Source organism: Paenarthrobacter sp. YAF11_1 (genome assembly GCF_052113445.1).
Taxonomy (GTDB): domain Bacteria; phylum Actinomycetota; class Actinomycetes; order Actinomycetales; family Micrococcaceae; genus Arthrobacter.
Genome location: NZ_JBFRDF010000012.1, coordinates 1 through 115343 on the forward strand (window position 1 = coordinate 1; position 115343 = coordinate 115343).

Here is a 115343-nt window from a genome sequence, read left to right on the forward strand (position 1 = left end):
GACCGACCAATCAAATCACCACTGATGGTCCCAGCTTGATCCACCCCTTGAGACAAAGCAGGACGAGGCACAGCGGACAACGCCGTCTTCGCTTGCCTCTCCCGGATCTGCTTCATACCCCCAACTCTCGCAGGAGGCACAGACATTATTAGAGGCTCCGCTCAACCCCAACCCCAGCGACCACAAACCAGCCTCCGGGGCGCAGTTTCGCCGCCCGGGAGCATCTTCCGGGGCAGAGCCCAGTGTTGCGTCGGCAGTCCGGGCAGGCCAGGGACCAACATACCGACCGCCCTCGACCCGTGACCGGTGACCACCCGAAGAGGCTGTGACAGCTAGTCCGGCGCGTCCGTGGGGGCTTCGTATCCTTCGGGAATCATCGGCACTGCGGCATCCAGTGCTCCGGTATAGACGCGCGCGGAGCCAAGGCGGCCATCCTCACCGCTTAGTTTCACGTGCAACCTTTTCGCGGTGACAACGGGCAACTGGTGAATGCGTCGGTTGCCCACCGTCTTCCCCTCCACAAGCCCCGCTCCGGCAAGGCCCGCCCCACCAAGGCCCGCTCCGGCACCGCCGTCATCAGCAACAACCCCATCACCAAACACCGCGTGCTGAGTGATCCGCTGCCCCGAGCTCAGGTCCTCCACGAGCTCCAGGTGGTTGAAGGTCACCGCAGCCGGGAAACTCAGGGTGGCTCCGCCGTCGTGATGTTCAACAGTGGCCTCAACCGTGCCGGAGAGGCGACGGTCCAGCTCGGCCTTCCACTCCTGGAGCCTCGCGACATCCCGCTCCGGAATCAGCCCACGTGTGTCCGGCGGAAGGTTCAGCAGGAGATTCGCACCCATTCCCACCGACTGGTAGTAAATAGCGAGCAGGTGTTCGGTGGATTTGGGCTCGTCGTCCGGGTGCCAGAACCAACCGCGGCGGAGGGAAACATCGCATTCCGGCGGCAGATAGTGTTCGGCCTCCAGCCCGGAGCTGGAATCCGTGTATTGGGTGTCGGACGTGCGATCCACCACGTAGTTCACGGGGTCCGACGCCAGTCCGTTCTCATTGCCTACCCAGCGGATGGTGGGCTGGCCCATGTTGAAGATCATGGCGTCAGGCTGGTGCTCCTTAACAACAGCGATGATCCGTTCCCAGTCATACTCCCGGCCCACAGACCCGGCACCGTCGAACCACAATTCCATGACCTGGCCATAACCGGTGCAGAGTTCCGTGAGCTGCTGGACGTAGAAGTCGTCGTAGGCTGCGGGATCGCTGTAACAGTCGGCGTTCCGGTCCCAGGGAGACAGGTAGAGCCCCAGCCCGATGCCCTGTTCTGCGCAGGCCTCGGCAACGTCGCGAACAACGTCGCCTGAACCACCGCGCCACGGCGAGGACGCGACGGAGTAGTCAGTTGTTGCCGTGGGCCAGAGGCAGAATCCGTCGTGGTGCTTGGCAGTGAGGACCAAATACCTCGCTCCCGCCTCCTTGGCCGCCCGGACCCAGCTGCCGGCGTCGAGTTCTGTCGGGTTAAAAGTCGACGGCGGAATGGTGCCGTCGCTCCACTCCTTGCCGGCAAAGGTATTGATGCCGAAATGGATGAAGGCGCCGAATTCGAGTTGCTGCCAGCGGAACTGCGCGGGTGTGGGTGTCAGATGGGTCATTGGGCGGCTTCCTGTCCGTGGATCAACCACTGTGCGGTGCGGATGATTGCTTGATCGCCGTGCTCGGTGCGTAGCCCCGCGATGTCGGATCGTGTCACAGCCGCCCCCTCAAAGAGGCTGACGATCGCGCTTGCCACTCCCCTCAGGGACGGCTCCGACAGTTCCGGCCTGCCCCGCCGGACCACACCTTCTACGTGCGCAGTGTATTGGGCGTAAAAAGACCGCAGAGCACCGGCGGCCTGATCATCCGAGGCGGACAGCGCCCAGATCTCCACGTGCATCCTCACATCCGCCAACTCGGAATGCTCCTGAAGCAGCGCGGTGAGCAGACGGTAGGAATCGTCCCGGGACAACGTGCCTGACGCGTCTGAGTCGAGATCGAATCCGGCCGTCTCCTCAAGCCGCCGCAGCGAGCGCGCCAGGGCTCGATCAAGGACAGCGCGAATGAGGTCTGAACGGGCTGGAAAGTAGTGCTGCAGGTGTCCAATCCGCACCCCTGCGGCAGCTGCAAAGTCCCGCATTGCAGCGTTCGCGTTGCCCTTGGTGACCAGCACTTCTTCAGCAGCGTCAAGGAGCGCAGCCTTCCTCAGGGCGCCCTTGCTTTCAGTCATGACCTCAATATTGTCACACCGTGCGATTCGAGTTCCGTGAGTTGGGACGCGGAATCCAGGGTGGATTCGGGGAAGGAAACACCGGGCCGCGCGCCCTCCGCGAGAACTGCGCGCAGCCCCAGCAATCCGCCCAACGCCGTCAGGTGGGCTTGACCTTGTGGGTCCGAAATGACGGCCGTTCGTGTTCCGGCCGGACCTTTCACGTCAACACGGATGTGAGCCGTGCCGCCCGCACCGGGCGAGTACAACAGGGAGCGCCGCAGCGGTGACCACCGTTCCCCGCTACCCCAGCGGAACAGTCCCACCGCACGTGCGGCGAGCAACGCCGTCGTGGACGTATTGGAGCTGAACCCGATCCGGGTTGCCACGGATCCGGCGCCAAGGGTGAGCGGCAAAGTGAACTGTTCAGGCGTGTCGAGCCGTGCCACCTTGGTGCGGTGCCCGGCAATGTCCACCCAGCGCGTGTCGCTTAAGGGACGCACGACGGCGGCCTTACCGCCTTTGCGTACTTCAAAGTCCAGTCCCAGCCGGTCCATGAAGTCCACTGAGTCAACCCCGGCGCGGTCGTTGATGTCGTACCGGATGGCGACGTCAATCTGGTCACCGCCGCCCGCGTCCTGGGCCAAAGCTGCTGCGACGATGTTGATCACGCCGCCCATCCAGCCCGAGCTCAGCAATACAGGAGCAGTTGGCCGAAGGAGGGTTGCCAGAGTAGCTGCCCTGGTGACGCGACTGGTCCAGCGGGTGACGTCGACGTACGGGATCCCGGCGCTGACGGCAGCGCGGAGAACCCTGTCGTCGGGGTCGTTGACGGTGCTGATCACCGCCCTGACCTTGGCGTGGAAGGGTTCCGGCCGGCTGAGGTCCCACCTTTGGACAGTCACGTTTCCGTTTGCCAGGTGGCTGCCGCGGTCCGGGTTCCTGCCCGTGAGAAGCAGCGGCCATTGCGTACCGGCGAGTCCCGTGAGTGCCGTACCGACGGTGCCGTAGCCGCCGACGATCAGCACGGGACCTGTGGGATCAAATTCAAGGAGGTCATTCATGATCTCATCCTAGGTCAAATGACCTAGAAAGTTGCAAATGCGGGAACCCCTATAGCTGCCACGCAACCCGGAGTAGGCTGCAAGCATCTGCCCGGAGCACTACACCTGAGTAAGCAAAAGGAGAGATCATGACCCTTCCTCCCACTCACGAGCCCGAGCCATTCCCCCCGGACCCGGGGCCGGTGCCGCCACCGGATCCCACCACGCCGTTTCCACCCAGCCCCATTCCGGATCCAAACCCCACCCCCGGGCCCTCGCCGGTTCCCGACCCAGGTCCAGTACCACCACACCCTGATCCGACCCACTAGGAAGGTGCAATAGTCAGTAGGCTTATGTTTGATCAGGTCGGTTGACCGATGCGAACGAACAGGAGCCCCCATGACGGCACACGAGGAAACAGCGCCCGTTTCCGTCCGCAGGCAACACAAGCCTGAACCCTGGAAAGACTCCTTGGGCCGAGCTTCCGTGCGGGCAGCGCAGGTCCTGCTCATACTGACCCTGACGGTGGTGGCGATCTTCGGGCTGCTCCAAATCCGTCTGCTGGTCATCCCGGTGCTCATAGCCCTGATCCTTGCGGCGGCCATAGGGCCGTTCGTCAACATGCTTCGACGGCGCGGCTGGCGAGGCGGCCTGGCCACTGGCGTCGCATTCCTTGGCCTCTTGATGGTGCTCGGCGGAGTCATCACGGTGATCGTCCTGTCGGTGCGCAGCCAGTGGGACGAACTGATCGGCCAGGCCGCAGCCGGCCTTGATGAGTTGGAGAACTTCCTGCTGACCGGGCCGTTTCCGATCGACCGGGAGCAGTTGAACCAGGCCCGTGAAGGGGCCGTGGAGTTTGCCCAGAGCAGTCAGGTGCGTTCCGGGGCGGTTACTGGGTTATCGGTGGTGACCGAGTTCCTTGCCGGCGCCAGCCTGGTGGTAGTGATCCTGTTCTTCTTCCTCAAGGACGGCGCCAAGATCTGGGAGTTCTTCCTGCGACCCTTCACAGGCCTGAGGGAAGCCAAGCTTCGCCGGGTTGGGAAGCGCACCATGGAGGTCCTGGGCGGCTACGTTCGAGGCACGGCGATTGTCGCGTTGGTGGACACGGTAGCGATCGGCACGGTCCTGCTCATCCTCCAAGTCCCGCTGGCCATCCCCCTGGCAATCATCGTGTTCATTGGAGCCTTCATCCCCTTGGTGGGGGCGACGGTCGCCGGGATCCTGGCAGCTTTGGTCGCGCTCGTCGCCAACGGCCCGATCGTGGCGCTGATCGTCGTGATCGCAGTGATCGCCGTCAATCAACTTGAAGGTGACCTCCTTCAACCGGTGGTCATGGGCAAGTCCTTGGAACTGCACGCACTGGTCATCCTGATGGCGCTGACAGCAGGCACCATCCTCGCCGGAATCATCGGCGCCGTGTTGTCGGTTCCCATTGCGGCGGTTGCCTGGGCCATCGTCCAGGTGTGGACGGCAGAAGATCCGGACCTGGAACCCATGAATCCGGATCTGCCGCCGGCCAACAGTCAGCCGGCCTAAGGTCGCAAGCGATTATGCCAGCGCCCTCTTGATCAGCTCCACGATCTTTGCCTCGACCTCCGGCGTCATTTCCTTCAGGGCAAACGACGTGGGCCACATGTCGCCGTCGTCGAGTTTGGCGTTTTCTTCGAACCCGAGCGTGGCGTACCGGGCCTTGAACTTGTGGGAGCTTTGGAAGAAGACGATGTTCTTTCCGTCCTTGGCGTAGGCCGGCATCCCGTACCAGGTCTTGGACGTGAGTTCGGGCGCGTGCTCCTTGACGATCGCATGCAGGGCTTCGGCTATGGCTTTGTCCCCGTCGGGCATCTCGGCGATTTTGGCCAGGACGTCAGCTTCACCGTCAGCTTTGCTTGCCTTCTTGCGCGGAGCCTTCTTCAGTTCCTGCGCACGCTCCTTCATCGCCGTGCGCTCTTCCTCCGTGAAGCCGTCGTAGGACTTGGTCTTGTCAGTTGTTCCGGTCTCAGCCATGGTGGGTTCCTTCGTCTCTGCTGCGTGATGGTGCTCTTAACCCAAAGCTACGGCGCCGGCGGGCCGGAAGCTTCTCCGAAACTGCTCAGTTGAGGCTGCGGCGAGTCGAAGGGAAGCCGTCAGCTGACGGCGGTCAGGGCGTCGTCGTAAATCGCCAATGCTTGGCGTACTTCTTCGGGGTTTACGACGGCGGGAGGCACCACGTGCACGCGGTTGTCGGCGATGAAGGGCAACAGTCCGCGGTTGAGCAGTTCCGCTTTGAGCCTCGCCATGAACGCTGCACTGACCGGCGTCCGTGTCTGGCGGTCCTCCACGAGCTCGAGGGCCCAGAACACGCCGCGTCCCCGGACTTCACCGATGACGTCATGGCGGGCGGCCAAAGATGCCAGGCCGGGCTCGAGGTGGTCGCGGCCGATCCGGGTGGCGTTCCCTATGATGTCTTCTTCTTCAAAGGCCTCGATCGAGGCAACAATCGAGGCCGCGGCCAGTGGGTGCCCCGAGTAGGTGAGGCCGCCGGGGAAGACACGGTCGTCGAAGGTGGTCGAGATTTCTTCGGAGATGATGACGCCGCCTACCGGGACGTAGCCCGAGTTGACGCCCTTGGCGAAGGTGATGAGATCGGGCCTGACATTGAAGGCGTCCAGGGCGAACCAGTCGCCGGTGCGTCCGAAGCCGGCCATGACCTCGTCAAGGATCAGGATGATTCCATGCTGATCGCAGAGTGCACGGACGCCCTCGAGGTAGCCGGGCGGCGGGAGCAGAATGCCGGCCGTCCCGGGAACGGTTTCGAGCAGCACTGCGGCAACGGACTGCGGCCCTTCCAGTTCGATGGTCCGGCGCAGGTGCTGCAGGGCGCGCTCCGCTTCCTGTTCCGGGGTTTCGGCCCAGAACTCGGAGCGGTAAAGATATGGCCCGAAGACGTGGACGTGTCCGCGGGAGTATTCGTTGGGGATGCGGCGCCAGTCGCCGGTGGCCACGATGGCTGCGCCGGTGTTGCCGTGATAGGAGCGGTAGCGGGAGATGACCTTGTCCCGCCCGGTGTGCAAGCGGGCCATGCGGATGGCGTTCTCGTTGGCGTCAGCGCCGCCGTTGGTGAAGAACACCTTCTCCATGTTCGACGGCGAGTGGGCCAGGACCTTCCGGGCCGCCAGGGCGCGGGTGTGGTTGGCGTGCGCGGGAGCAACGGTGGTGAGCGTGTCCAGTTGCTGCTTGATGGCTTCGATGAGGCGCGGGTGCTGGTGGCCTATGTTCGTGTTGACCAACTGGCTGGAAAAGTCCAAGTACGTCCTGCCCTCGTGGTCCCAAACGGTACTGCCGGAGCCGCCGGCGATGGCGAGGGGGTTCAGCGTTTTCTGGGCTGACCAGGAGTGGAAGACGTTGGCGGTGTCCAGCGCGGCGACCTCCTCGTTGGTGGTGGGAACAGCCAGGGCGGTCCGGGTTGGCGACATGGGAAGGTCCTCTCGAAAGGGCGGGCGGGGCTTCCCCTTCATCTTGCTCTTCTGAACAGGGATGCACCTCAGGACATTTGTATAGTTGGCAGGGTGTGGAACTACGTTTTTCCAAGGAGCGCCTGAGTATGCCGCTGACCATCAACACCATCCTTCGCAACAGCTCGCTCAACTTAAGGCTGGTGACGCCGGAGGCAGGTGACCCTGCGGTGGAAACATCCGTGTCCTGGGTCCATAGTTCCGATCTCGACGACCCCACTCCGTTCCTCGATCCGGGGCAGTTGCTGCTGACGGATGGTACGCAGTTTCCCGTGGGCGATGGCCCCGGCGAGCTCTATAGCGACTATGTGGCGCGGTTGGTCAAGCATGGGATCAGCGGCCTCGGTTTCGCCACCCAAGTGATTCACGGCGTACTGCCGCCGGGACTGGTTGAGGCGTGCCGGACCCATGGGTTGCCGTTGCTGGAGGTCCCCGACAGGACGCCGTTCATCGCCGTCATACGATTCGTTGCAGACTTGCTGGCGAAGGAGCAGAACGCCAGGTCCGAATGGTCGCTCCAAGCACAACGGGCCATCGCACGGGCTGCCCTGCGTCCTGACGGACTGCGTTCCATCCTGGCCGAGCTCGAGCGGCAACTGCATGGCTGGGTGGCGATGTTCGACGCCGCGGGAAACCATATCCTGATGCCCAACAACCGTCCCGTGCCGTCGTCGTTGATGCCCGGGGTGACGGATGCTGTCAGGAAATCCTTGGACCAAGGCTCGCGATCGGTCTCGCAATTAACGGTGGACGGCGAGCAGATCACCCTGCAAACGCTGGGCCGCCGGCATCATTTGCGCGGTGTGCTGGTCCTGGGCGCCATCGAACCCCTGGACCCTGCCCGCACCGACATCATCAACAGTGTGATCGCACTGGCGAGCCTCGCCTTGGAGCAAACGCGCACCCTCGATACCGCACGCCGCCATCTGCGTGCAGGCGTTTTCGAACAATTGTTGGCAGGAAGCACGGACGTTGCCGAGCGCACGGCACGCCAGGTCTGGGGCAGGCTGCCCGCAGACCCCGTGGTGGTGACCATGGCGCAGCCTCCCGGGCAAGGACAGAACCTCCTGGAGGCACTGGAACTGTTGTCGGACGACCACCGCGGAGCCGTCTTCTACGCTCAACGGAACGAGAACGTTGTAGTGCTGGCAGGATCAGCACTCCAGCAGAAGGCCACAGTCCTCCTGGAAAGATACGGCGCAACCGCAGGTACTTCAGGGGAAACGGACTTTGCCAGCCTGGCCAGGGCCTTGAAGGAGGCAGAGCGATCACTGCAAAGGGCTCTGGAACTCGCCCGCCCCCTTGTCACCTTCGAGGAAATCTCACGGGGTGGGATGTTGGGCCTGCTGCACCGCGATGAGGCCGGCTCCGTTGCCCGGCGGCTCATTGAGCCGTTGGCCAAGCACGACGAAACCGAACAGACCCAGCTGCTGCCAACAGTTACCGCGTGGTTGGCGAACAACTGTGTCTGGGACCGGACAGCACGGCAGCTGGGGATCCACCGGCACACCCTCAGGAACCGGATCGATGCTGCGGGCACCGTCTTGGGACTCAACCTCGACAGCCTGCGCGACAGGCTGGAACTGTTCGCCGCCGTCGAGTATCTGGAAGAGCGTTAGCCCGAAACCAGCGGGAAGTGAGAGAGCGTGTCAGGTCCGACCCTCTCTCACCTCCCGGCCCTATATCACCGACGCTCCATCACATCCCTCTAGTTCTGGGGGAATCCGAGGTTGATGCCGCCGTGGCTGGGGTCGAGCCAACGTGAGGTGATGGCTTTTTCGCGGGTGTAGAACTGGAAGCCCTGCACGCCGTAAGCCTTGGAGCTGCCGAAGATGGAGTCCTTGAAGCCGCCGAAGGAGTAATAGGCCACGGGCACGGGAATGGGCACGTTGATACCCACCATCCCCACTTCAACCTCGGTCTGGAAGCGGCGGGCCGCACCGCCGTCGTTCGTGAAAATCGCCGTCCCGTTGCCGAAGGCGCCGGAGTTGATCAGGTGCAGGCCCTCTTCGTAGCTCTTCACTCGGACCACTGCCAGTACCGGGCCGAAGATTTCCTCGGTGTACACGCGGGAGGTGACCGGGACGTCGTCGATCAGCGTCGGGCCGAGCCAGAAGCCGTTCGGGTCGCCGTCGACCTCGATGCCGCGGCCGTCCACCACCACCTTGGCGCCATCCTCAAGGGCGACGTCGATGTACGAGGCCACTTTGTCGCGGTGCTGGCGGGTGACCAACGGGCCCATGTCGCAATTGCGGCGGCCATCGCCGATCTTCAGGGTGGACATCCGGGCGGTGATTTTCTCAATCAACGCATCCGCGACAGGTTCGACCGCCACCACCACACTGATCGCCATGCACCGCTCCCCCGCGGAACCGAACCCGGCGTTGATGGCGGCGTCGGCAGTCAGTTCGAGGTCGGCGTCGGGCAGGACCAGCATGTGGTTCTTCGCCCCGCCGAGCGCCTGGACCCGCTTGCCCTTGCGGGCCGCGGTCTCGTAAATGTACTGCGCGATCGGGGTGGAACCGACAAAGGAAATCGCTTTGACGTCCGGGTGTTCCAGGAGCCCGTCCACTGCTTCCTTGTCGCCATGCAGGACGTTGAAGACACCATCCGGGAGGCCGGCCTCGGAGAAAAGGGCAGCAAGCCAGTTGGCCGCCGTCGGGTCCTTCTCGCTCGGCTTCAACACCACAGTGTTGCCGGCCGCGATGGCAATCGGCAGGAACCACAACGGCACCATGGCGGGGAAGTTGAACGGGCTGATGATGCCTACAACACCCAGCGGCGCCTTGGTGGAGTAAACGTCGACGCCGGTGGAGACATTTTCTGAATGCTCGCCCTTGATGAGGTGAGGGAAGCCGGTGGCCAGTTCCACGACTTCCTGGCCGCGGGTGATTTCCCCGAGGGCATCGGAGACTACCTTGCCGTGCTCGGAGGTGATGATCTCCGCGAGTTCGCCCTTCCGCTCGTTCAGCAGCTCCCGGAAACGGAAGATAATCTGCTGGCGCTTGGTGATGGACATGTCGCGCCACGCCGGGAAGGCTTTGTGCGCCGAGGAGATGGCCGTCTCGATGTCCTCGGCGTTGCCAAGGTTGACCAGCTTGGTTTCCCTGCCCAGGGCGGGATCGAAGACGGGGGCCGTGCGGTCCCCGGCCGACGGCGCCTCAGCGCCTCCGATCCAGTGCGGAACCACGGGGAGCTGGTTGATTTCAGTCACTGCATTCTCTTTTCTGACGGCGGATCGATGTGCGAAGCATCTGGATCCACCGTAGGTTCGGAATCGACCTTCCAGCTCGGTACATTCAGCCAAGAAGCCATGACCTGTTGGACATATGTCGATCACTCACCCTTGAGTTTTGTCCGGTTAACCTTCCGACACCTGCTGCAAGGACTGGATGTCCGAGGCGCCAACGGCGCATCAGTAGACCCCGCCGGGCCCGTCCGCCGCGGAAACAACCTCGGCGACGCTGATCCGTGGACAGAAACCTGGTTCTACGCGAACCCGGTGTTCATCGACGTCGCGTAGCTGTTCATCGGCGGCGGCGCCTGGAGGACAATGGCCCCATGATGCTCCCTCGCAAGGCACCGCCGCTGCCGGACGGGCAGGAACAAGAACTGCTCGCCGCGGCAAAGGACTGGGCACAGGCCATCGTGGACAACGATGCCTCCCGCATCGCCGCCTTCGTAACGGACGACTGGGTCATCGTTTCCGATTCCGGCATCTCCCCCGGCGTGAAGTTCTTCGCCTTGGTGGAATCCGGGGACCTGACGCATTCACGAATGGTCGTGGTGGGTGAGCCCCGAGTTCGCATTTTCGAGGACTCGGCGACCATCACAGCCCGCGTCACCACCACCGCGCATTACCGCGGCCTGCGGAGTGACGCCGACGAATGGACCACCGATGTCTTCGTCAAACGGGATGGACGATGGTTGTGCGCGCTGACCCACTACACAGCGGTCAGCCCGCCGCCGTCCTCGGATGGTAGTCAGCCGGCGTCCGTTTGAACGTCGCCTTCCTCGGGGTCATCGGCGGAACGGACCTCACTCCGGATAATGCCCAGCTCTTCGAGCTGGGCCGACATCCCGGCCCCATCGGGCGCGTAGATCCACGGCACCCCTGGGGTGGGCTGGCCGCCTGTCTTTGAACGGCCGCCGGCGAGGACCGCCTCACCGGCGGAGAGTTGTCGAATGGCGATCGCCTTGACGTTTTCAGGATGCCGCTGGGCAAACTCGGAGTAGATGGCTTCGTCATGTTGTCCGTCGTCGCCCACCAGCAACCATTTGATGTGCGGGAACTCTTCCGCGAGTCGTTCCAGGGAGTTCCTCTTGTGCTCCTGACCACTGCGGAACCAGCGGTCAGGGGTAGGGCCCCAGTCGGTCAGCAGCTTGGGACCGGCAGGGTACAAGTTGCGGGAAAGGAACCGCGACAGCGTGGGGGCAACATTCCAAGCACCAGTGGACAAATACAACACGGGGGCCGAGGGGGCGGTCCGGGCAATGCGTTCATAGAGCACAGCCATCCCGGGAGTGGGGGTCCTCGCGTGTTCGTTGAGGACAAAGGTGTTCCAGGCAGCCAGGAACGGCCGGGGCAGGGCCGTGACCATCACGGTGTCGTCAATGTCAGAGACCACACCAAAGTCGGCGTTGTCGGCAACGATCTCAACAGGAGCCTCCACCTCCCGGGACTCACCGGATTGCAGGGTGAGGGTGTGCCACCCGGCATCGAGGGCCACCGGGATGCGGGCATCCACCACACCTCCGCGATCGGCCCGTACGGTGAAAACGGTGCCCGCGAGAGTCACATTAACGTCAGCATTTGCCACCGGAGCGCTGGTGAAGTTGCGCCAGCCCCGCATGCTTTCCTGCAACGGTTTGGCGTGGCCGGCGGCATCGCGAGGGTCACTGCGGACGACGCGTGCCAGCACCCTGACCCAGGATGTGCTGCCGTAGCCGGTGTAGGGAATCACCGTTTCCACCCTGCCGCGCCGGATGGCGAGTCTCGTCTGGAAACCGAGCCACGCGTCGTCGAGCCTCAGCGCAAGATGGCGGCGGCCGTTGCGCGGCTGTTGGGGGCCGCCCTTTTCGACGGCGTCGGGCTGGGGGCGCGGTTTCATGGGACGGGGAGACATGCGTCCAGTCTTCCACGAGCTGCTCCAGGCTGCAGTCCGCTGGCTCCTACTTGCCCAAAGCAGCGCCGATCAGGACCTCGGCCGCCTGACGCGCTTGTCCGGCGGCGTCGGCCGTACCGGCGATGGCCGCGGTGGTCTGGGCGCCCTCGGCGAGGATGGCCAGTTGCGGCGCCAAGTAGGCGGGGGCGCCGGCCTCCACCGTCAGGTGCGCCACATATTCCTGGAACGACTCCTTGTGCTTCCGCGCATACTCGGCAACCTCGGGGCTTACGGCACCCAGTTCAGCGAAGCTGTTGATGAACCCGCACCCGCGGAATGAGTCCTGGCAGAACCAGCCGGCAAGGTAGTCGAAGATGGCGAGGAGGCGTTCGCGCGGCGTCCCGGCTTGTTGGACTGTGGCGTCCAGACCCTCGGTCCACGACTGATGCCGACGCTCCAGCACGGCCATCACGATACTGCTCTTTGACGGGAATTCCCCATAGAGCTTCTTCAGCGAAACCCCGGCAGCGGAACGCAACTCGTCCATCCCAACGGCCTGGATTCCCTTGGCGTTGTAGAGCTCATCGGCGGTGGCAACGATGCGTTCGCGGACCTCGGAAATATTCATGCACCCATTCTACTTGCAAAGAGAACGAACGTTCTCTACGATGGAAAACACAGGAAGAGAACGATCGTTCTCCACTCGCAGAAAAGGGACAACATCATGGGTTTCATCAAGGTCGGCACCGAAAACACCACGGACATTGAGCTCTACTACGAAGACCACGGAGCAGGTCAGCCCGTAGTCCTGATTCACGGCTACCCGCTGGACGGCGGCTCGTGGGAGAAGCAAACCGCAGCCCTCCTCAACGCCGGCTACCGCGTCATCACCTACGACCGCCGCGGATTCGGAAAGTCCAGCAAGCCGACCACCGGCTACGATTACGACACCTTCGCCGCCGATCTCAATACGGTCCTCGAAACCCTGGACCTGAACGACGCAGTACTGGTGGGCTTCTCGATGGGCACCGGCGAAGTAGGGCGCTACCTCGGCACCTACGGCGAAGGCCGCGTTGCCAAGGCCGCCTTCCTGGCGTCCCTCGAACCTTTCCTTCTCCAAACGGACGACAACCCCACCGGCGTCCCGTCTTCGGTGTTCGACGGCATCCGCGACGCCGCCATCGAGGACCGCTACGCCTGGTTCACCAACTTCTACAACGACTTCTTCAACACCGACAACTTCCTGGGCAACCGCCTCAGCGAGGAAGCCTTGCGGAACTCGTGGAACGTCGCCGCAGGCTCATCCTGGTACGCTTCCTTCGCCGTTGTGGATTCATGGCTCACGGACTTCCGCTCCGACATCGAGAAGGTCACCGTCCCGTCATTGATCGTCCACGGCACTGACGACCGCATCCTTCCAATCGACGCCACCGGACGTGAATTCACCAAGCGGCTCCCCTCCGCCGAGTACGTCGAAATCGAGGATGCCCCACACGGCATGCTCTGGACGCACGGCGCTGAAATCAACGAGATCCTGCTGCGGTTCCTGGCGAAGTAGTCCGGCGTCGGCTGAAGCGAGAGAACTTACGACGGCGGCAGGTCGCCTTGGTTCCACTGGAGCCTAAGGTGGCCTGCCGCCGTCGTGCGTTGACGTAGCGCATGTCACGCCCTATGATTTATGAATCGATTCAAGATGTAACCTTCCTCACGCTGAATGACCACTTTGTTCAGTCCTGGATGGGAAGAGTTCTTGTTCCTTGCCAACGACGCCAGAGGAGTACAGCGACGTGACAGTCACGCACCGGAGGGATCCCGTCCCCTCCCCCGAGCCCACCACCGGCCCCGAACCAACCACCGGCCAGAAGGATCCGAAGAAGGCCGCGATGAGCGGTTGGATCGGAAGCGCGCTGGAGTATTACGACTTCGCCCTGTATTCACTGGCGGCCACGCTGCTGTTTCCCACCATCTTCTTCCCCACCGAGAATGCCACCGTCGGCATCATCGCCTCACTTGCTACCTACGCCGTGGGCTACGTTTCCCGCCCACTCGGTGCCGTGATCCTGGGAGCCTACGGTGACCGGCACGGACGCAAGAAGGTGCTCGTTTTCGCGATGCTGCTCATGGGCTTCGCTACCTTTGCCGTCGGGCTCCTGCCGACGTACGGACAGGTTGGCTTGCTTGCTCCCGTCCTCCTGGTGATCCTCCGCCTGATTCAAGGATTCGCCGTTGCGGGTGAACTCGGTGGCGCCAGCGCGATGATCGTGGAGCACTCTCCGGATGCGAAGCGCGGCTTCTTCGCGAGCTTCAGCTTGCAGGGCACGCAGGTGGGTTCAATCCTTGCTACCGCAGTACTGATTCCGCTCGCCGCCTTCCTCCCCGACGAGCAGTTCCATTCCTGGGGCTGGCGCCTGCCGTTCCTGCTCAGCGCCGTGGTGATCATCGCAGGCTATGTCATCCGCCGCCGCGTGGAAGAGCCTCCCGCGTACTTGGCCCAGTCCGAAGACACCAACACCAAACGACGCTTCCCGCTGGTGGACCTCCTGCGGACCCACCCCTGGGTTCTGGTCCGTTGCGTCATCATGACCTTCACCAACGTGATCGGCATGGCCACCCTCATCTTCGGCGTCTCCTTCGCGACCCAAAAGGGCTACGGCATCGGCTTTTCCAGCAGCGAGTTCCTCTGGGTAACCCTGGCAGCCAACGTGGCCGCCGTACTGGCGATCCCTCTGTTCGGCGCCTTGTCCGACAAGATCGGCCGGCGAGCACTGATGGTGGCCGGTGGTATTGCCGGCGGATTGCTGACCGTGGGTTACCTGTGGGCCATCGAACAGCGCAGCCTGCCCCTGGTGTTCCTCTGCGTGGTGATCGTGCAGGGCATCCTCTTCCAGATGTGGAACGCCACATTCGCTACGTTCTTCCAGGAGCAGTTCCCCATGCGGATGCGGGTCACCGGTTTCGCGGTCTCCCAGAACATCGGGCTCATGATCGCGTCCTTCTTCCCCAGCCTGTTCACTGCGATCGCTCCCCCGGGATCGGCGAACATCCCCCTGGTCATCGGCCTGACCACGCTGGGCATCTGCCTCGTCTCAGCCGTAGCCACCCTGATGTCCTCTGACACGAAGGGCAAGACGCTTGAGGATCTCGAAACCCGCTAGACCGGGTTCTTCGGGGCGACCGCTGGGGGCGTGCACCGAAATCGCCGGGAGGGCTCCAGTTCGCTGGTCCCTTCCGGCGATTTCGCGTTTTTCCGGCGGCTTCGCAGTCAGTCGTTGACCAGCTCGGCGGTCTCGGTCACAGGCGTTACCGCGTCACGCACCTTCTTGCCGCGGGCATAACCCACCAGCCCCAGCGCCAGGATGCATCCAAGGGTGCCTAGGGCGAAGGCTTCGAAGGTGAACTGGGAGACACCCCACGTTGCCTCGAAGTCGTACGGCAAGCCGAAAAGCACATCCAGTGTTCCTGGGAAGATGGCCACCCAAGACCCGATCAGGATCCACGCGAAGCAGATATAGCCGAGGATCCGAAAACCCGTATCGGAGACCGGCACCTTGAAGGGCCGGTCAACCTGGGGATACTTGCTCCGGAGCTTCACTGCTGCCGGGATTGCCATCAGGTAGCTCAGCAGGAACGTCGAGATCGCGATGGAGAGCACCACGCCGAACAGTGCGCTGCTGGTGCCGCTGAGCTGCATCGCTGCGAGCATGAACAGCGTCGCCACCACGCCTGAGAGGGTATTGACGCGGATGGGCGTTCCCAGTTTGGGATGGAACCGGCCAAAGAACCCGCCGAAGAAGGAGCCATCCGCCGCAGCCATGGCCTGCATACGGTCACTGATGATCATCCAAGCGGCACCTTGGGAAACCAGGATGAAGCAGAAAACCACCGCGGAAATAGACAGCATGATCTCAGCAGCAGGACCAAACACTGTGTAGACGGTGGCGATTGCGCCGAACAGCCCGCCAATTCCTGTGATCTGGTCCAGAGGAACCACCAGCAAGATGGCAAGGATGGGAAGCAGGTAGCTCGCCGCCGCAATCATGGAGGACCGGGCTACGGAGATGGGAACGTCCTTGGCCGGGTTCTTCATCTCCCCCGCAGCACTGTTTCCGGACTCAAAACCAAGGAATGAGAACAACAACAGTGGAGTGACGCCCAGGAAGCCGGCAAGCGTCGGCGAGAAGAAGCCCAGGTCCAAGCCGTTGAACCCATGCTGCAGCCCGTAAATCATGGTGACAATGATGAAGAAGGTCAGGAACGCAACTTTGAGGATGGCGCCCAGTGAGGGCAGCCATTTGCCGTGCTTCAAGCTGATGATCGCTGAAGTAACCGTGATCCAGATGAAGAGCAGCTTGAAGAAGTAATCCACCGGGCTGCCGGCGTCGACATGGCCCACGTACTCGGACCACGTTTCCACTGCCACGAAGGCCATGGCGCCGCCGACCCACACAGGCTGCGTCACCCAGGTGAAGAGGGACGTGATGGCCGCAACCACCCGGCCAAACGCCATCTTTGTCCACACGTAGACGCCGCCCTCTTCCGTGAAGGCGCCGCCCGTCTCGGCAAAGATGAGCCCGTAGGGAACCATGAACGTGACGGCGAGGATGAGCGTCCAGGTGAAGGTCTCCCCGCCGAAGCCTGAGACCTGGCCGAGCACCTCCACTGAGATAACAGCGGCGACTACCAACAACAAAATGTCGAAGCGGCCCAGGGATTTTTGCAGATGCTTGCTTTGCTCTTGCGCGAGCCGCGTTGAGGCTACTGGCTGATCCATGATCGATCCTTTGCTACTGCTTAAGTTTGCTACTGAGCAGGATGGGTGGGAAGGGCGCCATTATGGACGCGGCTGTGTACGGGGCGGCCTCCAGCGAAAGTGAATTCGACGCCGATTTCGCCCAGCACGGCGGCCTCGACGGCGAGCGGATCGGCGTCGAGCACCACCAGGTCAGCGGCCATGCCCACCCGGATGGCGCCACGCTCGGCGTCGAGCCGGTTAGCGCGCGCAGCACCCGTGGTGTAGGCGGCGAGAGCCGCCTCGAGGGCAATCGCTTCGGCGGGTAACAGCGGATCCGTTTGCGATCGGGGGTCGCTCGCATGTGGGTCCGCCGACGGAGCCGTGCGGTTCACTGCTGTATGAATGCCCCATAAAGGATCGGGGCTGGAGACCGGCCAGTCACTGCCGATGGCAAGGTCGACGCCGGCGCGGCGCAAGGTCTCGAAGGCAAAGTGCACCTGTTGGTGGGCTTCGTCGAGATATGGCAACTTGGTTTCAACAAGCACCGGATCCTGCCTGGCCCACAGAGGTTGTATATTGGCGATCGCCCTTGTGGCTGCGAAGCGGTCGACGTCGGCCGGATCCACCAAGTCCAAGTGTGCGATCTGGTGGCGCGGGTCCCACCCTGCGCGGCGCGGCAAGTCCAGGGCGTTCAGACAGTCCCGCACGGCCTGGTCACCAACAGCGTGCAGGTGCAGGTCGAAGCCCTCCGCGTCCACGGCCCGCGTGATTCGTGCAAGCTCGTCCGGTTCGATCAGGCTCATGCCCATTTCATGGGGGTGGCCGTCGTATGGCCGGGTCAAGGCAGCGGTGAGGTTTTCGCAGACGCCGTCCACCATGATCTTTACGGCTGTAGCCCGGAAGCGTCCCCGCGCTGTGGCACGGCGGTCTTTGAAGAGTTCAAGCTGTTCGAGACCGCAGTCCCGCTTCCACCAGAGCGCCCCGGTCACGGTGGCGGTCAAGCGCCCCTCCGATTCCAAGGCCAGGTAATGATCAAAGGAGTCGGGCATTCCCAGTGCGTGTCCGACGGCGGCGTCTTGCCATGCGGTCACACCCAATGAGTGCAGATAGGCCTGGGCTGCAAGAAGGGCACGACGGATATGCTTTTGGTCCGGGTCCGGAATCAGCGCGGAGACGAGGTCTGCCGCATGTTCAATAAGCATGCCAGTGGCGGCTCCGGCTCCATCCCGGGCAATGACTCCTCCGTCCGGATCGGGAGTCGTGTCAGTGATTCCGGCACGTTCCAGTGCACGTGAGTTCACCCAGGCGCCGTGGCCGTCGTGACTGATCAGGAATACGGGCCGGTCCGGAACCAGCTCGTCCAACAGCGCACGATGCGGGAAGCCGCCGTCGAAAACGTCTCCATACCAGCCTGCACCCTGGATCCATTCAGCAGCCGGGTTGGCCCGGGCATGGTTCGCAATCAGCACGCGATACTCCGCTAGGGAATGGACCCCCGAGAGATCACAGCCGAGCATTTGCAGCCCTCCTGCGAGTGGGTGGACGTGGGCATCCTGAAAGCCGGGAAGAAGTGCCTTTCCAGTGAGGTCAACGAGCTCCGTGGCCGGACCGCGCCAGGCCGCGGCGTCGGCGCCGAGGGCCACGATTCTCCCGTGGGCCACCGCAACCGCCGCGGTGTGGGGTTGGAGGGGATCCAGAGTATGTACGGGGCCGCCGCTGAAGATCCAGTCTGCGTGGGTCATGTCATTACTTTCCATGGATTTGGGTTTCGATGGAGCTGATCTCAGTCTCTGAATCGAGACGTATCAGCGCCGGGGCCGTGCGGGCGATTAAGATGTAAACCAACGAACTGACCCCAAGACCCACGAGCCAGGCGATATCAATTCCTCCCATAGCCTCCGCCACCACACCTGTATAGAAGGAAGTGGCCATGAATGGGATCTGGGCAAGAACGCCAATGGCGAAGACAGCAAGAGAGCCTGCATTCCAGCGCCCGTAGCGGCCGCCGTCGGCAGCGTAGAACTCATCTACTGCGTAGGAGCCGTGTCGGATGACGTAGTAATCCACCAAGTTGACGGCAGACCACGGGATGAGCACGTAAAGGAGCACGCTGAGGAAACTGAAGTAGGAGGATGCGAAGCTGGTTGCGGCGGTTAAGGCCAGGGCGACACCGAGCACGTGCAACACCAGGGACGTCACCAGCCGGGCTTTGATTCCAGGACGCCATCCGCTGACGAAGGTCTCCACAAGCGTCAGGGCACATAGTGCACTGCAGTAGGCATTCACCGAGTTTCCCGCGGCGGCCACCAAAGCAAATCCCACCATGACCGCGGCACCGAGTGCCGGGCCGAGCAAGCCGTGGAGCCCTGTCATCGAATCCACACCGGCTACGGCGATTCCAACTCCGGCACCGAGGACCATCAGCACCGCGCTCGACGTGACGCAACCCAGGTACGTTCCCCAGAATGCTCCCTTGGTACCTGACTCGGCAGGCATGTACCGGGAGTAGTCCGACACATAGGGAGCGTATGTCAGTTGCCACACGATGCCGATTGCCAGCATCGCGAGGAAACCCGTCCAGGTGAATTCACCGTGGTTCATTTGGGCCCAAAAGTCGCCGCTGGCAAGAAGGCCGGCAAAGGAAACCAGCACAAGTGCGCCAACCACGTATGCACCCAGGGCCGTCACCTTCCGGACCAGGTTGTACCCGAACGCAGCGATGACGAAGCTGAGGACAGCGCAGCCGATGATCATGGCAGTTCCATTGGCCTCCGGCAAAAGCGCTGCGATCGAGTCCGAGGAAACGATCAGGTTCGAGGAGAAGTACCCCACGAACATCAGGATCGCCACCGCCACGATCAAACTGGCTCCGCGCGAACCGAATTGACCACGCGCTTGCAACATCTGGGGGACGCCCAGCTGCGGCCCTTGGGCCGCATGCAGCGCCATGGCGATTCCGCCGATTGCATGGCCGAAGAAGATCGCGATGATGGAGCTGATCATGGGAAGGCCCAACAGCGTGGTGGCAGTTGCACCGGTGACCACCGTTAGGGGCGTCATGTTCATTCCGAACCAGATGGTAAAGAGTTCCCGGGACTTACCGTGCCTCGCCTCGGCCGGAATGGGGGCGATGGATTCTTGTTCGATTTCGAAAAGACGGGAGCGAAGCATCGATTTCATGTGAGGTTGTCCTTAACACAGTGGAAGGATTCTGGCAGATTCTGGCGGGCCTCCCCCAAGCCCTTCGGCGCCAACCTGGTCTGCTGTGACACCCAGCGTAGGCCTGTGAACTGCATCACGTAAACCATTGAATAGCGATGCACATCAGCGGATTTCCAGATGCCATGAATCAGCCGAACTGGATCCAGGTAGTCTTTGGCGCGGTGTAGTTGTCGAAGGCGTGCAGGGAGAGATCACGGCCGAATCCGGACTGCTTGAAGCCCCCGAACGGGGTGGTGTTTCCCAGCGCATCCACAGTGTTGACGGAGACTGTTCCTGCGAGGAGCTCTCCAGCCACCCGGTGGCCACGGGACAGATTTGAGGTCCACACGGACGCTGCCAATCCGTAGTCCGTGTCATTGGCCAAATACACCGCTTCCTCCTCCGAGTCGAAGGCGTGCAGGACGGCCACCGGTCCAAAAATTTCCTCGCGATGGACGTCGTGGTCCGACCCCAGGCCACCCAGCAACGTGGGCTCCAAGTAGGCATCCGAACCTTGGATTTCGCGCCGCTCACCGCCGAAAAGTACCTCGCCTTCGGCGCGGCCGCGCCGAATCCAGCCTTCGACGTCGTTCGTGTGGGCGCTGCTGATCAGGGCGCCATTGCCCTCCAAGCCGGCCAGCGGATCCGCGGGTCGATAGCCTGCAGCCGCCTCTGCCAGCAAGGCAGCGAACTCGTCATAAATATCCCGCTGCACCAGGATGCGTGCGTTCGCGGAGCAGACCTGGCCTTGGTTGTAGAAGGCGCCGAAGGCAGCTTTGGCGGCCGCCTCAGGCAGGTCCGCCGTATCGGCAAAGACGATGTTTGAACTCTTGCCGCCCGCTTCGAGGCTTAGCCGTTTGAGGTTGCTGCGACCCGAGGCTTCCAACAGGGTGCGGGAGACGGCGGTGGAGCCCGTGAAGGCCAGCGCATCGACGTCCATGTGGTGCGCCAAAGCCGCCCCTACTTCCCGGCCTGTGCCAGTAATGATGTTCAGCACGCCATCCGGGAGCCCCGCTTCCGAGGCCAACTCGGCGAGGCGCAACACGCTCAGGGAGGTCTGCTCCGCAGGTTTCAGCACGACGGTGTTCCCGGAGGCGAGCGCCGGAGCCAGTTTCCACACCGCGATTTCCAGCGGGAAGTTCCACGGCACGATGGCCGCCACCACGCCCAAGGGCTCCCGCGTCACCAAGGCTGTTGCCCCGGGCGGAACTGCCGGCAGTTCCCCGCTCTGCTTGTCAGCGGCCTCCGCATACCAGCGGAGTGTCGAGATGGCACCGGGTACGTCCACGGTGGTGGTCTGAAGTATTGGTTTTCCGCTGTCCAGCGTCTCCAACAGCGCCAACTCATGGGCATGCTGCTCCATCAAGGCAGCCAACGCCAGCAATAGTCCCTTGCGTTTTTCGGCGCCCAACCGGGACCACTCAGGAAAGGCGCGTCTGGCGGCAGCTACTGCGCGATCAACGTCGCGGGACCCGCAAGCGGCCAACTCTGCGAGGACGCGGCCGTCAATCGGGCTGATGGTAGGGCGGGTAAGTTTCGTGCTTGATGCCGCCCGGCGACCGTCGACGAAAGACCTGCCATCAATCGCCAGGGTGTCGGCACGGCTGTGCCAGTCGAAGGACAACGTGGTGGAGGTGGTGTTCATGGTGACTCCTGGATGGGTTCAGTAGTGGGGGTTTAGTGGTGGTGATTCAGCGGTGGTGTTGGGTGCGGGTCATACGTAGGGCCGCCGACGCGGCCATCAGGCACAGCAGTTCAACGCCGATCAGGGCGAGCATGGCCGGTTGGTGGTCCGGCGTGGATGCACCGTGGGCGTAGCCGTGGTGGCCGCTGCCAGGCCCAAACACGGTGCCAGGCCCCAAAAGGAGGACCAGATGGATAAGGATCATGACTGCGCTCATGGCAAGGAGGTGGCCGGCGGCGCGGGGGGCAGACTGCCTGGCACAGAGCCGCTTCCTCCGGGCGAGAGGACCTGCCATGGGAGCGGCGCACGTCAAGCACGCAGCGCCCATCGCCGCCATCCACCAAGCCATCACGCCTGCCGGACCGCTTGCCGCTGCCACCACGTGGGCTGCAGCGCTGCCCACAGCTGCGACACCTACAACGCCTGCGGAAACGGGCGCGCTGGTGCCGTGCCGCCAGGGTAGGCGGAATTGCTGGTTCATTGTTCTCCTGGCCGCCGGCGCCATTTGGGTCGAGGACTTTACGCCGGCCTGTGAGGTGGGTAACATCAAAGCGTTGGTTGAACAGTTGTACCATCAAAATTCGACTTCAGGAAGTGCCATGACCCTTCAGACCACCCCCTTGGCCGCAACGACGCAGGCTCCCCAGGGACAGCATCCGCTTGACCAGCTCTCGGCACAGGAGATCCAGCATGCCCGCCGGATTCTGGCAGAAGCCGGCCTCGTCGCCGAGACCACCCGCTTCGCCTACCTGGGCCTGATCGAACCGCCCAAGGCCGCCTTGCAGGGAGACGCCGTTGATGCCCCACGCCTGGTCAGGGCCATGCTCTGGGACGCCGCGCAGTCGCTTTCGCTGGACATCAGGCTGTCCCTGACCACCGGCCTGGTCCTGGAACGGCGGGAACTCAACCCGCAGATCGATGGCCAATTGCCGGTCCTCCTCGAGGAATTCGGGATCATCGAGGACATCCTGGCCGGGGATCCGCAGTGGATCGCAGCATTGTCCAGCCGCGGCCTGACCCCGGCCCAGGTCCGCGTCGCTCCCCTCTCCGCAGGTGTCTTCGAGTACGGGAACGAGGAAGGCAAGCGGCTGCTTCGAGGCCTCGGATTCCGCCAGGACCACCCCGCAGACCACCCGTGGGCCCACCCGATTGACGGGTTGGTGGCGTTTGTTGATGTGGAGAACCGACGGGTGAACCACCTCATCGACGACGGCCCGGTTCCAGTACCGGAAGTCAACGGCAACTACACGGACCCCGCCATTCACGGCGAGCTCCGCACGGATTTGAAGCCGATAGAGATCACCCAGCCCGAAGGTCCCAGCTTCACCCTGGAGGGCAATCACCTGTCATGGGCAGGCTGGGACCTGCGCGTAGGTTTCGACGCCCGCGAAGGATTGGTGCTCCACCAGCTTCACCACTCGCACCTGGGACGGCGTCGACCGGTGGTTCACCGCGCATCCATCTCCGAAATGGTGGTTCCTTACGGAGACCCGTCCCCCTACCGAAGCTGGCAGAATTACTTCGATTCCGGCGAGTACCTGGTGGGCCGGGACGCCAACTCGCTCAAGCTCGGTTGCGACTGCCTGGGCGACATCACCTACATGTCCCCTGTGGTGGCCGATGATTTCGGCAATCCGCGGGTGATCGGGAACGGCATCTGCATCCACGAGGAAGACGCCGGGATCCTCTGGAAGCACACGGACGAATGGGCCGGCTCCAACGAGGTTCGGCGCAACCGCCGCCTGGTGGTTTCCTTCTTCACCACGGTTGGCAATTACGACTACGGCTTCTACTGGTACCTCTACCTGGACGGCACCATTGAATTCGAAGCGAAGGCCACGGGCATTGTTTTCACGGCAGCGCTCCCGGATAAGGACTACGCCTACGCATCGGAGATCGCTCCGGGCCTTGGCGCCCCTTACCACCAGCATCTCTTCAGCGCCCGGCTGGACATGATGATCGACGGCGACACGAACCGGGTTGAAGAACTGGACCTGATCCGGCTTCCCAAGGGACCCGGAAACCCCCACGGCAACGCTTTCACCCAGAAGCGCACAGTGTTGGCCCGTGAATCGGAGGCAATCCGCGACGCCGATGGCGCCAAGGGAAGGGTGTGGCACATCAGCAACCCGGACTCGTTGAACCACCTTGGCCACCCCGTGGGCTACACCCTGTATCCGGAGGGCAACCCCACGTTGGCCATGGCCGATGACTCATCCATCGCCTCGCGGGCCGCCTTTGCCAAACATCACCTGTGGGTCACACAGCACGCCGAGGACGAACTCTACGCCGCCGGCGACTTCGTCAACCAGCACCCCGGAGGTGCAGGGCTTCCCTCTTACGTAGCTCAGGATCGGGACATCGATGGCCAGGACCTCGTGGTGTGGCACTCGTTTGGTTTGACCCACTTCCCCCGCCCCGAGGACTGGCCCATCATGCCCGTTGACACCACCGGTTTCACGCTGAAACCGCACGGTTTCTTCGATCAGAACCCCACCCTCAACGTGCCATCGTCCGCGGCCGGGCACTGCGCTCCGGCAGAGCAGAACGCCGGCTCCTGCGGACACTGACGGTTCCACCCGCGACTACCACTGTGGGGGCGCGCCCCCGGCGTTCCCGCAGTGGTAGGGTGCTCACGGTCCCGCCTTGGCCACCCGCGCAAACGAACCACCATTCGAACGTCCGAAACAAAGGAGCAGCATGCCCCGTTTGGTTGATCACGAGGAACGTCGCCGTTCCATCATCGAGACCACGTGGCGTCTGATCGCGGAGCAGGGCATCGAGAACGCCAGCATGCGGGACATCGCCCGGGAGTGCGGCTACGCAGCCCCGGGCGTGCTGGCCCACTACTTCCCTAACAAGGACGCCCTCCTGCTGGCCTCCTATGAGCTGATCTGCGACCGCACCAACGAACGCATCGCCGCTGGCACGGCCGGCCGGCGCGGCCTTGCAGCCCTTCGAAGGTTGTGCCTGGAAATCATCCCGGCGGACCCCCTCACTGTGGTGGAAGCCCGCGTGGCAGTCTCTTTCTGGCAGCGCGCACAGACAGAAGACGCGCTGCGCTCCGTCGGCCGGGAGGCCCTGCTGCACTGGCGTGGCCTGGTGATGGGTTTCCTTGCCCAAGCAGAGCACGACGACGAATGCGAACCTTTGGTGGACCCCGACGCGGTTGCCGATGAGCTGCTGAACGTCATGATGGGCTTGCACGTCACGTCAATGCTGGATCCCGATGCCGTCACTGGTTCCCGGCAGCGACATCTGGTGGAGCGTGCACTTGCGCGGTTGGCTGTTCGGAAACAGCCGGCCTAGCTTCTGGCCGAGCGGGCGGCCACAATTTGGTGCCTGACCGCCTGCGCTACCGCCCGCACCCTCGCCGTGGGGCGGTGGGACTTCAGGTGCGCCAGGACTGTCTTCAATTCCGGCACGTCGTCGCGGATTTCGACGGCGGCCAGCTGGCCGCCGTCGTACGTCAACTGGTGCTGTGGCCGCTGGTGAAGGATGGAATAACCGAGGCCCCGGGCTACAAAAGTCCGCACGGTTTCGTAGCTGGCCGAACGGAACCTGATGTCCGGCTCCTGGCCACCCAGCCTGGCGATGGAGAGCATGAGATCACGGGTGTGCGGCAAGTCCAACAGCACAAAGGGTTCACCGCTCAGGGCCGACAGCTGAACAGTTTTTGATCCGGCCAGCTTGCGGTTTGGCGGAAGTGCCACGTAGGGCCTGACGGTGTCCACCACCGAACTGGCTATCACTTCGGGCAGGTCGAGGTCGTAGCACAGCGCCAAATCTGCCTGCCCACTGAGCAAAGCGGCGATGCAGCCCGATGTATCGGTTTCGATGACTTCCGCTTCAAGGGCGGGGTGGTCTTCCCGCAGTTTGGTCAGGATACCGGGAAGCAGGAAGGGCGCAAGCGTGCTGAAGCAGGCAATGCGGATCCGTCCGGAGACGCTTTGGTGTTCTCCCCGCGCGTGGTCAATGCTTTCCTCAACCTGCGCGAGGATGGCTTGGGCATCCCTGACGAACAGCTCGCCTGCCGGTGTGAGCACCAAGCCTTTGGAGCGCTGCCTGATGAAGAACTGCGTTCCAACGTGCCGCTCAAGTTGGGCGATGGCTGCTGAGACTGCTGATTGGGCCACGTTGAGGCGAACGGACGCGCCGGTCATGGACAGCTGGGCTGCCGCTTCCACAAAGTAGCGCAACTGCGTGAGGGTCACATCCATGCCACGAGAATACACCCTGCATCAGAAAAGCCGATGCAATCGTTCTAAAAGAACTGTTGGACAGATTTAGAACCCCACAGGAAGCTGAAAGATACGAGCACCCGACTTAAAGGAACGAAAGGCAAGCCGCGAAATGAAACACCAACGTATCCGTACGTTCAACACCAAAGAGACCTATCCGGAGCAGAACCTGGACAACGATCTTTGCCAGGCCGTTGTTGCCAATGGCGTGGTTTACCTCCGCGGCCAGATCGGGCAGGACCTTGAGACGCGGGAGTCTGTGGGCATTGGCGACGTCGAAGCCCAGACGGAGAAGGCCATGGCCAACATCGACATGTTGCTCAAGGAGGCGGGCAGCAGCCTTGAAGACATCGTCAAGGTCACGGTCTACCTGGTGGATCCGCGCTACCGCGAAACCGTCTACCGCACCATGGGCCGCTGGCTCAAAGGCGTGTTCCCGGTTTCGACCGGCATTGTGGTCCAAGCACTTGCCCGCCCGGAGTGGCTCGTGGAAATTGATGCCACAGCAGTGCTCTCCTCGGGTAGCTCGGAGGGGCAGCAGTGACGTTCAGCATTGCCGCCACGGACAGCCACGGCAGGTTTGGCTTGGCGGTCTGCTCGTCCTCCCCCGCCGTTGCGGCGCGGTGCGCGCACCTGCGTGATGGAGTCGGCGCTGTCAGCTCCCAGAACATTACCGATCCCCGGCTGGGAACAGCGTTGCTCGACCGCCTCCAGGCGGGCTGTTCCGCGCAGGAGGCGATTGACGCCGTCGTGCAGGAATCACCTGCGGTGGACTACCGGCAACTGGTGGTCCTGGACGCATGCGGTGGATCCGCCGTCTTCAGTGGCGCACATACGCTGGGCGTGTTGGGCGAAGGCCGGGGCGCCAACAGTGTGGCCGCGGGCAACATGCTCGCTCATCCGGGTGTTGCCCAAGCCCTCTGCGACGCCTTTGAAGCCAGTGCGGGAGAGCTGGAAGTACGGCTGATGGCTGCCCTTCGAGCGGCCGAGGCGGCCGGCGGCGAGGCAGGCCCCGTGCGTTCGGCCGGCATCTCGGTGGTGTCCGGCCACGGCTGGCGCGACACTGACCTCCGGGTGGACTGGCACGATCACCCGATCGCGGAACTCGAGGAGCTCCTGAACGTTTGGCTTCCGCAGCGCCAAGACTACGTTGTCCGCGGCCTGGACCCCGCCGCTTCCGTCAGTTACGGGGTGGCCGGCGATGAGCGCTGAGACAGCACCCACCACTCAGGAAGTCCAGCGCCAGCGGGTGCTGGATTCCGTCACTACACAGCAACCCCATTTGGTCCATCTCTCCGAAACCCTGCACGCCAACCCCGAACTTGGCTGGCAGGAGCATCGGGCCGCCGGCTGGACCGCAGAGTACCTGTCCACTCACGGCTTCGAGGTGGAGAGAGAGTATTTGGGCTTTCCCACCGCCATCCGCGCCGTCTTCGGAACGGGCTCACACCGTGTGGGGCTCATGGCCGAGTACGATGCTCTTGCGGGCCTTGGCCATGCGTGCGGCCACAACATCATCACGGCCATCTCGTGCGGTGCCGCCGTGGTTTTGGCGCAGTTTGCTGCCGAGCACGACCTGACCGTGGAACTCTACGGAACCCCAGCCGAAGAAGGCGGCGGCGGAAAGATCGAGCTCCTCAAGAAGGGAGCCTTCCAGGGCCTGGACCTTGCCATGATGGCACATCCCAGCCCGGTCGATTCCGCAGAAGCCCGTCCCTACGCAGTGGCCCACAACCACGTGGAATACCGGGGCAAATCGGCTCACGCGGCCGCGTATCCCGATCAGGGCGTGAACGCCAACGACGCCTTCATTGTTGCGCAGGTGGCGTTGGGCCTCCTGCGCCAACAGTTGCCTCCCGGCACCCGGGTCCACGGAATCCAGACGCGGGGTGGTGAAGCACCCAACGCCATCCCGGAAAAGACCGAGGGCCGGTGGTACGTCCGCGCCGAGTCACTCGCGCGGTTGGGTGAGCTCGAGGAGCGGGTACAGCGGTGCTTCGAAGCAGGGGCATTGGCATCGGGCTGCGAGTTGTCGGTGACTCCGGAGTCGGAACCATATTCAGAGTTCCGCACGGACCTGCGTGCACTTGAGCTCTACGTGCAGCACGCGCAGGCTCTGGGACGCGACTTCAATGCACCCCCGGAACAAGCCACCATGAACCGGGCGTCCACCGACATGGGCAATGTGTCCCAAGTGGTTCCTGCCATCCACCCCTACATAGGACTGGGCTGCTTCCCGGCAGCCAACCACCAACCCGAGTTCGCCGCGCACTGCGTCGGCGACGCAGCAAACCTTGCCATTCACGACGGCGCAGCCGCCTTGGCACTCACGGCACTGGACTACCTGGCAACGTAGCCAGGGAGTCCGGCGTCGTGAGCATTTCCAGGAACAGGACAATGACCGAACAAGTAACCCCTCCCTGCCCGGGAGTACGACGAGAGCACGACAGCCTCGGGGACGCGGACGTCCCCGGGGCTTCCTACTGGGGCATCAGCACGCTCCGGGCCGTGGACAACTTCCCCGTCAGCGGACGAACCATCGGCACCCTGCGTTCCCTCATCTGGAGCTTGGGTGCCGTGAAGTACTCCGCGGCACGCGCGAATGAAAGCCTGGGTCTTCTGGATCCGGACAAATCCGCAGCCATCCAAAAGGCTTCCCTGGAAGTCATGGACGGCGGTTGGGATGACCAGTTCGTGGTGGACACCATCCAAGGCGGAGCCGGGACCAGCACCAACATGAACGCCAACGAGGTCATTGCCAACCGCGCGCTGGAACTGATGGGCCACCGCAAAGGCGACTACTCCGCACTGCATCCCATTGATGATGTGAACCGCAGCCAGTCCACCAATGACGTCTACCCAACCGCCATCAAGATTGCCCTGCAGCGGGAAATATCGGAGTTCTGCGAGGAACATGCCAGGCTCATCCAAGCGTTTGATGCCAAGGCCACGGAGTTCGCCGGCATCATCAAAGTGGGCCGCACCCAACTGCAGGACGCCGTACCCATGTCCATGGGACAAGAGTTTGGCGCCTTCGCCGACACCCTCCGTGAGGATGGCCAACGGCTCCTTGAACTCCTTCCCCACCTGCGTGAATCCAACCTTGGAGCCACTGCAATCGGCACCGGCATCACCGCTTCCCCCGGGTATCGGGAAGCTGTGATCAATGAGCTCAGTTCCATCACCGGCCTGCAGCTCACCTCAGCCACCAACCTTGTGGAGGCCACCAGCGACACGGGCGTCTTTATGCTCGTGTCCGGCGTCTTGAAAAGGGCTGCGGTGAAGCTCTCCAAGATCTGCAACGATCTCCGCTTGCTCTCCTCCGGCCCGCAAACAGGATTTGGCGAGATCCTCCTGCCCGCAGTGCAGGCAGGGTCCTCCATCATGCCCGGGAAGGTCAACCCGGTCATCCCGGAGATGGTCAACCAGGTTGCCTTCCGGGTGATCGGCGCGGATGCCACCGTGACCATGGCCGTGGAGGCCGGGCAACTCCAACTCAATGCCTTCGAACCGGTCATTGCTGACGCCTTGCTTGAGTCGATCGCTTGGCTCACTGTGGCCTGCCGCCAACTCCGGACACACTGCGTGGACGGCATCACCGCCAATACGCAGATGCTGCAGCAGCGGATGATCGAATCCATCAGCGTGGTCACCGGATTGGCACCCCTGATCGGGTACGCCGCCGCGGCCGAACTGGCCAAGGAAGCTCTCGCATCCCATCGCGGCATCGCAGAACTGGTGATGGAGCGCGGACTGCTCGACCCACAGAAAATGGAGGCGGCGCTTTCGGCCAAGTCACTGGCGGGACTCGGCTGACCGGATAGCTGCGCAGGCAACAACGCAGTAAGGCTCGACGGCGGCACTCACGCGAGTGCCGCCGTCGAGCTTTGCGATCTCTAGCCACAGCAAAAGGGGACCACGCCTGCCTGGCGTGGTCCCCTTTTACTTGGTTTTTCTGGTCAGACTGCTCCGCTCGCCACCAGCGCGTCCTGCTCATTGTGGGTGAGGTAGCTCCGCTGGATGGTGATCTGGTCTGCTACGTACTTTGCGTCGTGCCAGACACCCCAGATGAAGCTGGATCCACGGCGTGACTGCCACGGCAGCCCCAGGAAATACACGCCCGGCTCTGTGGATACGCCGCGTTGCTGCAGCGGCTTTCCTTTGGCGTCGAAGGCATCCACTTGCAGCCAGCTGTAGTCCACGGCGAAACCAGTTGCCCACACGATGGAGGTGATTCCCGCTCCGGCTAGGTTGAGCTCGCGGATGGGGTTGGTGAGGCTCTCCGGGTCCGGCCTGAGGAAGCGGGCTTCGGGTTCCTCCGGCAGGTCCAGACCGTTGCGTTCAACGTAGGCGTCGGCTTCGTCGAGCAACTCCAGATAGTGCGCATCGCCGTTCGCGATGTTGGTTCGGAGGTCCTCCGCGAAGCGCATGGTGCCGTCCTGGATCTCCATGGTCCGCCCCACGAGCTTGATGCCGTTCCCGGCGAGCGCTCGGAAATCCACGGTGTGGCCGCCGTCTGCCCCGCTGACCGCGATGGTCACATGTTCGGCACCCAGGGCGGGCGTGGAGGCATCCCACTTGCCGAGTACACCGAGCCACCAGCAGAAGTCCCGGCCACGGTAGTTCCGCGGGGGGCGGTCATGCGGCCCCACCGAAAGATATACCTGCCGGCCCGAACGCTGGATCTCCGCGGCGATCTGCACGCCCGAGGAACCGGCCCCCACCACCAGGACTGCACCTTGCGGCAGTTGGCCGGGGTTGAGGTACGAGCTTGAGTGCATCTGCATCAGGCCGTCAGTTTCAGGAACGACGGCGGGGATCACCGGACGCTGGAACGGCCCTGTGGCGGCGACGACGTAACGTGCGTTGTACTCGCCGTCGGATGTTTGCACGTGGAAGCCCGGCGCGCCGACGTTTCTGCGCACGGACTTGACCTCCACGCCGCAGCGGATGGGCGCCCCAATCTTCTCGGCGTACGCCACGAAGTAGTCGGCAACCTGCTCCTTGGACGGGAACGAGCCGGCGTCGATGTCGGTGAATTCCAGTCCCGGGAAGCGGTCGTGCCAGGCGGGTCCGTTGGCAACCAGCGAGTCCCACCTCATTGAACGCCACCGCTCAGCAATGCGGTAGCGTTCCAGGACGATGTGGGGGATCCCCCGCTCGCTCAAGTGCTCGCTCATCGCTACCCCGGCCTGGCCGGCGCCTACGACGAGGACCTCAACCTCTTGGCTTGACATGTGATCTCCTATGTGGCGGAAGGCCACAGCGCGCATCGACGCTGCGGCCCTTTTCTGTGACGGTTAATTCATTCTCACGTCCACAAAGTGCATCTGCATAGTGAATAAAACAGCACAACCGCATCTAAATTTATGATGACCACCCTCCGCAACACCACATGCCTGTGGCACCATGGCATACAGCTTGCAAAGCCCATCGGGTACCTCGGATCAGCAAGGAGAACGTGACATGAGCACGCCCATCAAGATCGCTGTGACTGGCGCGGCCGGCCAGATCGGCTACAGCCTCCTCTTCCGGATCGCCAGCGGTGCCCTCTTCGGTGCCGATACACCAGTGCAACTCCGACTCCTGGAGATCACGCCCGCATTGAAGGCGCTGGAGGGTGTTGTCATGGAGCTCGATGACTGCGCGTTTCCAGCGCTCGACTCCGTGGAAATCGGCGACGACGCCGACCATATTTTCGACGGCGTCAACCTTGCCTTGCTCGTTGGCGCCCGTCCGCGGACCAAGGGCATGGAACGCGGCGACCTGCTCAGTGCCAATGGAGCTATTTTCACAGCACAGGGGAAGGCGCTGAACCGGGTCGCGGCCGACGACGTCCGTATCGGCGTGACAGGCAACCCGGCCAACACCAACGCCTTGATTGCGATGAACAATGCCCCGGACATCCCCGCCGAGCGGTTCAGCGCCCTGACCCGGCTGGATCACAACCGCGCCCTTGGACAGCTCGCTAAAAAGCTCCACGTCAGCGTGGGGGATATTCGGAAAATGACTGTCTGGGGCAATCATTCTGCAACGCAGTATCCGGACATCTTTCACGCAGAGGTCGCCGGCAGGAACGCGGCCGAGGTGGTGAATGATCACGGCTGGATCGAGAACGACTTCATCCCCACGGTTGCCCGGCGAGGTGCGGCGATCATCGATGCCCGGGGTGCGTCTTCCGCAGCATCGGCAGCGTCGGCCACCATCGACGCAGCCCGCGACTGGCTGCTCGGCACACCCGAGGGCGATTGGGTTTCCATGGCCGTTGCCTCCGACGGATCATATGGGGTGCCCGAAGGTCTCATCTATTCCTACCCGGTGACCACTTCAGGCGGGGACTGGGAAATCGTTCAGGGACTGGACGTGAACGACTTCAGCCGCAGGAAGATGGATGTGTCAGCCGACGAGCTTTTCGAGGAGCGGGCTGCCGTGGCTGAACTCGGCTTGATCTGATCTTTATCAGCGACGTGCCGTTGGCGTGACCAGCCGTGCAAGATCGGTGCCGGGTGCCGCCAGCCGGTCCACTGTACTGAAGATCAACTCCTGCATTGCTGCTGCGGCTGCTGAAGGACCAACGTCGTCGCGTCGGGCCAGGTTGACCGTTCTTGTCAGCGAGGGACTGACCAGTCGTGCGCTGCGCAGTCCAGGCCGTCCGATGACTACCATTGCCGGCACCACCGCCACGCCCAGCCCCCGTTCCACGAACCGCAGGACGGCGTCCATCTCGGCACCTTCGACCGCGATCACCGGCTCCAAGCCCCTTGCGGAGAACGCAGCCTCGGTGGCCATTCGCAGATCATAGCTGCGGTTGAAAGCCACCTGCGGAATGCGCGCCAACTCTTCCAGGGTGAGTTCTTCCGGCGACGCCGATCCGGCGGCGGAGACAACCACCAGCTCCTCGGTCAGCAACGGAATCAGCTCAGTTCCCTTCACGGCGGGGTCCGCTCCGCGGGTGACCACCAGAGCCAGATCCAGCGCGCTTTCGTTGAGGGCATCAACCAGGAACCGCGAACCGCCTTCAGTGATGTGCAATTCAATTCCGGGATGCGCGCTTCGGAAAGAGGCCAGCACATCGGCCACCAGTGAGACGCACAGGGTAGGTGGGGCGCCGAGGCGAATGCGGCCCCGGCGCAACCCCGCGAGCTCGTTCATTTGCTCCCGCGCGGTCTCTGCGTCGCCGAGCATGCGCCGGGCGATGGGCAGGAGGAGCTCCCCCGCATTCGTCAGAGTCGCCCCGGACGGTCCGCGGTGAAAAAGAGTCATTCCAAGATCGGCTTCCAAGGCTGCGATCTGCCTGCTGAGGGAAGGTTGCGCGAGATACAGCTGCTCGGCAGCGCGTGTGAAATGGCCCACTCGGGCGATCGCCTCGAAAGAGCGTAATTGCTCCAGCTTCATGCTCATAGCCTAAATGCATCGAGTTCAGTCAAACAATTCATTGGAAACATCGCGCTGCTCCTTCTAGCGTTGGCACCATGAACCTCAACACCATTCCAGAACGACTCATGTCCACCACCGTGTTGGTGATCGGGACCGGTGGCGCCGGCCTGCGCGCCTCGATTGAACTCGCCGAGCGAGGAGTCCAGGTGCTGGCGGTGGGTAAGCGTCGCAAGCACGACGCCCACACGAGCCTTGCCGCCGGTGGCATCAACGCTGCCTTGGGCACCATGGACCCTCAGGACAGCTGGCAGCAGCACGCCGCCGACACCTTGCGGGAGTCCTACTTCCTGGCCGACCCGTCCATCGTGGAAACCGTTGCCCGCAACGCCGCACGCGGGATCGAGGACCTGGAAAAATGGGGAATGCCCTTCGCCCGAGAGGACGATGGACGAATCTCCCAACGCTTCTTCGGCGCGCACAAGTATCGCCGCACGGCCTACGCCGGGGACTACACCGGGTTGGAGATCCAGCGCACTCTGATGCGCCGGGCGGCAGAGTTGAACGTGCCCATCATTGACACTGTCTACATCACGCGGTTGCTCGTGGCCGACGGCACCATCTTCGGAGCCTATGGATTCGACGTCGTGGACGGGACCCCCGTGCAGATCCACGCCGACGCGGTCATCCTGGCCGCAGGCGGACACACCCGCATCTGGCGGCACACCTCTTCCCGTCGCGATGAGAACACCGGCGATTCCTTCCGGCTGGCTGCCCTGGCCGGAGCCCGGATCCGCGACGCCGAGCTGGTCCAGTTCCACCCTTCCGGCCTCTTGGAGCCCGACGACGCGGCCGGCACGTTGGTCTCCGAGGCGGCACGCGGAGAAGGCGGCATCCTCACCAACGCCCTCGGCGAGCGCTTCATGGAACGCTACGACCCCGAGCGCATGGAACTTTCCACCCGGGACCGGGTTGCGCTGGCCGCCTTCACCGAGGTCGCCGAAGGTCGCGGGACCCAGAAGGGTGGGGTCTACCTGGACGTCTCCCACCTGCCACGCGAAACCATCATGGAAAAGCTGCCACGGGTCTACCGCACCTTGATCGACCTGCAGATGCTGGACATCACCACCACCAAAGTCGAGATTGCGCCCACCGCTCACTACTCGATGGGTGGGGTCTGGGTTGCGCCCGAGGACCACCGAACGGGAGTGAACGGCCTCTACGCAATCGGCGAGGCATCTTCCGGGCTGCACGGCGCAAACCGCCTCGGCGGCAATTCACTGATTGAGCTGCTCGTCTACGGACGTATTACCGGCGAACATGTGGCGGACTACGTCCATTCGCTCACCCACCTCGTACGGGATCCCGCCGCTGTAGGAATAGCACGCGGGGAAATGCAGTCACTGCTCAGTGAACGCGGAACAGAATCCGCGCGGCGGCTGCAGCGGGAACTACGCAACCTCATGACCGAACACGCCGGGGTGGTCCGCACTGAACAGGGACTGGAACAAGGACTCGAGAAGCTGACCGCTTTGGAGGAGCGCGCCCAGCTCGTCACCGCCCACCCGGACATCGCCGGGTTCGATGATCTGGCCCACGCTTACGACCTTCTGGGATCCCTGCTGGCAGCACGGGCTACCCTCGAGTGCGCCCTCGAACGCCGCGAAACCCGCGGCGCCCACAACCGTGCTGACTTCCCGGCGGCAGATCCCTCACTCCAAGGGAACTTTGTCTGGTCAACAGATGAGGGCGTCAGATTCGAAAGTCTGCCTCCGGCTCCGGATTCCTTCCGAGCCCTGGCCCAGGCCAGTGCGGACGACTCGGTCGCCGGCAAGCTCGTCGAGTAGAACACCGCCACCACCTGACCGAGGGACAGGACGTTTACCGGGTGACCTCTTCCAGCAACTCCAGAACATGCCGGTACTGGGAGCCCGTGGCCCGTGTCATGCCAAGCTCGCAGGTTCTGTTGCAGGAGGCGTGGGCAGCAGCGTCCAGGTCCGCTACGTCCGCGGCCTGACGCGCTGTTGCCGACGCCGTCAGTTCCGGATGCAACATGCCCCTGTCACCGGCGAACGCACAACAGCCCCAGTTTTCGGGAATGTCCACGCGTTCTGCCACTGCACCGGCAACCAGGCCCAGCGCATCATTGAGACCCATCCGCGTTGACGAGCACGTGGGATGCAGCGCCAATGACAGAAGTTTCCCGTGCTCGGGCAGCCGGGGCAGGATCCGTTCAGCGGCGAAGTCCACGGCATCCACGATCCTCAGGGGAAGCTGGCCTTCCGGTGGAATATCCGATTCAACTGCATGGCGCAGGCCCTCGGTGCAGGACGACGCGTCACAGACGATCGGCAGCTCGCCGTCACGGGTTGCCGTCCGGAGTGCTTCCACGGTTTTCGCTTTCATGGTTTCCTGGCCGTCAGCCATCCCTTTGGAAGACCACGGCGTTCCGCAGCACAGGCGGTCAATGCCTTGGGGCACCAGGAGTATGAGGCCTGCCCGGGCAGAAAGCTGCTCAAAGCTGTACTGCACACCCCGCCCCAACCCCGCCGGCCCGAACATGGTGTTGACGCAGGCAGGGAAATACACAGCGTCAACGGGCCCCGCAGGGGCAGGGCGTTTCCGCGCTGATCCTCCGCCGGGAAGCTCCGCGGAGTAGAGAGGCACGGTGTCTGCCCCCAAGACTGCCCGTGCTGCCTTGTTGGGCGGGGTGATGACGGCCGCCGGAAGCTTGTCAGCCACCGTCAGCGCAAGAGCCGCGCCCCGGGTGACACCTTCCCAGTCCTTGGCTGCGGCGTTCCACGCACGGTTGGTGAGTTTGCCGGCGTCGTTCTTCCTCAGGCGCTTCACCAGCGATCCTGTATTGATGTCCACCGGGCAGGCGGTTTGGCACATGCCGTCCACGGCGCAGGTGTCCACCGACTCGTACTCGTAGTCTCGCTCCAGCTCCTTCACCAACGCCATGTCTCCGGCCAGTCGCGCAGATTCGATGGCGCGCAACGTGACGATTCTCTGGCGCGGCGTGAGGGTGATGTCCCTACTGGGACACACCGGTTCGCAATAACCGCAGGAAACACAGCGGTCCACTTCCTCCGCTACTGGCGGCGCAGTCTTGATGTGCCGGAGGTGGGCCACGGGGTCCTCATCCATCACCACACCCGGATTCAGCATGCCCGCGGGGTCGAAAAGGCGCTTGATAGTGCGCATGACGTCGTAGAGCTCGTCGCCGTATTGCCGCCGGACGAACGGGGCCATGACCCGCCCCGTGCCGTGTTCGGCCTTCAACGATCCTCCCTCGGCAAGGACCAGGTCCACCATGTCCTCGGTGAAGGCGCTGTAGCGGTCCAGTTCGGACGTCGAGGCAAAGCCGTCGGTCAGCATGAAGTGGACGTTGCCGTCCTTGGCATGGCCGAAGATCACGCTGTTGCTGTACCCATACTTTTCAAACAGCCCTATCAAGCCCCGGCAAGTGCGGCCCAGCACGGGCACCGGCACCACAATGTCTTCCAAAAGGGCCGTGGTGCCTTGAGGGCGCGCACCGGCCACGGAGGCATAGAGTCCCTTTCGCAGCTGCCACAACCGGCCGCGATCCTTCGCGTCGGCGGTGAAGTGCGCCGGCGCTGACAAGCCCAGACCCTGCAGAATTTCCGAACCGCCCGCCTGAAGCTCTTCCAACAGACCGGCAGTACCCGCGGAGTACTCCACCAGGAGGGCGGCATGTTCGCGGACCGCTATGTCATGGACGACGGCGGGCGCTCCCTTGAGCGTCTGGCCCACCTTGAGCGACAACGCGTCCATGAGTTCAATGGTGGCGGCTCCCGTTTCCACCAGCCCGGGCAGCGCGGCGTTTGCTGCCTCAAGGTCCCGGAAGACCAGCAGACCCGTTGCAGCGTGCTGGAGCCGCGGAATGGTGCGGAAGACCGCCTCAGCCACGAATCCCAGGGTGCCTTCGCTGCCGATGATCAGGTGTGCCATGATTTCTGCCGGGTTCTGGAAGTCCAGCAGGGAGTTCAGCCCGTAGCCCATGGTGTTCTTCATGGAAAACTGCTGCCGGATCTTCCGCGCAGAGTCCGGGTTGTTCCGGACCCGCTCGGCCAGCCGTGCAAGGCCCTGGTACAGCTCCCGCTCAACGGTGCGGAGCTTTTCACCGGCATCCGGCGCCCCGGTGTCCATGACCGTCCCCGAAGGCAGCACTACGGTCAGCGACTCCAGGGTGCGGTACGTGTTGTCCACGGTGCCGCAGTTCATGCCGGAGGAGTTGTTGGCTACCACCCCGCCTACCGTGCACGCCGCTTCGCTTGCCGGATCGGGCCCGAACTTCCGGCCGTAGCCTGCCAGCCTCGCGTTCAGTGCCCGAACGGTGACGCCGGGCTGGACGCGGACCCGGGCGCCGTCGTCGAGCACTTCGATGTCCCTGAAGTTCCGGCGAACATCCACCAGCACGCCGTCGGTGACGGCCTGCCCGCTCAGGCTGGTACCGCCGGAGCGGAAGGTCAGCGGCACGCCCTGGGCTGCGCTGGCACGCAACAGACCTCCGACGTCGGCAGCCGTCTTCGCCGTGATGACAGCCTGCGGAATCAACAGGAAATGCGAGGCGTCATGGGCATGGGCGTGGAGATCGATGGCCCGGGTACTCACTGCGGTGGGATCTTCCACCGCAGCGCGGAAGCCTGACACGTCAAGAGAAGCCACGAGAGGGCACCATCCAATCCAATACGGGAGTGGACTGCATTATCTCAGCAGTTCAACCGCCTTACGTGACGGTGACCACAATCTTTCCGCGGGTGTGTCCCTCCATGTTGAGCCGGAAGGCGTCAGCTGCCTCAGCCAGCGGAAGGGCCTGCGCCACCTCCACCCGGATCTTGTGCTCGTCCACGAGTTCGGCGAGTTGCTGCAGTTCGGCACCGACGGGATTGACCCACATCCAGGTGCCGCCATGGGCTTCCACCTCGCTGTCGGCGATTGAGGCGTGCCGCCCATTCCCGGCCAGCACCTCCAGCGTTGCTTCAAGGTTGCCACCCACGAAGTCGGCCACGACGTCCACACCCTCAGGACGCAGCGCCTTCACCCTGTCAGCGAGGCCGTCACCATACGCAACCGGCTCAGCACCCAGGGACCGCAGGAAATCATGGTTCTTCTCCGACGCCGTGGCGATCACCCTAGCGCCCCGCGCCACGGCGATCTGGATACCCAGCGAGCCCACGCCGCCGGAACCGCCGTGGATCAGCACGGTCTCACCCGACCGCAGGCCCAAGCGGTTGAGGACCTGGAACGCCGTGAGCCCGGCCAACGGCAGCCCCGCCGACTCGTTCCAGTCCAATGACGCCGGCTTGCGGGCCAGCAACCGCTCCGGGAGTGCGATGTACTCGGCAAAACTGCCACCGTGGACGTAGTCCTTGCGGCCATAGGAGATCACTTCGTCGCCGACCTTGAAATGGGGAGCATCAATACCCACAGCTTCCACGACGCCGGCAACATCCCAGCCGGGGATCGCCGGAAATTGGAGGTCCATGAACGAGTCCAGGTAGCCCGCCATAATTTTCCAGTCCACCGGGTTGACCGCGGACGCCTTCACTTTGACCAGGACCATACCCGGCCCCACTTTGGGCATTGGCCGCTCCGTCAGTTCAAGGACGTCGGGGTTTCCGTATTCGCTGTAAGTCATTGCCTTCATATGAGCGCCAACTCCCATTTAGTGCAGGGTATTCCAAGGAGGCACGACGGCGGCCTGCCGCCTAGTCGAAGAAGCCCACTATGTAGCCGATGAAGTACAGCAGCGTGAGCAGGACGCCGGCACCGATGGCTGCCAGCCAGAGGAACTGCGTGCCCTTCCTGGGGCCGCCCTCGTCATGACCCTGGGGGCCGGCCGTTGATGCTTCACCCGGAGGCGTTTCTCCCGGGGGCACTCCGCCGCCCGGTTCCAGGCCTGTGATCTTGTCCTCGTAGGGATCGGGGTTGCTTCCTGACATGTCCATCACTCCCTCGATTGCAGTGCTGGTGCTGTGTTCAAGGTTACTGGTGCTCTGTTCAAGGTGACAGGCCGGGGCCGGACTCCCTCCGGACCGCATCCTGGGTCGTGGTCCTGAGCCGGTACAAGGAGGTGGTGGCCGTGATGTAGAGATCGTGCCCATCGGGCCCGCCGAAGCAGAGGTTTGAGACCCTTTCCGGAACCTCGACGGCGGCCAGCAACCCACCGTCGGGCGAATAGATGCGCACAGACGATCCTGCCGAGGTCCATACCCGCCCCTCGACGTCCACGCGGAACCCGTCAGAAGCCGCGTCGTCTTCGAGCTCAATAAAAGTCCTGCCCTCTCCGCAGCCGCCGGCCTCAACGGGGTAGACAGCAATCCGGAACGGCACTCCCAGGCCTGGACCCGCCGTGTCAGCTACATACAGGAGCGACTCATCCGGAGAGAACGCCAGCCCGTTGGGGTGTACCAGATCCGTGACCACGGGTGTCAGTTCTTCCGTTGCCGGGTCGAAGCGGAAAACGTAGCAACCGCCGTACTCCTGCTCACCTTCGTGCCCTTCCACCGTCCCGGGCAAAATTCCGTAGGGCGGGTCGGTGAACCAGACCGCCCCATTCCCGGCCACCACAACGTCGTTGGGCGAGTTGAGCCGATGCTCACCGAACGCTTCAACGATTGGCGACACCACGCCGTCGTGGTCCCGCTCAATACGCCTGCGGCCGTGGCTGCACTGCACCACGCTGCCGTCACGGCCCAGCGTCCGCCCGTTGGTGTAGTCGACGCCGGTGGCGTACTCGCGCGTCGCGCCGGTAGCAGGCGAAAACTCAAGGATCCTGTTGTTGGGAATGTCGCTCCACCGAACGGTCTGCGACTGCGGAATCCAGAGAGGACCCTCCGCCCACACGGTTCCTTCAAACAACTTTTCCAAGGTGCCGGTGATCAGTTCATCCATGTGTTCGAGACTAATCGTTCGCGGGTTCAGAGCTGGGTTTCGCGGCCGGCTCGGTGGTGTTGCCCTTCTTCTCAGCCGGCATTGCCACCACCGCCACGACAGTAAGGACTGCACTGACAAGCACAGCCACGAACACGGCAGTGGAGGCCGAAACGGTGGTTTGAGGATCGGGACCGCCGCTGGGGCCGTTGGCATAGATAGCGTTGGCAATGGCGCCGAAAACGGCCACACCAATGGAGCTGCCGATGGAACGGGCAAAGAGGTTGGTACCGGTGACCACACCGCGCTCGTTCCATTCGACGCTGGTTTGCGCGGCAATGAGGCTCGGCGTTGCCACCAGCCCGAGTCCGAGCCCAACGATGAAGCACGCCACCGCCACCAGCAGGATATTGGGTGTGGAGGCAGTGAGGGCGAGGACGGCTGCGCCGATTACCGTGATCGTGATGCCGATGATGCCTGTGTTCCGAAATCCGATGCGGAGATACAAGCGGCCCGCTTGCGATGCACTGATGGGCCAGCCAATGGTCAAGGCCGCCAAGGCGAGGCCGGCCAGGAGGGGTGAGGTTTTCAGGGACCCTTCCAGGAACGTTGGGACGTAGGAAGTAAGCCCAAGCATGACCGCGCCAACGCCGAAAGAGATCATCGCCGTCGTGGCCAGCAGCCTGCGGGAGACGACCCAAGGTGGCAGGACAGGTTCTGCAGCCTTCCTTTCCACCAAGAGGAACGCAACCAGCAACAAGGCCCCGCCGGCAAAAACAGAGATGCTGATGGCGGAGTCCCATGCCCAAGCTTGGCCCCCTTGTAGCGCCCCCAGAATGAGCAGGCTCAACGAAATCGTCAGCAGCCCCGCGCCCAAATAGTCGATGCGGTGCTTGGTCCGCTCCACCTCCTCGTGGAAGGTCCGGAGGAGCATCCAACCAGCCAGAAGGCACAACGGGATGTTGATGAGGAAGATCCCGCGCCAGATTCCCAGGGATGCGAAAACGCCTCCCAGCGTTGGGCCCACCACGGAAGAGACCGCCCACACACTGGCCAGGTAACCCTGCACTTTTGCCCGTTCGGCCAAGGTGTAGATATCGCCCGCGATCGTGATTGCCACGGGCTGGACCGCGCCGGCCCCAAGCCCCTGGAGCACACGGAATGCAATGAGCGCCGGCATGCTCCAGGCCAGCCCGCAGAGAATCGAGCCAAGCAGGAACAGGCCAATCCCACCCAGGATCATCGGCTTACGGCCCACCACATCCGAAAGCTTGGCGTAGACGGGCACGGAAACTGCCTGCGCCAAGAGGTAGGCAGAGAACAGCCAGGGGAAGGAGGCAAATCCGCCGATGTCCTCCACGATCGATGGCACCGCCGTGGCAACAATGGTGGCATCGATCGCCACCAGGCCCGTGGCGAGCATCAGTGCAATCAGAATGGGTCCACGCCGGGATCGGAACCCGACTCCTTCTTCAGCCACTGTGCTCATGTGTTCCCCTTCGCGTCGTCATCACCAGTTGCGCTCCCATGGCGTAACCCGGCGGGATGGTGAAATAGTCCCGGCTGGGTTTCGGGCGCCACCGCATCGAGCACCGTTCCGACGTTTACACACCGCGGTAATCAGCCGCCTGATGTCCAGTTCTGCTCGTGGAGTCGCTCGAATCCGTCGAGAAGCAGGTCCAAGGCAAACTCGAACTCGAATTGGTCGTCGCAGCCATTCCCGACCACGGACTGGTCGTCATGCGCTGCAGCCATGGCAATCCGAAAAAGATTGGGGTAGCTCTGCGCCATGTGCCGGGCCATCGCAGCTTGGGCTTCCGCCGCGATACGTGGCTGGTCCTTGGCGCCGTTCCCTGCTGAATCGTCAAAGACCTCTTGAGTGAACCCCCACATCCGGCTGCCCAGTGCATGCATCACGTGGTGCGTCAGGTCCTCGGAGAATCCACCCGCCAGGAACATGCCCACGAAGGAATCCATGTATCCGAGGACCGCCGGCGTGGTGTTGGTGCGGGTTTCGATGACAGGGCGGGCCCACGGATGCCGAAGGAGTGCCCGCCTGGCCGAAAGCACCCGGAGACGGACCACAGTCTTCCATGGAGCGCCGGGCACGGGTGGGTCGATCTCCCCGACGATGGTGTCCACCATGCCGTCGAGGAGTTCTTCCTTGTTGGCGATGTGCTTATAGAGCGCCATCGGAACTACGCCCAGTTCCTGTGCAAGTCGGCGCATGCTCAATGATTCGATGCCTACCTCGTCAGCAAGGGTGACGGCCGCTTGCAGCACTCGGTCGCGGTTCAAGGGCACGCGCCGCGCGGCCTCCGCTAGCTGGGTCATGCGTTCATCCCTCCCCCTTTGCGGCCAAGGTCCAAGCATGACCTTGACAGGTATACAGCGTACACCTAGTGTTTCGATCATAAAGGTGTACGCCGTACACCCCTGTTCCTAGGCGGAGTCATGAGATCGAATACCACCACATCTTCCCGGAGCCGCCGCATGAAGTGGGTGGTGCCCGCGGCGCTGATTGCCCTCAGCCTCATTCCTGTCATTGCCGGCGCAGCGCGTCTCACACAGCTGACCGGCGGCGCAACCGTCACTCCGGAAAACGCCAGGTTCTTCGCCTCGCCCCTCCCGGTGATAACGCACATCGTCACAGTCACGGTGTACAGCCTGTTGGGGGCTTTTCAGTTCGTCCCTACCCTGAGGCGGGTCCCCGGACTTCGCCGCGGCATGCGGTCCTGGCACGAAACAGTCGGGCGCATTCTGGTTCCGGCAGGCCTGCTCGCCGGTCTGTCCGGCCTCTGGATGTCCATGTTCTACGCCCTCCCGGAAACTGACGGTGAGGCACTGCTGGTTCTTCGGCTGATCTTTGGTACTGCCATGGTGGGGGGCATCATCCTGGGAATCCTGGCAATTCGCCGACGAGACTTCGCTGCGCACGGAGCCTGGATGACGCGCGCCTACGCCATCGCACTGGGAGCTGGAACGCAAGCCCTGGTGCTGCTGCCGTGGATCCTGATGGTTGGCCCCACCGACGAGACCACGCGTGCAGTCCTGATGGGCGCATCCTGGGTCATCAACCTGGCGGTGGCCGAGTACGCCATTCGACGGCGCCACGCAGTGTCCGGTCGCAAAACCCGCCCGGCGGGTCGGGCACTCACTCCTGAGACGACGACGGCGGGCCACCGGTCGGTTCCGTGAGGAACCAAGGTGACCCGCCGTCGTCGTGCTTGAGTAAGCCTTTAGTCGTTGATCAGGTCGTGAACAACGATGGTCTGGTCGCGGTCCGGGCCGACGCCGATGGCCGAGAAGCGCGTACCGGAGAGCTTTTCCAGGGCCAGCACGTAGTTGCGGGCGTTCTCCGGGAGGTCTTCCAGCGTGCGGGCGCCGGTGATGTCTTCGGTCCAGCCGTCGAAGTACTCGAAGACGGGCACTGCGTGGTGGAACTCGGTCTGCGTCATGGGCATTTCGTCGTGGCGAACGCCGTCGACGTCGTAGGCAACACAGACCGGGATCTGCTCGATGCCCGTGAGGACGTCCAGCTTGGTGACGAAGTAGTCCGTGAAGCCGTTCACGCGGGCAGCGTGGCGGGCCAGGACGGCATCGTACCAACCGCAACGACGGGGGCGGCCGGTGTTCACGCCGAACTCGCCGCCGGTCTTCTGCAGGTAAACGCCCATCTCGTCGAACAGCTCCGTGGGGAACGGGCCGGCGCCAACACGGGTGGTGTACGCCTTGATGATGCCGATGGAGCGCGAGATGCGGGTGGGACCAATGCCGGAGCCGACGGACGCGCCACCGGCTGTGGGGTTGGACGAGGTGACGAACGGGTAGGTGCCGTGATCGACGTCCAGGAACGTTGCCTGGCCACCTTCCATGAGCACAACCTTGCCTTCATCCAGGGCGTTGTTGAGGACAAGTGTGCTGTCGATGACCAGCGGGCGCAGGCGCTCGGCGAAAGCGAGGAAGTAGTCCACGATCTCGTCCACCACGATGTCCCGGCGGTTGTAGACCTTGACCAGGAGTTCATTCTTCTGGCGCAGCGAACCTTCCACCTTCTGGCGGAGGATGGACTCGTCAAAGACGTCCTGGACCCGGATGCCCAGGCGGGCCACCTTGTCCATGTAGGCAGGGCCGATGCCACGGCCTGTGGTACCGATGGCGCGGCTGCCAAGGAATCGCTCAGTCACCTTGTCCAGTACCTGGTGGTACGGAGCAACCAGGTGGGCGTTGGCCGAGACGCGCAGGCGGGACGTATCCGCGCCACGGGCTTCAAGGCCGTCGATCTCCTGGAACAGGGCCTCGAGGTTCACCACGCAGCCGTTGCCAATAATAGGAATGGCGTTGGGGCTCAGGATGCCCGCGGGAAGGAGCTTCAGCTCATACTTCTCACCGCCAACAACCACGGTGTGCCCGGCGTTGTTACCGCCGTTGGGCTTGACCACGTAGTCAACGCGGCCACCGAGCAGATCGGTTGCTTTGCCTTTGCCTTCGTCGCCCCACTGGGCTCCGACGATCACGATAGCGGGCATGGGATCCTCCCCCATTCTTTCGGGCCAAGCCGAGATGGATTGGCGCCGTACATGAGAATGCCCCGACGATACCGGTGCAGCCTGCCATGTGGGCTGGCATACGCAAGAGTTCGGGGCTCTTACCAGCCAAGTTTAGCCGATGACGCGGGTTTCTCTGGTGTCAAGGTGTCTTGAAAGGCGGCCGGGTGAAGTTTTCCCCAGGGAAACTTCGGCGGGTCCTGCTGTGGATGGTCATGCGACGTTTGTACAGGAACCGCCGATGCCAGCGATGATTCCTGCATTCGCCCTGACGGAGACTGGAGTGGACTTCCAACCGGCCTTCGTGATGTAGATGTCAACTTGGAACTGCGTGTTGAAACCCAGCAAGCCTCCCAGGAGCGTCGCGGGGATATCTGTGGTGTAACCGGCCGGTGTTCCCGTCGTGTTTGCCACTCCCGGATACCCCTGCAGTGTTGTCACGGCTGATCCAGCGGTTGTGAGGTGAACGTCGATCACAGCGTCCGTCAGGTTCGGATACGCGGCTGGCGGTTTCCAAAAAACCCTGACATAGGCACCGACGCCCAGAAACACCGGGTGGAACTCGCAGGGGCCGTTCAAGCTTGCGGGAGGAACGGTGATGGCGCCGAAACTGCCTGCCGAAAACTGTCCCCGTTGCCACGCCGCCTCCGTGACGGACGGCGGGTTCACCACCGATAACACCATGGCAAGAGGAAGCGCCAGCAACAGTCCTACCCGTGCCCGCTTTAGCGCGGTCACTGCACACCACCCCGCAGCCGGGCCAGCCCAAAACCGGCCGCAACCGCAACCACACCAAGGAGCGCGAAGCCTCCCATCCGAAACCCCGTCTCGGTCAGAACGCCCGACGACGGCCCGGCTGGGTTTCCGGCGGAGCCCCCACTCCCAGCGTTCCCGCCTGAGCCGGCCCCGCCGCCCGCTCCGGCACCGTTCCCTGAGCCGTTGCCATCCTCGTCCCCTGACCCGTGAACGCCCACAACGATCTGCGTTCGGCTACCTTGCACTTCACGAGGAACATCCTCTGCCAGGGTTGCCGTCAGCAGGACATGGGCATTGGCCAACTCGGTGTTATCAGGGCCCATGAGGTCCACCCGCACCCCACCCGCGCTGTTCAGCGATGTCGGGTGCATCAACACACGGTGGCCGTCGGCGCAGGAACTTCCACTCCAGGGTTCAGAGCAAGACTGCAGCTCAACGCTCAGGAAATCCCGCAGCACATCTGTTGCCGCCGGCTCGGATTTCAGCCCCACTTCAAGGGAAGTGGCCGGCTCACCGCGGACATGGACGTCCACCGCCCAATCTGCACTCCCGCCCGGGGTGAGCCGGTGCACCTGGCCGGCCGGACCGGCGTCGAGCTCCAACCATCCGGACGCTTCGCTGTCGGCTGCAACAGCTGCCGCAACTGCCGGAGCGGCGGGTGCGGCAGTTGCGGCCGCCATCAGAACTCCCAGTAACCCCGCCAGCCCCACTGAGCTACACGGCCGCATGCTGCCCGGTCCTGCGTCGGCGTGGACTCCGCGGCCACAGCACCCAGGTCACCAGCGAGGACACGGCGACGGTGGTGGCGCCGAGGACCACAGGGTTGGCGGCTGCGGCCAGCGGATGCGCGAGCCCCGGCACGGACCAGAGGACCCGCCGGACGTTCTCCACGACATAGGGCGCGGGATCGGCTTCGGTGTTGGCATCGCCCTTCATGGTGATGGTTCGTGTGGTTTCGTCCGCAGACTCGATCGTTTGGACCCTGTGCGTAATGGGCAGCTTCCCAGGCCTGTCCACAGTTACCACATCGCCAACGGCGATCTCCTCCGCCGGGATCTTAATGACTAGGGCCAGTGAACCGGCCGGGATTGCCGGCGACATGGACCCCGTCTTGAACATGATCAGCGTGATGTTGAACAGCAGCGCGCAAACCACCGCAAGGATGCACACCGCGCCACCCGCCGCAGCGACGTTCAACACGGTTTCCTGCAGCCTGCCGCTGAACCGACGGCGGCTCATGAGCTCGAGGTGGCAGTAAATTGCCAGGTAGCGGTGGCGGTTTGGCCCTGCAGTGCATTGTTGGCGCCCGCCGGAAGCGTCACTTCGAAGCAGAACTGCGTGGGTGCCCCGGGGAGCGTTGCCGTCGCGGCGGCCAAGGAATTGACGACGCCGGCCGCTTGCCCTTGCGTGAACGGCTTGGCGCCGTCGCTGCCCACCACGAAGGTTGGCGACCCCGTGAACGACGCGGCCTCGCACGTCGCAGAACGAACCACCCGGTAGCGCAGGGCGGCACCCAGATCAGCAGTGCCGGTACCGCTGCTGGTCACCACGGGGACACCAAGGACCACTTCGCCTGCCACTGAGGTTGCCTTGGTCCTGATGGCGAACGGCGCGTAGGCCACACTGCCGGGGCTCATGGCAGTTGCTGTGAATACCAGCGCAGCACCGGGCGAAACGTCGTTGGCACTCCACGTCCCTGAGGCGCTGTATGGCTTGGTGACGTTGGATTCGGTGACGAACACGCTCGCTCCGAAGGACCCCGTGGCAAAGTCGCTGTCAGTCCACGATGCCAGGGTCACGGTGCTCCCGAGCCCCAGCACCAATGCCCCCGCGAGGAGTGCGCGGATGCGGAGCAGGGCCGCACCGCGCTTGGTTTCGGCTTCTCGTCGGCCCATGGATTACTGCGATTGTGCGGCGAATTCCCAGGTGGTGGTCCCGGATTGGGATTGGACGAGGTCGTCGTCGGCGGTGATCCGGAAGCAGAGGTTTACGGCGTCGCCGTCGGCCGTGCCGGCACCCTGCGTCAGTGCGAAGGTGACGCTGCCCGGCGTCGTGCCCAATGCCTGCCCGGCTGCCACCAGCGTTTCCGTCACCGTTTCAGCGCACCCGAAATCCGTGGACTGCGTGAGCGAGTACGTCAGCCCGGTCAAAGCTCCGGTGGATGCTTCCGTGGAAACTGTGACCGTGGCGTCGTTGGTTGTTGCACCATCCAGCCTGACGGCGAAGGGTGCTGTGACCACGTCGCCGGGCGCAAGGTTGCCCGGCGCGGCGGTGAAGCCAAGAGTTGCCGGGGCAGAAACAGGGTTCTCTCCGAAGGCGGTCCCGTCCGTGCTGCCCTCAAGGTTGAATGCACCGGCAGTGAAGGTTCCCTGGGCAAACTCGGAGTCGTTCCATGCTGCCAAGGTGATGGCTGCGCCCACGCCAAGGACCAGCCCGCCGGCAAGGATGGCACGGATCTTGGGTGACTTCCCGGGCTTGGTGCCGCGATGATCCGTCTCTGGCGATGCTGTTGATGCAACCACTATTACCCCCACGATTGATGTGATGCTGACGATCAAGAGATCGGAGCCCGGAGGTGGAGGTCCCCGGTTGGTTCCCCCCAAAACCGCTGGTTCCAACCCATCATCCCCGCGAAGGTATGTCAACGCTTTGACCTGCAGAAATGGTTATATGTCCCTACCCACCCGCTACGAACTTCAGTGCTGCTTCGGCGAACGCGGGCCACTGTTCATGCGAGTCGAACGGCAGCTCCACCCAGTCTTTGTAGGGCCTGTTCATACCCGAGGGATCAAAGGGCACGGCGCCGGGAAGCGCGAGTGCGCGGGCGTGCTCCGCGGTATCACGGCCTAATTTGAAGACCACCTTGTCGCCGTTCAAACAGGCCAGCGCCTTCTTGTTCAGCATGAGGGAGGAGGCACCAAACATCTTCCCCATCACCACGCCGGCGGGCGCCAGGTCCTCCCCCAGCCCCTCAAAAGCAGAAACGGCGGCAGCGGACGATTCCTGTTTCTCCATACGGCGCATCATGCACCACACCGCATGGCGTCGTCGAGAGCAGGCCCGTTGGGCTGGGAGTTGCGGTCGAGACGCCGGACACGTTTCCGGGCAACACGCCGCGTCGCATTTAAAGGGCGCGCCGGAGCAGGACCCGTTAACCCCCATAGTCCGGTAAGGTTAGTTAGCCCCCAACAGCACCCTTTGAGGTTCGGCTGCGGCATGCCCGCGGCCCCTTGGAACGGTGCGCTGTAACACCTAGGAGACCTAACCCCTGATGCAAGAACTGGCGACTGAATCACCCGAAGAAATCCTCTGGAACCGCCGCTACGAACCGCACATTGCCGAGGTCAACGAGCTGTGCGACTCCATCAAGGAGCAGAAGCCGGGCAGCGAGGTCCTCTACATCGACCCCGCCCACAGCATGGATGACTGCCGCATCGTCAGCCTTTTCTCCAACCAGCGCACCACCACCGGTGAGGGCTTCATCACCCCCGGCGACGAGGAAGCCGCCACCCGTATGCTCGGTATGCAGTGGCAGTTGGGCCTCCGTCCCGCGCTCATGATGCCGTGGAACGCCTACCCGTGGATCGAGCCCAGTGAGGAACCGGGCAAGCTCACGCCGGCCAACATCACCGAGGGCCTGAAGCCGCTCCTGCGCCTCCTGCAGCTCCTGCCGCGCACCTCCGCCCTGGTGGCACACGGCAACGAGGCACACCGCCTGGCCGATCAGCTCATGAAGGCGGCTCCGGCCAGCATCGCCCGCCGTGGCTTCAAGACCTTCAAGGTCCGCTCGCTGGGTGGCCGCTCCTTCGCCGGCACCCCTGCCCGTCAGCAGGAATACCTGGATGCCATCCACGGCGCCTACGCCGAGGCCATGGCACGCACGGGTATCCCCCGTAAGGCCTAATTACCTTCGTTGTGTGGCCCGTTTTGCGCCCCAAACCTCCGGGTAAGCGCGCAGACCGGGCCTCACAACGCACCTACGACGGCGGCCCTCATCTTTCCGGTGAGGGCCGCCGTCGTCGTTGGGGTGCTTTTGGTGGGGCGGCGTTAGCCGACCAGCATGCTGCGGAGGTCCTTGAGGATCAGCTGCGCGCCGGTGGGGCCGAGGCCGAGGAACCAAACGTCGTCGCTGACAGCCTTGGCTTGGCCGGCTTTGACTGCACCGAGCTTGGGCCAGACAGCGCCTTCGACCACGGAGGTTTCGCCGGTTGCTGCTGGATCGCCGTAGCTGCTGTAGAAGATCCAGTCGGCGTCGCCTTGTTCGATGTTCTCGGCCGAGATCTCGGCAGCGAGTTCGTCGATGTTCTGGTTCTCCGGGCGGGCCAGGCCTGCGTCCTTCAGGATGACACCGATCAGCGACTTGTTGGCGTAGAGGCGGATCTTGCCGGGGAGGAAGCGGACCAGGGAGATCTTGGGATCGCCCTTCACATCTGCTTTGAGGGCGTCAGCCTCGGCCTGGTAATCGTTGAGGGCCTTGACTGCCTTGTCCTCCTCGCCCAGGGACTTGCCCACCAGGAGGAAGTTTTCCTTCCAGGGGAAGCCGGGACGGATGCTGAAGACCGTGGGTGCGATGGTGGATAGCTGCTTGTACAGCTTGTCAGCGCGGAGCTGGCTGCCCAGGATGAGGTCCGGCTTCAGCGCAGCAATGGCTTCGAGATTGAGGTCCTGGATGGTGCCCACCGACGCCACATCCTTCACCTTGTCCGCCAGGTAGGTGGGGACAGGGTTGGCGCCTTCAGTGGTGGCCATGCCCACCGGCGTGATGCCGAGGGTCACGACGTCGTCCAACTCGCCGGTGTCGAGGACCACCACGCGGGTGGGCTTCTTCTCCAGGGTGGTCTCACCGTTGGCGTGCTTCAGGGTGCGGGGGAAAACGCCGGGAGCGGCATCGGTGCCCAACTTGGCTGTTTCCTGGTCCGCGGTGGTGAACTTGGAGCCGCCGGTGGCAACATCGGCGTTGCCGGCGGCCGAACCTGAGCCACCACTGGCGCCGCAGCCCGCGAGGAGGCCTGCCACCACAGCGACGCCGGCCACCTTCACAGCGAGCTTGCTCACTGCACGTCGGCGCACGCGGGAAGCCTTGTGCGGCTGTACTTCAAAATCGTCATTTTTCACTGGGTAAGGCTAACCTAATTAAGGCACACTTCCGTGACGTTGTGATGACAGTCACGGAATGCCCGTCTAGTTTGTTGCCCCTCTTCGAAATGGTCCCCTGCTGTGTCCCCACTGACGGCGCTATGTCCCCAGTAGCCGCTCCCGCCCTTCCGGCTGCAACCGCGGCTGCCAGTTCCGGCGTGGTGGTGAAATCCCGCTGGCGGATCCTCTTCCTGACCTTGGCGGCGGCCGTCCTTCTCGGTGCCGTGATGTTGAGCCTGGGCGTCGGAGCCAAGTTCATCCCAGCGTCCACGGTCCTTGAAGCCTTCACCAACCCGCAGGACTCAGCCGATCACGCGATCATCCTGCAGAACCGGCTGCCGCGAACCCTGATGGGCATCGCCGTCGGAGTGGCCCTGGGCGTGGCCGGCGCGCTCATCCAGGCGATCACACGGAATCCGCTGGCAGACCCCGGCATCCTGGGTGTCAACGCCGGCGCTTCATTTGCCATTGTGATCGCGATTGGCGTCTTTGGGATCGGATCGCTGAGCGGCTATATCTGGTTTGCGTTTATTGGTGCCATCCTGACCACTGCGGCCGTCTACCTGATCGGCACCTCCGGCAGGAACGTGGTCAATCCCATCCGGCTGACGCTGGCTGGCGTGGCCTTGGGCGCGGTGCTCACCGGCATTGGATCCGGGCTCACGCTCCTGAACCCCAAAGCTTTTGACCACCTGCGCTCGTGGAGCATTGGCTCGCTGGACACCCGGAGTATGGAGTCGGTGATGACTGTAGCTCCGTTCATGGGTGCCGGACTGCTGATCGCGCTGTTCTGCGTCCGCGGGCTCAATGCCGTGGCGCTGGGCGACGACCTCGCCACCTCCCTCGGGGCCAACGTCAACCGCACCCGGATCATGGGCGTTGTGGCCATCACCCTCCTCAGTGGTGCAGCAACTGCCGGTGCCGGCGCGATCGGATTCGTGGGGCTCATGATCCCGCACGTCGCCCGGTGGATCGTCGGGCCGGACCAGCGATGGATTTTGGCAACCACAGTGCTGCTCTCCCCCATCCTGTTGCTGGTGTCCGATGTTGTGGGCAGGATCGCCGCTCCCGGGGAACTCCAGGTGGGTGTGGTGACCGCGTTCATCGGGGCGCCTGTGCTCATTGCCTTGGCGCGGCGCCGGAAGGTGAGTGGGCTGTGACGCGCCTGGATGTTGGCCGGCCTATTGTCCTGCTCCGCAACCGTTCGCTGAGCTTCCGGCTCGATGTCCGGAGCATCCTTGTCTGCGTTCCGTTGATCCTCGCAGCCCTTACGGTTGCCGTGATCAGTTTGGCGACCGGCGACTACGACGTTTCAGTACAACAGGTCCTGCAAGCCTTCACCGGTGATGCCCCCGGGCTGGCCCAAACCATCGTCATGGAGTGGCGGCTTCCCCGGGTACTCGCGGCCCTGGTGTTCGGAGCGGCCCTGGGAATGAGCGGTGGCATCTTCCAATCCATGACCCGGAATCCCTTGGGCAGCCCGGACATCATCGGCTTCAATACCGGCGCCTACACGGGGGCGCTCATCGTGATGCTGACGGTGGGCGGCGGCTACCTTGGCATTGCCGCTGGAGCACTTGTTGGCGGCATCCTTACAGCGTTGGCCGTCTACTTGCTGGCCTACCGACGCGGATCCCAAGGATTCCGGCTCATCATCGTGGGCATCGGCATCAGCGCGATGCTGGCCGCGTTCAACCACTGGCTGATCCTGCAGGCAGAACTTGAGGCGGCCTTGGCGGCAGCCGTCTGGGGAGCCGGGTCCCTCAACGGCATCACGTGGGAGCAAGCGGCGCCTGCCGCCGTCGTGGTTGTTGTGGTTGGCCTGGCCACGCTGGCCGCCGCGCGCCGCATGCGGCTTCTGGAAATGGGCGACGACGCCGCACGCGCCTTGGGCGTCCGGGCGGAACCCACCCGTTTGCTGCTGCTGATCCTGGGCGTCGCGTTGACTGCAGCCGTCACGGCGGTTGCCGGACCCATCGCGTTCGTGGCCTTGGCCGCCCCGCAGCTCGCCCGTCGACTTACCCGAAGCGCCGGCATCACCCTGGTGCCATCCGCTGTGATGGGCGCCTTCCTCCTGGTCGCCAGCGACCTCGCGGCCCAACGTTTGTTTGCCCCGATCCAATTGCCCGTCGGCGTTGTGACGGTGTGCATTGGCGGTATCTACCTCGTCTGGCTGCTGGCCAGGGAAGCAAGGAAATCATGAGCCTCACTACTGCCGCGCCCCAGCTCCATGCCGAAGCACTAACCATCGGCTACGAGCAACGCATCATCTCCGAGAACCTCAATGTACGCATTCCCGAGGGACAGTTCACGGTGATCGTGGGGCCCAACGCCTGCGGCAAATCCACGTTGTTGCGCGCTCTCGCCCGGCTCATCAAGCCCCGCAGTGGACAAGTGCTGCTGGACGGCAAGTCCGTCACCTCGCTTCCGGCAAAAGAGCTGGCCCGTCGCCTCGGGCTGCTGCCCCAGTCCTCCATCGCCCCCGACGGCATCACCGTGGCCGACCTCGTGGCCCGCGGCCGGTATCCGCACCAGAAACTGCTCCGCCAATGGTCCGAGTCCGACGAGATTGCGGTGGTTGAGGCCATGGAAGCCACGGGCACCGCGTCCTTGTCCGGCCGGCTGGTGGACGAACTGTCCGGCGGCCAGCGGCAGCGCGTGTGGGTAGCCATGGTCCTCGCCCAACAAACACCGTTGATGCTCCTGGACGAGCCCACCACGTTCCTCGATATCGCGCACCAGATCGAGCTGTTGGAACTCTTCCGCGAGCTCAATCTGGACAAGGGCCATACGCTGGTCGCCGTGCTGCACGACCTCAACCACGCCAGCCGCTACGCGGACCACATCATCGCCATGAAGGACGGTGTGGTGGTAGCCGAGGGCGCTCCCGCTGACGTGATCACCGAGTCCCTGGTGGAGGAAGTGTTCGGTATGGCCTGCCGGATCATCGACGACCCCGTGACACACACGCCGCTGGTGGTCCCGTTGGGGCGGCCACGACACTCGGCGGTCACGGACTAACGCTGTTTAACGACGACGGCGACCCTCGCCTTTCGGTGAGGGTCGCCGTCGTCGTTCGCTTGAGTCCTTAGCGGGCTTCGAGCGCTGCCTTGGCTTTCGGGTCCGAGTCGTTCAGGAACTTCTCGATCCGCTCCGGCTCTTCAGCCTCGCCGATCGCCGACGCCGCACGGCCCAGCGCGTAGAGAGCACGCAGGAAGCCCTGGTTGGGCTCGTGCTCCCACGGGATGGGTCCGACGCCGCGCCAGCCGTTGCGGCGCAGCGAATCCAGGCCGCGGTGGTAGCCGACGCGGGCGTAGGCGTAGGACTCGATGGTCCGGCCTTCGGCCCAGGCTTCCTCAGCGAGGATGGCCCACAGAAGAGACGACGTGGGGTTCTTGGCCACCAGGTCCAGCGCCTCGTTGCCGAGTGCCAGGTGCTGGTAGATCTCGGTTTCGGCGGGCAGGAGCGTGGGCTCCGGCCCCATCAGGTTCTTCCGGAATTCGTCGGACATTAGAAGGTCTTGCCCACCGATCCGAGCTGCTGGGCGGCTTCGACGATGCGCGCGGCCATGCCGGCTTCGGCCGAAGCGCCCCAGACGCGGGGATCGTAGGTCTTCTTGTTGCCCATTTCGCCGTCAATCTTCAGCACGCCGTCGTAGTTGGCAAGCATGTGGCCGGCCACCGGACGGGTGAACGCGTACTGGGTGTCGGTGTCGATGTTCATCTTGATGACACCGTAGGAAACAGCGTCGGCGATTTCCTGCTCCGTGGAGCCCGAGCCGCCGTGGAACACGAGGTCGAACGGGTTTTCCTTGCCGATCTTGGCGCCAACCTCGGCCTGGATCTGCTTGAGCAGTTCCGGGCGGAGCTTCACGTTGCCCGGCTTGTACACGCCGTGCACGTTGCCGAAGGTCAGCGCGGTGAGGTATCGGCCGTTTTCGCCGGCTCCGAGTGCCTCAATGGTGGCGAGGGCGTCTTCGGTGGTGGTGTAGAGCTTCTCGTTGATTTCGTTCTCAACGCCGTCTTCTTCGCCACCGACAGTGCCGATTTCAACTTCGAGGATGATCTTGGCTGCAGCAGCGCGCTCAAGCAGTTCGCGACCGATGCGCAGGTTCTCGGAGAGGGCTTCGTGCGAGCCGTCCCACATGTGCGAGTTGAAGATCGGGTCCTTGCCGGCCTTGACGGCTTCCTCCGAAGCGGCCAGCAGCGGAAGAACGAAGTCTGCCAGCTTGTCTTGGGGGCAGTGGTCCGTGTGCAGGGCGATGTTGACGTTGTAGTTCTTGGCAACTTCGCGGGCGAACGCGGCGAAGCCGAGGGAACCGGCAACCATGTCCTTGATCGAGGCGCCGGACCAGTAGGCTGCGCCACCGGTGGAAACCTGGATGATGCCGTCGGATTCGGCCTCGGCGAAACCGCGGATCGCAGCGTTCAGAGTCTGCGACGACGTCACGTTGACCGCGGGGAAAGCGAATCCGCCTGCCTTTGCGCGGTCGATCATCTCGGAGTAAATCTCTGGGGTTGCAATGGGCATGGTGACTCCTATGCTGAATTCGTCTGTGGGTTGGTAACCCTGGAGTAGACCGCTTACGGCTAGCACCCATCCTAGCGATATCCGCCGGGCCGCCGTGTTTCGGGTCACTGGAGCTCTTAACACTTCCGCCGAGTTGGCACTTAACCCCCACGTTTTGGGAAAACATGGGCATTAACTGCCGTCTCGGCGTCCCTCAGTGCCGCCCGGAGCCCATCTGCGGCTTTGGAGCGCGCGGCGGACTTTATGTACGACGGCGGGCCTCTCACCTTCGAGGTCGTGCTTGGAGATCCGGACTTCCAGCCAGCCATGGGAAAGCGACTTTTCCTGGCGTTCGATGTCCTTGAGATGCTGCTCAATGCCGCCATGATGCCGGCCGTCGTACTGGAGCGAGACTTTCCACTGCCGGTAGGCCGCGTCCGGCCACAGAACCGGCCGGCCAAGGTGATCGCGCACCACGTGATTAAGTTCAGGCTCCGGAAGATTCGCGTTGATCAGCGCCAGGCGCATGACCGTTTCCGGGGCTGAGTCGGCTCCTACCCGGATGAGTTCCACAGCTTCCCGCGCCGAGCGCACTCCCCGTCGGCCGGCGTGCTTCCCGACGACGGCCCTCAGCTCCTCGATGCTGCACAGCGCGTCCTTGGGCACCGGGAACTCGGGCCCGTGGGAGCATACCAGGGAGTCGCCCGCTGCAACCAGGTCTTCCAACGTCAGCACGGAGGCCAAGTCCAGCCACGTCCGCGCAGGCGAGGTGAGCCTGACGCCGTCGTACTCTCCCACCTCATCCGGCAGCAGGGTCAACGAATGCCCGGCCACGTTCACCCGTCGCGGGAAACTGAATCCCCTCCGCCGGGCCAGGTGGATCCGCCAGTCCCCGCTGAGGTAACCGGGTAACGGAACGTTCCATAGCCGGGCGGCGCTGAGCATGACCAACACTGACGCATCATCCAGGTCCGTGTAGGCCCGGAGGGCTGCCGCCCCCGAGGCACCGGACAGGACCGGCACCCTCACACCGCGGGAAACTGTTACCAGGTCCTTGGCAGCAGTGCGCTTCCGGGCTACGCCGGCCTTGTCCGATGCGCGCAAGGAAAACGAGCCCGTGGTCAGATGGTCCGGAAGGTTTGTCCTGCGCATTCCTCATTCTGGTCCGCCCTCGTGGGCGTCTTGAGGTTATCCACAGGTGCCCCCTTATTCAGCCCCGCGAGTTGGCAGATAACCCCCATGCTGGGCCCAAACATGGGGGTTATCTGCCGTCTCGGCGGAAGGTGGGTTATCCGTACATCCAGCAGTTGCTCACCGGTGCCCTGTCCGCAAAGCGGCGCTCCAGGAAGAGGAAAGCCTGCGGGATTGCCGCCGCGTAACCTCCAACGTGCGTAGCGCCGGCAGTGGTGTCGAAGTACACCGAGGAACCCCCTGCACACCACCGCTTGGCCAACTGGCGACCCTGTTGGTAAGGGATGACATCGTCCAGCACGCTGTGGGAGAGCAGAACCGGGACCTTGGGTGCACGCCCGTTGCCGATCTTCTGTTCCGCAATCACCGGTTTGACCTGAGGCAGGTCCAACAGTGAACTCAGCTTCTGCCCTGACACCGTGAGCTTGGTGGTGTCCAGGAAGCCGCTGGAAGCAATCGACTGTACGGTGCATTCCTGGTCAGTAGCGGCGATTTTCGCTTGGCCGGCAGCGCTGAGATACGGGTTGAGGTCCAATCCGCCGGCAGCACTCATGCCTGTCACTGCGTAGAGGAGAAAGCCGGTGTACAACCCGCCGTCGAGGTTGACTCCCACTGCCGGAAGATCCGCCGGGACAGCGCCGGCATAGGCTCCCTTGAGGTTCAGTTCCGGCGCGTACTGCGCTGCAAGCTCGACGGCGGCTGCCGAGGCGCCGCCGCCCTGTGAGTATCCGGCAAGTGCCACCGGTCCGCCGGCCACGAGCTGCGGGTTCCCCAGCCGCTGGGCGGCGCGAACGACGTCGAGCACTGCGTGTGCTTGCGATGCGCGGGCCATATACGTGTGGCTGCCCGGGGTGCCCAACCCTTCATAGTCGGTCACCGCAACGGAGTATCCGCGCGCCAGGAGGCCGGCGATGAAGACGCCCTCATACTCCTCGCCCGCAGCCAGTGCCCTGGATGGCGCACAGTGGTCGCCCTGCCCTTGGGTTCCGACGGCGTACCCCACCAGCGGACGTGCGCCAGAACCCAGCCATGGTGTGGATGGGACCAGGACGGTGCCGGTCACAGCGATGGGAACACCTGCACTGTTCACGGATCGGTACATGATGCGCTGCACCGCGGCCTGCGCCCGGATGGTTTTAAGGGGATCGACGTAAAAGACCGAGGGCTCAGTCCGGATCACGTCTCCGTTGGTGGGCGGAAGCGCTGCCGGGGTGGCGTAAAAATCCGCGGGCTCCGGGGCGGCTGTGGCAGCCCCGGCGCTACCTACCGCCAGCAGGCAAGCAAGGATGAAAGCTGAGGACAGGCGTAAAGAAGGATGCTTCATTGAACCTCCAGTAGTAGCCGCACTCCACGTTGAGCACGGTTCACGCCAGATGTTACTGATGAGTAACAACTTGGCCTAGGGATTCCATGAATATTTCTTGCCGCGAGTTGGCACTTAACCCCCATGTTTTGGGAAAACATGGGGGTTAAGTGCCAACTCGGCGCCGGGGAGCGCTAGGAGACGGGCTGCTGGAACACGTGGCGGCGGACCCACGCGTGCATGGCGATCGCCGCTGCCGAGGCCGCGTTCATGGATCGCGTGGATCCGAACTGTTCAATGGACAGCGTAGCGACGGCGGAATCGTGCACCTCGGGCGACAGGCCAGGGCCTTCCTGTCCGAACACCAGCACGCAGTTTTTCGGGAGGTCGTATGTCTCCAGGGGCACGGAATCCGGGAAGATATCGATGCCGATCACCGCAAGCCCCTCCCCCTCCGCCCACTGGACGAATTCCTCAACGGTGGGGTGGTGGCGGACGTGCTGGTAGCGGTCGGTGACCATGGCCCCGCGACGGTTCCACCGCCGTCGTCCAATGATGTGGACCTCTTTGGCGAGGAACGCGTTGGCGGTCCGCACCACTGTGCCGATGTTGAGATCGTGCTGCCAATTCTCGATGGCGATGTGGAAGTCGTGGCGCTTGGAATCCAGATCAGCCACGATCGCTTCATGTTTCCAGTACCTGTACTGGTCCACCACGTTGCGACGGTCACCATCCCTCAACAGGTCCGGATCCCAGTGCTCACCTACGGGCAGTTCACCTTCCCAAGGCCCGACGCCGACCTCGGGTTTCGCTTCTGCCTCGCCCTCCACGGCGGTCTCCGCAGAGGCGGCAGCGGGAGATCCGGCAGGCGTGGGCAGGGCTGTGGTGGGGGGAAGGTCAGTCACCCCTCAACTTTAGCCCTGACCCGCCGCCCGCCTGAGCGCGCTGAGTAGAGCGGGTTTTAGCCCATCTTCCACTTGTTGATGCGGTAGGAGTTGCCCAACTGCTCGAAGAGTCCCGGGTGCGCATCCCAGTACGTCTTGTGGCCACTGACGCCGAGCATCTGCGGGGTGCCCCAGGGAGTCACGGAGAACAAGTTCACGGCCTGGATGGCTTCGCCACGGGCATTGGTGCAGGTGAAGCCGATGACTACTGCGGCACCACGGCGGAACTCACGGATTTCCGGCATGGACGTCTTGAAGTCGGAGGTGCACTTGTGGCCCACCAGGTTCTGGGGCAGCTCAGTGGCGGTCATGCCTTTGTAACGCGCTTCGATGTCCTGGATGGCCTTCTTGACCTCCGCTGGATCCTTGCCGAACTTGCCTTCCTCGGACTCCGCAAAGAACGCGTAGGCGAGCGCGATGCCGTCGCCGTCGGCTTCTACCGTGCCCTGGGCCTTCTTTTGGATCTCTTCGCCAGTGGTGGGGTCCTTGGTGATGCCGAACGACTCATCGTGGGTCCACTCGGCCAAGTACTGGAAAGAGGATTCGCCCGTGACCCACTTGCTGAACAGCGGGTCCCCGTCGGCAGGAACATTGCTGGGTCCGGCAAGCTCTTCCCACACGGCCGGCAGCGGGATGGCTCCGGCAGGAATGTCGTTCGACGCCGATGCGTCGCCTGAGGGTTCAGCTGATGGTTCGGCAGAGGGCTCGGACGCTGCATCCGAAGCTTCGTCTGACGAGGTTACAGACGGCGCCGGGGTCTCCACGGCGGTGGGCTTGGTCATCGACGGGATCAGCCAGGTGAAGGCCACCACCAGCGCAATAATCACGACGACGGCGACACCGCCGAGGATGAGGAACAGCGACTTCTTGTTGTGGTCGCCCGGGTTCTGACCGGGTCCGCCGGGTCCGCCCGGGTAGCCAGGCTGGCCCGGGTATCCGGCACCCGGCGGTGGGAAGCCCGGCTGGGCCTGCTGGGCCTGGGGGTAGCGGTGGACGGTTTCGGCGGATTCGCCGTCGGGGTGCCCCTGCTGCGCGGGGAAGGCTTGCGTCGGCGGTTGCTGCGTGGGGAACGCCTCGGTCTGGCCATAGTGCGGCTGGCCTTCCTGGCCCGGCTGGCCCGGCTGCGCGCCCTGCTGCTGGCCCTCCGGCTGGTACATGGGCTGGGTCTGCCCCGGCTGGTACTGGCCGTACTGGCCCTGACCGGTGTCGTAGCGTGGCTGCGGCACGCCGTCGGGGTTGTAGGGAGGCTGAGGCGCTCCGTTGTTGTTGCTCATGGCGGGCCCTTTCGAAGGCAGTGGGTCACCGGGATGTATCTGGGGACACCCGATGGATAAACCGGAAGAGGGGACCTGCTGAAGCGTGGGCGGCACATAAAAACCACCATGTCGATCCCCCGACCCACGGTGGTGGCACGCCTGCGCCGCCCCCAGCGTAGTCGAGTCCCAGGCGTCCGACGCAAGTCACACCGGATATCCACATGGGCAGAACTACCCACATAAGCGGGATCCCAGGATGTTAGCGCCGCGGATTGATGGAAGACTGGTGGCAGTGCATGAACAACCCCAGCCGGAGGCAAATATGGCAGAAGAAACCACGTCCACATCGGTTTATCGGAACGGCCACGAAATTGAATGCTGGCTTACGGACATGGACGGTGTCCTGGTTCATGAAAACCAGGCGATCCCCGGTGCAGCTGAGCTCATCCAGCGCTGGGTGGACACGTCCAAGCGCTTCCTGGTCCTGACCAACAACTCCATCTTCACTCCCCGTGACCTCGCAGCCCGCCTGCGCGCGTCCGGCCTGGAGGTTCCGGAAGAGAACATCTGGACGTCCGCGCTGGCCACCGCCCAGTTCCTCAAGGACCAGGTCCAGTCCTCGGATTCAGGCAACCGCGCCTACACCATCGGTGAAGCCGGACTCACCACGGCCCTGCACGAGGCCGGGTTCATCCTCACTGACACCGATCCCGACTTCGTGGTCCTTGGCGAAACCCGCACTTACTCCTTCGAAGCGATCACCATGGCCGTCCGCCACATCCTGGCCGGAGCCCGCTTCATCGCCACCAACCCGGACGCCACCGGTCCCTCCAAGGACGGCCCCATGCCGGCAACCGGTGCTATCGCGGCCATGATCACCAAGGCCACCGGCCGCGAGCCGTACATTGTAGGCAAGCCGAATCCCATGATGTTCCGTTCAGCCATGAACCAGATCGACGCCCATTCCGAGACCACAGCCATGATCGGTGACCGCATGGACACGGACATCGTGGCCGGCATGGAAGCAGGCCTGCACACGGTTCTGGTCCTGAGCGGCATCACGCAGCGCGAAGAAATCGTGTCCTTCCCGTTCCGGCCCAACCAGATCCTGAACTCGGTGGCCGACCTCAAGAGCCAGATCTAAGGAACAAACCATGGCTGTGCTCAATCTGCGTCCCCTGGCCGGTGGTCGGATACTCAGGGGGAGCCAGCCGTTCGGCTTGGATGCCGCTGCAACGTCGGGTTTCCTGGCGGAGCACGGCATCCAGGCAATCGTGGACCTGCGGAGTGAGCTTGAACGCTCGCTGGTCCCGTGGCTGGTTCAGGACGACAACGACGGCGGCGGGCCTGCCGCCGTCGTCCCGCCCGCCGTCGAACTCATCCATAACCCGCTGGACCCGAACGCCATTGCCGGGTCGCTCCAAGCCGTGGAAACGGCCGAGGACCTCGGCGACTTGTATCTGGGCTGGATCCGGTTGCGCCCGGAGTGGGTCGCCGATGCGCTGCGGCCCGTCGCCCGTGGCAAACGTACGCTGGTCCACTGTTCGCTGGGCAAGGACCGGACAGGTGTGGTGTCGGCAATCGGGCTTTTGGCAGCGGGCGGAACCGAGGAGCAAGTGGTGGCGGATTATGCGGCCACCACAGCCAACCTGCCGGACGTCCTGGAAGTCATGGCAGAAACGTGGCGACTGAGCGTCCCTTCAACACCGGCGGAGTATTTCAGCCCGGACCTCATGATCCTGCAGAGCCCCGAGGCTGCCATGCGGCACTTCCTGGCCGGGTTCGCCCAGGAGTTCGGCGGCGTTCGGAGCTTTCTGCGCGAGGCGGGCCTCACCGACGTCGAGGTTGAATCGCTGCGTTGAGCGGGACGCCTGAGGTAGTCCGGACTGCACCTATGCCGGGCGGATGACCTTACCGTTGGGCTCTTGGTACGACGGCTCCTGGGGCTCGGGAGGGAGCGGTTGGAGCTCATTCTGGACTTTCTCGAGCAATGGCCGGTACACGCCACCGTTCCATTGCGGGCTGGCGTGCGCGGGCCGCGCGCCTTCGGTGCTGAGGGTGGGCAGGGCCATGTTGGCTCCGAAGACCTTGCTCCACCCGGCGCGCGCCGACTCATAGTCCACGGTGCCATCCTTGGCGTTGCCCAAAAAGGCCATCTTGGCGCCACCGATCTTTCCGGCCAGGCGGAGTCCGTCGAAGTGGTAAATGTACGCCGACTCCGTCTGGATGAGCACGCTGGAAGGGGCGATTGGGGAGAGCTGTTCCAGGCTTTGGTCGAGGATTTGCCGCCATGTTCGCTCGTCCTTGTGCGCCACGCGCTCCCCCAGTTCGTAGCCCCCGCGGAGGACCGACGGGATGCGGAAGCCATTCTCGTACAGGAACACCACACCGTCGAACCAGCTCTGGTCCAGGACGTCGGCGCGGCTGAACGGGCTCGAATCCAGGACAATCAGCTGCGTCTCGACGCCGTGCAGTTCCAAGAGGCGGGCGGCCACTTGGGTGGCGAGCATCCCGCCGAAACTGTGGCCGTAGAAGTAGAGCTTCTCCAGTTCCAGTTCGCGGACGTGGAGGATGATTTCGCGGACGATCTCGTCCACGTCCAGTCCCAGGTTGGAATATCCGACGGCGGCAAGGCGGCCGCGCTGATGCAGGGCAGGACGCAGTGAGTTCAGAATCCACTGGGCTTCTTCCCAGCTGGTTTTGTACCCGGGGAACAGGATCCAGCTGGCCTTGGGGAAGTACAGGTCCGAGTACGGATCAGGAACCCTGAGGATCTTGGTAGCCCGCCGCTCGGCCTGGACACGACGGGTAAAAAGCATGTCCCCGGCCAGCGCTGCGGAGGCTCCGGCGGTGATGAGGAAGTTTCGGCGGGACGTCTTCTTGAGGCGGGCAGCGTAAGGCAGGATCCGGGCCCATGCGCCCGGATCCTCTGCCTTCTCCGGTTCAGGAGAAGCCGGCACGGGGAGGTTTCCATCCGCCTCCGCCGGTGCCGGGAGCTTCCCTACTTGAACGTCCACGCAGCAAGCATAGGCTTCGAAAGGCGGTGCCTCACAGCCCCCCAGTTTGTGTACAGCTGATGCCCTTAAGATGCGCCTTTAAGGGCAGTAGCTGTACAAAAACTCCTTAGTCGAGGCCGAGCTCGTCCTTGCCGAAAGCGAAGAGGTACGGAACGCCGGTTTCGGCTTCGATCTTCTCTTTGGCGCCGGTGTTACGGTCAACGATCACAGCGACGGCCACCACATTGCCGCCTGCTTTACGGACACCTTCGACGGCGGTCAGTGCGGACCCGCCGGTGGTGGACGTGTCCTCGAGAACCACCACGTTGCGGCCCTCAACGGAGGGGCCTTCCACCTGACGGCCCATGCCGTAGGACTTCTGGGCCTTGCGGACCACGAAGGCGTCCACGGCACGGCCGGCGTCGGCAGCGGCGTGCATCACAGCGGTACCGACGGGGTCGGCACCCATGGTGAGTCCGCCCGCGCACTCAACTGACACGCCGGCGTCGTCGATCATTGCCAACATGACCTGGCCCACCAGCTTGGAGGCCTCGTGGTGCAGGGAGATGCGGCGGAGGTCGATGTAATAGTCCGCTTCCTTGCCGCTGGAGAGGATCACCTTGCCGCGGACCACCGCCAGTTCTTTGATGAGTTCAAGAAGGCGGGCGCGGGCAGCAGCAGTATCAAGCGTGGAAGTCATGGCTCCTAGTTTAGTAGGAGCGACGTTCAGCGAGGCGCAGGGGCGGCCGTGGTGGAGCGGATCACCAAGCGGGGGTTGACCATTTGTTCGCCGCTTGCCGGCTCTCCATCCAACTGTTGCAGCACGGCCTCCATGCAGCGGCGGCCGAGTTCCTCGAAGTCCTGCTTGATGGAGGTCAGCGGTGGCATGAAGAATTCAGCTTCGGGTTGATCGTCGTAGCCCACCACGCTGATGTCGCCGGGCACGTGACGTCCCGCTTCCTGGACGGCGCGAAGGACGCCCACGGCCATCTGATCGTTGGCTACGAAGACCGCCGTGATGCTGCCGTGCTGCAGGAGGTCTCGGCCGGCGCGGTAACCCGAGGCGGCATCCCAACCACCTTCCAGGAGGACGTCGGCTTCCAGCCCTGCAGCGCCGAGCGCTTCCTGCCAGCCTTTAATGCGCTCAGCGGCGTCGATCCAGTGCGGAGGGCCCGAGATGTGGGCAATACTGCGGTGCCCCAGATCGATCAGGTGGTCAACGGCCAGGCGGGCTCCCAACCGTTGATCGAGAGAGGCGCCCGTCAGTTGGTTACCGGCTCCTGCACCCACGGCAACGATCGGCACGGGTACCGAAACGTCACGCAGGACGGCCAGGACATCGGGGTGCGGAACCAGGATGACAATGCCGTCCACGGACTGGTTGCGGAAATGCGCAATGGCGTCGTTGATGCTTTCGCCGGTTACTTCGCGAAGATTCGCGATGCTGACGAAGTACCCTGCTTCCCTGCCGGCCTGCTCCACCCCGAGGAGCGTGTTCGCCGGACCGAACTGGCCCGTTTCGCACGCAAGTACCCCAATGGTCCGGGACCGACGGGTCACCAGGCTGCGTGCTGCTGTGTTCCGCCTGTACCCAAGGTGCGCGATGGCCGATTCCACGCGTTCCCGGGTTTTTCCGCTGACGTTGGGATGGTTGTTCAGGACGCGGGAAACAGTTTGGTGCGAGACCCCCGCCATCTTCGCAACGTCACCCATGACGGGAGGCCGGACCGGCAGCGCGGGCGAGCCCAGCGGGGCGGGCGAGCCCAGCGGGGCGGGCGAGCCCAGCAGGGTCCCGGACTGTGCCCGGGGCCCCGCTGGGGGCGGATGTTCGCCGCGTGACATGGGATCCTACTTAGCGTCGACGCCCACGGGCTCCGCTTTGGAAGCCGGAGCCGCTTCGGTTGCCGGAGGCGTGGTCTTCCACTTGAAGCGACGGCCCATGGCGGACCCTCCACCGGAACCGGTGCGGTTCTTGTTGAAGATGTCGAAGCCGACGGCGAGCAGGAGCACCAAGCCCTTGATGAGCTGCTGGTAATCGGTACCCAGGCCAAGGATGGACATGCCGTTGTTCAGGACGCCCATGATCAGGCCACCGATCATGGCACCCGCTACCGTGCCGATGCCGCCCTGGACCGCTGCGCCACCAATGAACGCGGCGGCGATGGAGTCGAGTTCGAAACCGGTACCACCGGCAGGCTGGGCCGAGTTCAGGCGGGCCGTGAAGACCAGGCCGGCCAAAGCTGCCAGGACACCCATGTTGACGAACAGGCGGAAGGTGACCTTCTTGGTCTTGATGCCCGACAGCTCGGCGGCGTGGAGGTTTCCACCGATCGCATAGGTGTGACGGCCGAAGATGCTGTTGTTCATCAGTGCCGAGTAGACGATTACCAGGACAGCCAGGACGATCAGGACAATCGGGGTTCCGCGGTAGCTGGCCAGCAGGAAGGTGATGATGAGCATCAGCACTGCGATGAAGCCGTTCTTGACGGCGAACCAGGCCATCGGCTCATTCTCGAGATTGAACTTGCGGCGTACCCGGCGTTCCTTCAATGCCTGGAAAAGGATGGCTGCAGTGCCGCCGACGCCGAGGATGACCGTCAGCCATTCCAGCACGGAGGTACCGCCGGAAATATCCGGCAGGAAGCCGCCGCCCAGTGCACGGAGTTCGTTCGGGAAGGGGGTGATCTGCTGGTTCTTGAGGGTGATGAGCGTCAGGCCACGGAAGATCAGCATGCCGGCAAGGGTGACGATAAAGGCGGGGATGCCTACATAGGCAATCCAGTAGCCTTGCCACGCTCCCACCAACGCGCCAACCAGGAGGCAGGCTGGGATGGCGAGCCACCACGCCCAGCCCCAGTGCACGATCATCACGCCTGCCACAGCACCGATGAAGCCGGCGATGGACCCGACGGACAGGTCAATGTGTCCGGCGATGATGACCATCACCATACCGATGGCCAGGATCAGGATGTAGCTGTTCTGGACCACGAGGTTGGTGACGTTCTGCGGCTGGAGCAGGATGCCGTCGGTCAGGACCTGGAAAAGGATGACGATCAGGATCAGGGCGACGAAGATGCCAACCTGGCGGAGGCGGCTTGTGAGGAAGCCAAGGGATTCTCGTAGGGCGGACATGTTCGCTATTCCTTCTCTTGGGTCATGTAGTGCATGAGGGTTTCCTGGGTGGCTTCGGCGATGGGGACTTCGCCGGTGATGTGGCCTGCCGACAGGGTGTAGATCCTGTCGCAGATGCCCAGGAGCTCCGGAAGCTCAGAGGAGATCACAATGACTGCTTTCCCCGCGGCGGCGAGCTCGGCAATGATGGTGTAGATCTCAAACTTGGCGCCGACGTCGATTCCACGAGTCGGTTCGTCCAGGATCAAGACGTCGGGGTCTGAGAACATCCACTTGCTCAGCACCACTTTTTGCTGGTTTCCACCCGAGAGTTTGCCGGTGATGGCAGCAACGGACGGAGCTTTGATGTTCATGCTCTTGCGGTAGTGGTTGGCCACGGTGGTCTCTTTGTTGCCATCCACCCAGCCGCGTTTGGCCAGCTTGTTCAGTGCGGCCATGGAGATGTTGCGCTTGATGTCTTCGATCAGGTTCAGGCCGTAGTGCTTCCGGTCCTCGGTTGCATAGGCGATCCCGTGCTCGATGGCGTCGGAGACGGTGGAGGTATTGATTTCCTGGCCGTATTTGTAGACCTTGCCCGACACCGCCCGCCCGTACGTACGGCCAAAGACGCTCATGGCCAACTCGGTCCGGCCAGCACCCATGAGGCCTGCCAGGCCTACTACTTCGCCCTTGCGGACGTTGAGGCTGGCATTGTTCACCACCATGCGGGAATGGTCTTGGGGATGCTGGACTGTCCAATCCTCAATGCGCAGGACTTCCTCGCCGATATTGGGCGTCCGGTCCGGGTAGAGGCTTTCAAGGTCGCGGCCCACCATGCCACGGATGATGCGTTCCTGGGTGATCTGGCCCTGATCCAACCGCAGGGTCTCGATGGACTTGCCATCGCGGATGATGGTGACGGCGTCTGCCACTTTGCGGATCTCGTTGAGTTTGTGGCTGATGATGATGCTGGTGACGCCCTGGCCCTTGAGGTGCAGGATGAGGTCCAGCAGGTGGTCTGAGTCTTCATCGTTAAGCGCCGCGGTGGGCTCGTCCAGAATGAGGAGTTTGACCTCTTTGGACAGCGCCTTGGCGATCTCCACCAGCTGCTGCTTGCCAACACTGATGTGCTGGATGGGGGTCACCGGATTTTCGCTGAGGCCCACCCGGGCCAGCAGCTTGGCGGCTTCCAAATTGGTCTTCCGCCAGTCCACCCAGCCGTTCTTGGCCAGCTCATTGCCGAGGTAGATGTTCTCGGCGATGGACAGGTACGGGCTGAGGGCCAGTTCCTGGTGGATGATCACGATGCCGCGCTTTTCGCTGTCCGTGATGCTCGAAAATTCGCAGGGTTCGTTCTCGAAGAGGATGTCGCCGTCGAAGGTGTTGTGGGCGTAAACGCCGGAGAGCACCTTCATGAGGGTGGACTTCCCGGCGCCGTTCTCACCACAGATGGCATGAACTTCACCTCGGTTGACGTCCAGGGTGACGTCCTGCAGGGCTTTTACCCCGGGGAAGGTCTTGGTGATTCCTCGCATTTGAAGAATGGGTACGTTCATCGTCAATTCCCGCTGACTGGTTGAAACTTGGCCGGGCCGAGGACTCGACAGGCTCTAAGGGAGGCTGCGACCCCGCCGCACTGCGCGCTGCAGCACAGGGCGGCGGGGCCACAGACCGGGAACTAGTTACTTGACGTCGGATTCCTTGTAGTAGCCCGAGTCGATGAGTTCCTTCTGGAAGTTGTCCTTGGTGATGATGACGGACTTCAGGAGGAAGGCCGGAACAACCTTGACCTTGTTGTTGTAGGTCTTGGTGTCGTTGGTTTCCGGCTCGGTGCCCTTGAGCACAGCGTCAACCATCTTCACGGCCTGCGCGCCGAGCTGGCGGGTGTCCTTGAAGATTGTGGAGTATTGCTCGCCTGCGACGATGGACTTCACGGAGCCCTTTTCTGCATCCTGGCCGGTGACCACGGGAAGGCTTCCGGTGGAGTAGCCGCCGGTGCTGGTCAGTGCGGAGATGATACCGATGGAGAGTCCGTCGTACGGGGACAGGACGCCGTCCAGCTTGGTGCCGGAGCTGTAGGCCGAGGTAAGGATGTCTTCCATGCGCTTCTGGGCTACGGGTGCCTGCCAGCGCAGGATGGCTGCCTGCTCGAACTTCGTCTGGCCACTGGGGACCTTCAGGGTGCCGGCATCCAGGTACGGCTTGAGGGTATCCATGGCGCCGGTCCAGAAGAAGTTGGCGTTGTTGTCGTCCGGGCTTCCCGCGAACAGCTCAACGTTGAACGGGCCCTTGCCCTCTACTTTCTTGCCGCTTGCGTCAACCAGGCCAAGCCCGGTCAGCAACGAGGTGGCCTGCTGGACGCCCACAGTGTAGTTGTCGAAGGTGGTGTAGTAGTCCACGTTCGGCGTTCCGTTGATGAGTCGGTCATAGGCGATGACCTTGACGTTCTGCTCCTTGGCTTTGGCCAGGACGTCGGTCAGGGTGGTGCCGTCGATGGCTGCGATGATCAGGGCCTTTGCGCCCTTGGTCAGCATGTTCTCAATCTGGGAAACCTGCGTGGGAATGTCGTCGTTGGCGAACTGGAGGTCAGTCTTGTAGCCGAGGTCCTTCAGCGACTTCTCCACGTTGGCGCCATCTGCGATCCAGCGTTCGGAGGTTTGGGTGGGCATCGAAATGCCTACCAGTGAATCGCTGGGATTCGCGCTGCTGGTGGACTCCGCGGTGCCTCCGCGGCTTCCACAGCCCGTGGCTCCCACGGTCAAGGTCAGGACAACCGCGACGGCGCCCAGGAGTTTCTTCAATCTCACGATGCTCTCCTTCCGCGGCAGCTTTGCCGCGAACTCTGATGCAGCCGGAGCATCTGCGCGTCCGGCACGGTAAAGCGATGTGGGCTTGCGTGCGGTGGGGCGACACGAGCCACTGAAAGGTGATGCGAATGCCATTGTGAACGCTAACAATACCGTTGGTCAAGTGCCTTGGATCACGAAATGATTGCAGACCAGAACCGCTCACAGGACTATTGACTTGAAACGTTGTTAGCGTTCACAATTGGCGGCCTCAATATTTCCGGACGGTCAGGGCCAACCATCCGGATGGCAGGAAAAAGCCCGGCACCGCCTTGTGGGCAGTACCGGGCTTCGATCGCTCCTCCATGATGGCGGGGAGGAACTCTTCCCTGCTGGGAACAGGGAAATCAGAGGCGGGTGTCGAACGAATCGCAGAACACGTTCTGGTTGAAGGTCCCCTGGAACCCGGACTTGCCCTGGATCTTTTGGATCGTGGCGCGAATGGCCTCACGCGTTGCTGCGTGTGCGTGAATGACGGTCTTGACCATGGGCACGTCGATCAAGTGGTTCGGCTGGTTCAAGGAGACAAACACCGTGGGAACCTCCGTGGCGTACCAAGGGATCTCGGCGGCCATGGGCGAGGACCACTTGATCCGGATTGAGGCCTCCTGCGCGAAACCCTTCACGTTCGCGAAGACGAAGGCGGCGTCGTATCGCTCCGCATAGTCGCCTGTGGCTTCCTCGGACAGGACCCGCATGAAGTTCATTCCGGCCTCCCCCGCGGCTTCGCGCTGTTCCGCGGTCCTGAAGACGCTGACCTCAAATCCTGCGGCTTCCAGTTCTTCCCGGACGGTATCCAGGTAGGCGAGAGGATCTGCTCGGGTGAAGTCGGCGCCACCGGAGATGCCGTAGAGACGGATCCGCGGATGCGTCTGAGGGGTGATCGGCAGGTTGCGGGCCGTGTCCTTCACCAGGGTGACGGTCTTGTCAGCGATGTCGGCAGCGATGGCACGGTGGTCTTCACTGCCGATGACCGCGAGTGCCTCAACCGGGGGCACCAATTCCTGGCGTACATGCAAGCCCAGGCTCGCCTTCAGGCCAAGGATGCGCCGCAGGGCATCCTGCAAACGCCCCTCGCTGATAACTCCGGACTTATAGCCATCCAGCATGTACCCGAAGTCCTCTTCCGGGTTCCGGAAGAACAGGAACATGTCGCAGCCCGCGGCGATGGTCGCAGGCACCAAGTCACGCCGCTTCATGGCCTGCGTCAAACCAACCATCAGGGACGCATCCGTCAGGACCAGCCCGTTGAAACCGAGTTCGCCGCGCAGCAGATCCTGCAACAACTCAGGCGCCAGCGTCGCAGGGAGGATTTCAGCATCCGACAAGCCAGGCCGGAAGTGCCGGGACACCTCAGGAGCGCCGATGTGGCCCACCATGATGGACTGCACGCCGTGGCCGATCATTTCGCGGTAGACGTGCCCGTAGCTGGCGTTCCACTCCTCGTAGCCAAGGGTGTTGTAGGAGGTGACTACGTGTTGATCGCGCTCATCAATGCCGTCCCCCGGAAAGTGCTTCATGGCGCAGATGGTGGGTGATTCACTGATGCCGTCGAAGTACTCCTTGGCCCGCTCCACCACAACCTCCGGGGTGTTGCCAAAGGCCCGCGTGGAGATGACCGTATTGCGCCAGTTGTAGTGAATATCCACGATCGGCGCGAAGGCCCAGTTGCAGCCCAGCGCGGCAGTTTCGACGCCGGCCACCTGGCCCATCTGCCGCGCTATGGTCTTGTCCGGGTGCGAGCCAGCCTGCAGGTGCGTGGAAACGAACGTGCCGTCGTCGCAACTGCCGGCGCCACCCATCTCCGGATTGGACGCGATCAGCAGCGGAATGCGGGTCTTGGACTGGGCGTAACGAATGTGTTCCTGCACGGCAGAAGAGGGCCCCGGCCGGTACCGCACACCGCCCACATGGAAGTTCTCCAGCACGCCGTCGAGGTACGCCGGGGAGTAATCGTTGTTGTGGTTGATGAACAGCTGGCCGATCTTCTCTTCCAGCGTCATGGAGCCAATGGTGCTCTCCACCCACTCCACCGCGGCGTCATCCAGGTTGTAAGGAGCCGCCGCCAAGTCCACCAAGTGCGGCCCGGCAGACGCTGCGGACTGGCCTGTCAGCGCGGCATATACGTCATTCACGATGTCCTCCACGGGCGATGCGATGTCCACAACGATCCCGGCTTCGTCGTCCTCGAGCGGTTGCAGCGTAGCCAGTTGCGAGTCCAGCAACGAGGCCGGCATGAAGTGCCCTGGACGGGCAGACATGCGGGCATTCAGCAACTCACGGGTGCCATGCAGGTGCACGAACACCACGGATGGATCGGCGCTGCGGATGATGTCCCGGTACGAGCGCTTGAGCGCGCTGCACGCGATGACAAGAGCAGAGTTCGACGCCGGGAATCGCCTGCCGATTTCAGCCAGCCAGGGCGCGCGGTCGTCGTCGTTCAGCGGAGTACCCGCGGCCATCTTGTCGATATTCGCCTGGGGGTGCAGCGAATCGCCGTCGAGGAATCCAGCGCCGAGGCGTTCGGCGAGGGCCGCACCAACGGTGCTCTTGCCGCAGCCAGCCACGCCCATCACCACGATGTGGTGGCGGTGCCCACCTTCAGAGGAAGCAGGTTTACCAGTCATGAACCGTGCCGTCCACGAGACGGTTGTACGGCAGGTATGCCTGCTGGTACGGGAAGGCCGCAGCGGCTTCTTCATTGAATTCAACGCCAATACCGGGCTGGTCGCCGGGATGCAGGTAGCCGTCCTTGAAGGTCATGGACTGCTGGAAGACCTCGTTGGTCTTGTCAGAGTGCTGCATGTATTCCTGGATGCCGTAGTTGTGGATGGCCAGGCCAACGTGCAACTGGGCGGCGAAGCCCACCGGGGAGATGTCCGTGGGGCCGTGGAAGCCGGACTTGATCTGGTACTGGGCGGCGAAGTCCATGACCTTCTTCAGCGGGGAGATGCCGCCGAAGTGGGTGGAGGCGGCACGGACGTAGTCGATCAGCTGTTCCTTGATGAGGGTCTGGAAGTCATACACGGTGTTGAAGATTTCGCCGATTGCCAGTGGGGTGGTGGTGTGCTGGCGGACCAGGCGCAAGCCCTCTTGGTTTTCGGCCGGAGTGCAGTCTTCCAGCCAGAAGAGGTCGTACGGTTCCAGGGCCTTGCCAAGCTTGGCCGCCTGGATGGGCGTCATGCGGTGGTGGCCATCATGCAGCAGCGGGATTTCCGGGCCGAACTCGTTGCGCACTGCCTCAAAAACGGTGGGCAAGTGGCGCAGGTAGGCGCGGGTGTCCCAGTCCTCTTCCAACGGGAAGTTGCCACGGCCGGCGGGCTCGTAATCGTACCGTTCGCCCGAGGCCTGGGCCTGCGCGGCAACACCATAGACGGCCTTGATGCCGGGGACCGCGGTCTGGATGCGGATGGACTTGTAGCCCAACTCCAGGTGTTCGCGAACGGAGTCGAACAGCGACGGAATGTCCGCGCCGGACGCGTGTCCGTAAGCGCGCAGGCCGTTGCGGGAAGCGCCACCCAGCAGTTGGTAGACCGGCAGGCCTGCGATTTTGCCCTTGATGTCCCACAGTGCCATGTCGACGGCGGCAATGGCCGCCATGGTGACGGGCCCGCGGCGCCAGTAGGAGCTGCGGTAGAGGAACTGCCACGTGTCCTCGATCCTGTGCGGATCCTTGCCGATCAGCAGCTGCGCAACGTGCTCCTTGAGATACGCAGCTACCGCGAGTTCACGGCCGTTGAGGGTGGCGTCTCCGATGCCCGTCACACCGTCCTCCGTGGTAATGCGCAAGGTGACGAAGTTGCGGGACGGGCTGGTCACAAAGACTTCAGCGGCAATGATCTTCACAGCTTTTCCTTTCGGGATGTGGCTGGGTGGGTTTGAGTATGATTTTAGGTTGGATTGCATCAAGTGGCAACCGGTTGCCGAACCTTTTTGGATTATTTAGCTGGGCTTGTTGCCGTGTGCGGCATGGCCGGCAGCAGCAACCTCCGGAGTTCCAGGATTTCCCTTGGGGGCGTCCTGCCTGACGTCCGCAGAACGGCGCGCACGGATCTCCCCCACAATCTGCGCATGCACCGCATCTGTGAGCTTGTACTTGGTCATCACCACTATCGCCAGGACGGTCATGATGGCCGGCAGGGCCCCGGCGGCGAACTGGATTCCCTGCATGGCTTCCGCGCTCTGGGTGGCGCCTGACGTGTAGCCGCCCACCGCGAGGCAATAGGCGGCAAGTGCCCCACCCACGGCTTGGCCGGTCTTCCGGGTGAAGGAAAACAGCGCGTAGGTGATTCCCTCCGTGCGGACACCGGTTTTCCATTCGCCGTACTCCACAGTGTCCGCTTCCAAGGCCCACACCACGATGTTCACCGCCATGACGCCCATCAGGCTGACCACGAGCCCGGAGAAGCCAACCCAGACCATGGAGGAAGGAGAGAAGAAGACAATAATTCCACCCACCATGGACAGCGTTCCGGCAGCGATGTACACGTTCTTTTTGCCGATCCTGCGGACCATTCGCGGCATCAAAGGTGCAAGGGCCAAGGTCATGACCAGTTGAACGATGGCCAGCACCGGATATAGATCCAAGCGGCCCAGGACATCGCGGAGGTAGTAGAGCTGAACGGAGGACAACGCCATGTAGCCGGTCAGGAAGAGGAACGAGCTCAGGCACAGCATGAGCAGCGGACGATTCGTCTTCAGAGTGTCCATGCTCTGCTTGAAGGAAACATTGGGGACCGTGCGGTGCACGCGCTCCCTGGCCGTGAGGACAGTGAAGAGGTAGAGGGCCGCGCCGATCACCACAAAAGCCAGCGTGATGGTAGTGAACGTGGCCTGGAGTTCAGCGCCCGGCTTGATCAGCGGCGCCACGAAGATGCCCAGGGCGGAACCCACCAGCAGTGCACCAACCGTGCGGGCGGATCCCAGCTTGGCGCGGTCCCCGGGATCCTGCGTCATGGCCCCGGCCAGCGAGCCATACGGGATGTTGACCAGGGAATAGGCCAACCCCAGAGCCGCGTAGCTCACGTAGGCGTAGAGCAAGGTGCCCGTCTCGCCCAGTTGCGGCACGGAGAACGTCGCGACGCTGAGGAGCAGGAGCGGAATGGAACCAAACATGATGAAGGGGCGGAACTTCCCAAAGCGCTTGCTGTACGAGCGGTCAACCATGCGTCCAGCGAAGACATCGGCGAAGGCGTCGAAGATCCGCACCACCAACAGCAAGGTACCGGCCGCGGCCGCCGAAATTCCTGCGACGTCCGTGTAGTACACCAGCAGGAACATCGTGGCGGTGGTGAAGGCAAGGTTATTGGCGGCATCGCCGGCACCATAGCCGGCGATGCTGAGTTTGCTGAGCTTTTTCAATGCGGGCTCCTTTACCCTTCGCGTCATTGCGGTCCAAGCCGACTCGACAGTAGATGGAACCTCTGGAATCGGTGGTGCAGCTGTTGTAATTCTAGTCACTTTGGCAAGCGTTTGGCAATCGGTTGCCGCAACATTTCATTGAAACTTACACCAAACCTCTACCCGTTGTGAGGCCCGCTTTACGCCTTAAGAACACGCCAAGGCACGCACAGCGGGCCCCACAACGCGTGGGATCGGCTGTGTTAAACGCCGGCGGCCCAGGTTGCCGGGGAAATCCTGACAACCTGGGCCAGCAACGGGCGCTGAATCAGGAAGAAGTCCTACGCGGTAGCTCCTACGCCGGAACCACTTGCGGCGGCATGCTCCGCCGCGGGTACAAAACCGGCACTAAGCTCCTCGATGAGCTTCACAACCCCGGAATCTCGGGAGAGCCCACCATCCAGCAACGACACCAGGGCAGCAATGCGGTCAAGGCCGTAAAGCTGGTTGGCCTGTGCCACCGCGCCAGACTGAGGGTCCTGCAGGCCGGGGTTCGACTCCACGTACGCAGCCCACACCGCGATCATCCTTGCCGCAGCTTCACCGGTTCGCCCTGCTGCGCGTTCGGCCCGGAGTACAGGGACGGCGCGCATGCGCAGCTTGGTGCTGGCGTCCATGGCGATCTGGGCCAAATGGTGCGCGATACGCGAATTGCCAAAGCGATCCAGCAAGGCCGCTCTGTACTCGGGAATGCGCAGGTCGTCGCCGGTGAGGTGGCGGGATGCTTCGTCCCAGAACTCCTCCACAGCCTGCGAGCACACCGGATCAGCCAAAGCTTCAGCAACGGTGGTGTGCCCACGAAGCTGTCCTGCGTAGGCCAGGATCGAGTGCGCACCGTTCAGAAGCCAGAGCTTGCGGTTTTCGTAGGGCTCGATGTCGTCCACAAAGACAGCCCCGGCATCCTCCCACCGCGGGCGGCCCGCAGGGAAGTCTCCGCTCAGTACCCAGTTGCGGAACGGTTCGGTGACCACGGGAGCGTCGTCCCGGTAGCCGCACTTTTCACTCACCAGGGCGACGTCATCCGCGGTTGGTCGGGGCGTAATCCGGTCAACGGACGTGCTCACGAAGCTCACGTTCGCCTCGATCCAGGCGGCCAGGCCGCCGTCGAATTCTCTCGCAATACCCAGCACGCCATCCCGGGCTACGTTTCCATTTTCCGAGAGGTTGTCGCACGAAACGACGGCGAGGGGGCCGGCGTCGGCGTCCTTACGTGCGGCGAGGCCCAAGACCAAGCGGCCCAACGGCGTCGTGGGCTGTGCGCCCGAAACCAGCAGCGGGACGTCGTCGGCGCCGAGTCCGTAAGCGGCTTCGGTGATGGTCAGGGTGACCACAGCGGTCTGCGGCGCGGCGACCAGTTCAACCAACCGGCCGACGTTGGCGCCATCCACGGCTTCGACGATGCTGCCCACTACCTCGAACGAGTCGCCCGCATCGGAGCGCTCCACCACGGTGAACAAACCGTCCTGCCCTGCCAGGACATCGGCGGCGTCGGGGCGTCGTCCTGTGAACGAGGCGATGCCCCACTCTCCCGCGTCGCCGGCGTGCTGCGTGAACCAGGCCTGATGCGAACGGTGGAAGGCGCCGAGGCCCAGGTGCACTATGCGGACGGGAGCTTTGGGGTTTGGCGCAACGTCGCGGTTGAGGCGCGGCAGTGCGGCGGTCATAGCTTGAACACCCTGCGTGGCGAGGAATCGACGACGTCGAGAATCAGCTCGTGCGCGCGGTCTTCAGTCACGCGGTGCTCGGCTACAAGGCGCGCGAGGAAGGACGCTTCGATCCTGCGGGAGGCGTCATGCCGTGCCGGAATGGAGCAGAAGGCGCGGGTGTCATCGATGAAGCCTGACGAGCGCGAGAAACCGGCGGTCTCAGTGACGGCTGAGCGGAACCGCAACATGGCGTCGGGCGCATCGAGGAACCACCACGGGGCGCCAATGTACACAGACGGGTAGAAGCCGGCCAGCGGCGCCAATTCGCGGGAAAACACTGTCTCGTCCAGGGTGAAGAGCACCAGGTGGAAGTCCTTGGCCGTGCCGAAGTCCTGCAGCAACGGACGGATGGCCTCGGTGTAGTTCACGGCGAACGGGATGTCGTGACCAGTGTCGGCACCAAACTCAGTGAACGTAGGTTCGTGGTGGTTGCGGTACGAACCCGGGTGGATGGTCATGACCAGGCCATCCTCCACGGACATGCGCGCCATCTGGTACATCATGTGGGCCTCGAACGCGTCGCGATCGTGCGCACTGGCCTTGCCGGAGCGTGCCTTTTCGAAGAGCGCTTCCGCTTCCGCTTCATCAAGTTTGAGGGTGGCGGGGGTGCGGACGCCATGGTCCGCCGATACCGCGCCATGCTCTACGAAATAACGACGCCGGTTTTCCAGGGCGGCGATGTAGCCGGCGTAGCCAGTGGCGCCATCGGCCGCGGTCCCGATGAGCCGATCGACGTTGGCACTCCAGCTGGGGTGGGCCACATTCAGGTAGGCGTCCGGGCGGAACGTGGGGAGGACGCGGCCGTTGAAGCTCGGATCTTCGGTGAGTGCTTTGTGGCTGGCCAGACTGTCCAGCGGATCATCCGTGGTGGCGAGGACCTCGATGTTGAAGTCCTTGAAGAGTTGCCGCGGGCGGAAGTCGGGTTCTACCAACTTCGCGGCGATCGCGTCGTAGCTTGCGTCCGCTGGCAACTCACTGAGCTCGGCCCCGAGCTTGAACACATCGTTGAACTGGGTGCGCAGCCAATACCCGGAGGCCGTGCCCTCGAACAGCGGCCAGGCTTCAACGAACTGTCGCCAGATCTCCCGGGACTCCGGGGCGGACGCTGTGCCGGCCAGCAACTGATCCATCGGAACACCGTTGGCGTGGATCAGGCGGGTGACGTAGTGATCCGGGCTGACCAGGAGCGCTGCAGGATCGGGGAACGGCGTGTTCTGCTCGATGACTGCGGCGTCAACGTGGCCGTGCGGGGAAATGATGGGCAGGTCCTGGACGCGCTCCAGCAAGGACCGCGCGATGCTGCGCGTCCCGGGATCTGCGGGCAGGAGCCTGTCAGGGTGTGCTGCGATGGACTGTGACATAGGTCAATCTTGGGGGTCCAGCCCAACCTTTGTCAACCGGTTGCCAAAAATTGCCACTCTGTTGCATCTTGCTGTGCAGCGGGGTGCTGAAGTCAGGCGAGGAGCCGTCCGCTGGACCCGCGCACCACGAGTTCCGTTTCCACCCGGACAGCTTCGCTTGGGGCGTCCTGGCCTTGGAGCATGTCCAGCAGGATAGTCACGGCACGGGTGCCGCACTCCCCCAACGGCGAGCGGACCGTGGTCAGGGCCGGGGTAGTGAAATCGGCGCCGAAGATGTCGTCGAAGCCAACAATGCTGATCTGGTCCGGAACGCGCATGCCGCCGGCCTGCAATTCCTGCATCAAGCCAATGGCCAAGAGGTCGTTGTAGGTGATCACCGCCGTCGCCCCGCTGTCCAGGACGTCGCGCGCAACCTGACGGCCGCCGTCGACCGTTGGTTTGGACGACTCGAGGCGCACCGCGCTGAGCTTGGACCATTCGGCGGCGGCTTTGACGCCTTCCCAACGGCGGGCCGTCATCCAAGACTGCTTGGGGCCAGCGACGTACGCGAGCTTTTCATGGCCGTTGGCGGCCAGGCTGCGCACGGCTTCGCTGATGCCCTTGTTGACGTCCGGAACCACGCACGGAACGCCTTGGATCTCGCGGTTGATGACGGCGACGGGTTTGTCCGCGGCCAAGGCTCGGATGTGGTCATCGTCCATGCGGGGGCTGGCCAGGATGAGTCCGTCCACGGTGCTCAGCAGGCGCCGGGCGGCGGTTACTTCAGTCTCCGGCGACTCGGCGGACTCAGCCAGAACCAGCGTGTAATCGCGGGCGGATCCGGTGGTTTCAGCGCCGCGGATGATGTCGAAGAACGTGGGGTTGGTGATGTCCGCGACGATCAGCCCAATGGTCTGGGTGCGGCCCGTGGGCAGTGCCCGGGCGAACGGATTGACCTGATAATTCAGCTCCGCAGCCGCGTCCTCAATGATCTTCTGCGTTTTGGCACTGACACGGCCAGGCTTGCTCAGCGCGCGGGACACAGTGGAGGGATTCACGCCCGCCAGCTTCGCGATGTCGTAAATCGTGGCAGAGGACTTATCCCCCCGGCCGCGCTTGGTGGGGGTGGATGCTGTTCCAGTGCTCGTCACGTCAGTCACCGCTCCATCGTAGACCGCTTGGCAACAAAAAAGGCCGGTTGCCAAGGTATGACATCCGGGACGTGAGAGAGCGATCCCCAAAACGCAACGGGACGTGAGCGAGCGATCCCCAAAAGGCAACGGGACGTGAGAGAGCGATCCCCAAAACGCAACGGGACGTGAGCGAGCGATCCCCAAAACGCAACGGGACGTGAGCGAGCGATCCCCAAAACGCAACGGGACGTGAGCGAGCGTGCTGGTGGTCCGGACACCCAACGGCGCTCTCTCACATCCCTACCCAAAAACCGCGGCGCTCTCTCACATCCCGCTGGACACCGCTGGACACGAGAGGGCGCCACACACAAACTACGAACGTTCCGGGAACTTGCCCTCTTCAGCGATGCGCTTGTTGAGCTCCTGCAGGAACTCGTCCTCATCAAAGTCCAGCGATACTTCCTTGCCGGTCCAGGCTGAGAGGTGGATGGCGTTGGCCAGGCGGACACCGTTGATGCCATCGGACCCCGGGGCCAGCAGCGGCGTACCGTCCAGGATGTTGGCAGCGAAGTTCTCCAGGACCCCTGCGTGCTGGCCGCCCCAGACGGACTCGAACTCAATGACCTCGCTGGTGTAGAGCTCGTCGCGGTTCAGCTGGCCCATGAAGAGCTTGCGGACATCGTCCATGCCCATCGAGTCGCTGATGTCCCGTTCCGGCTTGACCAAGCGGGTGACGGTGGCAACCTTGCTGCCCTCCACCACGATTTTGCCCTGGTCGCCCAGGATTTCGAACCGGTCTGTTCCCACAATGTCGTGGGTGGCCGTCACGAAAACGCCAGTGGCGCCGTTGCCATAGTCCACTACCGCGGTAACCTCATCCTCGACGGCGATATCGCGGCGGAAGCCGAACGCCACCTTCGAGTACACGGACTTGGGGACGCCGCAGATCCACTGCCAGAGGTCCAGCTGGTGCGGTGCCTGGTTGACCAAAACGCCGCCGCCTTCGCCGCCCCAGGTGGCGCGCCATTCGCTGGAGTTGTAGTAGCCCTGGGGACGCCACCAGTTGGTGATGATCCAATTGGTACGCCGGATGCTGCCGATTTCGCCGTTATCGACGATTTCCTTGAGCTTCTTGTACAGCGGGTTGTTGCGCTGGTTGAACATGATGCCGAAGGAGAGTTCCGGCTTGGAGGCCGCGAACTCGTTGAGCTCCTTGACCTGCTTGGTGTAGACGCCGGCTGGCTTCTCCACCAAGGCGTGGATGTTGCGCTTGAGTGTCTCGATGCCCATCTCCGGGTGCAGGAAATGCGGAACGCAGGTGACGATCGCGTCCACGGAACCGCTCTCCAGCATGGCGATGTAGTCCTCGAAGAACGGGACATCCGGGTACTGGGAAGCGGCAAGCTCCTTCTTGGCGGGATCGACGTCGCAGATGGCGGCGATCTCCATGTTCGGCACGAGGCCGTCGGCGATGAACTTGGCGTAGGCGCCGCCCTGCTGGCCCAAGCCGATGATGCCGAGGCGTACTTTCTTGCTCATGACTGCAATCTCCCGTGTTGAAAACTGAAACTTGTTGAAATCTAGAAAAGGTCGGCGTGGCCCATGGCCACCAGGTTGTCGTATGAGGTCTGAAGTGCATCCCATACGGTGCGCCCATAGAGCTCGTCCTGCTCCACCAGGAGGTACCTGGCACCCGCGGCCACGGCGGCAGGAACGATGGACGCGAAGTCCAGGTTGCCCTCTCCCACTTCGGCGAACTGCACCACATTGCGGAACTCGGCCATGAACCCGGGGAAATCGCCCTTCTCCAGGAGCCCGAAGGACGATTCCGGCAGTTGACCGATCCTGTAGTCCTTGAGGTGCACCATGGCAGTCTTGCCCGCGTATTTTTCGAGGGTGCGGACAGGGTCCAAACCACCGCGCTGGACCCAGTGGACGTCGATTTCCATGCCCATGGCCGGGGAGTTCTCGGCGATGATGTCCAGCATGTACTTGCCGTCAAACTTCGCGAACTCAATGTGGTGGTTGTGGTAGTACAGGCTGATGCCGTGCTCCTGAAGGCGTTCAGCGTAGCCGTTGGCCTGCTTGGCGAACTCAACCACCGAGTTCAGGGACCTCATGGCCCCGAACGGAAGCATCCCGATGCGCAGCAAGGAAGAGTCCAGGCGCTTGGCATCGTCCACGATCTTGTCGAAGTTGTCCGCCAGTGATTCCACCGGCATGCCCTTGCGGCCTTCGATATTGACCGAAAGCGCTGCGATGTCCATGCCCAACTCCGTGCGGGAACGGTCCAGTTCACCCACGTTCTCCGGAGTCATCGGGATTTGGGAAATCTCGACGGCGTTATAACCGATCGCACTGACCTTGCGGAGCGTTTCGAACGCTCCAACGTCAGCAAAACTGTCCTTCAGCATCATGGCTTGGACGCCTATTGTGGCCACTTTTTCCTCCGGGGTTTCCGGGCCCTTCCGGACCCTGGGATGTGTGATAGGTGCAGGGCCGTTCAGGCCACGGCACCTTGCTGTTCTATTTGGCTGTGTTGGTTGGCGAGCAAGCGGTGCCGGTCTGCCCGGCGTTGTTCCTGCCGGTCAGGATCGGGCACGGGCGAGGCGAGCAAAAGCCGCTGCGTGTAGGGATGTTCGGGATCGCGGGTGACCACCTCGGCGGGGCCTTGCTCCACGATTTCGCCGTGGTACATGACCGCGACGCGGTGGCTGATGTGCCGGACGACGTCGAGGTCGTGGGACACGAACAGGTATGAAACGCCGGTGTCCTTTTGGATCTGCAGGAAGAGGTCCAGCACACGGGCCTGGGTGGAGAGGTCAAGGGCACTCACCGGCTCATCACAGACAATCAGCTTCGGGGACAGGGCAAGAGCCCGGGCGATCGCAACGCGCTGGCGCTGGCCGCCGCTGAACTCGCGGGGCAGGCGGTGAATGGCGTCGGTTGGCAGCCCTACCTGGTCCAGCAGTTCCTTGACGCGTTTCTTGGCCGCTGCAGGCTCCATGCCTTGCACGCCCAGGGGTTCAGCGAGGATGTCGCCGATTTCCAGCGCCGGGTTCAGCGAGGTGTAGGGGTCCTGGAACACCACTTGAAGATCGCGGCTCAGCGTCCGGCGTTCCTTGCGGGACGCGTTGCTGATGTCGTTGCCTTCGAAGATCACCTTTCCGGCGGTGACGGGCGCGAGGCCCAGGACGGCACGGCCAAGCGTGGTCTTGCCCGAGCCGGACTCCCCCACCAGGCCCAGGGTCTCCCCCTGGCCGATGGTGATGTTGATGTCCGTCAGGGCACGGAAAGGTTTGGCCCGGAACCGCTTGCTGGGGTACTCCACCACCAGATTCTGCACTGCGAGGAGCGGGGACTTCGCTGTGGCACTCATGCGACAGGCTCCTTGTCCTTCGATACAAGCATGGTCATGGGGGTCTTTCCTTCGAGCATGGACCCCAACAGGGTCTGCGTGTACGGCTCTTTCGGGTTCCGGAGGATCTCGCGGACAGTACCTTCTTCCACCAGCCGCCCGTTCTGCATCACGGCCACGCGGTCGCACAGATCGGCAACGACTCCGAAGTTGTGGGTCACCAGGATCACGCCGATGTTCAGGCGCTGCTGCAGCTCGCGGAGCAGGTCCAGCACGTCCGCCTGGACGGTGACATCCAGCGCCGTGGTGGGTTCGTCAGCGATCACCAGGTCCGGTTCACAGCTGATGGCACCAGCGATCAATACGCGCTGGGCCATGCCGCCGGAGACCTCGTGCGGGTAAGCGTTGAAGGTTCGCTCCGGGTTGGCAATACCGACGTCGGTGAGCAGCTTGAGCGCACGCTGGCGGGCTTCGGCCTTGGAGATTCCGAGGACACGGACCATGGGCGTAACCAGCTGGTAGCCGATGGTGAAGGCCGGGTCCAGGTTGCTCATGGGTTCCTGCGGAATGTAGGAGATCCGCTTTCCGCGCAGCTTGGACAACCTTTCCTGACTGACGCGGTCATCGCCCGGAGCCACCGTGTAGTTGCCGTCGAACTGGATGGAACCGCCCACAATCCGTGCGTTGTCCGGCAGCAGGCCCAAAATGGAGAACGCGGTCTGGGACTTGCCCGAGCCCGATTCGCCAACGATGCCGAGGATTTCGCCGCGGTCCACGTGGAACGAAACGTCGTCCACTACCTTTTTGATGGAACCGTCAGCCTGCGGATAGCCGACGCCGAGATTGGTCACCTTGACCAGGTGGTGCTCTGTTCCGACGTCGACGGCGGCCACGGACTTCCGTGACTGTCGCGCCTTGGCGGGGTCCGCCGTCGTGCTTGCAGAAGAACTCGTGCTTTCAGCTGTTGCCACCGGACGCTTCTTGCGGTGCTTGATCTTTTCGCCGTCTTCCAGGGCGTCGCGGATGGCGTTGCCCAGCAGGACCAGTCCGCCGATGGTCAGTGCCATGGCCAGTGCCGGCCAGAGCAGCAGGGTGGGCGTGAGGTAGACGTTCTTGAAGCCCTCGGAGAGCATGACGCCCCACGTTGCCTTGGTGGGATCGCCCAAGCCCAGGAACTCGAGCCCGGACTGGATGGCGATGGCAACACCGGCGATGGCCGCGGTTTGGATGATGATCGGCGCCCGGACCACCGAGAAGATGTGGCGGGCGATGATGCTCAGGTCAGACAAGCCGGAGACCCTGGCAGCGTCCACATAGAGCTCGTTCCGGACCGACTGCACGGCGGTGCGGGTGAGCCGGAAATAGGACGGGCTGATCAGGACACCGAACGCGATCATGGAGATCCATACCGACGGGCCGAACGCTGCGCGGATGGTGAGGAGGACAATCAGGCCGGGCAGGCTCATGAGGATGCTGACTACCCAGTTGGAGACGGCCTCGAACTTGCCGGCGTAGTAGCCGGCGATCAGGCCGGCCGGGAGTCCGATGGCAATGGCCACGCCGGCACACAGCAACGCGGACAACAAGGTCAGCTGGGCGCCGAAGAGCAGGCGGCTCCACGTATCGCGTCCTGCACTGTCAGTACCCAGGATGTTCACTGAGTCAGGGGCTGCCAGAGTCTTGGAGATGTTGGCGAAGTTCTCTTCGAAAGGCGCTATCACCGGGGCGAGGATGGCCAGCGCAGCGATGGTCAGCAGGATCACCAGTGAGGCGATGCCCATGGGGTTCTTCAGGAGGCGGCGCAGGACGGTGGAACGGACCACCGTGCCGCTTTGGCCTGACCCCGGCTTGGCCGCAAGGCCGGCTCCGGCCGCAGTTACTGCTGCTGAATCTACGGAATCGCTCATGACACACGTACTTTCGGGTTGAGCCAGCCATTGAGGATGTCCACCAGGAGGTTCACGACGATGACCACCACCACGGTGTACATCACCACTCCCATGACGACGGGAAGATCGGTTTGAGTGGTAGCGGCGACGGCCAGCGGACCCATTCCCGGGAGGGCGAAGATCTGCTCGATGATCACCACACCGCCCAGCATGCCGATCAGTTGCAGGCTCAAGACGGTGAGGCCTGCCGGTGCGGCGCTGCGCAGCACATGTTTGAAGAGAATTTCACGCTCCCCGATGCCGCGGCTGCGCAGCGTCCTGACGTAGTCACGCTCAAGCTGCTTGATCACGGCGGACCGGATTTGCTGCGCGCCACCGGTCACGCCGTTGATCAGCAGTGCTATGACCGGGAGGGTCATAGAGTAGACCCAGGCCTCCGGACCCACCTCCGGGGAGATGGTGCTGGTGGCGGGGAAGAAGCCGAGCTGGATGGCCAGGATGGTTACCAGGAACACGCCGATCACGTAGCCGGGGATGGAGTCCCCAACAATCGCGCCAATCTGGACCACCCTGTCCACCCAGCCGCGCTTGACGGCTGCGGCAACACCGATCAGTGCGGCGCAGATGGCGATCAGGATCATTGCGGTGAAGACCATGGTCATGGTCACCGGGATGCGGGTGGCAAGCGAGTTGGCCACCGGCTCCGAGGTAAACCAGGAGGCTCCAAGGTTGCCGGTCAGGGCATCGCCCAACCAGGCGAAGTAACGGACAAAGAGCGGCTGGTCGAGTCCCAGCTCCTGTTCCTTCAAAGCCACCTGTTCAGGTGTTGCCTGATCACCCAGGATGTTCTGGGCAATACTTCCGCTGGAGGTATAGAGCAGGGTGAAGGTGAGGACCGAGACGACGAACAACACCACCAGACCGCTGCCCAGTCTTTTCGCAATGAACTTGATCATGGGGTCCTACTTGGCGGGCGAGTAGTTATAGATGGAGGGAACGGCCTGCTGGACCTGCGGCGTGACGTTCACTTTGTCGTTGTGGTAGTACATCTGGTTCACGCGGAACAGCGGAGCGAACCAAGCTTGTTCAACCACATATTTGTTGACGTCCTGGGCCAGCTTGCCGGCATCCGCACCACCGGTACGCACGGCCGCGATCTTGGCCTCAAGCTCAGGGGTGGTGTTCTTGAAAGGGTTGTACAGGGCCTTGGTGGAGACGATCTGGTCGATCGCTACCGTCGGCTCACCCTGGAAGAGGTTGAAGAAGAGTGCGGGGTACTTCTGGGCGGCAACGTCCGAGGTGAAGGTGTTGGTAATGGCCGCACCCGGGTTCAGGGTGATTCCAACGTCGGCCAGCTGCTGCTTGAGGACGGAGATCAGGGTTTCCGCGCCGGGAAGGGTGGGAACTTCGAAGCTGACCTTGCCCTCGAAGCCGGACTCCTTCAGGAGCTGCTTGGCTTTCTCGGGATCGTAACTGTAGTAGTTCTCCAGCTCCTCAGACCAGGCGCCGCTGTCCTTGCCGAACGGCTGCGTGGTGGGAGTGCCCTGGCCCAGCATGACCTGATCCAGGATGGTCTTGCGGTCAAAGGCGTGGTTGATGGCCTGGCGGACCTTGAGGTTGGCCAGGGCCGGGTTCTTGGCGCCGTCGCGGTCCAGCAGGAGCAGTCCTGACCAGTCAACCTGGTTGGTTTCGAGCTTCATCTTGGCGCCCTCGGCCTGCTTGCCGTTCTTGGGGTCCAGCAGGGTGGCGTCAATCTGGCCGGAAACCAGTGCGTTGGTGCGGGCGGTGGGGTCCAGGAGGATCTTGAGCGTCAGCTTCTTGAACTTCTGGAGATCCTTGTTCCAATAGCCTTCCCGGGCGGTGAACACGGACTGGGAGTCCTTCACGGAGGCGGCCTTGTCCATCACGTACGGGCCGGAACCTACCGGAACGGTCTTGATGGCATCGGTTCCCAGTGCGGCGGGACTTCCCATGAGGCCGGCAGCCTGGCTGAGGAAGTACTCAAGGGCCGGTTCCGGCGCGCTGAGGTTGATGTCAATGGTGTCAGCGTCCACCACGGCAACATCGGATACAGAGGCAAGCTGACTCATCTGCGGGCCGTTGGCCTTCTTGAAGTGGTCCATGTTGGCTTTTGCTGCCGTGGCGTCGAACTTGGCACCGTCACTGAAGGTGACGTCCGTGCGGAGGTCGACGGTGAGCTTGGTGTTGGTCTCGTTGTACTTCCAAGCGGTTGCCAGCATGGGGCTGAGCTTGCCGTCCGGTTCACGGAGGATCAGGGAGTCGTACGCTGCCTGATACGGCTGGAGTGCGTGGCCCACGTGGGCCTGTGCCGGATCCCAAGAGGTGAGGTCCCTCAGGGTGCCCAACGTCAAGGCCGTGACGGTCTTGCTGCCGGCAGTCGAACCAGTTCCCGCGCCGGCACCTCCGCCGCCACATGCGGTAAGCGCCAGGGAGGCGCTGAGGACGATGGCGGCTGCTGCCGCCTTGGGACCTAACTTCATTGTCGGCTCCTACTGAGTCTTTGCCTGATGCGAGTCAGAGCTTGGGGCGTGTGGCCTGCGCCACACTTTTCTTGGGTGTGGGATTTACAGTACGGACTTTGTTCGGCCTTGGCAACCGATTGTCAAAAGTTTCTTAAATTGTTGCCAAGCATCCGGATGAGACACCTGGAGACACGGACCCGCCACGCGAAAACAGCCGGAATCCCTGAGGTTTCCGGCCCTTCGCCCCACGGTTGCGCGGATGGTTCAGCCCAACCGTTCGAGCATGTCCGGGTAGCTCTGCGCGTAAATGTCCTTGATGATCCCCAAGGACTTGCCCGCCTCGGCCGGGTCGATCCAGAAAGGTCCGGGATGGGCCAACGTGGAGTAGAAGTCCGCAATCAACAACTGATGGGAAACACCCCAGTAGGACCTGCCCCCGGTTTCCGCCACCCGCTCCTGGACGACGTCGACGGTCCCATCGGCATAGGTCACCGTGAGATCGCCCCGCAGGCTAAGGGTCGCCTTCTCGGTGACGATGTCCAGCGTCACCGGAGCATTGACGGCATTGGCCAGGGTTGCGTAGAAAACGCTGCGGGCGCCGTTGACATGCTCAGCAACAAACTCCGCAGTGTCTTCCACCTCGATCACGCCACCCAACGAACGGGTGGACGCGTGGCCCTCCACTTTGGCAACATCACCTACCAGCCACTGCAGCAGGTCCACCGTGTGGATGGCCTGGTTCATCATCAGGCCGCCTCCACCCCCTGCCCACGTTCCACGCCACGGACGGCTTTCGTAGTAGCTGCCGTCCCGGTGCCACATGACGGTTGCCGAGGCACCGATCACCTGACCCAACGTGCCGCCGTCGAGCAGTTCACGCATTGCTTGCGACGTCGCGTTGTACCGGTTCTGGAAGCAGACGCCGATCTTCGCCGTGCTCCGCTCCGCCACCTCGATCAGGCGCTGCCCCTCTTCCAACGTGTGGGCCAGCGGCTTTTCGACGATCACATTCACACCGCGCTCAAGGCAGTCAGCCGCCACGGAGGCGTGAAGGTGGTGCGGCGTACAAACATGCACGACGTCGGGACGCACCTCCCGGAGCATGTCCAGGTAGTCCGCGTAGCCGGGGACGCCATGGGCGGCTGACGCCGCCTCCAACCGTTCCGGATCGGTATCGCACACTGCCACCAACTCCGCGTCCCCCACCGCAGATAGTGCCTCAAAATGAACGGTTGAAATGTCGCCACAACCGATGACTGCCGCTGTTGGCATGCCCTGCTCCTTCGAAGGATGATGCTGCCGGATGGTGATGCTGAGTGCTGGTCGTTCCACGTGCTGGTGGTGCTGGTGCCGCTTGCCGGAATCAGGCGAGGGTGACGCCGTTTTTGCTCGCGAGGCCGGCGAAGGCCCTGGCTGCGATGCCGAAAGCCACAGGACCCGAGTAGCCGCCCAGTTCGTGGGCGCTGGCCAGGTGCGGCTCCAGCGACGCGAAGCCCTTGTATCCGTCGGCGGCCAGTGCAGCGATGGTGGCATCCAGCTCGCCGTCACCCTCGCCGGAAGGAACAACCTCGCCAGTGGTGGCGATCGCATCCTTCACCTGCAGGTACTCAAGGTACGGGCGCAGCAAGGCATAGCCCTCGGTGTACGGCTTGACGCCTACCTGGACGAAGTTGGCGTTGTCCCAGGCGACGCGCAGCGCCGGGGAGTTCACCGTTTCCATGATGTCCAGGACACGCTCAGGGGTGTCACCGTAGATGCCCTTCTCGTTTTCGTGCAGCAGAATCACGTCACTGGCGGCTGCCTCAGAGGCCAAGGCCGCCATGCGCTCCATCACGGCGTCCCGAATCTCTTCCTGCCCCTGATCCTCGCCCCGGTAGAAGGAGAAGATGCGGACGTACTTGGTGTCCAGGGCTTTCGCCACCGAGATGATCTGGCGGAGCCGCGCGAGCTCATGCTCCACCGGCAGGCTGACATCCACCTTGCCAATGGGGCTGGCTACAGCGGAAACCTTGAGGCCCTTTTCGTCGAGGATCTCCTTCAAGCGCTGGACAGCTTCCGGCTCCAGTTCGGACACGTTGGTGCCCCAGGCGCTGCGGACTTCAAGGTGACTGGCGCCGAGGGCCAGCAGCACGGCGGCCTGGATGGCGGGATCTGGATCTACTTCGTCGCCGAAACCGGACAGGCTCCACACGGTATGGGGGTGGGTCACGAATTCTCCTAGGTAGCCCCGTGACGCCACCGGCCGGAGCGCGGTGACGCAGTTCACAGGAGTGTCTTGTCCCCACGAGTTTAGCCATCTTGGCACTATTTTGACAACCGATTGCCATACGCTGCCATCGTGTGGCATTCTTGGTCCACGGTGTGGCAGTGGTCACAGCCGGATGATTTTGTCGTTCCGGGAGGAACGCCCATGTTTGCTGTTCAGAGAGGAACGCCCATGGCGACGCAACCCATGGCAACAGGCCGGCCTGCCACCATCCACGACATCGCTGCGCTGTGCGGCGTCGCGGCGTCCACAGTTTCGAGGGCCCTCGCCAACCCGGACCGCGTCAATATCCGCACCCGCGAGCGGATCCAAGCTGCCGCCGTCGAGCTTCATTACACGCCCAACTCGCAGGCGAAAGCCCTGAGCTCAGGGAAGACCGGCGCTGTCGGCGTCCTGGTTCCGGACATCACCAACCCGTTCTACTTCGACCTCATCCGAGGCACCCAGTTGCAGCTCAAGGCTGCTGGCTACACCCAATTGCTGGTGGATACCGAAGAGTCGGACGAGGTGGAGGCCAGCACGCTGGAGCAGCTGCGCAAGAGCGCCGACGGCGTCATTGTTGCGGCGTCGCGCCTCAACGACGACGCCCTGGCCGCTGCCGCCGCCCTGATGCCCATGGTCACTGTTAACCGCGACGTCGACGGCGTCCCCGCAGTCATCATCGACACCCCCTCAGCCATGCCGCAGGCCCTGGACCACCTGATTTCATGGGGTCACACGTCCGTTGCCTACGTTTCCGGTCCCGCCGTTTCGCAGTCGAGTGCCCAGCGCTGGGCCGCACTGTCAGCAGCCGCGGAGGAACGCGGAGTTGAGGTCCGCCGCCTTGGCCCCTTCGCGCCCAAAACCCAATCCGGCGCAGCTGCAGCGGATGCCGCCGTCCACAGCGGGGTCACTGCGTGCATCGTCTTCAATGACCTCATCGCCATCGGCATGCTGCAACGACTCCGCGAACGGGGCCTCCGGGTACCGGAAGACATGAGCATCGTGGGCTGTGACGACATCTTTGGTGCGGATTTCTGCAACCCACCCCTGACCACCATGAGCTCACCCATCGAGCAGGCCGGCCGGGTGGCCGTGTCCATGCTGCTGGCCCAGTTGAACCCGCTGGCCGGCGGCGGAAACCGGAATCGCTCCGCCATGCCCACGCACCTCACAGTCCGTGGTTCCACGGGCCCGGTCCCCTCCGCTTAGCCCGAATCACCACGCAATATGGTTGAGCCGGTGTGACCGGGCTGACTAGTGTTGGACCATGCGCGAACTCCAGGAAAAGATCATTGAAGAAATGGGCGTCCAGCCCCGGATCAACCCTGCAGAGGAGGTCCGCAAGCGCGTCGATTTCCTGAAGGATTACCTCAAGGCGACGCACACCAAGGGATTCGTTCTTGGTATCTCCGGCGGCATAGATTCCTCGCTTGCCGGCCGCTTGGCCCAATTGGCCGTGGAGGAACTCGAAGCCGAGGGCGTAGAAGCGAACTTCGTCGCCGTCCGACTCCCCTACGGCATCCAGCACGACGAAGACGATGCCCAGGCGGCCCTCGACTTCATCAAGGCCAAGACCGAGTGGACCTACAACATCTCCCAAGCCGTGGATGGTTTCGAGGACGAATTCGAAAAGACCACGGGCGCCCCGATCTCCGATTTCCATAAGGGCAATACCAAAGCCCGCGCACGCATGATCGCCCAGTATGCACTGGCCGGTGAACACAACTACCTGGTGATCGGCACGGACCATGGGGCAGAGTCAGTGACGGGCTTCTTCACGAAGTTCGGCGACGGCGGCGCGGACATCCTTCCGCTGTTCGGCCTGAACAAACGCCAGAACCGCACCCTCCTGGCCGAACTCGGCGCGCCTTCACGGGTCTGGGAGAAGGTTCCCACCGCCGACCTCTTGGATAACAAGCCCGGCCGCACCGACGAGGACGAGCTCGGCATCACCTACGACCAGATCGACGACTACCTCGAAGGCCGCGACATCCCCCAGGACGCCGCCGAGCTCATCGAGCAGAAATACCTCCGCACGCGCCACAAGCGCACGGTTCCGGTCACCGTCTTCGACACCTGGTGGAAATAGACGCTCCAGTACCAACCACGCTTCTCCAGAACAACCACGACGGCGGGTGCCGGCTTCCGTACGGAAGTCCGCACCCGCCGTCGTGCGTTAACCAACGCTCTCTCACCTCCCGCGCCCTCCCCGCCATCCTTCTCTCACCTCCCAATTTCAACTCTTGACGTCGCGATAGTTACCGATATATCGTTAACTATCGCCGATACTTCTTCGGCGAACCATTCAACCGAAAGGACGATGCTGTTATGAAAGGCATCAACGAAAACAACAACTCATTCCCCGAGCACGACCACGGACACCCTGAACACGGCCACGGCCGAGGCCGCTTCAACCGGGGCAAGGGCCGACGCGGACCGGGCGGACACGGAGGCGGCGGATTTGGTCCGGGCTTCGGTCCGGGCGGTTTTGGCCCTGGCTTTGGACCCGGATTCGGACCAAGGGGCTTCGGTCCCGGCGGCTCACGCCGAGCCAACCGTGGTGACGTCCGGGCAGCGATTCTCTCGCTCTTGGCGGAGGCTCCCTCCAACGGCTATGGCCTCATCAAGACCATCGCTGAGAAGACATCAGGTGCATGGCGACCCAGCCCCGGCTCCGTCTACCCCACCCTGCAGCAACTGGTGGACGAAGAACTGATCGTCGCCATCGGCGAAGGCCGACGCACCGAGTTCACGCTCACGGACGACGGCAAGGCCTACGTTGCCGAGCATGAGGAAGAACTGGCCAACGCCTGGAACACGGAGGCCGACGGAACCGGCGCCGCGTTCCACCAAAGCGTCGGCAAGCTCATGGGCGTCGTCCACCAGTTCCGCTCGGCCGCCACCGACGAACAGCGTCAGGCAGCCATTGAGAAGCTGGACGAAACCCGCCGCGCCCTCTACCTGATCCTGGCCGACTAAGTGCTGGTCACCATCCCCTTGACCTTGACGTAACGTCAACCCCTACTGTCGAAGAACAAGCACAGGACGGAGGACGTATGGACTGGTCAATTCAGGAAATCGCCAAGATCGCAGGGACTACCAGCCGCACGCTGCGTCACTACGACGACATCGGACTGCTGAAACCAAGCCGGACCGGCCATAACGGCTATCGCTACTATGACGGTCCGGCCTTGGTTCAGCTCCAGCGAATCCTCCTGCTCCGGGAACTGGGGCTTGGCCTGCCGGCCATCGCCGAAGTTCTCGATCGCGAGACGGATACCGTCAAAGCGTTGAGCAGCCATCTGGAATGGCTCGCGCAGGAGCAGGACAGGCTGACCCGGCAGATCGCGTCCGTCCGGCAGACCATCGACACAATGAAAGGGGATGGAAAGTACATGGCACAGAACATGTTTGATGGCTTCGACCACACTCAGTACAAGGACGAGGTGGAGGAGCGTTGGGGCAAGGATGCCTACGCCGCCAGCGATTCGTGGTGGCGAGGGATGAGCGCCGACGAAAAGCAACAGTGGAAGGACCGGGTCCAACAGCTGGGCACGGACTGGATTTCCGCCGCGGAATCAGGGGTTTCGCCTGATGGCGCCGAGGCGCAAGACCTTGCACGGCGCCACGTCGAGTGGCTTCGCGGCATTCCGGGAACCCCGACGACGGCACCTGGCGGAGACGTCAAGGGTTACGTCATGGGACTCGGCGAGATGTACGTCGCCGACCTTAGGTTTGCCGCCAATTACGGCGGGGAATCAGGGGCGACCTTCGTCCGGGATGCCCTGCGGGTTTACGCGGAAAAGAACCTCTAAACGGTCAGGATGCGCTGATCTGAGTTAGGCAATAGTCTGGCCGAATGGGTACAAGCACCGTCAAGTCCGGCGAACAGGTTGACAGACAGAAGCGCATTCTTGAAGCGGCACTGGAACTACTGTCCCGACACGGCATTTCCGGCATCAATATGCGCGCAGTGGCACGTGAAGCCGGCGTCGCACTTGGCTTGGTGAATTACTACTACGAAGACAAATCGAGTTTGATCCGCGCGGTGCTCCACCAGATCGAAGAGCACGACCTCCTGCTGGTGGAGCCTTCGCCCACCTCCACCCCGGATAAACAACTCCGCGAATCTCTTCGTCGCGTTGCGGACCCAGGACTCCTGACCACGCCGTACCTGTCCCTCCGCCTCCATTTGTGGGCTCTTGCCCAGGCCCATGAGGACTTTGCACGGATCAATGCCGCAGCTTTTGACCGGTATCTCCAAGGGCTTGCGGTCTTGATCGGCAATGCCATTTCCGGGTTGTCTCCTGAAGAATGCAGGGAGCGGGCGGCCGACATCGTTGTGGTGCAGAACGGCATGTGGCTCACCACGCTTTTGGGCATCGACAAGGCAGCGATAGAGCGAGGCATTGCCCGCACCGAGGAGATCGCGTTCGCGCCGTCGCGGCACTAGAACGGGTCTTGGTCCTCCGGAAAAACCGACGACGGCGGCAGGACCCGCCGTCGTCGGCCGTCTGCGTACAGTGTCCTGGTCATGGCCAGTCCTTTGCCCGGTTGGTTTCGGATTGTTCTGCTATTTGCCCGCGTCAGCCTGGGGCCGGATTTCACCGGAACCCCGCTGTATCAGTTCGGTGGGGATGACGTACGTTTGGGCTGGCCCCTCGTCGCCATCGATCCTTGCAAGGATCCGCTCAGCCGCCAGCTTGCCGATGCGTTCGGGATGCTGGGCGATCACTGTGATCCCGGGGTCCATCATGTCGGCCAGAGTGAAATCATCGAATCCAACGAGAGCAACCTTGTGATGCAGTCCAAGGGCTTTCAGGGCCCGCATGGCCCCGAACGTCACCAAGTTCTGACTGGAAAAAATCGCCGTGGGCGGGTTCTCTGAGGTAAGCAGCTCGCGAACAGCCCGACATGCGGCTTCCTCGTCATCCAGGTTCTCGCGAACGTCGACGCCGGACGTGGAAAAGCCTGCTTGTCCCACGCCATCCAGGAACCCTGTCCTGCGCCTTCCGGCTGTCTGAATATCAGTCCGGTCGCCAAGGTAAGCCAGCCGGGTATGCCCATGCTGGATCAGATGAGCCGCCGCCTTTGCCGCGCCAATTTCGTTGTCAGTGACTACCGCGTCAGCCTCAATGCCCGCAGGCTCACGGTCAATGAATACCAGGGGCAAATCGCGAGAGTGCTCCGGGATCATGTACGCCTGGCTCTTGGCGATGGTAGTCAGCACCAGCCCGTCGACCCGACGGCCCAGGAAAGCTGAAATGAGTTTCCTCTCCCGGTCAGGATCGTCATCCAGGCTTGCAGCGAAGACGGCAATTCCGCGCACAGCCAAGGCGTCTTCCATGGCCCTGTGGATCTCGCCACTGAATGGGTTGGAAACGCTCGGAAGCAGCAGGCCGATGGACTGGGTCTTGCGTCCGGAACGCTTCAGGCTGCCCGCTGTGATGTCCAGTTGGTACTGCAGTTGTTCCGTCGCCCGCATGACCCGCTGCCGGGTCGCCTCGGAGACCCCTGGCTCATCGTTCACTACGCGGGAGACTGTCTTGATCCCGACGCCCGCGAGATCGGCCACGTTCTTCATGATGGGGCGCTTGCGTCCGGAGCCGGACTGGTAACGATTAGACATCGTTGTCAACTTGCTGCTCCTCAACTCGATTCAAGACTTGACTCTACCGCGTGAGCTTGCTTCCATATCCTATGACAACGTTGTCAGAGGCAGGAATGCGGATCCATCTTCCTGCCGCCGGCGCAGTCTGACGCTCGGTGCACTTAGCCTGACAGCCCGCGGAGGCAGCTCATTCCCTGCAACCAGTGGAGGCGCCATGAGAAGGCCGCCGAGGCGAAGGACCCATACCACCAGTAACCCGACGAAAGAACCGAGATGCACAACCTTCACCCAGGCGACTTTGCCCATAACCAACTGGACGTCCTCGTCATCGGCGAAGCCCTGGTCGATATTGTGAACACCCGGGAAGGAACCATCAGCTACCCTGGCGGTTCCCCCGCCAATGTCGCCTACGGCCTGGGCCGTCTCGGGGTACCGACCGGGCTGCTCACAGCAATCGGCGAGGACGAACACGGCACCGCCATCACCACCCACCTCCACAGCGCAGGCGTCAAGCTGCTTCCCGGATCAACATCCATGGAGCGCACCGCCACGGCCACCGCCACCCTCGCAACGGACGGCTCGGCCAGCTACGAGTTCGACATCCGCTGGGAGCTTGCACCAGTAGCACCGGCCTCGATCCCGAAAATCCTCCACACCGGATCCATCGCCACATTCCTGGCCCCGGGAGCCGCCACTGTGCGCACCCTCCTGGATCAGAGCCACGACTCCTGCCTGGTCACTTACGACCCCAACATCCGCCCGGCACTCCTTGGCAGCCACGCCGAAGCCAAGACGATCTTCGAGGACCTGCTCCCCCTCACCGACGTCATCAAACTCAGTGACGAAGATGCGCACTGGTTGTACCCCGCATCCTCCTTGGACGACGTCGCCTCCCGACTCCTGAATCACGGGACCCGGCTGGCCGTCATCACCCGAGGCGCTGAAGGTGCGCTCCTCGCCACCCCCGGAGCACGACTCAACGTCCCATCAGCGAAGACCCACGTTGCAGACACCATCGGCGCCGGCGACTCCTACATGGCCGCCCTCATCTTTGAACTGTTGGCCAGGGGCGAAAAGGCGTTTGCGTCACCAGCCCTCGAAAGCATCGGACAGACCGCAGCCCTGGCCGCAGCGATCACCGTCAGCCGGCCCGGAGCCAACCCTCCGACCTCCGACGAACTTCAAACGCGGCTGGAAGAACTTAAACAGCAGCCACTCGCCGCCGTATAGTCCGTTCCGCCGCATCCGCGCGAGTTTGACACCACCAACCCGGCCCGCTGGCGACTGAACAGGCCCTCCGGGCCGGGTGCCGCCGTCGTGGGTTTCCTGCCTTTGGCGGGAGGGGCAGAACTCCCCATGGCACTGCTGCGGGACGACGCCTACGATGGCAGAGGACCGCTCGGTCCCTTCAGTCACTTTTTTGGGGAAAAGGACCTTACCCATGCCGTTGCCGCGACCTGCCGCCGACCATCCGTTTCAGAGAACACGGCAGGGGGTGTGGGCCATCCTGGCGACTGTCGCTTTGGTGGCCGCGGGTCTCTTCGCCGGGCTCGCGCCCGCCTCTGCCGCGACCTACACCTTCAAGGGAGTGGTCAAGGGAAAACTGACAGCCACCGCAACGGCCACTGCGCTGGGCGATGTTTGGGTGGGTGCGTACACCAATGACGACCGGGCCGACTTCGTTGCCGGTGCGTGGTCTGCTCCCGATGGCTCCTACAGTTTCACGGTGCCGGCGTCCGGCAGTTACAAAATGTGGACCACCTGCAGCAGCGGACCCTGCTCCGCCACGTATGCACCCGAGTGGAACTCGAACCAGTCCAGCTCTTACGGTTCGACGCCGGTTGCCGTCACCGATGCTGCCCCCACCACCACGTACAACCCGCAACTGGAAGCCTTCGGCAGCATGACTGGCCGGGTCACCAATAAGGCCGGCCAGCCGCTGACGGCGGTGTCTGTCTCAGCGTCACCCAACAACGGCGGACAGGTGAGCAGCACCAAGCCCGATGCCAACGGCTACTTCACCCTCACCAAGATCCCGCCCAACCAGGCCTACATCAGCGTGCGGGACGAGTCGGGCCAGCGCCTCTACCTGGAGCAGTACTGGACCGGCACCGGCACCGTGGACACCTACACGGCGGCTACCGTCCCGGCCGGAGTCGCATGGACCAACGTGAACTTCGTCCTCAAGGATGAAACCCTCATGGAGGCCACCGTCGTCGATCCGGCGGGTGCGCCGATTGCCGACGTCGGGTATATCCCGTGGGTCTACAACGACGCAACGGCAGCCTGGGAAGGGCCCCAGATGGGCCCGCTGACCTCGAATGCCCAAGGCAAGATTTACTGGCGCATGACGGTGGGGAAGAAGTACAAGCTCTGTGTCTCGGACACTGTCTACGAGGGCACGCCCCGCGATAAGCGGTACAAAGCCGAGTGCTTCGACAACACGGCCACCAAGGACACGGCAACCGTTCTGACAGCAACTGCTGCCGGCCAGCGCGTAAAGCTCACCATGCAGCTGGACGTTGCAGGGCTGTCGCTGACCCCTGACAGGCCCTACGTTTACGGATCTGCCCAGGCCGGACAGAAACTGACCGTCGATCCCGGCGTTTGGGGACCGGCTCCGGTGACTCTTGCCTACCAGTGGCAGCGCTCCAAGGACAATGCCGAATTGCAGGACATTGCCGGCGCCACCACCACTGTCTACACCCCCACCGCGGCTGATGCCGGGTACGACATCTGGGCGAAAGTCACCGGGACCAAGACCGGATATGCCCCGCACACCACCTCGGTGCACGGCGGCAAATCCGGCGCCGCGGCTGTCACGTCGTCCAAGCCCTTCACCCTTCTGGGCACGCCCAGCGCCGGGAACACCCTGACCGTTGACCACGGCACCTTGAACCCCGCCCCTGATTTTGGCCCGTACTACGACTGGTTCGTCAATGGTGTGCAGGACTACAGGACAAACGGGTCCACGTTCCTTCTGCAAACCTCCGACGCCGGCAAAAAAGTCACCGTACGGCTCAGCGTCCACGACTGGCCGCTCCAGCCCTACTACGGCCAGGCCTCTGTCACTGTTGCGGCGGGCACGTTGACCGCGCCGGTTCCCACGGTGACGGGAACGGCGAAAGTCGGCTCGGTCCTCACTGCGGTTCCCGGGACGTGGGGACCTGCCCCCGTGACGTTGGCGTACCAGTGGTTCCGCAGCGGCGTCGCGGTGACGGGTGCTACTGCAGCTACCTACTCATTGGCTGCCGCGGATCTGGGTAAGACCATGACCGTTCGGGTCACGGGCACCAAAACCGGGTTCACGACGGCGGCGAAAACCTCCGCAGCCACTGCCGCCGTCGCGGCGGGCACGTTGACGGCGCCAGTACCGACGGTGACAGGGACAGCGAAGGTTGGTTCAGTGCTCACGGCGGTTCCCGGGACGTGGGGACCTTCCCCCGTGACGCTGGCCTACCAGTGGTACCGGAGCGGCGTCGCGATCTCCGGGGCCACCTCAGCTACCTACCCGCTGGCTGCCGCCGATTTGGGCAAAACCATGACCGTCCAGGTCACGGGCACCAAAACCGGGTTCACGACGGCGGCGAAAACCTCCGCAGCCACTGCGGCCGTGGCGGTGGGAACGTTGACCGCGCCGGTACCCACGGTGTCCGGGACGGTAAAAGTTGGCTCGGTGCTCACTGCTGTACCCGGCGCGTGGGGTCCTGCCCCAGTGACATTGGCCTACCAATGGTTCCGGACCGGCGTCGCGATCACGGGCGCTACGTCGGCTACCTACGCCCTGACTTCCGCTGACTTGGGTAAGACCATGACCGTGCGGGTCTCGGGCACAAAGGCCGGGTTTACGACGGCGGCGAAGACTTCTGCTGCGACTGCCGCCGTGGCGGTGGGAACGTTGACCGCGCCGGTGCCAACGGTGTCCGGGACGGTGAAGGTTGGTTCGGTCCTCACGGCTGTGCCAGGCGCGTGGGGTCCTGCCCCTGTGACGTTGGCGTACCAGTGGTTCCGGAGCGGCGTCGCGGTCACGGGTGCCACGTCAGCTACCTACTCACTGGCTGCCGCGGATCTGGGTAAGACCATGACCGTTCGGGTCACGGGCTCAAAGACCGGATTTACGACGGCGGCCAAGACTTCCGTAGCGACTGCTGCCGTGGCGGCGGGCACGCTGACCGGGCCCACTCCCACCGTCGCAGGCACCGCAACCGTGGGCAGCACGCTCACCGCGACCCCCGGCACGTGGGGGCCGGCTCAGGTGACGTTGACCTACCAGTGGTTCCGCGGAAGCACCGCCATTTCGGGCGCCACCGCCCAGACGTACAAACTGGTCGCCGCGGATAAGGGAAGCGCTATCAAAGTGCGCGTGACGGGCACCAAGACTGCGTACACCGCACTGGCCCGCTACTCAGCTGCCACTGCCCTGATCGGCTGAGCATCAGCGTACCTAACTGACGTTATTGACGGGACTTAAGAGACGACGACGGCGGCCGCACCGCCGTCGTCGTCTTCCTGTCGGGACTCAATCAAGGGGTACGAATCCGCTCAGAAGGCAGAGTTGAACATGCCAGATGCTTCACGGCTCGCGCAGCTTGGAGAGACACTTGCTCGATGGCAGGTGGATGGCGGCCCCGTCCACCTGCATCCTGGTGACCATCGTGGGCGCGGCTACGGGGTGGAGATCACCCGGGCGGGAGCGACGGTCCTGCGGGAGATGGGTTCATCCAGTGCCATGGTGGCCGCCGAAGGAGCCAATAAGGGGGCTCTGGCAACCTATCTCGCGGCGGGGTTCGTCCCTGCCACGCCTGTCGTGGACATGTCACGCGGTGACCACTAGCCAAGCCGGCTACCCGTTTGCGGCGCTAACCCGCGCACTGTGAGGGAGCATTTCGGACTTATCCCTTGTCGGCGATTTCCGTGGCAGCCCGTCGGGACCTGATGATCGCCAGTCCGACAACGCTGCCTGCTGCTGCCAGGAAGAAGAACAGCACCAACAGTGGACCCGACATCCCTGGGAAGAGCGGGTTGCGACCGGTCAGGAAGATCGAGGCCAACAAGCCCAGCATCGACATGCAGAACATCAGACCCAGTGCTTTCTGCATGCGGCTCTGACGGATCAGCAGTGACTTGTTTGTAGTAGCCATGGATATACCTTATCGAGCTGCTTGGTGACTTAATTGGCAAGCGGGCGGCGGCAACGCTCAAATCGATCTGGAATCCGACACTTTCGACTGGGCCTGCGGATAGCGCCCTTTTGGGATCTGATGACAAAGTCCCGGCTATCACGGCTCTACTCCTCAAGGGCTGTCACTGCCCCTGAACCAGTACCGCTCGAAGGTCCCTCGAGAGGCACTCATAGTGGCGGCAGAACAACTCGCGTTTCTCCGTATTCGAGCGTGACCTCATGGGATACGTCCACGTCGGCGGGAGTCTTGATGACGTAAGTACGTGGTGCCATGTCGGCTGTACAGGCCTGCGCAGGACGCGTTGCAATGGTCAACTTCAGGTGGTGGGAATTGAGGACCTCGATTGACGTCGGAAAGGCGGGACAGCTTGAACTGCCGCTGAGGACGACAGCAAATTTCGAACCGGCATCCAGCCAGCCGGCTACAGGAACAGGAGATGGGAACGATGGGTCCTGAGCCTCGGAGCCGGGCTTGGCGGTGATCGCCTCCGATGGAAGTCCGCCGCGAAATTCAGATTCAGAAATTGATGACGGCTCGGCTGAACATCCTGCGAGCATCGCGGACAGGCCGAAAACAAGAAATCGAAGTGAAGCCCCCATATAGCTGAGGCTACGCTGTCAGTCTCCTCGGAGACAGCAAGCGGCCCGCGCTCCTTCAACGAGCAGGTCCCCGTTGCAGTGGATTGCTACCCTTTTAGGCAGAAATATGCCATCCCGAGGACGCCTCGGTAGCCCTCTTCATATGCAGCGCGCTGTTCCTCGTATTGCCGACGGACCTGCTCTGCGGCGGGGTGGTCGGCATCGTGTGCTTCCAGCCAACGGGTAAACCTGTCGCGATACCCGGCCTCGAAGACGTCCCACTCCTGAACGCTTGCCTGGTCGTCGTCCACTACCTCGAAACCAACGGCGCGGATCTGCTCGCGTAACGCATCTTCTGTTAGGTACTCGTCGTCACGTCCAGCCAGAGGGGCGGTGGCAGCCGGATGAGGTGTTGCTGACCAGATCGCCTCGCCATAGACGAGTCGGCCGCCGGGAAGCACCAGAGCTCGAAGGGCGCGCAGGGCTGCGGCGTAGTCGAGCGGCTGCGCGTCCTCTACGGGCGGCCCCCAAATCTGACTCGCACCGATGCAGATGACAGCGTCTGCGGGGCGACCCTGGGCTTCCAGCCCAGGCTTCGAATCAAACGTCGCTCTATCGAGAAGGCCACGGCTCAATGCTTGTTGCCTCGCTCGGTCGATGAACACAAAAGCGCTGTCCACTCCCCGTCCCCGCGCCTGCGGGGCCGACGTCAAAACCCGAAGTAGTAGTTCACCCCATCCACACCCCATGTCCAGAACCTCAGCCGGCGCCGGCTCGGAAAGGAACGCCACAAGGTGTGCAGCGCGTTCCTCGGAGAGCGGGGTAAGCCACGTCAGGGACTCGTAGAGGGGCGGCAGTTCAAGCGAAGTGTCGTCGGTCACTCACTGATGTTCTCACGATTCACAGAAGCGACTGCTTGTCCGGAAGTCTGCTGCTGCGGACCGTTTTGCGCCGGATTGGGGATCCTCAACCGGACACTGCCGGATTGCCCTGTGACCTGAGCTGGCCTGCTTTGGGCGGCCCGCTTCTCTCGCCGGTCGATCACGGCTCGGTAGCAGCCTAGCGGCGTCACGTTGGAACTCGGCTATGCACGGCCCAACAACTACTCCACCGTCACCATCACCGACGGCCAACCCGAAGCTCCGTCCGGCACGGGATCGGCGCGCTTTTCGGTCTGGGTTTCGCCGGTGGCGTCGGTGGCGCGGGCCTTGACGTAGTGGATGCCGGGTGTGGCGTCCCATTCATAGGACCACTGGCGCCAGGTAACGGTGGAGGCTTCGGTGGAGAGGGTTGCTTCCACCCACTCGCCGTCGTCAATCTGGACTTCCACCTTGGTGATTCCCCGGGTCTGGGCCCATGCGGTGCCGCCCACGGCGACCTTCCCTGCCGGGAACTTCGCAAAGGACGTGGGTACGTCCACTCGTGCCATGGTTTTGATGGGACCGCGCTCTGACCAGCCGCGCTCAGTCCAGTAGGCTTTGCTGTCCGCGAAGCGGGTGACCTCCAGCTCCACTACCCACTTGGTGGCGGAGACGAATCCGTACAGCCCCGGAACCACCATGCGTACGGGGTATCCATGCTCCACCGGAAGCGGCTCACCGTTCATGCCGATCGCCAGCATCGCATCGCGGTCATCCTGCAGGACCTCCAGAGGAGTGGAGGCGCTGAAGCCATCGATGGACCGCGAGAGCACCATGTCCGCGCCGTCCTTCGGCTTGGCCCTTTTCAGGACTTCGCGGATGGGTAGGCCCAACCATTTGGCGTTTCCGGCAAGCTTTCCGCCCACCGGGTTGGATACGCAGGTGAGGGTCACGTGCGATTCGATCAGATCGGCGTCGAGCAGGTCTTGGAAGGTGAGGGTGACCTCTTCCTCAACCATTCCATGCACCCGCAGTGACCAATCATTGACGTTGATCTCGGGGACGCTCAGCGCCGTATCAATGCGGTAGAAATCGTTGTTCGGTGTCAGCCAAGCGGAGACTCCTGCCACCGGGGACTGGACTCCTGCCGGAACAGCGGGCGCGGCCTTGATGGGCGCCGGCAGCCGGAGGGCGTCCCGGGCCTGCGCAACATTGTTGCGCGCTGCACCCAGCAGCCGCCCACCGGTGGCCGCTATTCCGGCGGCGACGGCGGTGATGCCGGCGGCAGCAAAGAAGCGACGGCGGCTGGTGCCGGCTCCGCCTAGCTGGGTATCGGCGTCGGCGGCTATGTCGGCAGGGGCTTCCGGCCATGCCTTCAACCCCCACAACGGCACGATGAGTCGACGCAGGACAATGAGGCCGGAGATGGTTCCCAGAATGGAAGGGATGGCGTCGGCGGGTCCAACCCCGGCTCGAGTCAGGACGCTGGCCACGATGACCACGCCCATGAACAGCACACCCAGGACGCCCAGGGCCCACTTCTTGTAAGCCACAACGCCCAAGACGCAAGCCAGCAGGGCAATGGTCAGGCCCATGCCCACGAACAGCGCAGCCTTGTCATTGGTGCCGAACGTTGCGATCGCAAAGTCCTTCATCCACGACGGCGTGAAGTCAATGAACGTCGATCCCAAGGCAAACACCGGGGTGGCCCTGGCAGTGAAGAAGGCGCCGATCAGCTCGGCGACGGCAAGCACGACGGCGGCCGACACCACGCCTGCCAGCGCTGCCATGGTTTCGGGGCCTTTGGTCCGGAGTCCGAGCTTTTTCATGTCAGTGATTCGTAGCGGCCGGGAGCAGGGATGGGTGCCGGCAGCCTCAAGACACACAGCGGCACTTTGAACATCTGTTCATAATTTTCCTTGAACAGATGTTCAAGATGCACTAGCCTGCTTCGTATGACCCAAGCCACATTTTCCGATTCCGCCTCCACCCTTTTCATCAACGGCCGGTGGGAGCCGGCAGCGTCCGGCGCGGTGCGCGAGATCCACAACCCCGCCGACGGCGAACTGGTCGCCACGGTGTCCGAAGCCGGCCGCGAGGACGCCGAGCGCGCCATTTCCGCAGCCCGCGCGGCCTTCGATTCCGGCGTTTGGGCGAACGTCCCGGCCCCCGAGAGGGGCGCGTTCCTGCTCAAGGTCGCCGCAGAACTTCGCGAACGCCGGGAGAAATTCGCCCGCGCTGAATCCCTGGACACCGGCAAGCGGATCATCGAAAGCCGCATCGACATCGATGACATCGCCGCCTGCTTCGAATATTTCGGACGCCTCGCCGGGCAGTCGGCGGGCCGGGTGGTCGACGCCGGGGACACCGCCGTCGTCAGCAAGATCGTCTACGAGCCCGTGGGCGTCTGCGGCCTCATCACTCCGTGGAACTACCCGCTGCTGCAGGCTGCGTGGAAGATCGCGCCCGCGCTGGCCGCCGGCTGCACCTTCGTCCTGAAGCCCGCCGAGCTGACCCCCTCCACCGCCATCCTGGCCATGCAGTTGCTGCAGGATCTGGGCCTGCCGGACGGCGTCGCGAACTTGGTGACCGGCCCCGGAGTAAAAGCGGGCGCACCGCTTTCGGAGCACCCCGACATTGACCTCGTTTCCTTCACCGGCGGCTTGGAAACCGGCAAGCGCATTGCCGCGGCCGCTGCCGGCACCGTAAAGAAGGTGGCGCTGGAACTCGGCGGCAAGAACCCCAACGTCGTGTTCGCTGACGCTGACTTCGACGCCGCCGTCGACAATGCGCTGAACGGCGCCTTTGTGCACTCAGGCCAGGTCTGCTCCGCCGGGGCGCGGCTGGTGGTGGAGGAATCCATCGCCGAGCGTTTCGTCGACGAACTGGTCCGCAAAGCCAAGAGCATCCGCATAGGCGGCCCGTTCGATGAGTCTGCCGAGACCGGACCGCTGATTTCCGCGGCCCACCGGGAGAAGGTGGACGCCTACGTCCAGCGTGGCGTGGCCGAAGGCGCGCGGCTGCGGTGCGGCGGCGCGGCCCCTGAAGGCGAAAAGTTCGACGCCGGTTTCTACTACCAGCCGACTATCCTGGACCGCGTGACCCGGGGAATGTCGGTAGTCATCGACGAAGCCTTTGGCCCGGTAGTAACAGTGGAAACCTTCCGCACTGAGGTCGAAGCCGTGGCCACCGCCAACGACACCATCTACGGGCTGGCCGGCGCCGTCTGGACCCAGGACGCCGGCAAGGCCCAGCGGGTAGCGGGCCGTTTGCGGCACGGCACGGTCTGGATCAACGACTACCACCCCTACCTTCCGCAGGCCGAGTGGGGCGGCTTCGGCCAGTCCGGCGTCGGCCGCGAACTGGGCCCCACCGGGCTGGGCGAGTACCAGGAAGCCAAGCACATCTACCAGAACACCAGCCCCCAGGTGACCGGCTGGTTCGCAGACCACGGCAAGGAGAACTAGATGCACGTCGACACCATTGAGAACCTCAGCGAGCGCGGGTTCGATTACGTCGTCATTGGCGGAGGATCTGCCGGAGCTGCCGTCGCCGCCCGGCTGAGCGAGGACCCTGCCGTCACCGTGGCCTTGGTGGAAGCGGGCCCGGATGACCGCAACCTGCCGGAGATCCTGCAACTGGATCGCTGGATGGAGCTGCTGGAATCCGGCTACGACTGGGACTACCCGGTGGAGCCGCAGGAAAACGGGAACTCCTTCATGCGCCATGCCCGCGCGAAGGTCATGGGCGGCTGCTCCAGCCACAACTCCTGCATTGCTTTCTGGGCTCCCCGCGAGGACCTGGATGAGTGGGAGTCAAAGTACGGCGCAACTGGCTGGAATGCTGCTGCAGCCTGGCCTTTGTACCAGCGTCTGGAAAGCAACGAAGACGCCGGACCGGAAGCTCCACACCACGGCCACGACGGTCCGGTGCATTTGATGAACGTTCCTCCGAACGATCCCGCCGGCGTCGCGCTCCTTGATGCCTGTGAGCAGACCGGCATCCCCCGGGCAAAGTTCAATGACGGCACCACCGTGATCAACGGTGCCAACTTCTTCCAGATCAACCGCCGCTCGGACGGGACACGTTCCTCCAGCTCGGTGTCCTACATCCACCCCATCATGGACCGTGAAAACTTCACGCTGCTGACAGGCTTGCGGGCCCGCCAACTGGTGTTCGACGCGGACAAGCGCTGCACCGGCGTCGACGTCGTCGACTCGGCTTTCGGCCGCACGCACAGGCTGAACGCGCATCGCGAGGTCATCCTGTCCACCGGCGCAATAGATTCCCCCAAGCTGCTCATGCTTTCCGGCATCGGCCCGGCCGATCACTTGAACCAGCACGGCATCGAGGTCCTGGTGGATTCCCCGGGTGTCGGCGAACACCTGCAGGACCACCCGGAAGGCGTGGTGCAGTTCGAGGCCAAGCAGCCCATGGTGCAGACCTCCACTCAGTGGTGGGAGATCGGCATCTTCACCCCCACCGAAGAGGGCCTGGACCGGCCGGACCTGATGATGCACTACGGTTCCGTCCCATTCGACATGAACACCCTGCGCTACGGTTACCCCACCACGGAGAACGGCTTCAGCCTGACTCCGAATGTCACCCACGCCCGTTCCCGCGGGACGGTTCGGCTGCGCAGCCGGGACTTCCGGGACAAGCCCATGGTGGACCCCCGCTACTTCACCGATCCCGACGGCCACGACATGCGCGTCATGGTGGCCGGTATCCGCAAGGCCCGGGAAATCGCGGCGCAGCCGGCCATGGCTGAGTGGACCGGACGGGAGCTCTCCCCCGGCATCGAGGCCCAGACTGACGAGGAACTGCAGGATTACATCCGCAAAACCCACAACACGGTGTACCACCCCGTCGGTACAGTCCGCATGGGACCCGCGAACGACGACATGTCGCCCCTGGATCCCGAACTGCGGGTCAAGGGCGTTACCGGATTGCGTGTGGCGGACGCCTCCGTCATGCCGGAACACGTCACCGTCAACCCGAATATCACCGTGATGATGATCGGCGAGCGCTGCGCCGATTTCATCAAGGCGGATCTCATCAACAGCCGGACGGAGGAAACCACGACGGCGGAAGCCGGCTTCAGCTTGTCTGTCGCCTGATCAGGCGCCCTGCTTTTAGACCCACGCAACAAACAATGGGGGAAACAGCCGGAGGCACAGCGTGGTGCCCGGCCTTTGATTTCGACTGCGACCAACGGCGGCCGCAGGTCATCACCATTCGTGCACGTCTGAACTAGGAGTTCGCATGTCAGAACCCACCAAATCAGGACCCTGCAAGAGCGATGCAAGCGGCATGGACGAGTTTGGCTATGCCCAAACCCTGGACCGCAGCATCGGTAAGTTCGCCAGCTTCGCGGCCGGCGTCAGTTACATCTCCATCCTCACCGGCGTTTTTCAACTGTTTTACTTCGGATTTTCGACGGCGGGACCCGCCTACGCCTGGTCGTGGCCCATCGTCTTCGTCGGCCAGTTGATGGTCGCCCTGTGCTTCGCGGAACTGGCCGGGCGTTATCCGGTGGCTGGATCGGTCTACAACTGGGCCAAGCGCCTTTCCACCGGAACGTGGGCCTGGCTGGCGGGCTGGTTGCTGCTGCTCTCCTCCATCATGGCTCTGGGGTCCGTTGCCTTGGCCCTCCAAATCACCCTCCCGCAAATCTGGAGCGGCTTCCAACTGGTGGGCGACGGAACAGGTCCTTACGACTTCGCCGTCAACGGGGTCATCCTGGCCAGCATCATGATCGGCATTTCCACACTCATCAACGCGTTCGGCGTGAAACTCATGACCATGATCAACAGCGTGGGCGTGTTCGTGGAACTGGTTGCGGCCGTCCTGCTCATTGCGGCGCTTATCTGGCACTCCGTGCGGGGACCGGAAGTCCTGCTGGATACTGCCGGCTTCGGTGAAGAACATCCCCTGGGCTTCTTCGGAGTGTTCCTCATTGCTGCCATGGCTTCGGGGTACGTCATGTACGGCTTCGACACCGCCAGCTCCTTGGGCGAAGAAACCAAGGACCCGAAGAAGACCGCTCCCAGGGCGATCCTGCGCGCCGTCACGGCTTCCTTCCTCCTGGGAGGCTTGCTGCTCCTCGGCGGAATCCTGGCCGCCCCCGATCTCTCCGATCCCAAGCTCGGAGCCGCTGATGGCGGGCTGCAGTACATCGTTCTTTCGGTACTGGGCGGCCCCTTCGGCAAGGCCTTCCTGGCGTGCATCGTGGTAGCCGTGGTGGTCTGCACCCTCGCCGTCCATGCAGCAGCCATCCGGATGATGTTCGCCATGGCCCGCGACAACAACCTTCCCTTCAGCCGTCAGCTCAGCAAAGTGCACCCCACCCGGAAAACGCCAACCGTTGCCGCCATCGTCATCGGCATAGTGGCCGTCATCCCGCTGATCGTCAACATCTCCCAGCCGGCCATTTTCACCATTCTCTCCAGCATCAGCATCGTCCTGATCTACCTGTCTTACCTGCTGGTGACCGTGCCCATGCTGCGGCGCCGGTTCTTGAAGAAGTGGCCCCTGAAGGACGACGGATCAGAGCCGGGATTCAGCCTCGGCAAATGGGGGTTGCCCGTGAACGTCCTGGCCGTGCTGTGGGGCGGCGCGATGACGCTGAACCTTGTGTGGCCGCGGCCGGAGATTTACAACTCGGTACCGCCGTTCGAGTGGTACCTGCAATGGGGCGGCGTGATGTTTGTTGGCACAGTCATCATCGGTGGAACGCTGCTCTACCGTCTCCGCATCAGGCACAAGACCGGAGTCCTGGCCGAACACGCGGCCCTGGTCGCTCCCGAGGAGTCTCCCCAAGTGGTAACCCAAAACTCCTAGCCCTCACGTCAAAGGAGCATTCCTTCGCCAGTATCGAACCGGCGAAGGGATGCTCCTTGCGTTCTCAACCCCATCAGTGGACTCAAACGAACGCAGACTTCCCCGTCACCGCACGGGCCACGATCATCGAGTTGATCTCGTAGCTGCCCTCATAGGTGTACAGGATCTCCGCGTCGCCAAAGAGCTTTGCCATCTCAAAATCCGTAGTAACTCCGTTCCCACCCAACAAAGAACGACCCATCGCAACGGAGGAACGGGCCAGCCTGGTGGTGGTGGCTTTGCACATGGCCGCCTGCACCATCTGGAGTTTCCCGGCCTGCTGGATCCGGGCGAGCTCAACCATCATGGACAAGGACGCGTTGGCGTTGCCCAGGATGTCGGCAAGCTGCTGCTGCACCAGCTGGAAGCGGGCCAACTCCCTACCGAACTGCTTGCGTTCCAAGGCATACGACCGGGCAATATCAAAGGCTGCCAACTGGATCCCTGCGGCCTGCCATCCCACCCAGGCACGGGAATCGCGCAACAGGTCATTGGCTCGGGAGAACTCCGTGGCCCCGGGGAGGAGGTTCTCCAAAGGAATACGCACCTCGTCCAACACGATGTCGGCATTCTGCATGATGCGCAGGCCGATTTTGTTGGAGATCTTGGTGGCCGAGTATCCGGGGCGGTCCGTCTCCACGATGAAGCCCTTGACGTGCCCGTCGGATTCGTCCCGGGCCCACACCAATGCGAAATCGGCAATGGTCCCTGCCCCGATCCAGCGTTTGGCACCGCTGATGACCCATTCGCCGCCGTCGCGCCGCGCCGTCGTCGAAAGTCCTCCGGCGATGTCCGAGCCGTGGTCCGGTTCGGTGAGGGCGAAGGCGCCGAGCTGGGTGAAAGCTTCCAGCCCAGGCAGCCACTTGCGCTTCTGCTCAGGCGATCCGAGCTCATCAATCATGCCCACGATGAGTTCGTTGTGGATGCCCACCAGCGCCGAGAGAGACACATCCGCTCGGGCTACCTCGGTGTACATCAGGCCTTTGAAGAGCTTGGTGGAGCCGTCTGTTTGGAGTCCACCAAGCCCGAACTTGGCCATGTCGGCCAGCAGCCCGAAAGGGAACTCTTCCCGGTTCCAGTACTCGATGCTGGCCGAACGAATGCGGGTTTGCAGGAACTCCCTGATCTCCAAGTAACGCAAGCGCTCTCCGGCCGGGAGAAGGTCCACTACGTGCATCAGGTCCGCCTCCGGATAAGGAGGGAGGACGCGTTCTGGTGCCGCACCGCTGGTAACGGTGCCGGCAGCTTTGTCGTCGAGCATTAGACCCCTTCGTCATGTCCCGCACAGGCTCTTCCAAACCCTTGGATGTCCTAGTATATTGCAAGGTGATGTGGATCACTAGGCGGGATGTCCGGCAAAGGTGCCAGGGAAGCCCGAAGGCGAAAGGCGGACTATGACAGTCACAGAAGACTTCCGTGCGGCCCGCGACCGGCTGTTGGAACTGCGTGAGGACTACAAGCTGGCGCACGCCGAATTCGAGTGGCCGCGGTTTGAGGAGTTCAACTTCGCCTTGGATTGGTTCGATCAGATCGCGGCGGACCCGGCCAGAGGCAGCAAGCCCGCGTTGGTCATCGTGGAACAGGACGGGAGTTCCACCCGCCGCAGCTACAAAGACCTCGCGGAACGCTCAGCCCAGGTAGCCAACTGGCTTCGGAGCCAGGGCGTCCAGCGCGGCGACCACATGATCATCATGCTCGGCAACCAGGTTGAACTGTGGGAACTCATGCTCGCCGGCATCAAACTGGGCATCGTCATGATCCCCACCACCACCCTCATGGGCGCCCGCGATCTCCAGGACCGCGTCGAGCGCGGCGGGGCCGCCTGGGTGACGGTCGGAAGTGCCAACATCGGCAAGTTCGCCGACGTCGAGGGCGATTACACCCTGATCGAGGTCGGTCCCGAGAAAAACGGCGCGGACGCCAAACAGTACGCAGATTCGAACGACGCCGGCACGGACTTCACGCCCGACGCCCCCACTAAGGCAGATGAGACGCTGCTGCTCTACTTCACCTCCGGCACCACCTCACGGGCAAAGCTGGTGGAGCATACCCACACTTCCTATCCTGTGGGCCACCTGTCCACCATGTACTGGATCGGCCTGGAACCGGGCGACGTCCACCTGAACGTTGCCTCCCCCGGCTGGGCCAAGCACGCCTGGTCCAATGTCTTCACACCGTGGATCGCTGAGGCCACGGTCTTCATTTACAACTACCAGCGCTTTGATGCGGTGGCCCTCATGGAGCAAATGGGCCGCGAAGGCGTCACCAGTTTCTGCGCCCCTCCCACGGTGTGGCGCATGCTGATCCAGGCCGACCTCACGCAGCTCACCAGCCCGCCACGCAAGGTGGTCTCGGCCGGGGAGCCACTGAACGCCGAAGTCATCGGACAAGTGGAGAAAGCTTGGGGAGTGACCATCCGCGACGGCTTCGGGCAGACCGAATCCACGGTCCAGATCGCCAACACTCCCGCGCAGCCGGTCAAGATCGGCTCCATGGGCCGGCCGCTCCCCGGGTACGACGTTGTCCTGGTGGACCCGCTCACCGGACAAGAAGCCGACGACGGCGAGCTCTGCTTGCGCTTGGACCCCCGGCCCGTGGGACTGATGAAGAGCTACTTCGGCGACGAAGCCAAAACGGCCGAGGCTTTCCGCGATGGCTACTATCACACGGGCGACATGGCCAGCCGCGACTCCGACGGTGTCATTACGTACGTCGGCCGGGACGACGACGTCTTCAAGTCCTCCGACTACCGGTTGTCGCCTTTCGAACTCGAAAGCGTCCTGATCGAACACCCCGCAGTGGCGGAGGCCGCCGTCGTGCCTTCGCCTGATGCTGTGAAACTGTCGGTACCCAAAGCGTTTGTGGTCCTGGCTGCCGGCTATGAAGCCGGACCGGCGGTTGCGGAGGACATTCTGAAGTATTGCCGCGAGCACCTGGCGCCGTTCAAGCGCATCCGGCGGCTGGAATTCGGCGAACTTCCCAAGACGATCTCCGGCAAGATCCGACGGGTGGAACTGCGCGGCACGGAAGTCGCCCGGCACGGGGACGGGCCGCTGCCCTCCGGTTTGGGCGTGGAATACACCGAGGAAGAGTTCCCGAATCTGAAAGACTAGCCACCCGGGTCACCAGGCCAACCAAGCAACCGAAGGAGGCCCATGGGCACACCACTCCCCCGAGACCCCATCGCCGACGCCCAGCGCAACTGGGAACGGCATGGCTGGGGCGACGTCGCCGCGCCCATGGCCGCCATCACCGCGATCATGCGCACGCAGCAGATCCTGCTGGCCCGCATCGAAACGGTCCTCAAACCGTTCGGGCTGACCTTTGCACGCTACGAGCTTCTGGCACTCCTGAGTTTCGCCCGCAGCGGCGCGCTGCCCATGAACAAAGCCAGCGCGCTCCTGCAGGTGCATCCCACCTCGGTGACCAACGCCGTCGACCGCTTGGAAAAAGCCGCCCTGGTGGCGCGTTCCCCGCATCCAACCGACGGACGCACCACCCTAATTGAGCTCACCGCCGAGGGCCGCACCCTCGCCAAGAAGGCGACGGCGGCACTCAACGCCGAGGTTTTCGGCAAGTCAGGCTTCGGGCCCGACGACGTCGATCACCTCATCCGCGTACTGGGCACCTTCCGCAGGGACGCCGGGGATTTCGAGGACTAACCCGCAGCTGGAGCAGCGCCGTTAGAGCAGCGCGATGCCCGTGTGATCTTCGAGCTTCTGAAGGAGCACGTTCTGGAACCCGGGATCGGCAGCAGCCCGGTGAGCCTGTTGGACCTGACGGTGGTACCAATAGCCGCCTGATCGCGGCTCGATGCTGTCCGGCTCGGCCGTGGCGAGCCACTCCTGCGTCCGGTGTCCCTCCACAAGACTGTCCGGAGCTCCCGAGCCGCCCATCCTCGTTGGCACCCACCCCGGATCCACGGCGTGGGCCATCACTTCCGGGTACTTGCTGGCACGAGCCAAAGCCAAGGCCGTCACGTAGAGCTTGCTGTCGTCGTAAGAGCCGCCATGCTGCGAGGCCTGCGCGAAGTCCAAAGCCGTGATGTCGGCTGAACCAGACAAATGCATGGAGCTGCTGAGGAAGATCGACCGGCTGGGCGGAGTCATCAGGGCAGTCAGGACATACGGGGCCACCACATTGACGGCCATCACCTCGGTGCCGCGCAGAACCCCTGCGTTGTGAATAACGGCGTCAAAGCTGCCAAGATCGTTGGCTTGCTTTGCGAGATGAACTGTCTCGTCCAAGCTTCCAAGGTCCCCGAACAGCACGTGTTCCACCCGCTCATGCACGTCCTTCCGGGACAGGCGCTCCTGGTTGCGGGCATGGAGCACAACATCGTGGCCCGCCTCTGCGAGCGCGTTCACGGTTTCCAGGCCGAGTCCGGACGAGGCTCCGGTGACGAGAATGAGTGACATGGTTTCCTGTCCTTAAGTCGGAAGGCCTACCAGGAGTAGGCTTGCGGAGCTTCGCCCGGGCCGGGCCAGATCCTGTCGAGTTTGTCCACTGTTTCATCATCCAACGCCACCGACACTGCCCCGAGGTCTTCCAAGAGCTCCTGAACAGTGCGTGGGCCGACAATTGTTGCGGAGACTACTGGGTTCCTCAGCAGCCAGGCGATGGCCACTTCCGTTGGCTTGGCGCCAATTTCCCGACACAAGTCTTCGAAGGCTCGAAGTTGGCTCCTGCGAGCCTCGACGTCAGGATGGGCGGGTGCGTTGCCATGAGTGGCGGCTTCCAGGGCTCCAGTGAGCAAGCCTGCACTCAGCGGGCTGTAGGGAAGGAGCCCGACGCCCAGGGCACGAAGAGCGGGAATGAGTTCCAGCTCCACGGTCCTTTGGGTGAGGTTGTACAGGCTCTGCTCCGAGGACAAGCCCATGAAGTGTCTGGCGGAGGCGGCGGACTGGGCGAGCGCGATATCCCAGCCGGCAAAGTTGCTGCTGCCGACGTAGCTGATCTTGCCTTCGCGAACCAGTTGTTCCATGGCCTGCCAGATCTCCTCCCAGGGAGTGCTCCGGTCAACGTGGTGCATCTGGTAGAGGTCGATGTGATCGGTTTGCAGGCGGCGCAGGCTCGCTTCGCAGGCACGGCGGATGTGATACGCCGAGAGTCCTCGATCATTGGGACCCAACTCCATCGGCTGGTACACCTTGGTGGCCAACACAATGCGGTCACGGTGCCCGGTCCGCTGCAGCCACCGGCCGATGATCTCTTCCGAGATCCCATAGCCCTTGGCCATATCCGGAGTCTGCACGCCTCCGTAAACATCTGCTGTGTCAAAGAAATTGATTCCAGCGTCAATGGCAGTGTCCATGATCGCGCGGCTCGTTTGCTCGTCAGCCGTGTAGCCAAAGTTCATGGTTCCGAGACCGATCCGGCTGACCTTCAGCCCGGATCTGCCCAGGTGCCCGTACGTCATGGTGTGAGTCATGCTCTTCACCGTAGATGCGGGCTGTGCTGTGAGGGAGTCCCCCGGAGGACCTCCCTTAAGCGGGACTCCCTCCGAGTCCCGAACCCTGATGTTCTTGAGTCATGACCACAACTCTCCCCACCCCTAAGACCCGGCGTTTGCCATTGGTGACCTACGTTCTGGCAGCGGGTGTGTTCCTGATGGGAACCACCGAGTTCATTGTTGCGGGCATCCTGCCGGAGATCGCCACTGATCTTGGCACGTCCGTAGCCGATGCGGGCCTCATGATCACGGTCTTCGCGGTGGGGATGATCGTGGGCACCCCCACGATGTCCATCCTGACTCTCAAGCTGCCACGCCGCCTGACGCTGAGTCTCGCACTGGTGGTCTTCGCTGTGGGTCACGTCATCGTGGCGCTCACCTCCGATTTCACGCTCATTCTTGGTGCGCGTTTCCTCACGGCCTTGGCGACTGGCGCTTTCTGGGCGGTAGCCGCCGTCGTGGGTGCCAAAGCCGCCGGCGCGGCGTCCGCGTCCCGCGCGTTGGGCGTTGTTTTGGGCGGCGGGATGCTCGCCAACGTGGTGGGTGTTCCCTTGGGAGCGTTTGCCGGTCAGGCGATTGGCTGGCGGGGGCCGTTTTGGATACTCGCGGCGTTGGCACTGGTGGGTGCAGTTGCCGTGTACCGCTTGGTTGCCACGGATCCCGCTTCGGGACAGACCCCGTCCGTCCGTGCTGAGCTGGCGAGTATGCGGGATTCGAGGGTATGGCTTGTCCTGGCAGGCTGCGCGATCGTGTGCGGATCTTCCTTGGCTGCGTACACCTTCATCTCTCCGCTGCTCACTGAGAACACCGGGCTTGCCGCTGCGGCTGTGCCCTTGGTGCTGATGGCCTACGGCGTCGGGGCATTTATTGGTTCCACCCTGGGCGGCCACTTCGGGGCCCACCGCCCCTACCCTGCACTGTTCATCTCAGCAGGAATGACATTCCTGGTTCTCGGTGTCCTCTTCCTGTTCTCCCACTACGCCGTGGTGACAGTGGTCCTGATCTTCCTGCTGGGCCTCTTCGGCATGGCAACCAACCCGATATTGATCGGCAAGGCAGTGGGATATGCCGGGCAAGCGCCAACTCTGGCCTCGGCGCTCAGCACTTCGGCATTCAATCTGGGCACGGCAGTGGGCTCGTGGATTGCCGGCTTTGCCCTGGAGTCTGCCTTGGGAGCCAGCGGTCCGGTGCTGGTGGGTACTGGGGTCGCCGCGCTCTACTTCTTGCCGCTCACAGTGCTGATGCTGAAGGATCGGAAGGAAGGTGCTTTGGCCTGAAGGTCTAGTGTTCGTCGCTCGCGCCGAAGTCGCTTGTGAGCCAGTCCTCAATTGAGTTCCAAGGGAAGGCGTGATGAGCATGTGGCCCGGGCGAGATTGTGGAGGCCTCCATCCGGTCGAGTCGAAAGAGACGCCAGTCGTCCCGGTCAAGGTCGTAAGCGACGAGGTACCAGTACTGTTGCCGCAGGAGATGCCGATAGGGCTCGACTGTGCGGCGCGAATGGCGGCCATGTTGGTCCGTGTAGTCGAAATCGAGACGTGCGCCCGTCGCAACGGAGTCGGCGATCGTGCCGACAAGCTCCCAGTCAACGGACGCAGGAGCTTCGCGTAGAACCTGTGTCGACAGAGCTACCGCTGCGGCCCGCCGCTGCAGGCCGCCAGGGAGCACCTGTTCGAGCTTCGTGCGCGCGGTCGCAGCTGTGGCATCATCCGGCAGCCACGCTTCCAGGATCAGGATGCTCGTGATGATCGTCGAGACTTCGTCCGCGCTGAGCAGGAGCGGTGGAATCTTCATGCTCGGCCGCAGCGCGTAGAGAGCACCTGGGCCGGGGCGGGAGCTGACGTCGTAACCCATGCCGCGAAGACGCATCGCGTCCCGCCGTACGGTGCGCGCGCTCACCCGCAGGCGGGCCGCGAGGTCGTGTGCGGTCCACGTCCGCCCCGACTGGAGTAGCGCCAACAACTCCAGCGACCGTGTCGAGGGTGAGTCCATGGATCCATGATCGCCCAAGATGCGGCCAGTATGCGGCCGCAATTGCACATAGCGTGGAAGAACGAGCGGAAGAAAGGAACTCCATGAAGATCGCCGTCACAACCTCCCAGGGTAACGTCGGCCGACATCTCACACGGATGCTCATCCGGGCAGGCGTCAGGCCGCTGCTTCTCACCCGCCACCCAGAGAACGTCCCCGCTGCCCTCGCCGCGCACGTCGATCTGGTGGCGACGGACTCCCGCGAGCCGGGTCAGGTCGTTTCGGCCACCGTCGGCATCGACGCCATCTACTGGGTCGATCCGCCCGCTGAGTCCCCCGACCCGATGGCCGACTACCGCCGCGCTACGGAGTCCGTTGTCTCCGCAGTTGAGGCGAACCGGATCGGACGGGTCGCCTTCCAGAGCAGCGTCGGCGCGGAGAAGCGGCACGGCGCAGGCGAGATTGACGGCCTCGCGGAGACGGAAGTCGCCCTCGACGGTTGCGGCGCGGACGTCACGCACCTGCGGTGCGGCTACTTCTTCACCAACCTGCTGTTCGAGGCGCAGTCAGTGAAGACCGGGCTGCTCCAGACCGTACTCCCCGTCGATGCCCCGATGAGCTGGGTTGCACCACGGGACATCGCCGAGGTG

The 115343-nt window shown here is 63.2% G+C and carries 101 protein-coding genes (1 of these 101 running past the window's edge); 36 read left to right on the plus strand and 65 right to left on the minus strand.

What is annotated here, in order from left to right; translation table 11 throughout:
* Positions 1 to 332: 332 nt before the first annotated feature.
* The 3 genes from AB4Y77_RS17200 to AB4Y77_RS17210 are packed head-to-tail and all read right to left on the minus strand — an operon-like array spanning position 333 to position 3300.
* Positions 333 to 1646, minus strand: a complete 1314-nt coding sequence (locus AB4Y77_RS17200) for an alpha-L-fucosidase (protein WP_442014759.1) — start codon at positions 1644 to 1646, stop codon at positions 333 to 335.
* Positions 1643 to 2257, minus strand: coding sequence for a TetR/AcrR family transcriptional regulator (locus AB4Y77_RS17205; protein WP_442014760.1), 615 nt, complete (start codon positions 2255 to 2257; stop codon positions 1643 to 1645). Before AB4Y77_RS17205 ends, AB4Y77_RS17200 begins: the two co-directional genes overlap by 4 nt.
* Complete coding sequence (locus AB4Y77_RS17210; protein ID WP_442014761.1) at positions 2254 to 3300, minus strand: saccharopine dehydrogenase; 1047 nt, start codon at positions 3298 to 3300, stop codon at positions 2254 to 2256. Before AB4Y77_RS17210 ends, AB4Y77_RS17205 begins: the two co-directional genes overlap by 4 nt.
* Before the next feature lie 378 nt (positions 3301 to 3678).
* Here AB4Y77_RS17210 and AB4Y77_RS17215 point away from each other — a divergent pair, with 378 nt between their 5' ends.
* The gene (locus AB4Y77_RS17215; protein ID WP_442014762.1) at positions 3679 to 4815 is read left to right on the plus strand and encodes an AI-2E family transporter; all 1137 of its coding nucleotides are present in this window, start codon (positions 3679 to 3681) and stop codon (positions 4813 to 4815) included.
* Positions 4816 to 4827: 12 nt separating this feature from the next.
* Here the strand turns inward: AB4Y77_RS17215 and AB4Y77_RS17220 are convergent, their stop codons facing one another.
* Positions 4828 to 5283 (minus strand): iron chaperone, encoded by a 456-nt coding sequence (locus AB4Y77_RS17220; protein ID WP_442014763.1) that lies wholly within the window; start codon positions 5281 to 5283, stop codon positions 4828 to 4830.
* A gap of 119 nt (positions 5284 to 5402) precedes the next feature.
* Complete coding sequence (locus tag AB4Y77_RS17225) at positions 5403 to 6731, minus strand: aspartate aminotransferase family protein (protein WP_442014764.1); 1329 nt, start codon at positions 6729 to 6731, stop codon at positions 5403 to 5405.
* Positions 6732 to 6859: 128 nt separating this feature from the next.
* On the opposite strand from AB4Y77_RS17225, the gene AB4Y77_RS17230 reads away from it, so the two are divergent.
* Positions 6860 to 8389 (plus strand): PucR family transcriptional regulator, encoded by a 1530-nt coding sequence (locus AB4Y77_RS17230; protein WP_442014765.1) that lies wholly within the window; start codon positions 6860 to 6862, stop codon positions 8387 to 8389.
* An 89-nt stretch (positions 8390 to 8478) separates the two neighbouring features.
* On the opposite strand, the gene AB4Y77_RS17235 is transcribed toward AB4Y77_RS17230, so the two are convergent.
* Complete coding sequence (locus AB4Y77_RS17235; RefSeq protein WP_442014766.1) at positions 8479 to 9984, minus strand: CoA-acylating methylmalonate-semialdehyde dehydrogenase; 1506 nt, start codon at positions 9982 to 9984, stop codon at positions 8479 to 8481.
* Positions 9985 to 10083: 99 nt separating this feature from the next.
* Between AB4Y77_RS17235 and AB4Y77_RS17240 the strand changes: the two genes are divergently transcribed.
* Positions 10084 to 10293 carry a hypothetical protein gene (locus tag AB4Y77_RS17240; RefSeq protein WP_442014767.1) on the plus strand — a complete coding sequence of 70 codons (210 nt, stop codon included), beginning with the start codon at positions 10084 to 10086 and terminating at the stop codon, positions 10291 to 10293.
* 38 nt (positions 10294 to 10331) lie between these two features.
* Positions 10332 to 10772 carry a nuclear transport factor 2 family protein gene (locus AB4Y77_RS17245; RefSeq protein WP_442014768.1) on the plus strand — a complete coding sequence of 147 codons (441 nt, stop codon included), beginning with the start codon at positions 10332 to 10334 and terminating at the stop codon, positions 10770 to 10772.
* On the opposite strand, the gene AB4Y77_RS17250 is transcribed toward AB4Y77_RS17245, so the two are convergent.
* Both AB4Y77_RS17250 and AB4Y77_RS17255 read right to left on the minus strand, forming a co-directional pair.
* Positions 10754 to 11896 carry an App1 family protein gene (locus AB4Y77_RS17250; RefSeq protein WP_442014769.1) on the minus strand — a complete coding sequence of 381 codons (1143 nt, stop codon included), beginning with the start codon at positions 11894 to 11896 and terminating at the stop codon, positions 10754 to 10756. The two genes, AB4Y77_RS17245 and AB4Y77_RS17250, sit on opposite strands and share 19 nt — an antisense overlap.
* A gap of 46 nt (positions 11897 to 11942) precedes the next feature.
* Complete coding sequence (locus AB4Y77_RS17255; protein WP_311211400.1) at positions 11943 to 12503, minus strand: TetR/AcrR family transcriptional regulator; 561 nt, start codon at positions 12501 to 12503, stop codon at positions 11943 to 11945.
* Positions 12504 to 12599: 96 nt separating this feature from the next.
* Here AB4Y77_RS17255 and AB4Y77_RS17260 point away from each other — a divergent pair, with 96 nt between their 5' ends.
* Complete coding sequence (locus AB4Y77_RS17260) at positions 12600 to 13433, plus strand: alpha/beta fold hydrolase (RefSeq protein ID WP_442014770.1); 834 nt, start codon at positions 12600 to 12602, stop codon at positions 13431 to 13433.
* A 229-nt stretch (positions 13434 to 13662) separates the two neighbouring features.
* On the plus strand, positions 13663 to 15030 hold the full coding sequence (locus AB4Y77_RS17265; protein WP_442014771.1) for an MFS transporter: 1368 nt from the start codon (positions 13663 to 13665) through the stop codon (positions 15028 to 15030).
* Positions 15031 to 15137: 107 nt separating this feature from the next.
* Here the strand turns inward: AB4Y77_RS17265 and AB4Y77_RS17270 are convergent, their stop codons facing one another.
* The 5 genes from AB4Y77_RS17270 to AB4Y77_RS17290 form a co-directional block, all read right to left on the minus strand.
* Positions 15138 to 16646, minus strand: coding sequence for an APC family permease (locus tag AB4Y77_RS17270; RefSeq protein WP_442014772.1), 1509 nt, complete (start codon positions 16644 to 16646; stop codon positions 15138 to 15140).
* Positions 16647 to 16675: 29 nt separating this feature from the next.
* Entirely contained in the window at positions 16676 to 18349 is a 1674-nt protein-coding gene (locus AB4Y77_RS17275) for an amidohydrolase (protein ID WP_442014773.1), read from the minus strand.
* A 4-nt stretch (positions 18350 to 18353) separates the two neighbouring features.
* Positions 18354 to 19787 (minus strand): purine-cytosine permease family protein, encoded by a 1434-nt coding sequence (locus tag AB4Y77_RS17280; protein ID WP_442014774.1) that lies wholly within the window; start codon positions 19785 to 19787, stop codon positions 18354 to 18356.
* 169 nt (positions 19788 to 19956) lie between these two features.
* Entirely contained in the window at positions 19957 to 21453 is a 1497-nt protein-coding gene (locus tag AB4Y77_RS17285) for an aldehyde dehydrogenase family protein (protein ID WP_442014775.1), read from the minus strand.
* A gap of 46 nt (positions 21454 to 21499) precedes the next feature.
* Positions 21500 to 21973, minus strand: a complete 474-nt coding sequence (locus tag AB4Y77_RS17290) for a hypothetical protein (RefSeq protein ID WP_442014776.1) — start codon at positions 21971 to 21973, stop codon at positions 21500 to 21502.
* A gap of 118 nt (positions 21974 to 22091) precedes the next feature.
* Here AB4Y77_RS17290 and AB4Y77_RS17295 point away from each other — a divergent pair, with 118 nt between their 5' ends.
* The gene (locus AB4Y77_RS17295) at positions 22092 to 24062 is read left to right on the plus strand and encodes a primary-amine oxidase (protein ID WP_442014777.1); all 1971 of its coding nucleotides are present in this window, start codon (positions 22092 to 22094) and stop codon (positions 24060 to 24062) included.
* Between the two features lie 130 nt (positions 24063 to 24192).
* Positions 24193 to 24801: a TetR/AcrR family transcriptional regulator gene (locus tag AB4Y77_RS17300; RefSeq protein WP_311211407.1), complete on the plus strand. Its 609-nt coding sequence runs from the start codon at positions 24193 to 24195 to the stop codon at positions 24799 to 24801.
* Here AB4Y77_RS17300 and AB4Y77_RS17305 read toward each other — a convergent pair.
* The gene (locus tag AB4Y77_RS17305; protein ID WP_442014778.1) at positions 24798 to 25712 is read right to left on the minus strand and encodes a LysR substrate-binding domain-containing protein; all 915 of its coding nucleotides are present in this window, start codon (positions 25710 to 25712) and stop codon (positions 24798 to 24800) included. The genes AB4Y77_RS17300 and AB4Y77_RS17305 overlap by 4 nt on opposite strands.
* A gap of 133 nt (positions 25713 to 25845) precedes the next feature.
* On the opposite strand from AB4Y77_RS17305, the gene AB4Y77_RS17310 reads away from it, so the two are divergent.
* Genes AB4Y77_RS17310 through AB4Y77_RS17325 form a run of 4 tightly spaced genes read left to right on the plus strand, consistent with a single transcriptional unit; the run spans position 25846 to position 29549 of the window.
* On the plus strand, positions 25846 to 26277 hold the full coding sequence (locus AB4Y77_RS17310) for a RidA family protein (protein ID WP_311211409.1): 432 nt from the start codon (positions 25846 to 25848) through the stop codon (positions 26275 to 26277).
* The gene (locus AB4Y77_RS17315) at positions 26274 to 26945 is read left to right on the plus strand and encodes a DUF1028 domain-containing protein (protein ID WP_442014779.1); all 672 of its coding nucleotides are present in this window, start codon (positions 26274 to 26276) and stop codon (positions 26943 to 26945) included. The genes AB4Y77_RS17310 and AB4Y77_RS17315 overlap by 4 nt, the downstream gene beginning before the upstream one ends.
* Positions 26935 to 28089, plus strand: a complete 1155-nt coding sequence (locus AB4Y77_RS17320) for a M20 family metallopeptidase (RefSeq protein WP_442014780.1) — start codon at positions 26935 to 26937, stop codon at positions 28087 to 28089. The genes AB4Y77_RS17315 and AB4Y77_RS17320 overlap by 11 nt, the downstream gene beginning before the upstream one ends.
* Before the next feature lie 41 nt (positions 28090 to 28130).
* On the plus strand, positions 28131 to 29549 hold the full coding sequence (locus AB4Y77_RS17325) for an aspartate ammonia-lyase (protein WP_442014781.1): 1419 nt from the start codon (positions 28131 to 28133) through the stop codon (positions 29547 to 29549).
* Between the two features lie 143 nt (positions 29550 to 29692).
* On the opposite strand, the gene AB4Y77_RS17330 is transcribed toward AB4Y77_RS17325, so the two are convergent.
* Positions 29693 to 30970, minus strand: coding sequence for a flavin-containing monooxygenase (locus tag AB4Y77_RS17330; protein ID WP_442014782.1), 1278 nt, complete (start codon positions 30968 to 30970; stop codon positions 29693 to 29695).
* A 229-nt stretch (positions 30971 to 31199) separates the two neighbouring features.
* On the opposite strand from AB4Y77_RS17330, the gene AB4Y77_RS17335 reads away from it, so the two are divergent.
* A complete protein-coding gene (locus AB4Y77_RS17335) occupies positions 31200 to 32186 on the plus strand; it encodes a malate dehydrogenase (protein ID WP_442014783.1) in 987 nt (328 codons plus the stop codon).
* A 6-nt stretch (positions 32187 to 32192) separates the two neighbouring features.
* On the opposite strand, the gene AB4Y77_RS17340 is transcribed toward AB4Y77_RS17335, so the two are convergent.
* A complete protein-coding gene (locus tag AB4Y77_RS17340) occupies positions 32193 to 33134 on the minus strand; it encodes a LysR family transcriptional regulator (RefSeq protein WP_442014784.1) in 942 nt (313 codons plus the stop codon).
* 71 nt (positions 33135 to 33205) lie between these two features.
* On the opposite strand from AB4Y77_RS17340, the gene AB4Y77_RS17345 reads away from it, so the two are divergent.
* Positions 33206 to 34954, plus strand: a complete 1749-nt coding sequence (locus AB4Y77_RS17345; protein WP_442014785.1) for an L-aspartate oxidase — start codon at positions 33206 to 33208, stop codon at positions 34952 to 34954.
* A 34-nt stretch (positions 34955 to 34988) separates the two neighbouring features.
* Here the strand turns inward: AB4Y77_RS17345 and AB4Y77_RS17350 are convergent, their stop codons facing one another.
* The 6 genes from AB4Y77_RS17350 to AB4Y77_RS17375 all read right to left on the minus strand — a co-directional run bounded on the left by AB4Y77_RS17350 (position 34989) and on the right by AB4Y77_RS17375 (position 42341).
* On the minus strand, positions 34989 to 37799 hold the full coding sequence (locus AB4Y77_RS17350) for an FAD-binding and (Fe-S)-binding domain-containing protein (protein ID WP_442014786.1): 2811 nt from the start codon (positions 37797 to 37799) through the stop codon (positions 34989 to 34991).
* Positions 37800 to 37860: 61 nt separating this feature from the next.
* Entirely contained in the window at positions 37861 to 38781 is a 921-nt protein-coding gene (locus AB4Y77_RS17355; protein WP_442014787.1) for an NADP-dependent oxidoreductase, read from the minus strand.
* Between the two features lie 61 nt (positions 38782 to 38842).
* On the minus strand, positions 38843 to 39076 hold the full coding sequence (locus AB4Y77_RS17360; RefSeq protein WP_311211419.1) for a DUF6480 family protein: 234 nt from the start codon (positions 39074 to 39076) through the stop codon (positions 38843 to 38845).
* Positions 39077 to 39134: 58 nt separating this feature from the next.
* Complete coding sequence (locus tag AB4Y77_RS17365) at positions 39135 to 40028, minus strand: SMP-30/gluconolactonase/LRE family protein (protein WP_442014788.1); 894 nt, start codon at positions 40026 to 40028, stop codon at positions 39135 to 39137.
* 10 nt (positions 40029 to 40038) lie between these two features.
* A complete protein-coding gene (locus AB4Y77_RS17370; protein ID WP_442014789.1) occupies positions 40039 to 41496 on the minus strand; it encodes an MFS transporter in 1458 nt (485 codons plus the stop codon).
* 131 nt (positions 41497 to 41627) lie between these two features.
* On the minus strand, positions 41628 to 42341 hold the full coding sequence (locus AB4Y77_RS17375) for a TetR/AcrR family transcriptional regulator C-terminal domain-containing protein (RefSeq protein ID WP_311211422.1): 714 nt from the start codon (positions 42339 to 42341) through the stop codon (positions 41628 to 41630).
* 120 nt (positions 42342 to 42461) lie between these two features.
* Between AB4Y77_RS17375 and AB4Y77_RS17380 the strand changes: the two genes are divergently transcribed.
* On the plus strand, positions 42462 to 43205 hold the full coding sequence (locus AB4Y77_RS17380; RefSeq protein ID WP_442014790.1) for a DUF2306 domain-containing protein: 744 nt from the start codon (positions 42462 to 42464) through the stop codon (positions 43203 to 43205).
* A 41-nt stretch (positions 43206 to 43246) separates the two neighbouring features.
* Here the strand turns inward: AB4Y77_RS17380 and AB4Y77_RS17385 are convergent, their stop codons facing one another.
* The 7 genes from AB4Y77_RS17385 to AB4Y77_RS17415 all read right to left on the minus strand — a co-directional run bounded on the left by AB4Y77_RS17385 (position 43247) and on the right by AB4Y77_RS17415 (position 48325).
* Entirely contained in the window at positions 43247 to 44536 is a 1290-nt protein-coding gene (locus tag AB4Y77_RS17385) for an adenylosuccinate synthase (RefSeq protein WP_089593539.1), read from the minus strand.
* 231 nt (positions 44537 to 44767) lie between these two features.
* Positions 44768 to 45292: a hypothetical protein gene (locus tag AB4Y77_RS17390; protein ID WP_442014791.1), complete on the minus strand. Its 525-nt coding sequence runs from the start codon at positions 45290 to 45292 to the stop codon at positions 44768 to 44770.
* Entirely contained in the window at positions 45289 to 45990 is a 702-nt protein-coding gene (locus tag AB4Y77_RS17395; RefSeq protein ID WP_442014792.1) for a hypothetical protein, read from the minus strand. The genes AB4Y77_RS17390 and AB4Y77_RS17395 overlap by 4 nt, the downstream gene beginning before the upstream one ends.
* A 34-nt stretch (positions 45991 to 46024) precedes the next feature.
* The gene (locus tag AB4Y77_RS17400; RefSeq protein WP_442014793.1) at positions 46025 to 46549 is read right to left on the minus strand and encodes a signal peptidase I; all 525 of its coding nucleotides are present in this window, start codon (positions 46547 to 46549) and stop codon (positions 46025 to 46027) included.
* On the minus strand, positions 46546 to 47205 hold the full coding sequence (locus tag AB4Y77_RS17405; RefSeq protein ID WP_442014794.1) for a SipW-dependent-type signal peptide-containing protein: 660 nt from the start codon (positions 47203 to 47205) through the stop codon (positions 46546 to 46548). The genes AB4Y77_RS17400 and AB4Y77_RS17405 overlap by 4 nt, the downstream gene beginning before the upstream one ends.
* A 3-nt stretch (positions 47206 to 47208) precedes the next feature.
* Positions 47209 to 47832 (minus strand): SipW-dependent-type signal peptide-containing protein, encoded by a 624-nt coding sequence (locus AB4Y77_RS17410; protein WP_442014795.1) that lies wholly within the window; start codon positions 47830 to 47832, stop codon positions 47209 to 47211.
* Between the two features lie 154 nt (positions 47833 to 47986).
* Positions 47987 to 48325: a hypothetical protein gene (locus AB4Y77_RS17415; protein WP_442014796.1), complete on the minus strand. Its 339-nt coding sequence runs from the start codon at positions 48323 to 48325 to the stop codon at positions 47987 to 47989.
* A 256-nt stretch (positions 48326 to 48581) separates the two neighbouring features.
* On the opposite strand from AB4Y77_RS17415, the gene AB4Y77_RS17420 reads away from it, so the two are divergent.
* Complete coding sequence (locus AB4Y77_RS17420) at positions 48582 to 49214, plus strand: uracil-DNA glycosylase (protein ID WP_311211429.1); 633 nt, start codon at positions 48582 to 48584, stop codon at positions 49212 to 49214.
* A 143-nt stretch (positions 49215 to 49357) separates the two neighbouring features.
* Here the strand turns inward: AB4Y77_RS17420 and AB4Y77_RS17425 are convergent, their stop codons facing one another.
* Positions 49358 to 50425, minus strand: coding sequence for an ABC transporter substrate-binding protein (locus tag AB4Y77_RS17425; protein ID WP_442014797.1), 1068 nt, complete (start codon positions 50423 to 50425; stop codon positions 49358 to 49360).
* 122 nt (positions 50426 to 50547) lie between these two features.
* Here AB4Y77_RS17425 and AB4Y77_RS17430 point away from each other — a divergent pair, with 122 nt between their 5' ends.
* Genes AB4Y77_RS17430 through AB4Y77_RS17440 form a run of 3 tightly spaced genes read left to right on the plus strand, consistent with a single transcriptional unit; the run spans position 50548 to position 53467 of the window.
* Positions 50548 to 51606: an iron chelate uptake ABC transporter family permease subunit gene (locus AB4Y77_RS17430; RefSeq protein ID WP_442014798.1), complete on the plus strand. Its 1059-nt coding sequence runs from the start codon at positions 50548 to 50550 to the stop codon at positions 51604 to 51606.
* On the plus strand, positions 51603 to 52649 hold the full coding sequence (fepG, locus tag AB4Y77_RS17435; protein WP_442014799.1) for an iron-enterobactin ABC transporter permease: 1047 nt from the start codon (positions 51603 to 51605) through the stop codon (positions 52647 to 52649). The genes AB4Y77_RS17430 and fepG overlap by 4 nt, the downstream gene beginning before the upstream one ends.
* Positions 52646 to 53467 carry an ABC transporter ATP-binding protein gene (locus tag AB4Y77_RS17440; RefSeq protein WP_442014800.1) on the plus strand — a complete coding sequence of 274 codons (822 nt, stop codon included), beginning with the start codon at positions 52646 to 52648 and terminating at the stop codon, positions 53465 to 53467. The genes fepG and AB4Y77_RS17440 overlap by 4 nt, the downstream gene beginning before the upstream one ends.
* A gap of 67 nt (positions 53468 to 53534) precedes the next feature.
* Here the strand turns inward: AB4Y77_RS17440 and AB4Y77_RS17445 are convergent, their stop codons facing one another.
* From AB4Y77_RS17445 to AB4Y77_RS17470, 6 genes are all read right to left on the minus strand, one after another.
* Positions 53535 to 53957 (minus strand): DUF3151 domain-containing protein, encoded by a 423-nt coding sequence (locus AB4Y77_RS17445; protein WP_011773312.1) that lies wholly within the window; start codon positions 53955 to 53957, stop codon positions 53535 to 53537.
* Positions 53957 to 54976 carry a class II fructose-bisphosphate aldolase gene (fbaA, locus tag AB4Y77_RS17450; protein ID WP_311211433.1) on the minus strand — a complete coding sequence of 340 codons (1020 nt, stop codon included), beginning with the start codon at positions 54974 to 54976 and terminating at the stop codon, positions 53957 to 53959. The genes AB4Y77_RS17445 and fbaA overlap by 1 nt, the downstream gene beginning before the upstream one ends.
* Positions 54977 to 55147: 171 nt before the next feature.
* On the minus strand, positions 55148 to 56107 hold the full coding sequence (locus AB4Y77_RS17455; protein WP_442014801.1) for a hypothetical protein: 960 nt from the start codon (positions 56105 to 56107) through the stop codon (positions 55148 to 55150).
* Positions 56108 to 56243: 136 nt separating this feature from the next.
* Positions 56244 to 57470, minus strand: coding sequence for a lipase family protein (locus tag AB4Y77_RS17460; RefSeq protein WP_442014802.1), 1227 nt, complete (start codon positions 57468 to 57470; stop codon positions 56244 to 56246).
* A gap of 173 nt (positions 57471 to 57643) precedes the next feature.
* Positions 57644 to 58354: a TrmH family RNA methyltransferase gene (locus AB4Y77_RS17465; protein ID WP_311211436.1), complete on the minus strand. Its 711-nt coding sequence runs from the start codon at positions 58352 to 58354 to the stop codon at positions 57644 to 57646.
* 56 nt (positions 58355 to 58410) lie between these two features.
* The gene (locus AB4Y77_RS17470) at positions 58411 to 59667 is read right to left on the minus strand and encodes a hypothetical protein (RefSeq protein WP_442014803.1); all 1257 of its coding nucleotides are present in this window, start codon (positions 59665 to 59667) and stop codon (positions 58411 to 58413) included.
* A gap of 304 nt (positions 59668 to 59971) precedes the next feature.
* Here AB4Y77_RS17470 and AB4Y77_RS17475 point away from each other — a divergent pair, with 304 nt between their 5' ends.
* Together AB4Y77_RS17475 and AB4Y77_RS17480 are read left to right on the plus strand one after the other, a co-directional pair.
* Complete coding sequence (locus AB4Y77_RS17475; RefSeq protein WP_035761154.1) at positions 59972 to 60793, plus strand: HAD-IIA family hydrolase; 822 nt, start codon at positions 59972 to 59974, stop codon at positions 60791 to 60793.
* Between the two features lie 10 nt (positions 60794 to 60803).
* On the plus strand, positions 60804 to 61511 hold the full coding sequence (locus AB4Y77_RS17480) for a tyrosine-protein phosphatase (RefSeq protein WP_442014804.1): 708 nt from the start codon (positions 60804 to 60806) through the stop codon (positions 61509 to 61511).
* A gap of 30 nt (positions 61512 to 61541) precedes the next feature.
* Here the strand turns inward: AB4Y77_RS17480 and AB4Y77_RS17485 are convergent, their stop codons facing one another.
* The 20 genes from AB4Y77_RS17485 to AB4Y77_RS17580 all read right to left on the minus strand — a co-directional run bounded on the left by AB4Y77_RS17485 (position 61542) and on the right by AB4Y77_RS17580 (position 88120).
* Positions 61542 to 62666: a thioesterase domain-containing protein gene (locus AB4Y77_RS17485; protein WP_442014805.1), complete on the minus strand. Its 1125-nt coding sequence runs from the start codon at positions 62664 to 62666 to the stop codon at positions 61542 to 61544.
* A 106-nt stretch (positions 62667 to 62772) separates the two neighbouring features.
* Complete coding sequence (gene pyrE / locus AB4Y77_RS17490) at positions 62773 to 63345, minus strand: orotate phosphoribosyltransferase (protein ID WP_024819357.1); 573 nt, start codon at positions 63343 to 63345, stop codon at positions 62773 to 62775.
* A gap of 26 nt (positions 63346 to 63371) precedes the next feature.
* Positions 63372 to 64358: a LacI family DNA-binding transcriptional regulator gene (locus AB4Y77_RS17495; protein WP_311211779.1), complete on the minus strand. Its 987-nt coding sequence runs from the start codon at positions 64356 to 64358 to the stop codon at positions 63372 to 63374.
* A 135-nt stretch (positions 64359 to 64493) separates the two neighbouring features.
* Positions 64494 to 65777 (minus strand): multiple monosaccharide ABC transporter permease, encoded by a 1284-nt coding sequence (gene mmsB, locus AB4Y77_RS17500; protein ID WP_311211440.1) that lies wholly within the window; start codon positions 65775 to 65777, stop codon positions 64494 to 64496.
* A gap of 5 nt (positions 65778 to 65782) precedes the next feature.
* Positions 65783 to 67312, minus strand: a complete 1530-nt coding sequence (gene mmsA, locus AB4Y77_RS17505; protein WP_311211441.1) for a multiple monosaccharide ABC transporter ATP-binding protein — start codon at positions 67310 to 67312, stop codon at positions 65783 to 65785.
* 126 nt (positions 67313 to 67438) lie between these two features.
* On the minus strand, positions 67439 to 68563 hold the full coding sequence (gene chvE / locus AB4Y77_RS17510) for a multiple monosaccharide ABC transporter substrate-binding protein (protein WP_311211442.1): 1125 nt from the start codon (positions 68561 to 68563) through the stop codon (positions 67439 to 67441).
* A 386-nt stretch (positions 68564 to 68949) separates the two neighbouring features.
* Positions 68950 to 71229 (minus strand): gluconokinase, GntK/IdnK-type, encoded by a 2280-nt coding sequence (locus AB4Y77_RS17515; RefSeq protein ID WP_442014806.1) that lies wholly within the window; start codon positions 71227 to 71229, stop codon positions 68950 to 68952.
* The gene (gene manD, locus AB4Y77_RS17520) at positions 71219 to 72448 is read right to left on the minus strand and encodes a D-mannonate dehydratase ManD (RefSeq protein WP_442014807.1); all 1230 of its coding nucleotides are present in this window, start codon (positions 72446 to 72448) and stop codon (positions 71219 to 71221) included. The genes AB4Y77_RS17515 and manD overlap by 11 nt, the downstream gene beginning before the upstream one ends.
* Before the next feature lie 96 nt (positions 72449 to 72544).
* Positions 72545 to 73963 carry a glucuronide transporter gene (gene uidB / locus AB4Y77_RS17525; protein WP_442014808.1) on the minus strand — a complete coding sequence of 473 codons (1419 nt, stop codon included), beginning with the start codon at positions 73961 to 73963 and terminating at the stop codon, positions 72545 to 72547.
* Between the two features lie 320 nt (positions 73964 to 74283).
* Positions 74284 to 75666 carry a mannitol dehydrogenase family protein gene (locus AB4Y77_RS17530; protein WP_442014809.1) on the minus strand — a complete coding sequence of 461 codons (1383 nt, stop codon included), beginning with the start codon at positions 75664 to 75666 and terminating at the stop codon, positions 74284 to 74286.
* Positions 75663 to 77069 carry a glucuronate isomerase gene (gene uxaC, locus AB4Y77_RS17535; protein ID WP_311211447.1) on the minus strand — a complete coding sequence of 469 codons (1407 nt, stop codon included), beginning with the start codon at positions 77067 to 77069 and terminating at the stop codon, positions 75663 to 75665. The genes AB4Y77_RS17530 and uxaC overlap by 4 nt, the downstream gene beginning before the upstream one ends.
* A 92-nt stretch (positions 77070 to 77161) precedes the next feature.
* Positions 77162 to 78208: a LacI family DNA-binding transcriptional regulator gene (locus tag AB4Y77_RS17540; protein WP_442014810.1), complete on the minus strand. Its 1047-nt coding sequence runs from the start codon at positions 78206 to 78208 to the stop codon at positions 77162 to 77164.
* A 345-nt stretch (positions 78209 to 78553) separates the two neighbouring features.
* The gene (locus AB4Y77_RS17545; protein WP_311211449.1) at positions 78554 to 79720 is read right to left on the minus strand and encodes a Gfo/Idh/MocA family protein; all 1167 of its coding nucleotides are present in this window, start codon (positions 79718 to 79720) and stop codon (positions 78554 to 78556) included.
* Positions 79721 to 79761: 41 nt separating this feature from the next.
* On the minus strand, positions 79762 to 80622 hold the full coding sequence (locus tag AB4Y77_RS17550; RefSeq protein WP_442014811.1) for a sugar phosphate isomerase/epimerase family protein: 861 nt from the start codon (positions 80620 to 80622) through the stop codon (positions 79762 to 79764).
* Between the two features lie 62 nt (positions 80623 to 80684).
* Entirely contained in the window at positions 80685 to 81560 is an 876-nt protein-coding gene (locus AB4Y77_RS17555; protein ID WP_442014812.1) for an ATP-binding cassette domain-containing protein, read from the minus strand.
* Complete coding sequence (locus tag AB4Y77_RS17560; protein ID WP_442014813.1) at positions 81557 to 83446, minus strand: dipeptide/oligopeptide/nickel ABC transporter permease/ATP-binding protein; 1890 nt, start codon at positions 83444 to 83446, stop codon at positions 81557 to 81559. Before AB4Y77_RS17560 ends, AB4Y77_RS17555 begins: the two co-directional genes overlap by 4 nt.
* On the minus strand, positions 83443 to 84384 hold the full coding sequence (locus AB4Y77_RS17565; RefSeq protein WP_026542293.1) for an ABC transporter permease: 942 nt from the start codon (positions 84382 to 84384) through the stop codon (positions 83443 to 83445). The genes AB4Y77_RS17560 and AB4Y77_RS17565 overlap by 4 nt, the downstream gene beginning before the upstream one ends.
* A 6-nt stretch (positions 84385 to 84390) precedes the next feature.
* Positions 84391 to 85929, minus strand: coding sequence for an ABC transporter substrate-binding protein (locus AB4Y77_RS17570; RefSeq protein WP_442014814.1), 1539 nt, complete (start codon positions 85927 to 85929; stop codon positions 84391 to 84393).
* Between the two features lie 246 nt (positions 85930 to 86175).
* Positions 86176 to 87183, minus strand: a complete 1008-nt coding sequence (locus AB4Y77_RS17575; protein ID WP_442014815.1) for a Gfo/Idh/MocA family protein — start codon at positions 87181 to 87183, stop codon at positions 86176 to 86178.
* Between the two features lie 91 nt (positions 87184 to 87274).
* On the minus strand, positions 87275 to 88120 hold the full coding sequence (locus AB4Y77_RS17580) for a sugar phosphate isomerase/epimerase family protein (RefSeq protein WP_442014816.1): 846 nt from the start codon (positions 88118 to 88120) through the stop codon (positions 87275 to 87277).
* 228 nt (positions 88121 to 88348) lie between these two features.
* On the opposite strand from AB4Y77_RS17580, the gene AB4Y77_RS17585 reads away from it, so the two are divergent.
* The 5 genes from AB4Y77_RS17585 (at position 88349) to AB4Y77_RS17605 (ending at position 92612) form a co-directional block, all read left to right on the plus strand.
* Positions 88349 to 89368, plus strand: a complete 1020-nt coding sequence (locus AB4Y77_RS17585) for a LacI family DNA-binding transcriptional regulator (protein ID WP_442014817.1) — start codon at positions 88349 to 88351, stop codon at positions 89366 to 89368.
* Between the two features lie 58 nt (positions 89369 to 89426).
* On the plus strand, positions 89427 to 90248 hold the full coding sequence (gene nadE, locus AB4Y77_RS17590; RefSeq protein ID WP_311211457.1) for an ammonia-dependent NAD(+) synthetase: 822 nt from the start codon (positions 89427 to 89429) through the stop codon (positions 90246 to 90248).
* Positions 90249 to 90487: 239 nt separating this feature from the next.
* Complete coding sequence (locus AB4Y77_RS17595; RefSeq protein WP_442014818.1) at positions 90488 to 91138, plus strand: PadR family transcriptional regulator; 651 nt, start codon at positions 90488 to 90490, stop codon at positions 91136 to 91138.
* 77 nt (positions 91139 to 91215) lie between these two features.
* Positions 91216 to 91974, plus strand: coding sequence for a MerR family transcriptional regulator (locus tag AB4Y77_RS17600; RefSeq protein ID WP_442014819.1), 759 nt, complete (start codon positions 91216 to 91218; stop codon positions 91972 to 91974).
* A gap of 44 nt (positions 91975 to 92018) precedes the next feature.
* The gene (locus AB4Y77_RS17605; RefSeq protein WP_442014820.1) at positions 92019 to 92612 is read left to right on the plus strand and encodes a TetR/AcrR family transcriptional regulator; all 594 of its coding nucleotides are present in this window, start codon (positions 92019 to 92021) and stop codon (positions 92610 to 92612) included.
* Between the two features lie 120 nt (positions 92613 to 92732).
* Here AB4Y77_RS17605 and AB4Y77_RS17610 read toward each other — a convergent pair whose 3' ends face one another.
* Positions 92733 to 93743: a LacI family DNA-binding transcriptional regulator gene (locus AB4Y77_RS17610; RefSeq protein ID WP_311211780.1), complete on the minus strand. Its 1011-nt coding sequence runs from the start codon at positions 93741 to 93743 to the stop codon at positions 92733 to 92735.
* Positions 93744 to 94043: 300 nt separating this feature from the next.
* Between AB4Y77_RS17610 and AB4Y77_RS17615 the strand changes: the two genes are divergently transcribed.
* The 3 genes from AB4Y77_RS17615 (at position 94044) to AB4Y77_RS17625 (ending at position 98604) form a co-directional block, all read left to right on the plus strand.
* Complete coding sequence (locus AB4Y77_RS17615; RefSeq protein ID WP_442014821.1) at positions 94044 to 95000, plus strand: carbohydrate kinase family protein; 957 nt, start codon at positions 94044 to 94046, stop codon at positions 94998 to 95000.
* Positions 95001 to 95211: 211 nt separating this feature from the next.
* On the plus strand, positions 95212 to 98202 hold the full coding sequence (locus tag AB4Y77_RS17620; RefSeq protein WP_442014822.1) for a carboxypeptidase regulatory-like domain-containing protein: 2991 nt from the start codon (positions 95212 to 95214) through the stop codon (positions 98200 to 98202).
* A gap of 129 nt (positions 98203 to 98331) precedes the next feature.
* Complete coding sequence (locus AB4Y77_RS17625; protein WP_442014823.1) at positions 98332 to 98604, plus strand: hypothetical protein; 273 nt, start codon at positions 98332 to 98334, stop codon at positions 98602 to 98604.
* Positions 98605 to 98662: 58 nt separating this feature from the next.
* On the opposite strand, the gene AB4Y77_RS17630 is transcribed toward AB4Y77_RS17625, so the two are convergent.
* The 4 genes from AB4Y77_RS17630 to AB4Y77_RS17645 all read right to left on the minus strand — a co-directional run bounded on the left by AB4Y77_RS17630 (position 98663) and on the right by AB4Y77_RS17645 (position 102220).
* Positions 98663 to 98911 (minus strand): hypothetical protein, encoded by a 249-nt coding sequence (locus AB4Y77_RS17630; RefSeq protein ID WP_442014824.1) that lies wholly within the window; start codon positions 98909 to 98911, stop codon positions 98663 to 98665.
* Between the two features lie 209 nt (positions 98912 to 99120).
* Positions 99121 to 99552: a hypothetical protein gene (locus tag AB4Y77_RS17635; RefSeq protein WP_442014825.1), complete on the minus strand. Its 432-nt coding sequence runs from the start codon at positions 99550 to 99552 to the stop codon at positions 99121 to 99123.
* 86 nt (positions 99553 to 99638) lie between these two features.
* Complete coding sequence (locus tag AB4Y77_RS17640; RefSeq protein WP_442014826.1) at positions 99639 to 100412, minus strand: SAM-dependent methyltransferase; 774 nt, start codon at positions 100410 to 100412, stop codon at positions 99639 to 99641.
* A gap of 221 nt (positions 100413 to 100633) precedes the next feature.
* On the minus strand, positions 100634 to 102220 hold the full coding sequence (locus tag AB4Y77_RS17645) for a molybdopterin-dependent oxidoreductase (protein WP_442014827.1): 1587 nt from the start codon (positions 102218 to 102220) through the stop codon (positions 100634 to 100636).
* 126 nt (positions 102221 to 102346) lie between these two features.
* Between AB4Y77_RS17645 and AB4Y77_RS17650 the strand changes: the two genes are divergently transcribed.
* From AB4Y77_RS17650 to AB4Y77_RS17660, 3 genes are all read left to right on the plus strand, one after another.
* On the plus strand, positions 102347 to 103858 hold the full coding sequence (locus AB4Y77_RS17650) for an aldehyde dehydrogenase family protein (protein WP_442014828.1): 1512 nt from the start codon (positions 102347 to 102349) through the stop codon (positions 103856 to 103858).
* On the plus strand, positions 103859 to 105511 hold the full coding sequence (locus AB4Y77_RS17655; protein WP_311211467.1) for a GMC family oxidoreductase: 1653 nt from the start codon (positions 103859 to 103861) through the stop codon (positions 105509 to 105511).
* A gap of 145 nt (positions 105512 to 105656) precedes the next feature.
* Positions 105657 to 107234, plus strand: coding sequence for an APC family permease (locus AB4Y77_RS17660; RefSeq protein ID WP_311211468.1), 1578 nt, complete (start codon positions 105657 to 105659; stop codon positions 107232 to 107234).
* Between the two features lie 82 nt (positions 107235 to 107316).
* Here AB4Y77_RS17660 and AB4Y77_RS17665 read toward each other — a convergent pair whose 3' ends face one another.
* Positions 107317 to 108534, minus strand: coding sequence for an acyl-CoA dehydrogenase family protein (locus AB4Y77_RS17665; protein WP_442014829.1), 1218 nt, complete (start codon positions 108532 to 108534; stop codon positions 107317 to 107319).
* Between the two features lie 133 nt (positions 108535 to 108667).
* Between AB4Y77_RS17665 and AB4Y77_RS17670 the strand changes: the two genes are divergently transcribed.
* Together AB4Y77_RS17670 and AB4Y77_RS17675 are read left to right on the plus strand one after the other, a co-directional pair.
* Positions 108668 to 110386, plus strand: a complete 1719-nt coding sequence (locus AB4Y77_RS17670) for an AMP-binding protein (RefSeq protein WP_442014830.1) — start codon at positions 108668 to 108670, stop codon at positions 110384 to 110386.
* A 42-nt stretch (positions 110387 to 110428) separates the two neighbouring features.
* Positions 110429 to 110935 (plus strand): MarR family winged helix-turn-helix transcriptional regulator, encoded by a 507-nt coding sequence (locus tag AB4Y77_RS17675; RefSeq protein WP_105693751.1) that lies wholly within the window; start codon positions 110429 to 110431, stop codon positions 110933 to 110935.
* Positions 110936 to 110956: 21 nt separating this feature from the next.
* On the opposite strand, the gene AB4Y77_RS17680 is transcribed toward AB4Y77_RS17675, so the two are convergent.
* On the minus strand, positions 110957 to 111691 hold the full coding sequence (locus AB4Y77_RS17680) for an SDR family NAD(P)-dependent oxidoreductase (RefSeq protein ID WP_442014831.1): 735 nt from the start codon (positions 111689 to 111691) through the stop codon (positions 110957 to 110959).
* A 26-nt stretch (positions 111692 to 111717) separates the two neighbouring features.
* Entirely contained in the window at positions 111718 to 112692 is a 975-nt protein-coding gene (locus AB4Y77_RS17685; protein WP_442014845.1) for an aldo/keto reductase, read from the minus strand.
* A gap of 113 nt (positions 112693 to 112805) precedes the next feature.
* On the opposite strand from AB4Y77_RS17685, the gene AB4Y77_RS17690 reads away from it, so the two are divergent.
* The gene (locus AB4Y77_RS17690; protein WP_442014832.1) at positions 112806 to 114002 is read left to right on the plus strand and encodes an MFS transporter; all 1197 of its coding nucleotides are present in this window, start codon (positions 112806 to 112808) and stop codon (positions 114000 to 114002) included.
* A 4-nt stretch (positions 114003 to 114006) separates the two neighbouring features.
* Here AB4Y77_RS17690 and AB4Y77_RS17695 read toward each other — a convergent pair whose 3' ends face one another.
* The gene (locus AB4Y77_RS17695; RefSeq protein WP_442014833.1) at positions 114007 to 114714 is read right to left on the minus strand and encodes a helix-turn-helix transcriptional regulator; all 708 of its coding nucleotides are present in this window, start codon (positions 114712 to 114714) and stop codon (positions 114007 to 114009) included.
* Positions 114715 to 114767: 53 nt separating this feature from the next.
* On the opposite strand from AB4Y77_RS17695, the gene AB4Y77_RS17700 reads away from it, so the two are divergent.
* Positions 114768 to 115343, plus strand: the 5' portion of a protein-coding gene (locus tag AB4Y77_RS17700; RefSeq protein WP_442014834.1) for an NAD(P)H-binding protein. Its footprint extends 324 nt past the window's final position; the window shows 576 of its 900 coding nt (coding positions 1-576); it begins with the start codon at positions 114768 to 114770; its stop codon lies beyond the right edge, outside the window.

Coding starts and splice junctions, on each gene's coding strand:
- AB4Y77_RS17200 (WP_442014759.1), bottom strand. CDS start 1,646: ATGACCCATCTGACACCCACACCCGCGCAGTTCCGCTGGCAGCAACTC.
- AB4Y77_RS17205 (WP_442014760.1), bottom strand. CDS start 2,257: ATGACTGAAAGCAAGGGCGCCCTGAGGAAGGCTGCGCTCCTTGACGCT.
- AB4Y77_RS17210 (WP_442014761.1), bottom strand. CDS start 3,300: ATGAATGACCTCCTTGAATTTGATCCCACAGGTCCCGTGCTGATCGTC.
- AB4Y77_RS17215 (WP_442014762.1), top strand. CDS start 3,679: ATGACGGCACACGAGGAAACAGCGCCCGTTTCCGTCCGCAGGCAACAC.
- AB4Y77_RS17220 (WP_442014763.1), bottom strand. CDS start 5,283: ATGGCTGAGACCGGAACAACTGACAAGACCAAGTCCTACGACGGCTTC.
- AB4Y77_RS17225 (WP_442014764.1), bottom strand. CDS start 6,731: ATGTCGCCAACCCGGACCGCCCTGGCTGTTCCCACCACCAACGAGGAG.
- AB4Y77_RS17230 (WP_442014765.1), top strand. CDS start 6,860: ATGCCGCTGACCATCAACACCATCCTTCGCAACAGCTCGCTCAACTTA.
- AB4Y77_RS17240 (WP_442014767.1), top strand. CDS start 10,084: ATGACCTGTTGGACATATGTCGATCACTCACCCTTGAGTTTTGTCCGG.
- AB4Y77_RS17245 (WP_442014768.1), top strand. CDS start 10,332: ATGATGCTCCCTCGCAAGGCACCGCCGCTGCCGGACGGGCAGGAACAA.
- AB4Y77_RS17250 (WP_442014769.1), bottom strand. CDS start 11,896: ATGTCTCCCCGTCCCATGAAACCGCGCCCCCAGCCCGACGCCGTCGAA.
- AB4Y77_RS17255 (WP_311211400.1), bottom strand. CDS start 12,503: ATGAATATTTCCGAGGTCCGCGAACGCATCGTTGCCACCGCCGATGAG.
- AB4Y77_RS17260 (WP_442014770.1), top strand. CDS start 12,600: ATGGGTTTCATCAAGGTCGGCACCGAAAACACCACGGACATTGAGCTC.
- AB4Y77_RS17270 (WP_442014772.1), bottom strand. CDS start 16,646: ATGGATCAGCCAGTAGCCTCAACGCGGCTCGCGCAAGAGCAAAGCAAG.
- AB4Y77_RS17275 (WP_442014773.1), bottom strand. CDS start 18,349: ATGACCCACGCAGACTGGATCTTCAGCGGCGGCCCCGTACATACTCTG.
- AB4Y77_RS17280 (WP_442014774.1), bottom strand. CDS start 19,787: ATGAAATCGATGCTTCGCTCCCGTCTTTTCGAAATCGAACAAGAATCC.
- AB4Y77_RS17285 (WP_442014775.1), bottom strand. CDS start 21,453: ATGAACACCACCTCCACCACGTTGTCCTTCGACTGGCACAGCCGTGCC.
- AB4Y77_RS17290 (WP_442014776.1), bottom strand. CDS start 21,973: ATGAACCAGCAATTCCGCCTACCCTGGCGGCACGGCACCAGCGCGCCC.
- AB4Y77_RS17295 (WP_442014777.1), top strand. CDS start 22,092: ATGACCCTTCAGACCACCCCCTTGGCCGCAACGACGCAGGCTCCCCAG.
- AB4Y77_RS17300 (WP_311211407.1), top strand. CDS start 24,193: ATGCCCCGTTTGGTTGATCACGAGGAACGTCGCCGTTCCATCATCGAG.
- AB4Y77_RS17305 (WP_442014778.1), bottom strand. CDS start 25,712: ATGGATGTGACCCTCACGCAGTTGCGCTACTTTGTGGAAGCGGCAGCC.
- AB4Y77_RS17310 (WP_311211409.1), top strand. CDS start 25,846: ATGAAACACCAACGTATCCGTACGTTCAACACCAAAGAGACCTATCCG.
- AB4Y77_RS17320 (WP_442014780.1), top strand. CDS start 26,935: ATGAGCGCTGAGACAGCACCCACCACTCAGGAAGTCCAGCGCCAGCGG.
- AB4Y77_RS17325 (WP_442014781.1), top strand. CDS start 28,131: ATGACCGAACAAGTAACCCCTCCCTGCCCGGGAGTACGACGAGAGCAC.
- AB4Y77_RS17330 (WP_442014782.1), bottom strand. CDS start 30,970: ATGTCAAGCCAAGAGGTTGAGGTCCTCGTCGTAGGCGCCGGCCAGGCC.
- AB4Y77_RS17335 (WP_442014783.1), top strand. CDS start 31,200: ATGAGCACGCCCATCAAGATCGCTGTGACTGGCGCGGCCGGCCAGATC.
- AB4Y77_RS17340 (WP_442014784.1), bottom strand. CDS start 33,134: ATGAGCATGAAGCTGGAGCAATTACGCTCTTTCGAGGCGATCGCCCGA.
- AB4Y77_RS17345 (WP_442014785.1), top strand. CDS start 33,206: ATGAACCTCAACACCATTCCAGAACGACTCATGTCCACCACCGTGTTG.
- AB4Y77_RS17355 (WP_442014787.1), bottom strand. CDS start 38,781: ATGAAGGCAATGACTTACAGCGAATACGGAAACCCCGACGTCCTTGAA.
- AB4Y77_RS17360 (WP_311211419.1), bottom strand. CDS start 39,076: ATGTCAGGAAGCAACCCCGATCCCTACGAGGACAAGATCACAGGCCTG.
- AB4Y77_RS17365 (WP_442014788.1), bottom strand. CDS start 40,028: ATGGATGAACTGATCACCGGCACCTTGGAAAAGTTGTTTGAAGGAACC.
- AB4Y77_RS17370 (WP_442014789.1), bottom strand. CDS start 41,496: ATGAGCACAGTGGCTGAAGAAGGAGTCGGGTTCCGATCCCGGCGTGGA.
- AB4Y77_RS17375 (WP_311211422.1), bottom strand. CDS start 42,341: ATGACCCAGCTAGCGGAGGCCGCGCGGCGCGTGCCCTTGAACCGCGAC.
- AB4Y77_RS17380 (WP_442014790.1), top strand. CDS start 42,462: ATGAGATCGAATACCACCACATCTTCCCGGAGCCGCCGCATGAAGTGG.
- AB4Y77_RS17385 (WP_089593539.1), bottom strand. CDS start 44,536: ATGCCCGCTATCGTGATCGTCGGAGCCCAGTGGGGCGACGAAGGCAAA.
- AB4Y77_RS17395 (WP_442014792.1), bottom strand. CDS start 45,990: ATGGCGGCCGCAACTGCCGCACCCGCCGCTCCGGCAGTTGCGGCAGCT.
- AB4Y77_RS17400 (WP_442014793.1), bottom strand. CDS start 46,549: ATGAGCCGCCGTCGGTTCAGCGGCAGGCTGCAGGAAACCGTGTTGAAC.
- AB4Y77_RS17405 (WP_442014794.1), bottom strand. CDS start 47,205: ATGGGCCGACGAGAAGCCGAAACCAAGCGCGGTGCGGCCCTGCTCCGC.
- AB4Y77_RS17415 (WP_442014796.1), bottom strand. CDS start 48,325: ATGGAGAAACAGGAATCGTCCGCTGCCGCCGTTTCTGCTTTTGAGGGG.
- AB4Y77_RS17420 (WP_311211429.1), top strand. CDS start 48,582: ATGCAAGAACTGGCGACTGAATCACCCGAAGAAATCCTCTGGAACCGC.
- AB4Y77_RS17430 (WP_442014798.1), top strand. CDS start 50,548: ATGTCCCCAGTAGCCGCTCCCGCCCTTCCGGCTGCAACCGCGGCTGCC.
- AB4Y77_RS17440 (WP_442014800.1), top strand. CDS start 52,646: ATGAGCCTCACTACTGCCGCGCCCCAGCTCCATGCCGAAGCACTAACC.
- AB4Y77_RS17445 (WP_011773312.1), bottom strand. CDS start 53,957: ATGTCCGACGAATTCCGGAAGAACCTGATGGGGCCGGAGCCCACGCTC.
- fbaA (WP_311211433.1), bottom strand. CDS start 54,976: ATGCCCATTGCAACCCCAGAGATTTACTCCGAGATGATCGACCGCGCA.
- AB4Y77_RS17455 (WP_442014801.1), bottom strand. CDS start 56,107: ATGCGCAGGACAAACCTTCCGGACCATCTGACCACGGGCTCGTTTTCC.
- AB4Y77_RS17460 (WP_442014802.1), bottom strand. CDS start 57,470: ATGAAGCATCCTTCTTTACGCCTGTCCTCAGCTTTCATCCTTGCTTGC.
- AB4Y77_RS17470 (WP_442014803.1), bottom strand. CDS start 59,667: ATGAGCAACAACAACGGAGCGCCTCAGCCTCCCTACAACCCCGACGGC.
- AB4Y77_RS17475 (WP_035761154.1), top strand. CDS start 59,972: ATGGCAGAAGAAACCACGTCCACATCGGTTTATCGGAACGGCCACGAA.
- AB4Y77_RS17480 (WP_442014804.1), top strand. CDS start 60,804: ATGGCTGTGCTCAATCTGCGTCCCCTGGCCGGTGGTCGGATACTCAGG.
- pyrE (WP_024819357.1), bottom strand. CDS start 63,345: ATGACTTCCACGCTTGATACTGCTGCTGCCCGCGCCCGCCTTCTTGAA.
- AB4Y77_RS17495 (WP_311211779.1), bottom strand. CDS start 64,358: ATGGGTGACGTTGCGAAGATGGCGGGGGTCTCGCACCAAACTGTTTCC.
- mmsB (WP_311211440.1), bottom strand. CDS start 65,777: ATGTCCGCCCTACGAGAATCCCTTGGCTTCCTCACAAGCCGCCTCCGC.
- mmsA (WP_311211441.1), bottom strand. CDS start 67,312: ATGAACGTACCCATTCTTCAAATGCGAGGAATCACCAAGACCTTCCCC.
- AB4Y77_RS17515 (WP_442014806.1), bottom strand. CDS start 71,229: ATGACTGGTAAACCTGCTTCCTCTGAAGGTGGGCACCGCCACCACATC.
- AB4Y77_RS17530 (WP_442014809.1), bottom strand. CDS start 75,666: ATGACCGCCGCACTGCCGCGCCTCAACCGCGACGTTGCGCCAAACCCC.
- uxaC (WP_311211447.1), bottom strand. CDS start 77,069: ATGTCACAGTCCATCGCAGCACACCCTGACAGGCTCCTGCCCGCAGAT.
- AB4Y77_RS17545 (WP_311211449.1), bottom strand. CDS start 79,720: ATGAGCAAGAAAGTACGCCTCGGCATCATCGGCTTGGGCCAGCAGGGC.
- AB4Y77_RS17555 (WP_442014812.1), bottom strand. CDS start 81,560: ATGAGTGCCACAGCGAAGTCCCCGCTCCTCGCAGTGCAGAATCTGGTG.
- AB4Y77_RS17560 (WP_442014813.1), bottom strand. CDS start 83,446: ATGAGCGATTCCGTAGATTCAGCAGCAGTAACTGCGGCCGGAGCCGGC.
- AB4Y77_RS17565 (WP_026542293.1), bottom strand. CDS start 84,384: ATGATCAAGTTCATTGCGAAAAGACTGGGCAGCGGTCTGGTGGTGTTG.
- AB4Y77_RS17570 (WP_442014814.1), bottom strand. CDS start 85,929: ATGAAGTTAGGTCCCAAGGCGGCAGCAGCCGCCATCGTCCTCAGCGCC.
- AB4Y77_RS17575 (WP_442014815.1), bottom strand. CDS start 87,183: ATGCCAACAGCGGCAGTCATCGGTTGTGGCGACATTTCAACCGTTCAT.
- AB4Y77_RS17585 (WP_442014817.1), top strand. CDS start 88,349: ATGGCGACGCAACCCATGGCAACAGGCCGGCCTGCCACCATCCACGAC.
- nadE (WP_311211457.1), top strand. CDS start 89,427: ATGCGCGAACTCCAGGAAAAGATCATTGAAGAAATGGGCGTCCAGCCC.
- AB4Y77_RS17595 (WP_442014818.1), top strand. CDS start 90,488: ATGAAAGGCATCAACGAAAACAACAACTCATTCCCCGAGCACGACCAC.
- AB4Y77_RS17600 (WP_442014819.1), top strand. CDS start 91,216: ATGGACTGGTCAATTCAGGAAATCGCCAAGATCGCAGGGACTACCAGC.
- AB4Y77_RS17605 (WP_442014820.1), top strand. CDS start 92,019: ATGGGTACAAGCACCGTCAAGTCCGGCGAACAGGTTGACAGACAGAAG.
- AB4Y77_RS17610 (WP_311211780.1), bottom strand. CDS start 93,743: ATGAAGAACGTGGCCGATCTCGCGGGCGTCGGGATCAAGACAGTCTCC.
- AB4Y77_RS17615 (WP_442014821.1), top strand. CDS start 94,044: ATGCACAACCTTCACCCAGGCGACTTTGCCCATAACCAACTGGACGTC.
- AB4Y77_RS17620 (WP_442014822.1), top strand. CDS start 95,212: ATGCCGTTGCCGCGACCTGCCGCCGACCATCCGTTTCAGAGAACACGG.
- AB4Y77_RS17625 (WP_442014823.1), top strand. CDS start 98,332: ATGCCAGATGCTTCACGGCTCGCGCAGCTTGGAGAGACACTTGCTCGA.
- AB4Y77_RS17630 (WP_442014824.1), bottom strand. CDS start 98,911: ATGGCTACTACAAACAAGTCACTGCTGATCCGTCAGAGCCGCATGCAG.
- AB4Y77_RS17635 (WP_442014825.1), bottom strand. CDS start 99,552: ATGGGGGCTTCACTTCGATTTCTTGTTTTCGGCCTGTCCGCGATGCTC.
- AB4Y77_RS17645 (WP_442014827.1), bottom strand. CDS start 102,220: ATGAAAAAGCTCGGACTCCGGACCAAAGGCCCCGAAACCATGGCAGCG.
- AB4Y77_RS17650 (WP_442014828.1), top strand. CDS start 102,347: ATGACCCAAGCCACATTTTCCGATTCCGCCTCCACCCTTTTCATCAAC.
- AB4Y77_RS17655 (WP_311211467.1), top strand. CDS start 103,859: ATGCACGTCGACACCATTGAGAACCTCAGCGAGCGCGGGTTCGATTAC.
- AB4Y77_RS17660 (WP_311211468.1), top strand. CDS start 105,657: ATGTCAGAACCCACCAAATCAGGACCCTGCAAGAGCGATGCAAGCGGC.
- AB4Y77_RS17665 (WP_442014829.1), bottom strand. CDS start 108,534: ATGCTCGACGACAAAGCTGCCGGCACCGTTACCAGCGGTGCGGCACCA.
- AB4Y77_RS17670 (WP_442014830.1), top strand. CDS start 108,668: ATGACAGTCACAGAAGACTTCCGTGCGGCCCGCGACCGGCTGTTGGAA.
- AB4Y77_RS17675 (WP_105693751.1), top strand. CDS start 110,429: ATGGGCACACCACTCCCCCGAGACCCCATCGCCGACGCCCAGCGCAAC.
- AB4Y77_RS17680 (WP_442014831.1), bottom strand. CDS start 111,691: ATGTCACTCATTCTCGTCACCGGAGCCTCGTCCGGACTCGGCCTGGAA.
- AB4Y77_RS17685 (WP_442014845.1), bottom strand. CDS start 112,692: ATGACGTACGGGCACCTGGGCAGATCCGGGCTGAAGGTCAGCCGGATC.
- AB4Y77_RS17690 (WP_442014832.1), top strand. CDS start 112,806: ATGACCACAACTCTCCCCACCCCTAAGACCCGGCGTTTGCCATTGGTG.
- AB4Y77_RS17695 (WP_442014833.1), bottom strand. CDS start 114,714: ATGGACTCACCCTCGACACGGTCGCTGGAGTTGTTGGCGCTACTCCAG.